Origin of the sequence: Streptomyces sp. TN58 (genome assembly GCF_001941845.1) — a bacterium.
Classification (GTDB): Bacteria; Actinomycetota; Actinomycetes; order Streptomycetales; family Streptomycetaceae; genus Streptomyces.
Map to the genome: position 1 here is coordinate 2555127 of NZ_CP018870.1, position 114051 is coordinate 2669177.

Sequence of the window (114051 nt, forward strand, 5' to 3'; positions counted from 1 at the left end):
GCGCAGGTGCTCCTGGGGCACGCCCTCGACGGCGGCGGGCACGACAACATCACCGTGGCGGTCGTGCCGTTCGCCACGCAGACCGGAGGGGGTCCGGGAGCGGCGCCGGAGCCCGGACCGGCGGCAGCACCGGAACCGGAAGTGGAAGCGCGCCCGCAGGTCTGACCCGCCTGCCCGAGCCCTCTAGGAGTCCAGCCGATGGCGAATTTCGCCAAGCCGAGCGCCCCGCGCTTCAGCGTGGACGTGTACCAGAACGAGTTCCTTCCCGAAGGCGGGCGGGACGTCCACGCCATCGTCACCGTCACCGCCACGGGCGGCGGCAGCTTCACCCGCGGGACACCCGCCGACGGCACGCCCGCCGACGGCACGGCCGCCGTCGTGATCATGGTCGACTGCTCCGGCTCCATGGAGTACCCGCCGGAGAAGATGCGCGGCGCCCGCGAGGCCACGGCGGCGGCGATCGACACCCTGCGCGACGGCACGGCCTTCGCCGTGGTCGCCGGCACGCACGTGGCCAAGGAGGTCTATCCCGGCCAGGGCCGCCTCGCCGTCGCCGACCCCGCCACCCGCGCCCAGGCCAAGGAGGCCCTGCGCGGCCTCGGTGCCGGCGGCGGCACCGCCATCGGCACCTGGCTGAGGCTGGCCGACGGCCTGCTGCGCGGTTCCACCGCCGCCATCCGGCACGGCATCCTGCTGACCGACGGACGCAACGAGCACGAGGAGCCGGCCGTCCTGCGCGCCACCCTCGACGCCTGCGCGGGCCGCTTCACCTGCGACGCGCGCGGTGTGGGGACCGACTGGGAGGTGAAGGAGGTCACCGGCATCGCGAGCGCCCTGCTCGGCTCCGCCGACATCGTGGCCGACCCGGCCCACCTCACGGAGGACTTCACGCTCATGATGGAGAAGGCCATGGGCAAGGAGGTCGCGGACGTGTCGCTGCGCCTGTGGACCCCGGTGGGCGTGGAGATCCAGTACGTGAAGCAGGTCGCTCCCACCGTCCAGGACCTGACGGCCCGCCGCACCGACACGAGCCCGCGCGCCGGTGACTATCCGACGGGGTCGTGGGGTGACGAGTCCCGCGAGTACCACGTGTGCGTCCGCGTCCCAGGGGCGGCCGTCGGCCAGGAGATGCTCGCCTCCCGCGTCACCCTCGTCCGCCCGGCGGCGGGCGGCGAGCCCGAGACGGTACTGGCGCAGGGCCTGGTGCGCGCGGTGTGGACGAACGACCTGGCCGCCTCCACCGCGATCAACCCGCAGGTCGCCCACTACACGGGGCAGGCGGAGCTGGCGCAGGCTATCCAGCAGGGCCTCGAAGCCCGCAAAATGGGCGATGTCGACGGCGCTACGGCCAAACTCGGACGGGCCGTGCAACTGGCGAGCGCCTCCGGCAACGCCGACACGGCGCGGCTCCTGTCGAAGGTGGTGGATGTGGTGGACGCGGTGGCAGGTACTGTGCGGCTCAAAGCGAAGGTTGCCGACGCCGACGAGATGACACTCGAAACACGTTCGACGCAGACCGTCCGAGTGAAGAAGTTCTGAGAGCCTCCCGCTGTGACGCGGGGAGAAGAAGGGGGAAGAGCCGCCATGCCGACCTGCCCGAACGGGCACCAGTCCGCCTCCGACGACTGGTGCGAGGTCTGCGGCCACCGCATGGGTACCCCTGAGGGTCCCCCCGCGGTGCCTTCCTACGGCTACGGCTTCCCCCCGACCGCCGGTGAACCGACCGCCCAGGCCGAGCTGTGCCCGCAGTGCCGGACCCCGCGCGAGGCCATGGCCCCGTTCTGCGAGGAGTGCCGGTACAACTTCCTGACCCGTTCCGCGACCCCGTACGCGTCCCCGGCCACGGACCCGGGTCCGCCGGCGCAGCCCGGCCCCGGGGCCGGTACCGGCGCGGGTCCGGGTGCGGGTGTGGGTCCGGGTGCGGGTGTGGGTCCGGGTGTGGGTCCGGGTGCCCCCGCCGGGCCCCGTCCCGGCAGCCCGCCCCCGCCGCCCGTGCCCGCGCCGGGGACGTACGCGCAGGACCATTTCGAGTACCAGGGCTCCCGGCCGTCCCGGGTCAACCGGCCGGCCGAGCCGCTGCAGCGCGAGGACGACTGGATGCTGTCGCCGCCCGCGCACGAGCCCCCGCCGGCGTACCAGCAGGCTCCGCAGCCCCCGCAGCCCCAGTACCAGCAGCAGCCCCCGCCGCCGCCCCAGCGGCAGGAGTACCAGCAGGAGTACCGGCAGCAGCCCCAGACCCCGCCGTACCAGCCCCTGCCGCCGCAGGGCGGCTCCTGGACCGCGACGATCGGCCCGGACCGCTCGTACTTCATGGCGATGATGCAGCGCAGCGGCCCCGAGGCGACCGGGCTCAACCTGCCCGCGTACTCCCCGGAGCAGCACCTCCCGCTGTCCGGCGGCCAGATCACCATCGGCCGCCGCCGCGCCTCCACGGGCGAGTCCCCGGACATCGACCTGTCGGTGCCCCCGGAGGACCCGGGCGTCTCCCACCAGCACGCGGTACTGGTACAGCAGCCCGACATGAGCTGGGCGGTGGTGGACCAGAACTCCACCAACGGCACCACCATCAACGGCGGCGAGGACCCCATCCAGCCCTACGTCCCGGTCCCGCTCGCCGACGGCGACCGCGTCCACGTGGGCGCCTGGACCACGATCACCATCCGCCGCGGCTGATCAGGTCTCCCGGTGCACGATCGCCGGGCCCCGAGGGGTCCGGCGATCCCTGCCGTATCGCCAGATGGGCGCACGAGGCGCGCCCACTACCCTGAACGCGTGCAGCGCCTTGTCCTCTTCGACCTCGACGACACGCTCATCGATCGGCGTCGGGCGCTCGACGCGAGCGTGGCCCGCTTCGCCTCACGCCACGGCCTCACGCCGGACGGCCATGCGCAGGTGCTCGCGCGGCTTGGGCAACGGGCCTCGGTCTCCGACTTCGCGGTGATCCGCGAGCTTCACGGGCTGGCAGTCCCGGCGCAGGAGCTGTGGCATGACTACCTGTCGGACATGGCTGCCCTCGCCCGCTGTACGGCCGGCGTGCTGGACGGCCTGGACGAGCTGAAGGGGCGCGGCTGGCGCGTCGGCATCGCGACGAACGGCTCCGCCGACATCCAGCGGGCCAAGCTCGGCGCCACCGGCATCGCCCGCCGCGTCCACGCGGTGTGTGTCTCCTCCGAAGTGGGCGTCCGCAAGCCCGACCCGCGGCTGTTCTCCGCCGCCGCCGAACTCTGTGGTGCCGACCCGGGAGACGGGGGCTGGATGGTGGGCGACGACGCTGCCAAGGACATCGCGGGCGGCCGCGCGGCCGGACTCGCCACCTTGTGGGTCGGCGATCCCCGCCGCTGGCCGACACCCCTGCCCGCCCCCGACCGGACGGCACCCACCGCGCTCCGGGCCATCCGACTGCTCTTGGACCTGACCGCCTGAGGAGGCCTCTGTGACACGGCACGGCACCACGGTGGGGCTTCTGCACCCAGGCAGCATGGGGGCCGCTTTCGGCAGCCGGCTGACCGCTCGCGGGATCACGGTCCTGTGGTGTCCGGACGGCCGCAGCGAAGCCTCCGGGGAGCGTGCCCGACACGCCGGCCTGAAGGCCGCCGCGCTGCCCAGCCTGCTCGATCACGCGGACGTCCTGCTGTCCCTCTGCCCACCGGCCGCAGCCACGGAGGTCGCCGCCCTGGTGGCCTCGCACGGCTTCGCGGAGCGGACATACGTCGAGGCGAACGCGATCTCCCCCGAGCGGGTCGGACTCATCGCCGCACTCCTCCCCGGCGCCGAGACGATCGATGCCTCGGTGGTCGGCTCACCCCCCGTGGGGGGCAAGACGGCGACGCTCTACCTGGCGGGGGAACAGACCCGTACGGAAGCCGTCGAGCGTCTCTTCGCGGGAACGGACATCCATACGCACAGCCTGGGTACGGAAGTGGGAGCGGCCTCCGCGCTCAAGCTCGCCTACTCCAGCTACCAGAAGGCGTCCCGAGTGCTCGCCGCCCTCTCCTACGGTGCCGCCCAGGCCCACGGTGTGGGTGATGAGCTGCTGGCCATCGCCGCGAAGCGAACAGGCAGCTATCTCACCGAGACCGGTTACATCCCCAAGACGGCTGCCCGCGCCTGGCGCTGGGGTCCCGAGCTCGCCGACGCCGCGGCTCTCCTGTCCGACGCCGGGCTCCCCGACGAACTGATGCTCGCCGCGGCCGCGACCCTGGAACGCTGGGACGCGGCGCGCGACACCCGGCTCAGCGTCGAGGAGGCCCTGAAACTGCTGCGCCGGGACCCGGAGGAAGGGTGACGCGGCCGTCCCGCCCGGAGCGGTCAGCGCACCAGTTTGCGGATGACGATGCCCACGGTCAGGGTCGTGAAGAGCAGTCCGCCACCCGCGCAGCACACCGCGAGGGCCGTCCAGGCATGGGTTTTCAGCTCCGAAGGGGCACCCATGCCGACGTTCAGCCACAGCGCACAGGCCAGGACGAGCGCCCTCCCGGCACCCACCACGTCGAGGAGGCCACCCCCTTGTGGGCCGCGTGCGGCTCCGGAGAGGTGTAGGAGGGCTGCCGTGGTGAGCATGGCGGCGCCCAGGGTCCGTGCCGGGTTCCGTGCCCGCACTCCCCATCCGAGGACACCGCCGAGCAGAGCTCGACCCGCGAGGCGTGACAGCAGCGGTCGCTCGGCCGCCTCCCGCTGCCGGGTGAAGTAGTAAAGCTGGTCGCCCTCGGACATCCGTCTGCGTCGGGTCAGCGTGGAGCGCACCGCCTCCAGGGCACCCGGACTGACCCGGGTGAAGACGCGGTCCATGAATCCGGTGACCTGTTCGTCGTTCCGGAAGACCACGTCGCCGAGGTCGACCTCCTGCACACTGCTCGTTCCCGCGAGGCGGAACCGGGCCGGCCCGGCGGGCACGGCGAGAGCCCTCACGGTCGTGTCGGCGAGTTCCACCACCACCGGGGACACCTCGTCGGCGCTGGCGGTGAGGCTGGAGATGACGGAGGAACGGAAGACCAGCTCCGCGGTACCTGTACCGCCAGTCGCGGGGGTCGCCGCGGCCCCTGCCTCGACCGGCCGGCGCTGCGCGGGCACGGTCGCCTCATGGCGAAGTCCCCGTACCTCCACGGGGCCTCGCACCTCGCTGTCGAGCAGTGCGCTCGCCTCGCCGGGTACGACCATTCCGTTGATACGCAGGCCGTCGCGGCAGCGCACCCCCGTGCCTCGGAAGGGGGCGTCCACACGCACCCGGCGCAGCAGCAGCGCGGAAACGTCCACCTCGTCGAGTCTGAGCGAGGCCAACCAGAGATCGTCGAGGGTGATGGTCTCGCTGACGATCATCCTTTCCAAGGACACTTCGGGCCTGCGCTGCCGGCCGACGGCAGCCTGGCTGCGAAGGGCCACGGTCGCGGCCCGCAGACGCCTGAGCTGGACGGGACCCCGCATCGCCGCGATCGTCACCGAGTCGGAGACGCGTACGCCCTCGAAGCGTGTGGGTCCGCAGGAATGGACGTCCAGGCTCTCCAGGGTGGATTCGCTGACATCCACCCCCGTGTTGCGCGGAGTGTTGCGGATGATCAGCCGGCCGATCCGGGAGTTGCTGACCAGGACCGCGTCGGCGGTGCAGTGGTCGACGACGAGCTCTTCGACGACGCACGACCGCACGGTGAGGGCACCCGCGACGTTCACCCGGTGCAGCGCCAGCCGACCAGCGGTCAGCGAATCCAGGACCAGGGGCTCGTCGATGTCACTCTGCCGCAGGGTGAGGTCGCGATCCCGGCCTGCCGATGATTCCAGGTCCGCCACACGCGCCAGCGCTTCGAGCGTCCTGACGGTCGCCACAGGTCTTCCTCCCCCACCAAGTCCTACGGAAACGGCGCCCGGCGGCGCGCTGCCCGGTTCACTCCGCGTCGCAGGCCCCGCCCCGCAGAAGGGCGGCCAGGCTGCCGGGCCGGGCAGGCCGACGGCCGTCTTCCGCATGGGCCTTCGCCACGACGGCGGCAGTCGCCGACGGGCTGCTGTGATCGGTCCGTATCAGAAGGTGAAACGGCTCCTCGTCCTCGGGCACGGCCTGCAGGTCCGCCAGTGCCTCGTCCCAGGCGGCGAGCCGGTCCGCGGTGTCCCGGTCGCCCCTCTCCTGAGATCGCCGTTCACACACTTCACGGGGGACCCACAGGAGTACGCACAGCCACGGCTCCCGCACGGCGGCGTTGAAGATCCGGAGGTGGTCGACACTTCCCAAGTGCACGACCGGGACACGGCCCGCGCCGGTCATCGCGTCCATGTCGTCGCGATCGATCGCGTAGGTGTTCCCGTATCTGGTGGTCTCCAGAACAACACGGCCGGCGGCGCGCAGAGCGTCCAGCTCCGCGTGTCCGGCCATGCGATAGCCGGTGGTCCGCCCGGCGCCCACCTTGATCTTGGTCAGCTGGCCGTACCGGTCGTCGAGACGGGTCAGCGCAGCACTGACAGTGTCCTTGCCCGCTGCCGGAGGGCCGAACAGCACCACACCCCCGAAGCCGTCAGCGCCTCGTTCCCGCATGCTCATCCCAGACTCTCGCTGTAGCGGACGGACAGGGCGGCGGCCACCGATTCGACCTGCTCTGCGAGCGGGGTCATCGCCGTGATCCGGTTGTCGACGAGGTGGAAGTCCCCGACCGGACGCCGTTCCAGGGAGATCGCGCCGAGGTACTGCCTCCAGTTCGCGAGCTTCCATGTGTCCCTTGCCGCGTTGCGGGAGGTCAGCCGCTCGCGCATCGACGACGCGTCACTGTCCACCCACACCACTTCCAGCCCGGCGCCCAGGCGTGCGCAATGGCGACGCGTACGGGCAGCCCACTGCTCGTCGACGACCTCGGCGAGGAAGGGCGCCACGGCGACGACCGGCACCCCGCACTCCAGGTTCTCCCAGCAGGCCTTCATCAGGGACTCGTACTCCAGCGGGCGCACGGTCCCGGTGTAGACGCTGCTCTGCCTGTCGTCGGGATCGCCGTTGAGGTGGGTCAGGAGCGACTCGGTCAGCGGCCTCGTCAAGGTGTCCTTGTCGAGCAGCGGCCAGCCCGTAGCCTGCGACATCATCTTTCCGGCCTCGGATTTTCCGGAACCGGCGTAACCGGCGACGAGGACGAGGGCGACCCCGTGCTCGGACTGCTCCGAACCGATGTTCAACGATGCCCCCCGGACGTGACACGACCCTGCCTTCTCGGGAACTCTAGCGCCAACTGATCAACTTTGTGCCGGAGTTCGAACGGGCGTGGACGCGGGCATCCTCGGACGTCCTGCCGTGGGACCCCCATCCGCCGCGGCTGATCACTGCTGCCCCAGGGGCCAGACGTAGGGTCCCTGGGGGTCGTCCAGCCAGGACCACTGGCCCTCCGGGCCGACCGAGACGCCGAAGCGTTCGCGGCCCGGGCGGCCCTCGCTGCGCCACAGGTCCAGGGCCTCGCGGGGGTGCAGGACCCCGGCGGTCAGTACGAGCATGAACTGGAAGCGCTCGTTCTCGACCAGCTCGTACGGGAGCCCGCGCACCATGGCCATCCGGTCGGGCGGCGGTACGGCCGTGGCACCGCGCAGCGGGACGAAGTAGGCCGGGGTGTGCAGGAAGCGGCCCTCCGCGAAGTCGGCGTCCCGGACCGTGAGGGCGATCAGCCCGGTCGACAGCGGGGCGAGGATCCGCGCCCCCGGCCGGCACTGGCCGAGCCAGGTGTGCGGGACCAGCGGCAGGGTGCAGGTCACCAGGATCCGGTCGAAGGGGGCGCGGGCGGGGCAGCCGCGGGCGCCGTCGCCGGTGACCACGGTCGGGTGGTAGCCGAGGCGTGCCAGGTGGGCCCGGGCGGACTCGGTGATCTCCTCGTCCAGGTCCACGGTGGTGACGTGCTCGTCGCCGAGGCGGTGGCTGAGCAGGGCCGCGTTGTAGCCGGTGCCCGCGCCGATCTCCAGGACGTCGTCGCCGTCGCGCACGTCGAGGGCGGCCAGCATCTTCGCCATCAGGGAAGGCTGGCTGCTGGAGGAGACCAGCCGGCCGTCGCGCAGCCTGGTCGCGAGCGGGGCGTCGGCGTACACGCCGCGCAGCCAGCGGGCCCGCTGCGCGGGGTCGGGGTCCTCCGCCCAGAGCCGTTCGTGGCCGGCGCCGCGGTCGGTCCAGAAGTACGGGACGAAGACGTGCCGGGGCACGGCCGCGAAGGCTGCCCGCCAGCGCGGGTCGTCCAGTACGCCGGCCGCGGTCAGCTCCCGCACCTGGGCGGCGTGCGCGGTCTCCCGCAGGTCCCGCGTCTCGGTCCCTGCCGTGTCTGCGCCGTGTGCGGTGTGTGCGCCCATGCCTCCACTGTCCTGCGCCCGGCCGTCAGGTGCGACGTGAAGGGCCCCCGGGCGGTACCGGGCGTCTGAGACGATGGTCGGGTGAATGAGATTCCGCGGGGCAGCCTTCAGGAGCAGACCTTCTACGAGCAGGTGGGCGGCGAGGACACCTTCCGCCGCCTCGTGCGGCGCTTCTACCAGGGCGTCGCGGAGGACCCGCTGCTGCGCCCGATGTACCCGGAGGAGGACCTCGGTCCCGCCGAGGAGCGGTTCGCGCTCTTCCTGATGCAGTACTGGGGCGGTCCCACCACCTACAGCCAGCACCGCGGCCACCCGCGCCTGCGGATGCGGCACGCGCCGTTCCGGGTGGACTCGGCGGCTCACGACGCCTGGCTGAAGCACATGCGGGTGGCGCTGGACGAGCTGGGGCTGGCCCCGGAGCACGAGGCGCAGCTGTGGAAGTACCTGACGTACGCCGCCGCGTCGATGATCAACACGGCGGGCTGAAGTCCGTACGGTCCCCCCGGCCCGCGGGCCGGGGGCACCGTGCCCGTCAGACCGGGCTGACCTGGAAGGCGCCGAGGCCGCCGGTGGCGCCGGGGCGGCGGGTGGCGACGGAGCCGTACGGGGTGCGCAGCCGCAGCCAGCTCCCGGCGGCGAGCAGCGCCACCGGGTCGGGGGCGCTGCCGGGCGCGGGGGCGGGGGCGGGCACGGCGGCCCGCACCGGCCGCAGGAAGCCCAGCGACTGGGCGGCGTGCGCGGCACGCAGCGGCAGCTCGGTGTCGCCGAGGGTGCGGGACCAGATCTCGCGGCCGATGCGGTCGCGCTCGGAGCGGGTCCGGTGCTGTGCGGGCAGCGCCGCGTCCCGTGCCCGGAACTCGGCGACGGCCCCGGCCAGGAGCTGTGCGATCACCTCGGGGCCGGGCAGCCCGGGCAGTTGCCGCCAGCCGCCGCGGGGCGGGAGTACGCCGGTCCACGGCGGGCCGGTGACCGGCCCGGGCACGGTGGCCTCGGCCGAGGCCTCGTCCACGGACTCCAGCAGCTCGCCGGCGGAGACGGTCACGTCCAGCGGCGTCGCCACGGGGACGGCGAGCCGGACGGTGCGGATGGCGAGCACCTCGAAGGAGGGCGGCCGTCCGAACACGCCGAGCGCGCCGCCGCCCGCCTGGAGGCGGACGGCGGCGGCCCGGTCGTAGTGCACCAGCCGGCCCAGGAAGGCGGCGAGGTCCGCCGCCTCCCCAGTGTCGGCGAAGCGCAACTGCTCACTCATGCGGCGATGGCCTCGGAGCGCGGCTCGTCGAGGTACTCCTCCAGGAAGTGCCTCTCCTCGGCCGTGATACGGCGCGGCCGGCCCGCGGCGAGGTTGTAGGGCACGACCACGGTCTCCGCGCGCACGTAGACCGTCTCCGGCCTGTCCTCGGTGGCCTCGTCCTTGACCTCGTAGCGGATGGTCAGGGAAGCGGCGCCTATCCGGGTCACCCAGGACTCGATCAGGACGGGCTCGTGACGGTGCACGAGGGGCAGCTTGTAGTCGATCTCGTGGCGGGCCACGACGGATCCGCCCGTGAAGGACTCGCTGCCCTCGCCCGGCGCGAGGCGGAACATGAAGTCGATCCGCGCCTCCTCCAGGTAGCGGAGGAAGACGACGTTGTTGACGTGCCCGAAGGCGTCCATGTCCGCCCAGCGCAGCGGGCAGCGGTATTGGTGTCTGGCCATGGCCGTGACCTCAGCCCTCCCCCTCAGCCTCGGGTGAGCTTCTTGTAGGTGGCGCGGTGCGGACGGGTCGCGTCCGGGCCGAGCCGCTCGATCTTGTTCTTCTCGTACGACTCGAAGTTGCCCTCGAACCAGAACCACTTCGAGTCGCCTTCGTAGGCGAGGATGTGGGTGGCCACCCGGTCCAGGAACCAGCGGTCGTGGGAGACGACCACGGCCGCACCGGGGAACTCCAGCAGCGCGTTCTCCAGGGAGCCCAGGGTCTCGACGTCGAGGTCGTTGGTGGGCTCGTCGAGGAGCAGCAGGTTGCCGCCCTGCTTGAGGGTCAGCGCGAGGTTCAGGCGGTTGCGCTCACCGCCGGAGAGCACGCCGGCCGGCTTCTGCTGGTCCGGGCCCTTGAAGCCGAAGGCGCTGACGTAGGCGCGGGAGGGCATCTCGACGTTGCCGACGTTGATGTAGTCCAGCTCGTCCGACACGACGGCCCAGAGGGTCTTCTTGGGGTCGATGTTGGCGCGGCCCTGGTCGACGTAGGAGATCTTGACGGTCTCGCCGACCTTGATCTCGCCGGAGTCCGGCTTCTCCAGGCCCTGGATCATCTTGAAGAGCGTGGTCTTGCCGGCGCCGTTCGGGCCGATGATGCCGACGATGCCGTTGCGCGGCAGCGTGAAGGACAGGTCGTCGATGAGGACCTTGTCGCCGAACGCCTTGGAGAGGTTGTTGACCTCGACCACGATCGAGCCCAGGCGCGGGCCCGGCGGGATCTGGATCTCCTCGAAGTCCAGCTTGCGCATCTTGTCGGCCTCGGCCGCCATCTCCTCGTAGCGGGCGAGGCGGGCCTTGGACTTGGCCTGGCGGCCCTTGGCGTTGGAGCGGACCCACTCCAGCTCTTCCTTGAGGCGCTTGGCGCGCTTCTCGTCCTTCTTGCCCTCGACCTTGAGGCGCTCGGCCTTCTTCTCCAGGTAGGTGGAGTAGTTGCCCTCGTAGGGGTGCGCGCGGCCGCGGTCGAGTTCGAGGATCCACTCGGCGACGTTGTCGAGGAAGTAGCGGTCGTGGGTGACGGCCACGACGGCGCCCTTGTACTGGGCCAGGTGCTGCTCCAGCCAGTTCACGGACTCGGCGTCGAGGTGGTTGGTGGGCTCGTCGAGGAGCAGCAGGTCGGGGGCCTCCAGCAGCAGCTTGCAGAGGGCCACGCGACGCTTCTCACCACCGGAGAGGTTGGTGACGGGCCAGTCGCCGGGCGGGCAGCCCAGGGCGTCCATGGCCTGCTCCAGCTGGGCGTCGAGGTCCCACGCGTTGGCGTGGTCCAGGTCGTCCTGGAGCTTGCCCATCTCCTCCATCAGCTCGTCGGTGTAGTTCGTCGCCATTTCCTCGGCGATCGCGTTGAACCGGTTGAGCTTCTGCTTGATCGGGCCGACGCCGTCCTCGACGTTCTCCAGGACGGTCTTGGACTCGTCGAGCTTCGGCTCCTGCATGAGGATGCCGACGGTGTAGCCGGGCGAGAGGAAGGCGTCGCCGTTGGACGGCTGCTCGATACCCGCCATGATCTTCAGAACGGTGGACTTACCGGCACCGTTCGGGCCGACCACACCGATCTTCGCGCCGGGCAGGAAGTTCAGGAAGACGTCGTCAAGGATCACCTTGTCGCCGTGTGCCTTGCGCGTCTTGCGCATGGTGTAGATGAACTCAGCCAAGAGAAACCGTCCGGCAGATCGATGGTGGGCAGATACACCCCATCTTGCCAGGCGTCCATACCCCGGGGGAAACGCGTATGGCCCGGACCCCTGATCCGGCGGGGGCCCCGTGCGTGCCTTTCGGCGGCGCCGCCGCCCGCGAGCGGGCGCTCGGGGCGGCGACGGGCGGTTCGTGGGGGCGGCCGGCGGGGCCGGGGGCGGTCAGAGGGGGCGGTAGACCGTGAGGCCGTCCGGGAGGGCGTCGAGGACGAGGTCGCGGGGGGCCTTGGCGTACTCGCCGTCGTACGCGAGGGGGGTGCCCGGCGGGACGGAGCCGATGCGCAGGCTGCGCAGGCGGGTGGCCGCGTGGACCGGGGAGCGGCTGAGCGGGCCGGCGAGGGCGGCGGCCAGCAGTCGGGGGCCGGGCCGGCCGCCGCCGTGGACGAGGCGGAGGTCGAGCAGGCCCTCGCCGAGGCCGTCGCGGCGGCCGGGGGCGGGGCCGGTGCCGTGGTAGGTGCCGTTCCCGGCGAAGAGGAGCCACACGCTCCGGCTCCGTCCGGCCAGGCTCAGCCGTACGGGCCGCTCGGCGCGCAGGACCTTCCAGGCCGCCAGCAGCGCCGCCGGGCCGCCGCCGATGCGCGGGCCCCAGCGCAGCCGGTGGCGCAGCAGCTCGGGGTAGGCGCCGATGCTGAAGTTGTTCAGGAAGTAGCCGGGCTCTCCGTCGGGTCCCGGGGAGAAGCGGCCCACGCCGATCCGGACGGCCTCCCCGTGCTCCAGGGCCTCGCAGGTGCCCTCGGGGCCGATGAGTCCGAGGTCGAGCGCGAAGTGGTTGAGGGTGCCGCCGGGGAACACGGCCAGGGGTACGTCGGCCCGCAGCGCGGCGGTGGCGGCCGCGTTGATGGTGCCGTCGCCGCCGCACACCCCGAGGACGGTGGCGCGCGAGGCGGCCTCCGCCAGGGCGGGCAGCAGCTCCGGGCCCTGGCACTCGATCACCTCGGCCTTGGGGAGCCGGGCGCGCACCACACCGGGCACGGCCGAGGCCGTGCCCGACCCGGTGTTGACCACCACCGTCAGCCCGGCCCCGTCGGGCAGGGCGGGCACCCCGACGGCTCTGCGCTCGTCACCCGGCACGGCCCGGGCCTCCCGGACGTCGCGCGCGAGGCGGCGTACGACGAAGGCGGCGCCCACGCCCAGCGCGGCGCCCGCCGCCACATCGGAGGGGTAGTGCACGCCGGTGTAGACGCGCGAGAAGGCCACGGACGCGGCAACGGGGGCCAGGACGGCGCCCCAGCCCGGGGAGGTCAGTGCCACCCCGGCGGCGAAGGCGAAGGCGGACGCCGAATGCCCGGACGGGAAGGAGGTGGTCTGCGGCTGCACGGCCAGCTGCCGCACCGCCGGCACACCCTCCAGCAACGGCCGGGGACGGCGTACGGACCACTTGCCGACCGTGTTGATGGTCGAGGAGGCCAGCGCCAATGAGGCCACCCCGCGCAGGGCCGCCTTGCGGGTCCCGGCGGATCCGAAGACGGCGAGGGCCGCTGCGGCCCCGCCCCACAGCACCCCGTGGTTCGCGGCCCGCCCAAGGCGCGGCAGCACGCGGTCGGCGCCGGGCCAGTGCCTGCGGGCCACAGCGTCGAACAGCCGGCGGTCCCACCGTGCGAAGGCGCCGGTCCAGGTCAGTTCCTGATCAACCATTTCCTGCCCTTACCCCGGATCCCGTACCGGAACCGGCACGGTGCTCCACCCCGGCAGCCCGTCGCGTGCCGGCCTCGTTCCCTCTGGTGACGGGACAGCTCTCAGGGGGTGTCCGGCGCATCAGCGCCGGGCCCGGGCTGTCCGCCCCTGATCCGCCGGACACTTCCTACTCCTCCTCGTCGAGCGGGCGCTTGCGCAGCAGCAGGACGACCAGGCCGCCCAGGACGACCAGGCCCACCGCCAGGGAGGCGATGACGGGCGTGGCGGCCGAGCTGCCGCTGGTGGCGAGCCGCTCCTCGTCCGAGGTGGCTGTCGCGAGGGACGCGGAGGACGCGGACTGCGCGCCCAGCGCGACCGTCCCCGAACCGGCGCCCGGGTCCGCGGCCTCTGCCGGGGTCGCGCCCGCCTCGGGCGGCGGGGGCGGCGGCCAGGCCGCCCGCGCCGTGGCGGCGGTCACCGACTCGCTGGAGCCGGCGACGATCTGCGCCTGGGCCGGGACGCCGCTGGTGAAGACCCGCCCGACCGGCACTCTGGTCGCCCCCTGGACGGTGACGGTGGCCGTGCCGTCGGGGGTGCCCGCCGGGATCTCGAAGTAGAGACGGCTGCCGTTGGCCGCCGTGGCCAGCGGCCGCCCCTGGGCGTCCACCACCCGCACCCCCATGGCCACGGCCGCCGCGTCCGGTACGACCGACACGCTCCGCGCGCCGGTGCGCACGGTCACGGGGCCGAGCCGGGTACCCACCGGTCCCGTCACCTCGCCGGGGTCCAGCCCCAGTGAGGCGGGCGGCTCCGGCAGCTGTCCCGCCGCCCGCTGGAGGTAGTCGGCCAGCTTCTCGGCCGACGGGTCCGCCGCTTCGACGCGCACGCCGTCCGCGAGCCGCCAGATCGCCACCTGCGTCCCGGCCGCCGCGCTCTCGGCGGTGAGCGCGGCGGCTCCGGCCGCCTTGGCGAGCCCGGCCAGGTCGTTCAGCTGGGGGTAGGAGTGCTCCAGCACCCAGCGGATCCGGCCGGCCTGCCCGTTGCCCGCCAGCGGGCTGCCGCTCCAGCCGCTCTCGGTGTACCGGGCCTGCGGCTGGGCGTTGCCCGCCACGCCCACCCCGTAGGTCTGGAGCATGCCGCCGCCGTCGACCCGCATCTCGTAGAGGCCGGCTGGAATCTGCCGCACCGATCCGTCGCCGGCGTGGAGGACCGCCTGCCCGTACGTCTTCAGCCCGTCCAGCACGGCGCTCGCTCCCTCCGGGGCGCGGGACGCCGCCGGGCCGGAGTCGGCTGCGGCCCGGGCGCCGGGCGCGGCGGCCAGGGCCGCGGCCAGCAGGGCGGCCGCGAGCGGCCGGCGCGCGGAGCCCCGTACCGCGGCGGCCGGTTCGAGCGGCGCGGGAGCGGGTGCCGGAGCGGGAGCCGGGACAGGAGCTGGAGCAGGGACAGGAGCGGGAGCAGAAGCAGGAGCGGAGGATGCGGGAACGGCAATCGACACAGTCTTCCCCTTCGGGCCAAAGACCCAGGTGCCCGTGAGTACCGGGGAATCCTAACCGCCTCGAACACTCAGACCACCGCCGCCTTCTGAGTGTCCATCAGCGGATGATCGGTTCTCACCACCCGCCGGAAGGCCGCCGTGCCGCGGTTCAGGTCGTGCCCGATGGCGGCCGCGTCGATCTCCGCGCCGAACCGCCGGTTGCCGTCCCCGTCGGGCGGGTCCTCCCGCACGCGCAGCCGCCCGTGCACCACCAGCGGCTCGCCGACCGATACGGAACCGGCGAGGTTCACCGCGAGCGTGCGCCGCGCCCACACCGTGTAGAAGCTCGTGGGCCCGTCCGTCCAGGCCTCCTTGCGCCGGTCGTAGTACCGGGGCGTCACCGCGAACCGGAACCGCGCCGACGGCCCGTTGACCGTGTCCTTGTAGTCGACCTGCGTCGCCACGTACCCCACCAGCGTCACCTGGGTGTCGTACATCCCGGCCGCCCTCCCCCGTCGTCCCGCCCCGCACGGACCATCCGTACGGGCTACGAGCCATGCTCCGCCCGGCGGCCCGTTCCCGCTCCGGCCTGTGGATTACTGGCGGGTTGTGGACAACCGGCTCCCCCCTGCGGCGACGGCGGCGTACTGCTCCCGCACCTCCCGGTAGCGCAGCAGCTCCGCCGCCACCGGTTCCAGCACCCGGGCTCGCCCGCACCCGGCTGCCGCCTGCCGCAGCTTGCGCTCCGCGTCCTGCCCGTACCGGCGCGCCGGGCCCCGGGCCGCGATCGAGCAGGCCCATTCCACGAGCGGCCCGCCGATGATGCCCGCCACCATCAGCAGGACCGGCGGCATCAGCTCCGGCTCCAGGACCCCGACGATCTGCCCGACGAGCCACAGTCCACCGAAGATCTGGAGCAGCGTCATGGCCGCCTGGCCCAGCACCGCCGCAGGCCACCACGCGGGCCGCGGCGGCTTGGCGCTCGGCACCGAGACCGCCGCACCGAGGGTGACCGCGATCTCGTCCAGGGCCTCGGGAAGCCCGTCGGCGCCGCGCACCGCCGCCTCGCGGACGGCCTGCGCCCACGGCTCGGGCAGGCCGGCGACCGCCTCGTCGGCGACGACGCGTACGGCCTGCTCCACCCGCTGGCGTGCGGTCACCTCCTCCTCGACGGGCGCCTGCGCGACCGGCTGGCCGCGGCCGCCGATCGCGGCCAGTGCCGCCAGCCCCGCCAGGGTGCGCGGCGCGCGCCGGTTCTCGTACCAGCGCCACAGCCGCAGCCACGGGGTGCCGCAGGCCTTGCCCGCGTTGCGCCGCCAGGCCCGTTCGGCGGCGAGCCCGGCCGCGCCGGCTCCGACCGCCTCGGCGAGCCGGTCCTCGAACTCGGCGCGCGCGGTCTCCCCGATCTCGGGTCCGGCGTGCCCGTCGGCGACGTAGAGCGGCCGCAGCCGGACGGCGGCGCGGTCCACGTCCGCCGAGATCCTGCGGGTCGCGGCGCCCTTCTCCTGTGTGAACTGTCCGAGGAGTTCGCGTAGTTCCCCGACGCCGTCGCCGGTCAGGGCGGACAGCCCGAGGACGGTGGCGCCGGGCTCGCCGTGTTCGCCGAGCGCGATGCCGTCCTCGTCGAGGAGCCGCCTCAGGTCGTCCAGTACGAGGTCGGCGGCCTCGCCGGACAGCCGGTCCACCTGGTTGAGCACGACGAAGGTGACCTCGGCGTGCCCGGCGAGCGGCCGCAGGTACCGCTCGTGCAGGACCGCGTCGGCGTACTTCTCCGGGTCCACGACCCAGACCACGGCGTCGACGAGCGCCAGTACGCGGTCCACGTGGTCGCGGTGCGCGCCGACCGCGGAGTCGAGGTCCGGCAGGTCGACGAGGACCGTTCCGCGCAGCATCTCGGCCTCGGACGTCTCGCGGGGCCGGCGCCGCAGCCGCCCCGGGATCTCCAGCCGGTCCAGGAGCCCGGCGGCCCCGTCCGACCAGCTGCACGCGATGGGCGCGGCGGTGGTCGGGCGGCGCAGCCCGGTCTCGGAGATCTGCACCCCGGCGAGTGAATTGAAGAGCGTGGACTTGCCGCTTCCGGTGGCTCCGGCGATGGCGACGACCGTGTGCTGGGGCGAGAGCCCGCGGCGTGCGGCGGCCTCGTCCAGTACCCGTCCGGCCTCGGCGAGGGTCTTGCCGTCGAGCCGGGTCCGGGACAGCCCGACCAGCTGGCGCAGCGCGTCGAGGCGCTGACGCAGGGCCTGCGCCTCGGGGCTGAGCGGGGGCGCGGAGGACTTGCCGCCGTCACTGCCGGCGCCGGAGACGGCCCGTACGAGCGCCTCGTCGCCCTCGTCGCCCGCCTCCGCGGCGTCCTCCTCGCCCGCTTCGGCGGGGCGGGGGCGGGAGCGCGCGATGAGCCCGTCGTCCCATCGGTCGTCGGTGCGGTCGGTCAGGGCGGTCACGGCGTCACCTCTCCTTCTGCAGTACGGACAGCGCGGCGATCAGTTCTGCCTGCGGTTCGGGGGTCACTTCGAGGGCTTCCAACGGGGCGAGGCGGCGGTCGCGTTCGCCGCGCAGCACCTCGTCGAGGTGGTCGCCGACCAGTTCCCCGCCCTTGTCGCGCAGGCGCAGGGCGGCCTGGGCGCCGATCCGCTCGGCGAGCTTCTCCCCGGCGGTCCGGGCCCGTTTGCCGCCGAGCAGGGCGGCGACGAGCAGGGCCGCGACGCCGTCGGCGTCGGGGGCGGGCTGCCGGTCGAGCCCGGCGACCTCTTCCTCCGCCAGTTCCTCCAGCACGCGGCGCCAGCGGCGTACGGCCATGCCGATACGTTCCGCCGCCTCCTTGTCGGGTGCGGGCACGACCAGGGCGCCGGAGGCCGGTTCGCGCCGCCAGGCCTCGGCGATGCGCTCGTCGGCGGCGGCGACCGCGCACTGGAGCAGCGCGGCGAGGGATTCGGCGAGGGAGTCCAGCAGTTCTTCGGCGCTGGTGTCGAGGGGGTACCCGCGCCAGCGGGTCAGGGCGTCGCCGGCCAGGACGGCGCCGTGGTCGAGGCGGCTGCGGACCCTCTTGCCCTCGCGCCGGTACGCGTCCTCTACGGCGGAGGTCAGCCGTACGGCGGCGGCGTGCTGGGCGGCGACGGCGGAGGCGAGTTCGGGCATCCGGCGGCGCAGGGAGTCCAGGGCGCCGAGGGCCGTGCGTCCGACGGCGTACTGGCGCGCGGCGGGGTCCTGCGCGTGGTGGGCCAGCCAGGCGAACAGCGGGGCGACGGCGGTGGCCGGGAGCAGTCCGCCGCCGCCGGCCGACTCGGGGAGTTCGGGGACGGTGAAGCGCGGTACGTCGCCCAGCCCGGCCTTGGTGAGGAGGGCGCCGTACTGGCGGGAGACCTCGGCGAGCACCTGGTGCGGCACCCGGTCCAGGACGGTGACGAGGGTGGCCTTGTACTCCTTGGCGGTGCGCAGCAGGTGCCAGGGGACGGCGTCCGCGTAGCGCGAGGCGGTGGTGACCATCACCCAGACGTCGGCGGCGCAGATGAGTTCGGCGGCGAGTGTCCGGTTCTCGACCACGAGGGAGTCGATGTCGGGGGCGTCGAGGATGGCGAGGCCGCGCGGCAGGGTGGTGGCGGTCTCGATCCGCATCTCGCGGGTCTCGCGGCCTCCGTGGGAGCGGGTGTGGCCGCGTCCGCGGCCCCGGGTGGCGGACGCGGGGGGCCTGTCGTCGTCCTCGTGCGGCACCCAGACCCGCATCAGGTCGGGCAGTACGCGCATTCCGGCGAACCAGTGGTGGTCGTCGGGGTGGCAGACGAGCACGGGTGTGCGGGTGGTCGGGCGCAGCACGCCGGCTTCGCTGACCTGCCGTCCGACGAGGGAGTTGACGAGGGTGGACTTACCGGCCCCGGTGGACCCGCCGACCACGGCGAGCAGGGGCGCCTCGGGCGCCTTCAGGCGCGGTACGAGGTAGTCGTCGAGCTGCGCGAGCAGCTCGGCTCTGGTCTGGCGGGCCCGTGGGGTGCCGGGCAGGGGCAACGGCAGACGTACGGACGCGACCCGGTCGCGCAGGGCGGACAGGGCATCGAGCAGCTGAGGCCGAACATCCAAGGTCACCACATGCGAAGAATGCCCAATTTAGGACCATTTTTGAAGCTTATACGCCCCCTGCGCGCCGAGCGCGACTCCAGTGGGACATTCCGGGCATGACGGACGAGTGGGGCGCAGGCATAACGAGTGCACAACACCCAGGGCGCCGCGGCGCAAAAGCGATGCGAGAATCGCACCTGCCTGCGATTATCGGGACCGCTTCACCGAACCTCCACATCGTGGCCCGCGAGTGAAGCAACCGGGACAAGGCGGCCGGAGCCCTATCCTTGACCCGGTACGGACCGAAGTCCCACCCCCACCAGGGGTTCCAGGCCCACCGCGGCCACCTTCCGGCCCCCGTAGCTCAGTGGATAGAGCAGGTGCCTTCTAAGCACTTGGCCGCAGGTTCGAGTCCTGCCGGGGGCACACATTCTCCACCACCGAAGCCCTCCCTCCGCGGAGGGCTTCCGCGCAGGTGGAGGCCGTTCGGCAGGCCTGGCCGAGGCCGCATCGAGTCCCCATCGGGACTGCATCGCGGCCGGTCGGGCGGGCGGGGGGCGGGGCGCCGGCCTTGCTCCGGACGCGCCGAAGGGGTTCTTCCGCCGCCGCGATTCCCGCGGGTGGGGCGGATGACGCCGGTGGACCGTTCACCCGAAGAGGCACCGCCCGGCGTACGGGCCGGGCGGTGGCACGAGGGCCGGTGCGGACGGTGGTCCGCTGTCCCGCGGCGGCTTCGGACCCGGGCACGGGCAGCGGACAACCGCTGCCACCGCTCGCCGAGTTGGCCGGTCTGCCGCCGCCCCGCTTCTCCCGCAGTCCTTACCTGACCGCCGAGCCGACCGGGGTGGTTTCCGGACGCGGTTCAGCGGCTTCCCCACCGGCCCCCGGGCTCCAACAGCGGCCGGGTGGGGCGGGCATGCCACGCCGTGCGCCAACTACCGGGCAGGCGATCGGCTTTGCGCTTCCCGGCAGCTTCTGCGCCATCGGCTCCCGCAGCCCCGGCCCGGGGGCCCCGACGGCATCGCGTAGCCGCCCGTACGGTGCATCGGCGGCGCGGCGTCGCTCTCCGTGCCGCGGCGGCTTCCTGTCCGCGCCGCCCGGCGAGGCGGGCCGACTTGCGGGAAGCCGCCGCCTGCGGTTGCGTCGGATAAAGGGGTGTGTGGTTTTTCCGTCTCCCTTCGGGCTGGGGGTGAGCCCCGTGTTCTTCACCGACCGCGCGGACGCCGGTGAGCGGATCGCCGAAGCCGTGCGCCATCTGGAGGGGGAGCATCCCGTCGTGCTGGGTCTGCCCCGCGGCGGCGTCCCGGTGGCGTTCCCCGTCGCGCGGGCCCTCGGCGCACCCCTGGACGTGATCGTGGTCCGCAAGCTCGGCGTCCCGTCCCACCGTGAACTCGGATTCGGCGCCATCGGCGAGGGCGGCGTACGGGTGATCAGCGAGGACATCGTCCGCACCAGCCGGGTCACGCGCCAGGACCTGGAGGCGGTCGAGCACGCCGAGGAGGCGGAGCTCGCCCGGCAGGCCCGCAGGTTCCGCGGCGACCGGCCCCGGGTGGCCCTCGACGGGCGGACGGTGATCGTGGTGGACGACGGGATCGCCACCGGCGCCACGGCCGCCGCAGCGTGCGAGGTCGTACGGGCGCAGGGCGCGGCCCGGGTGGTGCTGGCCGTCCCCGTGGCGCCGCCCGACGCGGTCGCCCGGCTGCGCGGGGCGGCAGACGAGGTGGTGTGCCTCTCCTCGCCGCCCGCCTTCCGGGCGGTCGGCGAGTGGTACCAGGACTTCTCCCAGACCTCCGACGAGGAGGTCGTCTCCCTGCTGGCGCGGGCGCCGCAGGGAGCGGCGGCGGGTGCGGAGGCGGAGGCGGTGGAGGCGGTGGCCGTGGAGGTGGACGCCGCCGGCCTTGCCCTGGCCGGGGACCTGGCGCTGCCGGAGGGCGCCGGGGCCGTCGTGATGTTCGCCCACGGCTCCGGCAGCAGCCGCCGCAGCCCGCGCAACCGGGCGGTCGCGGCGGACCTGAACCGGGCGGGTCTGGGCACCCTGCTCTTCGACCTGCTGACGCCGGCCGAGGAGGCCGACCGGGCCAACGTCTTCGACATCGAGGTCCTGGCCGGGCGGCTCACGGACGCCACCGCCTGGCTGCGCCGGCGCGCTCGCCTCCCGGTCGGCTACTTCGGCGCGAGCACCGGGGCCGCGGCCGCGCTGTGGGCCGCGTCCGCCGCCGGCGCCGAGGTCGGCGCCGTCGTCTCCCGCGGCGGGCGGCCCGATCTCGCCGGGCCCCGGCTGGCCGACGTACGGGCCCCCACCCTGCTCGTCGTCGGCGGTGACGACACCACGGTGCTCGACCTCAACCGGCGGGCGCAGCGCGAGCTGCGCTGCGAGAACCGGCTGGCGGTCGTCGCGGGGGCCACGCACCTCTTCGAGGAGCCGGGCGCCCTGGAGGAGGTCTCCACCCTGGCCCGCGCCTGGTTCGCCCGGCACCTGGAGGCCGGCGGGCCCTCCGGCGGCGGCGCCGGGAGCTGACGACGTGCCGCCGGGGCAGGTGCGCGCGACGATGGGGGCATGGAGCAGGCATCCGGGCGATCCGGCGGATCCGGCGGACTCGCGGCATCCGTGGGAGATGTCAGCGGACCGGCACGCATCGCCCCGGCCGGAGAGGGCATCGGCCAGGAGGAGCTGGCGCTCGCGGCCCGCAACCACGGCCTGCCCCTGGAGGCCCTGCGCTACGACGTCACCCCGCCCGGGCTGCACTACGTCCTGGTCCACTACGACATTCCCGCCGCCGTCGAGCACGGCTGGACCCTGACCGTGGGCGGCCGGGTCCGTACGCCGCTGTCCCTGGGCCTCGACGCCCTGCGCACGTTCCCGGCGGTCACCCACCGCGTCACCATGGAGTGCGCGGGCAACGGCCGGGCGCGCCTGTCGCCCCGCCCCGTCAGCCAGCCGTGGCTGGTCGAGGCGGTGGGCACCGCCGACTGGACCGGCGTCCCGCTGCGTCTGGTCCTGGAGGCGGCCGGGGTGCGCTCCGACGCCGTCGAAGCCGTGTTCACTGGAGCGGACCACGGTGTGGAGCGGGGCGTGGAGCAGGACTACCGGCGCAGCCTGCCGCTGCCGTACGCGACCGGGGAGGACTCCGGCGTACTGATCGCCTACGCCATGAACGGCCTGCCGCTGCCGCCGCAGCACGGATGCCCGCTGCGGCTGGTCGTCCCCGGCTGGTACGGCATGGCGCACGTCAAGTGGCTGCGCGACATCTCCCTCGTCGACGCGCCCTTCACCGGCTTCCAGCAGTCCGTGGCGTACCGCTACCGGTCGTCGGCCGATGGTCCGGACGCTCCCGGCGAGCCGGTGACCCGGATCGCACCGCGCGCCCTGATGGCCCCGCCCGGCTTCCCCGACTTCATGTCGCGCACCCGCGTCGTGCGTCCCGGCCCCGTTCGGCTGCACGGGCGGGCCTGGTCCGGTCGGGGGGCCGTCGCCCGGGTGGGGGTGAGCGCCGACGACGGCCTGACCTGGATCCCGGCCGAGGTGGCGTCGCCGCAGCCGCACCCGTGGGCCTGGCAGGCCTGGAGCTGTACCTGGACGGCCGCGCCGGGCCGCCACACGCTCACCGTCCGCGCGACGGACACCGGGGGGCGCACCCAGCCCCTCGAACAGCCGTGGAACCGCGGCGGTTTCGGCAACAACGAGGTGCAGCGGGTGGCCGTGCTCTGCCTGTGACGCGCCCGGTCACCGGCAGAGCACCACTGAGCACTAGGGCCTGTATCGAGTTGCCCCGTGGAGCAAGGAGCGGCGTTCGGTGCGCGCCCTCGGCGTGCGGGACGAATGGCCTCGTAGCGGAGCTACCAGGCCATTCGGCTCGTGCGCCGAGGGTGCGGGCCGGGCGTCGCGACGCCGCGGGGCAACTCGATACAGGCCTTAGGAGATGCCGAGGAGGCTGACCGCCTGGTAGTACGTCCACGCGGTGCCGTCGCACGAGCGCTTGCGGCTGCCCGTGTACCGGGCGCACACCCGCTTCAGGTCGGCGTGGAACGCCTCGTCGAGCCGGGCCTTGGCGGTCGGGAACAGTCCCGCCGCGCGGTGGTTGCGGTAGCCGAAGTCGTGGCGGGCGCAGGCCGCCGCGAAGGGGAAGCCGAAGGGGTTGTCGGGGGAGGTGGTGCACTGGTCGGTCGACCAGTCGAAGCCGTACGCGACCCAGGCGGTGCGGTGCTCGCGCGCGTCGGCCCAGGCCGCGTAACTGGCGGCGCTGGGTTGGGTCCAGCGGTTCAGCACCTGCGGCTTGTCGGTCGGGACCTCGGGCGCGGCCCAGGACGCGGGTGCGAGGGCGAGCACCGCGGTGGCGGTGGCGAGGGCGGGGAGGAGGCGGCGGCGCATCAGGGTCCTCGGGAGCCGGGCGGACGGTCACCCCGGCCAACGGGGCGGAGCCCCGGCCGGTTACTGCGCGTGGCTCCCGCCGTAGCCGCCGCCCTTCCCAGGTATGACACCGTGTGAGACCTACGGCCAACACACGGTTCGTTCTGAGGAAGGACGCGCCGGCGGTCACCTCCGGCCGAGACTGGAAGGCATGAACCGCCGCCCGCTCGTCATCGCCGCCGCCACCGTGGGAGTCCTCGCCACCGCCGCCTTCGCCCTGCCCAACCTGCCGCCCAATCCGGTGACGGACACCATCGACCACCGGGTCTTCAAGGAGAAGGGCAAGCGCTTCGCCACCGCGGCCGACGCCCCGGCGCGAGCGGGAGCGGCCTTCGCGCTTCCGTCCTGGATACCCAGGGACGCCACCGACGTCCGCATACGGGTGCGCACCACCGGGGAGGCCCGGCTGATCCGGTTCGACCTCGGCGAGACCCCTCTGGACGGCCCGCGCTGCGCGGCGGGCACACCCGGGAAGCAGGACGCGCCGGACCTGCACGCCCGGTGGTGGCCGCGCTCGGTCCGGGCCGAGGCACGCACCGAGTGCCGGGACGCGCACCAGTACCAGGTCGCGGTGCGCGGCAAGCGGGTCTACGCCTGGACGGACGGCACCCCGTCCCCGCCCGCCCGGGGCTGACGCCCACGGCTGACGCGCCCCGCTGAGGCGCACGGCTGGAGGGCTGGGCCCTCAGGCCTGGCTCTGGCGCAGGGCCGCGGCGGTGGCCTCGGCGAAGGACTGCGGGTTGTCCAGCATGATGTTGTGCCCGCAGTCGGGGACGGACACCACGGTGACGCCCGAGGCCCGGAGGGCGTCGGCGCCGGGGAGCGGGCCGTCGGCTTCGGGCAGCAGGAAGGCGCGCGGGATCTTCAGGTCCAGCAGCAGCTCGCGCATGGTGGGGGTGGTGCCCGCCGCGAGGTGGACGGCGCTGCGGTACAGGGCCGTACGGCCCGCCAGGCGCATCGTGGACCACCAGTGCGCGCCGGCCCGGTCGCGTACCTCGGCCCAGCCTCCGGCCAGGAACTCCTCCTCGGTGTAGGAGGCGATGCCGCTGCTTCCGGGGGCGGCGGGCCGGGGCGGCACGGGGTCCAGGTTGGCGTCGACGAGCACCAGCCGGGACACCAGGTGGGGGTGACGGGTGGCCAGTACGACGGCCACGGCTCCGCCCATGCTGTGGGCGATCAGCTCGGCGCCCTGCGCACCGGCGGCGGTGAGGGCGGCCGCCAGCGCGTCGGCGTGCTCTTCGAGGGTGTAGCCGAAGCTCTCGGGCCGGTCGCTGTGCCCGTGTCCCAGCAGGTCGACGAGCAGGGAACGCCGCCCCGCCAGCAGTGGGTGGACGGCGCTCGCGGCGAAGTAGGCGGGCGAGGTGGCCCCCAGGCCGTGCACGTACACCCGGGCCGGCTCCGCGCCCGGCAGCTCGACCCAGCGGATCCGGTCGCCCTGCGGCGTGACCACGGCATTCTTCACGGCGCTCCCCCAAGAGCCTCAAGTCTTCTACGGTCCGGACAGGTTAGTCGGCGCAGCGTCCGGACCGCCGGGGAGTGCGGCCGCCCGCCACGCCGGGCCCGGTTTCGCCTCGCCGTCGGCCGCGTGCGCATTATCGTGACCGCCATGGACATCCGCCGGGCCCTCACACCCGCCGAGCTCTCGGCTGCCGAGTCCCTTTTCGACGGGCCCGTCCGCGAGGAGTGGTCCGAGCGCTTCCTCGCCGCCCCCGGGCATCTGATGCTGGTCGCGTACGTCGACGGCGTGCCCGCCGGGATGGTCTCGGGCATCGAGATGGTCCACCCCGACAAGGGGACGGAGATGTGCCTCTACGAGCTGTCCGTGGACGAGGGTTACCGGCGCCGCGGGATCGGCCGGGCCCTGACGCTGGCCCTCGCGGACGAGGCGAAGGCCCGCGGCTGCTACGGCATGTGGGTGGGCGTCGACACCGACAACGAGGCCGCCCTGGCGACCTACGACGCCGCCGGGGCCCGTGACGAGGGCGTGTTCTCGATGCGCGGCTGGCCGATCGGCGCCTGATCCGTCCGGCCCATGCACCGGGCCGGGCCCTCGGACAGCCGGCGCGGCGACACCCGGCGCGGCGCCACCCGGCGCGGCGACACCCGGCGCGGCGCCACCCGGCGCGGCGACACCCGGCGCCCCGCACGGCGACACCCCCGCGCCGCGACACCCCGCCCGGCGACACCCGCGCGGCGGCGTGTCGTGCGGCCACTCGGCGCACCCTCCGCGCGCCCGAACGGCCGCTCGCCGAGCATCGGCCGCATGACCCCCTTCGCCCCGCTGGTCTCCGCCGCCGCGCTGCTGGCGGCGGCCGCCACCGCCGCCACCACCACCGCCACCACCCCGCCACCGAACGCGACCGCCCACGCCGTCCCCGCCCCCGGCGCCGTCTCCCCGTACGTCGTCGTCCTCAAGGACACCGCCTCGCGCGCCCCGGCCCGTGCCCTGGCCGCCGAGGCCGCGGAGTCGGGGGACGAGGTCGGCCCCGTCTACGAGGCCGCCCTCGACGGCTTCGCCGTCCGCACCACCGCCGCGCGGGCCGCCGCCCTGGCCGCCGACCCCCGGGTGGCCTCCGTGGAACCGGACGCGGTCTTCCACACCACCGGATCCGCCGACACCCCGCACACGCTGCCGCAGAGGCCCGCGCCCTGGTCGCTGGACCGGATCGACCAGCGCGAACTCCCGCTCGACGGCTCCTACACCTACGCCACGAAGGCCGAGGGCGTGACCGTCTACATCCTCGACACCGGGATCAACACCCGCCACCGGGAGTTCGGCGGCCGCGCCCGGGCCGGGCACAACGCGGTGTTCCTGGAGGGCTCCCGCGACTGCAACGGCCACGGCACGCACGTCGCGGGGACCGTGGGCGGGAAGACGTACGGGGTCGCCAAGGGCGTCTCCCTCGTCTCCGTCAAGGTGGCCGACTGCCGGGGCGACGGGCGCCTGTCGGCCATGCTGAAGGGTCTCGACTGGGTGGTGAAGGACGCCGGCCGCGCGCCGGGCACCCCGGCCGTGGCGAACATGAGCATGGGCGGCAGCCGCAGCCGCGCCCTCGACGCCGCCGTGCTGCGGATCGTGTCCTCGGGGATCACCTTCGTCGCGGCCGCCGGCAACGACGGCCGGAACGCCTGCGGCGGATCCCCGGCCTCCGTCCCGCAGGCGGTCACCGTCGGCGCGACCGACGCCGCGGACCGCCGGGCGCGGTTCTCCAACCACGGGTCCTGCGTGGACCTGTTCGCGCCGGGCGTGGCCGTCACCTCCGCCCGGAAGGACTCCGCCACCGGCACCGTACGCTCCTCCGGCACCTCGATGGCCGCCCCGCACGTGGCGGGCGCCGCCGCCCTGCTCCTGGCCGGCGGTACGGCGCGCACCCCGGCGCAGGTGTCCGAGGCGCTGGTGCGCGGTGGCGTACCGGGCCGGATCACCGGCCTCCCGGCCGGCACTCCGAACCTGCTGCTGAACGTCCCCGCCCCCACCGCCCCCGCCCCCACCGCCCCCACCACGGCCGCCCCCACGCCTGCCGCCGACCCCGCCACTACCCCCGCCGCGCCCACGCCCGCCGCCGGCCCCTCGTAAGTCGCACAGGCCATCAGCCCCTCCCTGATGGCCCATCAATTTCTGTGTGCTTCGCGCGAAAGCAGTCATTGACTTCTCATCACCATGACGCGTCAATATCGGCCACCGCACCGGCTCGGCCTCCCCCACACAGCGGGTGGGGGGAGGGTTCGTCATGACGAAGGAGTCGCGACCCAGTGAGAACGAGAACGCATCTACGAAAGGTGCTGGCAGGGGCGGGGGCCCTGTCGCTGGCCCTGACCGGCGCGGTGGCGGGCCTGTCGGGCTCCGCGCAGGCCGCGACCAAGACCACGACGGTCTTCGAGAACTGCGACGCCCCGGCGCCGCAGCCGGACGGTTCGGGCAACCAGGACTGGACGGTCACGCTGCCCGACGGCGCCAAGGCGGGCGACGTCGTCCCGATCACGATCGACCCGGGTGCGAGCCCGCTGATCCCCTCGTTCTCCGTCACCACGGTGAACACGTCCAAGATCACCCTCAAGGTGGGTGCCACCACCCAGGTGGTCACCAGCCCGCCGGAGACCGTGTCCGTCGTGGCCGGGCAGCCGCTCGACCCGAAGGCGTTCTCCGGGACCGTCAAGATCCCTGACGGCACCGAGGGCACGACCGTGCAGGTCGCCCTCGACCTGGCGGTGACCGACGCGGACCTCTCCGGGTCGGTGTTCACCACCACCTGCACCCCGGCCCCCCGCCCGAGCGCGTCACTCGGCTCGGTCGCGGTCGAGGCCCTGCCCAAGGACCCGGTCACCACGAAGCTGACGCCCAACAGCGGTCCGGCGGGCACCGCCGTCGTCGTCAACGGCGCCAACTTCCCGACCGGTCCGGTCACCTGCTCCGCGCTGCTCGCCGGGGCTGCCACCGGTGACACCGGCACCGGCACCGCCGACGCGTCCGGCGCCGCCACCTGCAACATCACGATCGGCAAGAAGGCCGACGCGATCAGGATCGACGGTTCGATCACCCCGTACAAGGCCTTCGTGTTCATGGAGGAGCAGCCGGGCGTGAAGAACCCGGTCGACGTCGAGGTCCTGCCGGGGCCGCTGGCGCTGGGCCCGAAGGACGGCCAGCCGGCCGTCAGCTTCGGCGCGGTCACCATCAACGGCAAGGCCCAGTCGGTGGTCGGCGTCTTCAACGCCGCGACCGTCCAGGACTTCCGCGGCGGCTCGCTCGGCTGGGACGTGACGGCGACCCGGACGCCGTTCCTGAACCAGACCACCGGCCACTCGATGCCGACGGCGCAGATCGGCATCCAGCCGTCCTGCACCGTGACCAACCCGGACAGCCCGAGCACCTGCACCGCGGGCGCGCCCGGCGCGATCTCCGACGTCCCGATGAAGGTGGCCTCGCAGGCCGCCGGGGGCGACGAACTGACCGGTGGTGAGTTCGCCGTCGGCGGCGCCGGGATGATCCAGCTCCCGCCCTTCATGTTCGCCGACACCTACCAGACGATCGTCACCTTCTCGATCGCCTGACCGCGCCACGCCCACCGCACGACGCCACCACCGCACCACTGCACGACCGCACCACCGCTCACCCGCACGGCCGCTCCCCGGGTGGTGCGGCGCTCCGGCGCCGCGCCACCCCTTCCCCTTTCCGCGCCGACTGGAGACCGCCCATGCGCACCCGCAGCAGTACGCGTCGCCGCACCCGCACCTGCTTGTACGGTCTGCTCCTCGGCCTGTCGGCGCTGTGCGCGGGCCTGCTGCCGGCGGGCCCGGCGACGGCCGCGGACAACGGCACGTGGGGGGTGTTTCCGACGCCCGCGGCCGGCACCGCCACGTCGGACCGCGCGTACTTCTTCCACCAGGGCGCGGCCGGGACCACCCTCACCGACAGCGTGACCATCCTCAACTCCTCCGACCGGGAACTGACGTTCCAGGTCTTCGCCACCGACGCCGTGAACACCCCGGCCGGCGGCGCCTTCGCCCTGCTGCCGGTGGAGACGAAGCCCAGGGACGTCGGGGCGTGGATCGCGCTGGCCCCGGAGGCGGCGGGCACCGTCGCCGTGCCGGCCAGGGGGCGCAAGGACATCCCCTTCACCGTGAAGGTCCCCGCGGACGCGGCCCCCGGTGACCACGTGGGCGGGATCGTGGCCCTGGGCACCGTCGTGGAGGGCGTGCAGCAGGAGGGCAAGGTGCGGGTCGGGGTGAAGCGTTCGGTGGGCGCCCGGCTGTACTTCCGGGTGCCCGGGCCGGTCACGGCCGGGCTGAGCGTGGAGGACGTGCGGGTCAGCCGGTCCGCCCCGCTGCTGCCCTGGGTGCGGGACGCCCGCGCCACCGTCTCCTACACACTGGTCAACCGGGGCAACGTGGTGGTCTCGCCCGAGGTGGCGATCACCGCGCAGGGGCTGTTCGGGCGCCGGCTGCTGGACCGGCCGGCCCGCGCACCGCAGTCGGCCCTGCTGCCGGGGCAGCGGATCGAGCTGACCGAACCCTGGCCGGACGCCCCTCAGTCGGACTGGGTGACCGTCACGGTCACCGCGGGCGCGGCGGACCACCCCGACCTCGTCTCCCGCTCGGAGACCGACTTCGTCGCCGTGCCCTGGCCCGCCGCGGGGCTGCTGCTGGTTCTGGCGGGCGGCGGCGCCGCCGTGTGGGTGCTGCGCCGGCGGCGTCACCCCGAGGGCGAACGGGAGGAAGCCGTCCCGGACCTGGCTGGAACGCGCTGACCGGCGAGGGTGTCCACGAGTGGCGGTATTCGGCCATCACCGGTCCGGAGCCCACCACCGGCTCCGCGCCGACACCGCTCAAGGGGGACCGCCCTGATGCGGGATCTCGCCGCGCTCTGGACGGGCGACGACGCGACGTACGCGATCGCCTGGGACCGCATCGGCGCCGAGGTGGTCTGGATCAACACCGAACTGGGCCGAGGCGGCCGCCCGCGCGGCGCGGAGCTGATCCGCGCGGGCGGCAACGAGCGCGTCTCCTTCGCCGTGGTCCCCGGCTACGGCCACGGCGACGGGGTCTGGGCCGCCACGGCGGCGGCGGACGTCTGGTCGCGGTTCTGACCCCGCCCGGAAACGGCGCCCGCCCCCCGCGGTGAGGCTCGCGGGGGGCGGGTCGGTCCGGGCTCTGCGCGGCGCGCGACCGCACGACCGCGCGACCGCGCGACCGCGCGACCGCCGGTCAGTGGTTGCGCGGGAAGCCCAGGTCCACTCCGGCGGGGGCGTCCGACGGGTCGGGCCAGCGGGTCGTCACGACCTTGCCCCGGGTGTAGAAGTGGATGCCGTCGTTGCCGTAGATGTGGTGGTCGCCGAAGAGCGAGTCCTTCCAGCCTCCGAAGGAGTGGTAGCCCACCGGCACCGGGATCGGGACGTTGACGCCGACCATGCCCGCCTCGATCTCCAGCTGGAAGCGGCGGGCGGCGCCGCCGTCCCGGGTGAAGATCGCGGTGCCGTTGCCGAACGGCGAGGCGTTGATGAGGGCCACGCCCTCCTCGTACGTCTCGGTGCGCAGGACGCACAGCACCGGGCCGAAGATCTCGTCGCGGTAGGCGTCGGAGTCGGTGCGTACGTTGTCGAGGAGCGACAGGCCGATCCAGTGGCCGTTCTCGTTGCCCTCGACCGTGTAGCCGGTGCCGTCCAGGACCACGTCGGCGCCCTGCGCGGCCGCGCCCTTGACGTAGGAGGCGACCTTGTCGCGGTGGGCGGCCGTGATCAGCGGGCCCATCTCGGAAGTCGGGTCGTTGCCGGGGCCGATCTTGATCTTCTCGGCGCGCTCGCGGATCTTCTCGACCAGCGCGTCGCCGATGGAGCCGACGGCGACGACGGCGGAGATCGCCATGCAGCGCTCGCCGGCCGAGCCGTAGGCGGCGGAGACGGCCGCGTCGGCGGCCGCGTCCAGGTCGGCGTCGGGCAGGACCAGCATGTGGTTCTTGGCGCCGCCGAGCGCCTGGACGCGCTTGCCGTTGGCGGAGGCGGTGGTGTGGATGTGGCGGGCGATCGGGGTGGAGCCGACGAAGGAGACGGCCGCGATGTCGGGGTGGGCGAGCAGCGCGTCCACGGCCTCCTTGTCGCCGTGGACCACGTTGAGGACGCCCGCCGGCAGGCCGGCCTCGGTCATCAGCTCGGCCAGCTTGTTGGACGCCGACGGGTCCTTCTCGCTCGGCTTGAGGACGAAGGTGTTGCCGCAGGCGATGGCCAGCGGGAACATCCACATCGGGACCATCGCCGGGAAGTTGAAGGGCGTGATGCCCGCGACGACGCCCAGCGGCTGGCGGATCGCGGCCACGTCGACCCGGTTGGACACCGACGTCGACAGCTCGCCCTTCAGCTGCGTGGTGATCCCGCACGCCAGCTCGACGATCTCCAGGCCGCGCGCGACCTCGCCCAGCGCGTCCGAGTGGACCTTGCCGTGCTCGGCGGTGATCAGCTCGGCGACGGCGTCGCGGTTGGCGTCCAGCAGGGCCCGGTAGGCGAAGAGCACCTTGGTGCGGGCGGCCAGCGAGGACTGGCCCCAGGACAGGAAGGCCTCCTTGGCGACCTGTACCGCGGCGTCGACCTCCGCGGCCGACGCGAGCGCGACCTGCGTGGTGACCTCGCCGGTGGCCGGGTCGGTGACCGGGCCGTAGTTGCCCGACGCGCCCTCGACGGTCTTGCCACCGATCCAGTGGTTGACGGTCTTCATGCCTGTTGCTCCTTCACAGATGGCGACGTCGCTGCGCGGCTTGCCGGTCGTACTCTTCGCGGGCCTGGGACGCCGCCTTGCGGGTCGCGGTCCCGGCCACAGGAACATCCCACCACGCCTGTGCCGGGGGTGGGCCCGACACAGTGTCGGGCGTTCGGGTCTGTACGTAGACACATGTGGGGCGTGTCGCCGAGCGGGCCTCGGCGAGGGCTTCCCGCAGGTCACGTACGGTTCGGGCGCGGATCACTGCCATTCCGAGGGAGGCCGCGTTGGCCGCGAGGTCCACCGGAAGGGGGTCCCCGGTGTAGGTGCCGTCGGGTGCCCGGTAGCGGTAGGCGGTGCCGAAGCCCTCGGCGCCCACCGCCCCGGAGAGGCCGCCGATGGAGGCGTAGCCGTGGTTGTCCAGCACGACCATCCTGATCGGGACGCCCTCCTGGACGGCCGTGACGATCTCGGTCGGGTTCATCAGGTAGGTCCCGTCGCCGACCAGCGCCCACACGGGCCGGCCGGGCGCGGCGAGCGCGACCCCGATGGCGGCGGGGATCTCGTAGCCCATGCAGGAGTACCCGTACTCCACGTGGTACTGGTCCGCGGACCGGGCCCGCCACAGCTTGTGCAGGTCGCCGGGGAGCGAGCCGGCGGCGTTGACGAGGATGTCGGTGGCGTCGACGAGCCCGTCGAGCAGCCCGAGCACCTGGGCCTGGGTGGGCGGAAGCTCCTCGTCGGGCGCGGGCACGGCGTACGCCCGGTCGACGGCGGCGTCCCAGCGGGCGGCCTCCCGCCGGTACGCCGTCTCGTACGCGGGGTCCACCCGGTGGCCGGCCAGCGCCTCCCGGAGCCCGTCGAGGGCTTCGCGGGCGTCGGCGACGAGGGGGCGGGCGGCGAGCTTGTGGGCGTCGTACGGGTCCAGGTTGAGGCCGACGAACCGGACGGCCGGGTTCTGGAACAGGGTCGCCGAGGCGGTGGTGAAGTCGCTGAGGCGGGTCCCGGCGGCGAGGACCAGGTCGGCCTCCCGGGCGAGGGCGTCGGCGGTGGCCGTGCCCGTGTGGCCGATCCCGCCGACGTCGGCGCGGTGGCCGTGCGGGAGCACTCCCTTGCCCGCCTGGGTGACGGCGACGGGAACGCCGGTCGCCTCGGCGAGGGCGGCGAGGGCGGCCTGCGCCCCGCTGTGCCGGATCCCGCCGCCGGCGACGATCAGGGGCCGCGCGGAGCCCCGTACGGCGTCCGCGGCGGCGGCGAGCTCGGCCCGGTCGGGCCGCGGGCGCCGGACGCGCCAGACCCGCTCGGCGAAGAACTCCTCGGGCCAGTCGTACGCCTCGGCCTGCACGTCCTGCGGCAGCGCGAGGGTGACGGCGCCGGTCTGCACCGGGTCGGTGAGCACGCGTACGGCCTGGAGGGCGGCCGGGACCAGGGCCTCGGGGCGGGTGATCCGGTCGAAGTGGCGGGACACGGGCCGCAGGGCGTCGTTGACGGAGACGTCCCCGGCGTGGGGCACCTCCAGCTGCTGGAGCACGGGGTCGGCGGGGCGGGTCGCGAAGGTGTCGCCGGGCAGCAGGAGCACCGGGATCCGGTTGATCGTGGCGAGGGCGGCGCCGGTGACGAGGTTGGTGGCGCCGGGGCCGATGGACGTGGTGACGGCGTGGGTGGAGAGCCGGCCGCTCTGGCGGGCGTAGCCGACGGCGGCGTGCACCATGGCCTGCTCGTTGCGGCCCTGGAGGAAGGGCATGCCGTCCGGCCCGGCGCCGCCGGTCTCCAGCAGTGCCTGGCCGATCCCGGCGACGTTCCCGTGGCCGAAGATCCCCCACGTGGCGGCGACCAGCCGGTGGCGCCGGCCGTCGCGCTCGGTGTACTGGGCGGCGAGGAAGCGTACGAGCGCCTGGGCGACGGTGAGCCTCATCGGTGGTCCTCCGCTCCTGCTCGGGGGAAGGGCAGCCGGGGGTCGACGTCCTGGCCCTGCCAGGTGCCGCGGATCCAGCCGTGGTCGGGGTGGTCGCGGATCAGCCACTCCCGCGGACCGCCGGTGCCGGGTCCGGCCATCACGTTCAGGTAGTACATGTCGTGCCCGGGGGCGGCCATGGAAGGCCCGTGCCAGCCGTCCGGGATCAGCACGGCGTCACCGGTCCGCACCTCGGCCAGGATGTCGGTCTTCCCCGCCGGGGAGGGCGTGACGCGCTGGTACCCGAGGCCGGGGGTGTCTGCGTGGGGGGCGATCTCGAACCAGTAGATCTCCTCCAGGCGGGACTCCTCGCCGGGGTGGTGCTCGTCGTGCTTGTGCGGCGGGTACGAGGACCAGTTCCCGCCGGGGGTGAGGACCTCGACGGCGATCAGCCGGTCGCACTCGAAGCCGGCGGGGCCTGCGGCGGCGAAGTTGTTGACCTGGCGCGAGCAGTGGCCCGCGCCGCGCAGCTCGACGTGCACGTCTGCGGCCGGGCCGTACCGGGCGGGCAGCCGTCGCTCGCAGCGGGCCCCGGCGAGGGCGAACCGGCCGCCGTGCCTCGCCGTGACCTCCACGTGCGCGTCGCGCGGCACGTAGGCGAAGTCGGTCGGCCCGCCGAAAACCCCGCTCCGCCCCAGCAGTTCGAAGACGTGCGGCTCCGCTGCGGGGGCGCCGCCCCCGAACCCCCGCGCCTCAAACGCCGGCGGGGCTGGATTTGCCTGCGGTCCGCTCTCGGCGAGGCCGGCTCCAACGCCGTCCGGCGGCGCATCAAGCCCCGCCGGCGTTTGAGGCGCGGGGTCCGGGGTGGAGTCCCGGCAGCGGACCTCGCAGGCGCCCGACAGCGGGAGCACGATCCATTCCGCGTCGCCGGAGGCGAACCCGTACGTCTCGCCCGGCTCAAGCTCCAGCACCCGCAGCCGGGTCCACTCCATCTCCCACTCAGACACCACCGGCACGCCCCAGCACCTCCTCCACCTCGTGAGGGAACGGCATCGCGCTGGAGCACGCCAGCCGCGAGGCCACGATCGCCCCCGCCGCGTTCGCGTACCGCACGACACGCCCCAACTCCCATCCCGCCAGCAGCCCGTGGCACAGCGCCCCGCCGAACGCGTCGCCCGCGCCCAGCCCGTTGACGACGTCCACCGCGACCGGCGCCGCCTCGGCCACCGTCCCGTCGCGGTGGACCGCGAGCACGCCCTCCGCGCCGCGTTTGACGACCGCCAGTTCCACCCCGGCGGCGAGCAGCGCCCGGGCCGCCGCGTACGGGTCGGTCTCGCCCGTGGCGACCTCGCACTCCTCCGGGTTGCCGACGGCCACGGTCGCGTGCGCGAGCGCCCGCTCGTAGTACGGCTCCGGCTTCTCCCGCCACAGCATCGGCCGCCAGTCGAGGTCGAAGACCGTCACCGCCGACCGGTCGCGGCCGCGGGCCTCCAGAGCCGCCAGCGTCGCCGCCCGCGAGGGCTCCTCGCTCAGGCCCGTACCCGTCATCCAGAACACGCGGGCCGCCCGTACCGCCTCCAGGTCCACCTCGTCCGGCGCGATCTCCAGGTCCGGGGCCTTCGGCAGCCGGTAGAAGTACAGCGGGAAGCGGTCGGGCGGGAACATCTCGCAGAAGGTGATCGGCGTGGGGAGCCCGGCGACCTCGGTGACCCACCGGTCGTCGACTTCAAAAGCCCGCAGCTCGGTGCGCAGGTACGTGCCGAAGGGGTCCGCACCGGTCCGGCTGATCACCGCCACCCGCCGGCCCAGGCGCGCCGCCGCGACGGCCACGTTCGCCGGGGAGCCGCCGAGGAACCTGCCGAACGTCTCCGCCTCGGCCAGTGGTACGCCGGTCGTCAACGGGTAGAGATCCACCCCGATCCGGCCCATCGTGATCAGGTCGAACGGATTCGGATCGCCGGTGCCGGTCACAGTCAGTCCTCCCACTCGTCCTCCACCCTAAGGTGGCCGTTATGACGTCCTCCCCGCCCGCGTTGACCCGTATCCGCATCGGTTCGGCTCCGGACTCCTGGGGTGTCTGGTTCCCCGACGACCCGCAGCAGACCCCGTGGCGGCGATTCCTCGACGAGGTGGCCGAGGCCGGGTACGAGTGGATCGAGCTCGGCCCGTACGGCTACCTCCCCACGGATCCGGCCCGCCTGGCCGGGGAGACGGCTTCGCGCGGCCTGCGGGTCTCGGCCGGAACGGTCTTCACCGGACTCCATCACGGGCCCGCCGTGTGGGAGGAGACCTGGGAGCACGTGTCGCGGATCGCCGCGCTCACCCAGGCCATGGGCGCCGCCCACCTCGTCGTCATCCCCTCCTTCTGGCGGGACGACAAGACCGGCAAGGTACTGGAGGACCGCACCCTCACGCCCGCCCAGTGGCGCGAACTGGCCTCCCAGACCGAGCGGCTCGGGCGCGAGGTGCAGGACCGGTACGGGTTGCGGATCGTCGTCCATCCGCATGCCGACACCCACATCGACACCCCGGAGAACGTGGCCCGCTTCCTGGACGCCACCGACCCCGGCCTGGTCTCGCTCTGTCTGGACACCGGCCACTACGCGTACTGCGGCGGGGACAGCGTGCGGGCCGTCGAGACCTTCGCCGAGCGGATCGGCTACCTCCACCTCAAGCAGGTGGACCCGCGGATCCTCGCCGAGGTCGTCGCGGAGGCGTTGCCCTTCGGGCCGGCCGTGGGCCGCGGCGTGATGTGCGAGCCGCCGTCGGGGGTGCCCGCGCTGGAGCCCGTACTGGCGGCGGCCCAGCGGCTGGGGGTGGAGCTGTTCGCGATCGTGGAGCAGGACATGTATCCGTGCCCGCCCGACCGGCCGCTGCCGATCGCCCGCCGTACCCGTGCCTACCTGCGCTCCTGCGGCGCCCGCTGACCACTCGGGAGGAACACGACATGACCAGCACGCTCGGCATCGCCGTCATCGGCACCGGGAAGATGGGCGCGGACCACGTGCGCCGGTTCGGGCGGACCGTCGGCGGGGCCCGGGTGGTGGCCGTCGCCGATCCGGACGGGGACCGGGTCAAGGAGGTCGCCCGCACCCTCGACGGCGCCGGCGCGCACACCGACCCGGCGGCGGCCATAGCCGCGCCCGGGGTGCAGGCCGTACTGATCGCGTCCCCCGGGCCCGCCCACGAGGAGGCGATCCTGCACGCCCTGGAGCGGGAGCTGCCGGTGCTGTGCGAGAAGCCGCTGACCCCGGAGCCGGCGGGGGCGCTGCGCGTCATGGAGGCGGAGCAGCGGTTGGGGCGGCGCCTGGTGCAGGTGGGTTTCATGCGGCGCCACGACGCCGAGTACGAGCGGTTGAAGGAGCTGCTGGACGCGGGCGGGATCGGCCGTCCGCTCTTCCTGCACTGCCGGCACCGCAACGCCTCCTCGCCGTCGTTCTTCACCAGCGACATGCTGATCAGCGACTCGGTGGTGCACGAGGTGGACGCCGCCCGCTGGCTGCTGGGGCAGGAGATCACCGCGGTGACGGTGCTCTCGCCGCGGCCGTCGTCGGCCGCGCCCGAGGGGCTGGGCGATCCGCGGATGGTGCTGCTGGAGACCTCCGGAGGGGCCGTCGTGGACGTGGAGATCTTCGTCAACTGCGGCTTCGGCTACCAGGTGCAGTGCGAGGCGGTCGGCGAGGCGGGCACTGCCCGGATCGGCGACGGCCACGCGATGGTGGTGCAGGCGGCGGGCCGGTGGGGCGGCGCGATCGACCAGGACTTCACGGTGCGTTTCGCCGACGCCTACGACCGGCAGCTGCGGCGCTGGGTGGCCGCCGCCGCGCGGGGGCGGGTGGCGGGGCCCGACGCGTGGGACGGCTACGCGGCGGCCGCCGTCTCGGAGGCGGGCCTCGCGGCCGCGCGCAGCGGCGTACGGACGGTGGTGGAGCTCGTGGAACGGCCGGCCCTGTACCGCTGATCCCTCCTGTACCTCTGATCCCTCGTGCGCCCTCATCCGGCCCCTGTGACTCCTCGGTCACAGGGGTCGCGCTTGTGTCACGCATGTCCGGGTCACGCGGGTTTTCCGTCACAGGGGGTCGACAGCCCCTCCCGGGCCCTCGTCTCGCGTCGTTCGCCGGGCACAACGCGAGTGATCGTCAGCGTCCGCGCGCCGGATCTCCGACGGCCGCCCGGCCGGCCCGGCTGCGTGGACCAGGAGGTGTCCAAGATGAGCGACCGACAGCTGTGGTCGTACAAGGAGATCGCCGCGCACATCCGGGTCCAGCCGGACACGGTGCGCTCCTACCGCAAGCACGGTCTTCTGCCGGCGCCCGACCACGTGGAGGGCGGCAGGCCGTACTGGTACGCCGACACGGTCCTCGCCTGGGTGGCCCGGCGGCCGGGCAACCGGGGCCGGCGCGCGGACTGAACCCGCCACGGCGCGCGAAGACGGCAGGCCGATGCTCGCTTTATACCCCCCAGGGGTATAGTCTCGAAGAGTCGGGAGGACGGTGGAGTCATCGGCCGCCCCTCCGGCGACCGGACACACCCCTGAAGAGGAGAACGACATGACCGCCGAGACGGACACCCAGACCACCACCGTCTACCGGGTGACCGGCATGACCTGCGGCCACTGCGAGGGTGCGGTGACCAGCGAGATCTCCGCCCTGCCGGGCGTCACCTCGGTCAAGGCCGTCGCCGCGTCCGGCGAGGTCACCGTGGTCTCCGACGCGCCGCTCGCCGACGAGGACGTCCGCGCCGCCGTGGACGAGGCCGGCTACGAGTTCGCCGGACAGGCCTGAGCCGCACCCTCCCCCTCCTTCGGCAGCACCCGCGGCACTCCGCGGTACCCTGCCGGGCCGTACCGGCCAGCTCATACTGGACCCGTACGGCCCGGCCATCCCCCTGGAGCCGGAACATGACCAGCACAGTGCACGACGACGGACCGATAACGGCGGTCGAACTCTCGATCGGCGGAATGACCTGCGCCTCCTGCGCGGCCCGCATCGAGAAGAAGCTCAACCGGATGGACGGCGTCGAGGCCGCGGTGAACTACGCCACCGAGAAGGCCCACATCTCCTACGGCCGCGGCGTCGAGGTCGCGGACCTGATCGCGACCGTCGTCAAGACCGGGTACACCGCCGAGGAGCCCGCGCCGCCCGCGCCGCCCGCCCCCGCGCCCGGCGAGGAGGAGCCGGCCGTGGCGCCCAACCCGGTGCCGGCCGCCCTGCGGCAGCGGCTGCTGGTCTCCGCCGCGCTCGCCCTGCCCGTCGTCCTGCTCGCCATGGTCCCCGCCCTCCAGTTCGACAACTGGCAGTGGCTCTCCCTGACGCTCGCCGCGCCCGTCGTGGTCTGGGGCGGCTTCCCCTTCCACAAGGCGGCCTGGACCAACGCCCGGCACGGCGCCGCCACCATGGACACCCTGGTCTCGGTCGGCACGCTCGCCGCCTTCGCCTGGTCGCTGTGGGCGCTGTTCTTCGGCCACGCGGGCATGCCGGGCATGCGGCACGGCTTCGACCTGAGCATCTCCCGTACGGACGGCTCCTCGGCCATCTATCTGGAGGTCGCCGCCGGGGTCGTCACCTTCATCCTCCTCGGCCGCTATCTGGAGGCCCGCTCCAAGCGGAAGGCGGGCGCGGCCCTGAAGGCCCTGATGGAGTTGGGGGCCAAGGACGTCGTCGTCCTGCGCGCGGGCCGGGAGGTGCGCGTCCCGGTGTCCGCGCTCACCGTCGGCGACCGCTTCGTCGTCCGCCCCGGCGAGAAGATCGCCACCGACGGCACCGTCGTCGAGGGCAGCTCCGCCGTGGACGCGTCCATGCTGACCGGCGAGTCCGTGCCGGTCGAGGTGTCCACCGGCGACGCGGTCACCGGCGCCACGGTCAACACCTCGGGGCGCCTGCTCGTCGAGGCCACCAGGGTCGGGGCCGACACCCAGCTGGCCCGGATGGCCCGCCTGGTGGAGGACGCGCAGAACGGCAAGGCCGAGGTGCAGCGCCTCGCCGACCGGATCTCCGGGTTCTTCGTGCCCGTCGTCCTGGTCCTCGCGCTCGCCACCTGGACCACCTGGCTGCTCGTCACCGGCGATCCGACGGCCGCCTTCACCGCCGCCGTCGCCGTACTGATCATCGCCTGCCCGTGTGCCCTGGGCCTGGCCACCCCGACCGCGCTGATGGTCGGCACCGGGCGGGGCGCGCAGCTCGGCATCCTGATCAAGGGCCCCGAGGTGCTGGAGTCCACCCGCCGCGTGGACACCGTCGTCCTCGACAAGACCGGCACCGTCACCACGGGCCGGATGACCCTCGCCGGCGTCGTCGCGGCCGACGGGGTCGACGAGCTCGAACTGCTGCGCCTGGCGGGCTCCCTGGAGCACGCCTCGGAGCATCCGATCGCCCGGGCCGTGGCCACCGCCGCCGCCGAGCGGGCGGGTTCCCTGCCCGTGCCGGAGGGCTTCGAGAACCTCGCCGGTCTCGGCGTCCAGGGCGTGGTCGACGGCCACGCCGTGCTGGTGGGCCGCGAGCAGCTGCTGGCGGACTGGTCGATCGCCCTGCCGGCCGGGCTGGCGGAGGCCAAGGCGGCCGCCGAGGCCGGGGGCGGCACCGCGGTGCTGGTGGCGTGGGACGGCGCCGCGCGCGGGGTCCTGACCGTGGCCGACGCGGTCAAGGAGACCAGCGCCGAGGCGGTCGCCCGGCTGCGGGAACTGGGGCTGGCCCCGGTCCTGCTGACCGGTGACAACCGGGCCGTCGCCGAGTCGGTGGCCCGCGAGGTGGGCATCGACGAGGTGATCGCCGAAGTGCTTCCGCAGGACAAGGCGGACGTCGTACGCCGCCTCCAGGAGCAGGGCCGTACGGTCGCCATGGTCGGCGACGGGGTCAACGACGCGGCCGCGCTGGCCCAGGCGGACCTCGGGCTCGCGATGGGCACCGGCACCGACGCGGCCATCGAGGCCGCCGACCTGACCCTCGTACGGGGCGACCTGCGGGTGGCGGCGGACGCGATCCGGCTCTCCCGCCGGACTCTGGCCACCATCAAGGGCAACCTCTTCTGGGCCTTCGGCTACAACGTCGCCGCCCTCCCGCTCGCGGCGGCCGGTCTGCTCAACCCGATGATCGCGGGGGCCGCGATGGCCTTCTCCTCTGTCTTCGTGGTGACCAACAGCCTGCGGTTGCGGTCCTTCCGATAGGCAATCGCCTTCGCATCGTTCCCACAGTTCCTTCACGGGAGACGCAGATCACAGTGACCTCGACGTAACCATCCGGGGTCGAGACAGGTCTAATGGGACGATGCCAGGAACGTCTTGGGGGACGTTCCACGGAAACCTTGGGGGTTTTCCGTGGCATCCGCCGGCCGGGACACGTGCCCCGCGGGAGGCTTTGAGCGGCCCTCCCGACCCGAACGGGTCCCGGCTCAAGGACGCCCCGATCCGGGTCCCGTGGGGGGAATCCGTTTCGGGGGGAAAAGGGAAGCGCCCCGACCGTCGACCCGTGGGGGGATCGACGGCGGGGCGCTTCTCGTGTGCCTGGGTCAGCGGGCCTCGACGGGGACGAAGTCGCGCAGGACCTCGCCGGTGTAGATCTGGCGCGGGCGGCCGATGCGGGAACCCGGCTCCTTGATCATCTCGTGCCACTGGGCGATCCAGCCGGGGAGGCGGCCGAGCGCGAAGAGCACGGTGAACATCTCGGTCGGGAAGCCCATGGCCCGGTAGATCAGACCGGTGTAGAAGTCCACGTTCGGGTAGAGGTTGCGCGAGACGAAGTACTCGTCGGCGAGCGCGTGCTCCTCCAGCTTGAGCGCGATGTCGAGCAGCTCGTCGCTCTTGCCGAGCGCCGAGAGGACGTCGTGCGCCGCCGCCTTGATGATCTTCGCCCGGGGGTCGAAGCTCTTGTAGACGCGGTGCCCGAAGCCCATGAGGCGGACGCCGTCCTCCTTGTTCTTCACCTTGCGGATGAAGGCGTCGACGTCGCCGCCGTCGTTCTTGATGCCTTCCAGCATCTCCAGGACGGACTGGTTGGCGCCGCCGTGCAGGGGGCCCCACAGGGCCGAGATGCCGGCGGAGATCGAGGCGAACATGTTCGCCTGCGAGGAGCCGACCAGGCGCACGGTGGAGGTGGAGCAGTTCTGCTCGTGGTCCGCGTGCAGGATCAGCAGCTTGTCGAGCGCGGAGACCACGACCGGGTCCAGGTCGTACTCCTGGGCCGGCACGGAGAAGGTCATGCGCAGGAAGTTCTCGACGTAGCCGAGGTCGTTGCGCGGGTAGACCACCGGGTGGCCGACCGACTTCTTGTACGCGTAGGCCGCGATGGTCGGCAGCTTGGCCAGCAGCCGGATCGTCGAGAGGTTGCGCTGCGTCTCGTCGAAGGGGTTGTGGCTGTCCTGGTAGAACGTCGACAGCGCGCTGACCACCGAGGACAGCATGGCCATCGGGTGGGCGTCGCGCGGGAAGCCGTCGTAGAAGCGCTTGACGTCCTCGTGCAGCAGCGTGTGCTGGGTGATCTCGTTGCGGAACGACGCGAGCTGGTCGACGGTCGGCAGCTCACCGTTGATCAGCAGGTAGGCGACCTCGATGAAGGTCGAGCGCTCCGCCAGCTGCTCGATCGGGTAGCCGCGGTAGCGCAGGATGCCCTGCTCACCGTCGAGGTAGGTGATCGCGGACTTGTAGGCGGCGGTGTTGCCGTAGCCGCTGTCCAGCGTGACGAGCCCGGTCTGGGCCCTCAGCTTCGAGATGTCGAAGCCCTGGTCGCCGACGGTGCTCTCAACCACCGGGTAGGTGTATTCGCCGTCCGCGTACCGGAGTACTACAGAGTTGTCGCTCACGTCATCCCTCACCGACGTAGTGCCTCTTCTTCGAGGTGCCCTGACTGCCTCTACCTTCCCCCATTTGGCGCAGAAGAGTGCACTCGGGGTCGGCCTTCGGTCCTCCTGACGGCACTGAGTGCCGCCAACCTGCTCATCCTGCCCCCTCCGCACGGCGGCGGGAACCCCAAATGATCGATCATCTAGGTGATGTTTCCCACCGGTATCCGTCCGGACAGCCGTGGCGCGACCGCCGTGTACCTTCTGCCTGCCGAAACGGTACGCACCGCCTGGCCGAGGGCCTTCCGTGACCCGACGAGGACGACCAGTTTCTTCGCCCTGGTCACCGCCGTATAGAGCAGATTGCGCTGGAGCATCATCCAAGCCCCGGTGGTGACCGGGATCACCACCGCGGGATATTCACTCCCCTGCGAGCGGTGGATGGTGACGGCGTAGGCGTGGGCCAGCTCGTCGAGCTCGGAGAACTCGTAGCCGATCTCCTCGTCCTCCTCCGTCCGCACCGTCAGGCGCTGCTCTTCCACGTCCAGGCCGGTGACCACGCCGACGGTGCCGTTGAAGACGCCGTTGGCGCCCTTGTCGTAGTTGTTGCGGATCTGGGTGACCTTGTCACCCACCCGGAAGACCCGGCCGCCGAACCGCTTCTCCGGCAGGTTCGGCCGGGCGGGGGTCATCGCCTGCTGGAGCAGCCCGTTGAGGTTGCCCGCGCCCGCCGGGCCTCGGTGCATGGGGGCGAGCACCTGGACGTCCCGCCTCGGGTCGAGGCCGAACCGGGCCGGGATCCTGCGGGCCGCCACGTCCACGGCCAGTACGCCGGCCGCCTCGGTGTCCTCCTCGGGGAAGAGGAAGAAGTCCGGCAGCCCGTCGGTGATGGGCTGGACACCGGTGTTGATCCGGTGCGCGTTGGTGACCACCCCCGACTGCTGGGCCTGCCGGAAGATCCGGGTGAGGCGCACCGCGGGCACCGGTCCGCCCTCCGCGAGCAGGTCCCGCAGCACCTCCCCGGCGCCGACCGAGGGCAGCTGGTCCACGTCTCCCACGAGCAGCAGGTGGGCGCCCGGCGCGACGGCCTTGACCAGCTTGTTGGCCAGCAGCAGGTCCAGCATCGAGGCCTCGTCGACCACGACCAGGTCGGCGTCCAGCGGCCGGTCCCGGTCGTAGGCCGCGTCCCCGCCCGGTTTGAGTTCCAGCAGCCGGTGCACCGTGGAGGCCTCGGCCCCGGTGAGCTCCGAGAGCCGCTTGGCTGCCCGGCCGGTGGGTGCGGCCAGCACCACCTTGGCCTTCTTGGCCCGGGCCAGCTCGACGATGGAGCGCACGGTGAAGGACTTGCCGCAGCCGGGGCCGCCGGTCAGGACGGCGACCTTGCGGGTCAGCGCCAGTCTGACCGCGTCGCGCTGCTCGGGGGCGAGCGAGGCGCCCGTGCGTCCGGCGAGCCAGCCGAGGGCCTTGTCCCAGTCCACGTCCTGGAAGGACGGCATCCGGTCGTCCTCGGCGTTCAGCAGCCGGCGCACCTGCCCGACCAGGGACAGCTCGGCCCGGTGGAAGGGCACCAGGTACACGGCGGTCAGCGGATCGGGCCCGCCCTGCGGGTCCGGCACGGACTCCCGTACGACGCCCTCCGGGTCGGCGGCCAGCTCGGCCAGGCACTCGATCACCAGCCCGGTGTCGACCTGGAGCAGCTTCACCCCGTCGGCGATGAGCTTCTCCTCGGGCAGGAAGCAGTGCCCCTGGTCGGTGGACTGGGACAGGGCGTACTGCAGTCCGGCCTTGACCCGCTCGGGGCTGTCGTGCGGGATCCCGACGGCCTGCGCGATGCGGTCGGCGGTGAGGAAGCCGATGCCCCACACGTCGGCGGCGAGCCGGTAGGGCTGGTTCCTGACGACGGAGATGGAGGCGTCGGCGTACTTCTTGTAGATGCGCACCGCGATGGAGGTGGAGACGCCGACGCCTTGAAGGAAGACCATGACCTCCTTGATGGCCTTCTGCTCCTCCCAGGCCGCCCCGATCAGCCTGGTCCGCTTGGGGCCGAGCCCGGGCACCTCGATGAGCCGCTTCGGCTCGGCCTCGATCACGTCGAGGGTGTCGGTGCCGAAGTGCTCCACGATCCGGTCGGCGATCTTCGGGCCGATGCCCTTGATCAGGCCGGAGCCGAGGTAGCGCCGGATGCCCTGGACGGTGGCGGGCAGGACGGTGCGGTAGTTCTCCACGCTGAACTGCCGGCCGTACTGCGGGTGGGAGCCCCAGCGGCCCTCCATGCGCAGCGATTCGCCGGGCTGCGCCCCGAGCAGGGAGCCGACCACGGTGAGCAGGTCGCCGCTGCCGCGGCCGGTGTCGACGCGGGCGACCGTGTAGCCGCTGTCCTCGTTGGCGTAGGTGATGCGTTCGAGCACGCCCTCGACCACCGCCAGTTGCACCGCCCCAGGTGCCCCGTCCGTTGCCATGACCCGCAAACTACCGGGCGGCGCCGACATCGCGTCAGGCCTGTGGACAGCGCGAAGGGGGTCCCGCCTCACGGCCGGACCCCCTCACGGTTACCCCTCCCTCGTCGGACTTCCCGATCCCCCCAGATCCCTCCCCGGAAGTGCCGACGCAACATACGACCCGCGGCCACCCGGGAGGGTTGCATCCGGAGTCCCAGATTTACGTTTCCGTTACCCAACGCCTACTCGAAGTGCCGGCGAATCGGCACAGACGTAGCGTTTCAGGCATGAGCGAATCCTCATTCCAGGACGACGTGCTCGGCGAGCTCGGCGACGACCGGCTACACGAGATCGCCTCGCTGCTCGGCACGGACACCAGCGGCGCACGCGACACGGTCGCCACCACGGTCGGTGCGATGACCGGCGGCCTCCAGCAGAAGGCCGGTGCCGACGACGAGGACGGCGCGGAGGTGCGCCAAGCCCTCGCCGAGGTCTCCGAGCCCCCGCTGCAGGGCGTCTCCACCCTCGGCGGCGGTCTGGGCGGGCTGCTGAGCGGCGGGATGATGGCCGGTGTGCTGGCCAAGCTGAGCCGGCCCGTCGCCAACGCCGTCTCGAAGAAGACCGGCATCCCCGCGGCCACGGTCAGCCGGGTCGTCGAGATGCTGATCCCGGTCCTGCTGACCGTGTTCGCCAAGCGCGCCGCCGCCGGCAAGGCCACGGGTGCCGGTACGCCCGCGGGCGGGGCCCCCGGCGCGGGCCCCGCGGGCGCGGGCGGCGGCCTCGGCGACCTCCTGGGCCAGATCCTCGGTGGCGGGAGGAAGTAGCCCCCGGGCAGGGATCACCCCGGCTGCCGGGCGCCCGCGCCGGCACTCGTACGGGCCTCCTCCGCCGGGGCCGGGCCGGCGGCGGCGGTGCGGGGCCGGGGCCGCGCGGGGGCCAGTGACGTCAGGGCCACCCCGCCCACCAGCAGGACGGCCGCCACCCAGCGCAGGCCCGACACCCGCTCCCCCAGCACCAGGGCCGCCGAGGTCATCCCGAAGACCGGTACGAGCAGGCTGAACGGGGCCACCGACGAGGCCGGGTAGCGGCGCAGCAGGTACCCCCAGGCCCCGAAGCCGAAGACGGTCGAGACCCAGGCGACGTACACGATGACGCCGGCCCCGGACCAGTCCAGGGCGCGCAGGGCGGCCAGGTCCCGTTCCGGCCCCTCCAGCATCAGGGACAGCACGAACAGCGGCAGCACGGGGACCGTGCACACCCAGACCATGAAGTTCAGCGCGTCCGGCGGGGAGGCCTTGCGGGTCAGGACGTTGGAGACGCCCCAGCAGGCGGCGGCCGCCACGACCAGGGTGAAGCCGAGCACCGGCCCGGAGGTCCCGCCGTCCGCGGCGGCCACCGCGATCCCGGCCAGTGCGACGGCCATGCCGGCCACCCGCACCCGGCCCGGCCGCTCGCGGAGCACGACGGCGGCCAGGGCGGCGGTGAAGACGGCCTGGACCTGCAGGACGAGGGAGGACAGCCCGGCCGGCATCCCCGCGTCCATACCGGTGAAGAGCAGGCCGAACTTGGCGACGCCGAGGGCGATCCCCACCCCCGCGATCCACTTCCACGCGACCTTGGGCCGCCCGACGAAGAACACGGCGGGCAGGGCGGCGACGAGGAAGCGCAGCGCGGACAGCAGCAGGGGCGGGAAGTGGCCGAGTCCGATCTCGATGACCACGAAGTTGAAGCCCCAGACGGCGGCGACGAGCACGGCGAGTGCGGTGTGTACGGGACGCATGCACCGAGCATCACCTCGGCGAACCATGTAGCACCAGCGCGAATCTCTTCGCACATGAATGAAGCAGTGCTTACGAATAACATGGCGGGATGCTCGATCTCGCCAGGCTGCGCGCCCTGCACGCCGTATCCGTCCACGGCTCGGTCGCGGCCGCCGCGGCCGCCCTCGGCTACACCCCTTCCGCGGTCTCGCAGCAGATCGCCAAGCTGGAGCGGGAGACCCGCACCACCCTGCTGGAACGGCGCGGGCGCGGGGTCGCCCTCACCGAGGAGGCCCGCCATCTGGCGGACACGGCGCAGGAGTTGCTGGCGATCGTGGAACGCGCCGAGACCACCCTGGAGGAGCGCCGCGGGCAGCCGAGCGGGCTGCTCACGGTCGCCGCGTTCGCCTCGGCCGCGCGCGGGCTGCTGCCGGGGGTGCTGGCCGACCTGGCCCGCCGGCACCCGTCCCTGGACGTACGCCTCACCGAGGTCGACCCGCACCTGTCGGTGGACCTGGTGGCCCGCGGCGTGACCGACCTGGCCGTCGCCCACGACTGGGACATCGCCCCGCTGCCCGCGCCCGAGGGGGTCGAGCAGGCCCTCATCGGCGACGACCTCTGCGACCTGGTCGTCCCGGCCGGCCACCCCTTCACCTCCCGCGGGACCGTCCGGCGCTCCGACCTCGGCGGCCAGCGCTGGGTGTGCCAGCCGCCGGGCCGGGTCTGCCACGACTGGCTGATGCGGACGCTGCGCACCGCCGGCTTCGAGCCCGACATCGCGCACGTCGCCGAGGAGAACCACACCATCGTCGCCCTGGTGGCGGCCGGACTCGGAGTGGCGGTCGTCCCCCGGCTGGGCACGGGCGAGCTGCCGCCGGGCGCCGTGGCCGTACCTCTGGAACCGGGCCCGGTCCGCCGGCTGTACGCCCTGTGGCGCACCGGCGCCGCCCGCCGCCCGGCCATCACCGAAGCGGTCCGCACCCTCCAGGACCACTGGCTCACGCGATAACGCTCCCGCGGGGGCCAGGCGTGTAACGGGGTTTCCCCCCGCGCGCCGAACGCAACCGCCCCCGCCGGGGCCGGGTGTGCGGCGGGGTGTCCCCGCAGGGCGCCGAACACAACCCCCCGCGCGGCACACCACCGGGTCACGTTCGGCGCCCGAGGAGACACCCCGGCGCGCGGCCGGCCCCACCAACGCCCCCGCCAAGCACCCCCCGGGGACCGCGACCGCCCCCGCCGGGGCCGGGTGTGCGGCGGGGGGTCCCCGCAGGGCGCCGAACACAACCCCCCGCGCGGCACACCACCGGGTCACGTTCGGCGCCCGAGGAGACACCCCGGCGCGCGGCCGGCCCCACCAACGCCCCCGCCAGGCACCCCCCGGGGACCGCGACCGCCCCCGCCGGACACCCCCGGGCAACCGCGCCCGACCCCGCCGCCACCCCCGCCGGGAGGCACGCGGCGCCGCGACACGACCGCGACACGCCCGGCGGCGCCCGGACCCCACCGGTAGGGTCCGGCGCGTGCCGAACCACGCCTCCCGCCGGACCCTGCTCGCCGCGGCCGCCGCGGCCGCCGCCACGGCCGCGGGGGCGGTCGCCGCCACCTCGGGCACCGCCCGCACCGCCACCGCCGACACCTCCGACGCCCTCAACCCCGAAGGCCCGCCCGGCCGCCGGCCCGACCGGGCCGCCCTCCGGCGCACCGTGGACCGGATGAGCCTCGCCGAGAAGGTCGGGCAGCTCTTCGTCTCCCGGGCCTACGGGCACTCCGCCACCGAACCCGACCCGGCGGACGCCGACCAGAACAGCGCGGCGTTCGGCGTACGCACCGCCGCCGAGCTGGTCTCCCGCTACCACCTCGGCGGGATCGTCTACTTCGCCTGGGCCCACAACACCCGCGCCCCGCACCAGATCGCCACGCTGTCGGCCGGTCTCCAGCAGGCGGCCCTCACCTCCGGCGCCCGTATCCCGCTGCTGCTCTCCACCGACCAGGAGCACGGCGCCGTGGCCCGCATCGGCAAGCCCGCCACGCTCTTCCCGGGGGCGATGGCGCTCGGCGCCGCCGGTTCCGCCGCCGACGCCCGGCTCGCCGCCCGTGTCGCGGGCTCCGAGCTGGCCGCCATGGGCATCCGGCAGGACTACGCCCCCGTCGCCGACGTCAACGTCAACCCGGCCAATCCGGTCATCGGCGTACGCTCCTTCGGCTCCGACCCGCGCGCCGTCGCGGAGCTGGTCGCCGCCCAGGTGCGCGGCTACCAGGGCGCCGGGGTGGCCGCCACCGCCAAGCACTTCCCCGGGCACGGGGACACCGAGACCGACAGCCACGTCGGCCTGCCGGTCATGCGGCACACCCGCGCCGAGTGGGAGGAGCTGGACGAACCGCCGTTCCGCGCCGCGGTGCGGGCCGGCGTGGACGCCATCATGACGGCGCACATCGTCTTCCCCGCGCTCGATCCCTCGGGGGACCCGGCGACCCTCTCCCGGCCGATCGTGACGGGCATCCTGCGCGAACGCCTCGGCTTCCGGGGGGTGGTGGTCACCGACGCCCTGGACATGGCCGGCGTCCGCCAGAAGTACGGCGACGACCGGGTGCCCGTACTGGCCCTCCTGGCGGGCTGCGACCAGCTGCTGAACCCGCCGGACCTGCCGCTCGCCCACCGAAGCGTGCTGGCGGCCGTCGAGTCGGGCGAGCTGGCGGAGGACCGGATCGACGAGTCGGTGCTGCGGATCCTGGAACTGAAGTCCCGCCGGGGGCTGTTCGGCGGGGCGAACCCCTCCGCCGCGTCGGTGGACGCGGTCGTCGGCGTACGCGAGCACCTGGACGCCGCCGACCGGATCGCCGGCGCCACCACGACCCTGCTGGCGAACCCCGCCGCGCTGGTGCCGTTCGACGCCGGGGCCGCGCCGCGGCTGCTGGTCACCGGGACCGACCCGGTCTCCCCCAGCGGCACCACCGGACCGCCCACCGTCGTCCTGGCCCGCGAGCTGACCGCGCTGGGCTGCCGGGCCGAGGCCGTGCCGCCCGTGCGCGCGGCGGCCGCGGCGGCAGGTCACGCGGCGGTGCTGGTGTGCACGTACAACGTCCCGGAGGGGGACGGTCCGCAGCGCACGCTGGTGGCGGATCTGGTCGCCACCGGCGTCCCGGTGGTCCTGGTGGCGCTGCGCAACCCCTACGACCCGGCCCGGCTGCCGGCCTGCGCGGCGGAACTCGCGACGTACTCGTGGGGGGACGCGGAGATGCGGGCGGCGGCCCGGGTCCTGACCGGGGCGGCGCGGCCGAGGGGCCGTCTCCCCGTACCGGTCCCCGGCCGCTACCCGCTGGGGCATGGGCTCTCGCCGGGCTCCTGAGAGCGCCCGCCGGCACGACGGAGGGCGTGCCCGCACGGACCGCGGACACGCCCTCGCCTGTGGCTGCTACCGCCTTACGGGCGCAGCTGCGGCTCGCGTTCCAGGTCGCGGCGGTCGAGTTCGGCGTCCGGGGCCGCCAGCGGCGCCGCCCGGCCCGTGTCGGCGAGCGTCGCGGCCGGAGCCACCCCGGCCCACTGGAGGATCTTGGCGGTCGCGAGGGCCTTCTCGCCGTCGAGGAGCTTGGCGACGTTGGCCCCGTGGTTGGCGCCCGGCGCGATCATCACGTGGCTGTCGCGGGCTCCGTAGCCGATGCGGAACGGCTCGGCGCCCCACGGGTCGTTCTGCCCGTACACGAACAGCATCTGGTTCGCGTGGTCGCGCACCCACCTGTCGATGTCGGCCATGGCTCCGGGCTGGAAGGCCATGGGGATGTCGCGGGGCACGAAGTTGCGCGGCGGCTGGTAGCCGTAGCGGCTCAGGTTGCCCAGGTGCGGCTGCTTGATGTTCGGCGAGCCGAGCTGGGTGCCCGCCTGGTAGTAGTACGGCGTGTACGTCTCCAGGCCCTGGTCGGTGTAGGCGGAGAAGCCGGAGATCGCGTCGATGGAGTCCCAGATATCCTGGTCGGAGGCGGTGGCGGCGGCCGGGATCGCGGCGCAGTCGGCCAGCAGGCTGTACTGCCAGAAGGCCCACACGTAGTCGAGGACGACGGCCTCGTAGGCCTTGTCGAGGTTGCCGATGGTGTTGAAGGTCCAGCCGTTCTCGGCGGCGGCGGTCGCGTACCTGGCCTCCAGCGGCTCACGGCGCAGCAGTGCCTCGCGCTGCACGGCGTTCAGCTTGTCGCGGCACTCCTTGGTGCCGACCTTGGCGAAGAACCGGTCGTAGGCCGAGTCCTCCTTGTCGGCGACGTCGTTGGGCGCGACGTAGGCGACGACGCCGTCCATGTCGCGCGGGTAGAAGCGCTCGTAGTACGTCGCCGTCATGCCGCCCTTGCTGCCGCCGGTGGCCAGCCAGTTCTTCTTGTAGATCTTCTTTAGGGCGGTGAAGATGCGGTGCTGGTCGCTGGCGGCCTGCCAGATGTCCAGGTGGGCCCAGTTGGCCGGGTCGGGCCGGGAGGGCGTGAAGAATCGATACTCCATGGACACCTGGTTGCCGTCGACGATGGTCGTCGGCTCGCTGCGGCGCGGGTTGGTGTTGACGTTGTAGCCGGAGGTGAAGAACACCGACGGCCGGGAGACGTCCTTGTGCAACAGGGTCAGGCGCTGCTTGAAGGTGCCCTTCCACGGCTGCCGGTGGTCGACCGGCTGCTCGTAGTTCAGCACGAAGAATCGGTAGCCGGGATACGGCTTCTCCTCGATCAGGCTCATCCCGGGAATGCCGAGGATCTGGTCCTTGATGTCCGCGGCGGCCGCCGGCTCCGCGGCGGTGGCCGCTTGTGCCGTGGTGCCGGCCGCACCCATGGTGCCGATGAGCACCACGAGCGACAGCAGCCATCCGAGCGTCTTGCGCATTCGCCCTCCCCTTGAGTTCACTTCGGTCGCCGTGAACCTAGCGGGGCCAACACGCCACTGAACAGACTCAGTTGGGACTGTCCCTCAGCACAGGATCCAGCCGGAGTCGGCCGACCCGGCTCCCATACCCCCCTTTACATACACACAGCGGCTGATCGCCCCCACGCTGACGGGCCCGGCGTACCGGGTGAACCGCCCCGCCTCGTGCACCGGTGCGCCGCCGCGCGGCTGGATGCTCACCGCCATCCGCCGCCGCTCGCCGGGCGCCCGGGCCACGGTCACCGCGCAGGCCCGGTTGCGGCTCTTGTAGACGCGCAGCTCGCCCTCGCCGAAGGCCACCGTGTGCGCGAGCCGCCCCGCGCACCCGCCGCTCGCGGCCTGCACGGGAGGCCCGGCGAACAGCCCGCCGACACAAAGCCACAGGGCTGCTGTGAGCGCTCCCAGTGACGCGGCCCGACGCCTCCGCCCGCTCCACCCCTGCACCATCAGCCCCCCGATCGGTCGCGCACGCGGTCGATGTGCGCACGCACGTACGACGCCCGGACGCCCCGGAAGGTTGCGCCGGACAAGGACCCGGCCGGCCGCCCGTCAGGCCGCGGCGGGCTCGTCCTCCCCGACGAAGGTGCGCCACAGCTCGGCGTACCGGCCGCCGCGCGCCAGGAGTTCGGTGTGGGAGCCGTCCTCGACGACGCGGCCGCGGTCCATGACCACGACCCGGTCGGCGCGCGCGGCGGTGGTCAGCCGGTGCGCCACCACCAGGGTGGTGCGCTTGCCCGCGAGCCGGTCCGTCGCCTGGTTGACCTGCGCCTCGGTGGCGAGGTCCAGGGCGGCGGTGGCCTCGTCGAGCAGCAGCACGTCCGGGTCGACGAGCTCGGCGCGGGCCAGCGCGATCAGCTGGCGCTGTCCCGCGGAGAGGTTGCGGCCGCGCTCGGCGACGGTGTGCAAGTAGCCGCCGTCGAGGGTGGCGATCATGGCGTGGGCGCCGACCGCGCGGGCGGCTGCCTCCACCTCCGCGTCGCTCGCGTCGGGGCGTCCGTAGGCGATGGCGTCGCGGACGGTCCCCGGGAAGAGGTAGGACTCCTGGGGGACGACGCCCAGCCGGTGGCGGTAGGCCGTCAGGTCGAGCTCGCGCAGGTCGGCGCCGTCGGCGGTGATCCGCCCGGAGGTCGGGTCGTAGAACCGGGCCACCATCTTGACCAGGGTGGACTTGCCGGCGCCGGTCTCGCCGACGAAGGCGACGGTCTGGCCGGCGGGTATGCGCAGGCTGATGCCGGCCAGGGCCTCGGCCGTCTCGCCGCGCTCGGCGGCCGTCCCGTACCGGAAGCGGACGTCCTCGAAGGCGATCTCCCCGCGCAGCGCGGGCAGTTCGCGCGGCTTCTCGGGCCGCGGGGTGGTGGTGGGCTCGCGCAGCAGGTCCTGGATGCGGCCGAGGGAGACGGTGGCCTGCTGGTAGCCGTCGAAGACCTGGGAGAGCTGCTGGACCGGGGCGAAGAACAGGTCGATGTAGAGCAGGTACGCGACCAGCGCGCCGGTGGTGAGTGTCCCGGCCTCCACCCGGCCCGCGCCGACGATCAGCACGGCGGCCGCGGCGGCCGAGGACAGCAGCTGCACGAACGGGAAGTAGACCGATATCAGCCACTGGCCGCGGACCCGGGCCTGGCGGTAGGAGTCGCTGCGTTCGGCGAAGCGGGTGGCGCCGGAGCCCTCGCGGCGGAAGGCCTGGACGATCCGCAGACCGGACACGGACTCCTGGAGGTCGGCGTTGACCAGGCTGACCCGGTCGCGGGCGAGCTCGTAGGCGGCGACGGACCTGCGGCGGAACACGATCGTCCCGACGACCAGGACGGGCAGGGTCGCGAAGACGATCAGGGCGAGCTCGACGTCGAGGACGAGCAGGGCGACGAGGATCCCGAAGAAGGTGAAGACGGAGACGACGGCCGTGACGAGCCCGGTCTGCAGGAAGGTGGAGAGCGAGTCCACGTCCGTGGTCATCCGGGTCATGATCTTGCCGGTCAGCTCGCGCTCGTAGTAGTCGAGGCCGAGCCGCTGGAGCTGGGCGAAGATCTTGACCCGGAGCGCGTACAGCACGCGCTCGCCGGTGCGGCCCGTCATCCGGGTCTCGGCGAACTGCGCGGCCCACTGGGCGACGACGACCGCGAGGGCGAGCCCGGCGGCCGCCCAGACGGCGCCGACCACGGCCTGTTCCACGCCCTGGTCGATGCCGTGGCGGATCAGGATCGGCAGGAGCAGGCCGGCGCCCGCGTCCACGGCGACGAGCGCGAGGCTGATGGCGAGCGGCGCCCAGAACCCCTTCAGCAGGCGGCGCAGGCCGTAGCTCTCCTCGGCGGCCGCGGCGCGGGTCTCGTCGACGTCGGGCCGGTCGTCGGCGGGCGGCAGCGCGGCCACCTGGGCGAGCAGTTCGGGGGTGGCGGGCATGCCGGCGACCGCGCCGGCCATGGAGTGGCCGGCTCCGGGCGCCCCGACGGCGGCCGCGGGGGCGCCGGCGGTGGCCGCCTCGGGCTCCTCGCGGCGGCGCCACAGCTCGGGGGTGATCCCGGCGGGGACCCTGCGCTTGGCGTTGACGGGCTCGGAGTCGATCTCGGCCTCGAACTCGATGTCGCGTTCGATGTCGCGGTCGAGGTCGCTCTCGAACTCGGCCATGGCGAGGGCGTCCGGGGTCCGCGGCGAGCCGGCGCCGAGCGCGTCGGGGTCGGTCAGCAGCCTGCGGTAGAGCGGCGAGCGCTTCTCCAGCTCCTCGTGCGTGCCGATCTCGGCGAGCCGCCCGCGGTCCAGTACGGCGATCCGGTCGGCCAGCGCGAGCGTGGAGCGGCGGTGGGCGATCAGCACGGTGGTCCGGCCGGCCATGACCGCGCGCAGGGCTTCGTGGATCTCGTGCTCGACGCGGGCGTCCACGGCGGAGGTGGCGTCGTCGAGGAGCAGCAGCCTGGGGTCGGTGAGGATGGCCCGGGCCAGGGCGATGCGCTGGCGCTGGCCGCCGGAGAGGGTCAGGCCCTGCTCGCCGACCTTGGTGTCGTACCCGGCCGGCAGGGCCCGGACGAAGCCGTCGGCCTGGGCGGCGCGGGCTGCGGCCTCGATCTGCTCGTCGGTGGCGTCCGGGTGGCCGTAGGCGATGTTGGCGCGGATGGTGTCGGAGAAGAGGAAGGAGTCCTCGGGGACGAGGCCGATCGCGCCGCGCAGGGAGGCGTAGGTCAGCTCGCGGACGTCGTGGCCGCCGATGCGCACGGTGCCGCGGTCGGCGTCGTAGAAGCGCGGCATGAGGAGCGAGACGGTGGACTTCCCGCTGCCGGAGGCGCCGACGACGGCGACGGTCTCGCCCTCCGCGACGGAGAGCGAGAAGCCGTCGAGGACGGGCCGCTCGGGGTCGTAGCCGAAGCGGACGTCCTCGAACTCGACGGTGGCGGGCGCGTCGGCGGGCAGTTCGAGCTCGCCCTCGGAGATCGCGGGCTCGGTGTCGATGAGCTCGAAGACGCGCTCCACGCCGGCGCGGGCCTGCTGGGCGACGGTGAGGACCATGGCGAGCATGCGGACGGGGCCGACGAGCTGTGCGAGGTAGGTGGAGAAGGCGACGAAGGTGCCGAGGGTGACCTGTCCCTCGGTGGCCATCCAGCCGCCGAGCGCCAGCATGGCGACCTGGGCGAGGGCGGGCACGGCCTGGAGGGCGGGGGTGTAGCGGGAGTTGAGCCGGATGGCCCGCAGTCGTCCGGCGAAGAGCCGCCGCCCGGCCTCGCGGAGCTTGTCGGTCTCCTGCTCCTCCTGCCCGAAGCCCTTGACGACGCGTACGCCGGTCACGGCCCCGTCGACGACGCTCGCGACGGCGGCGGCCCGGCCCTGCGCGTACCAGGTGGCGGGGAAGAGCTTCTTGCGGCTGCGCTTGGCGATGAACCACAGTGCGGGGGCCATCAGCAGCGCCACGACGGTCAGCAGCGGCGACAGCCACAGCATGATCCCCAGGGATATCCCGAAGAGCAGGAAGTTCCCGATCGTCATCGGGAGCATGAACAGCAGGCCCTGGATGAGCTGGAGGTCGGTGGTGGCGCGTCCGACGACCTGCCCGGTGGACAGCTCGTCCTGGCGGCGCCCGTCGAGCCGGGAGATGGTGTCGTACATGTCGGTGCGCAGGTCGTGCTGCACGTCGAGGGCGAGGCGTCCGCCGTAGTACCTGCGTATGTAGGTGAAGGCGTACACGAGGAGGGCGGCGGCTATGAGCGTCCCGGCCCAGGGGCCCATGGGCCGGGTCCCGTCACCGATGACGTCGTCGATGATCACCTTGGTGACCAGGGGGACGAGTGCCATCACGGCCATGCCCGCCAGGGAGGACCCGAGGGCGAGCAGCACGTTCGCCTTGTACCGCCAGGTGTAGGCGGCCAGCCTCCTGGCCCAGCCCTGTTTTTCCCCCGCCGCTGTCTGTGCCGCCGCCACGTAGGCCTCCCCGTTCGGTGCTGCCTGCCGGAAGCGGGAACGCCCCGACCGGCGGATTTCATCCCGCCGCAACCATTCGAACGTGTACGCACGGCGGCTCCGGCGCACCCGGGGAGGCCCGCCGTTGGGCCGCCCGGGTCGCACGCCGCTCCCGGGGGGGCTCAGATGTCGGACGGCCACAGGTGGCCGAAGGGTCACAGGCTTCGGAAGGTCACAGGTGTCGGAAGGTCGCCGCCGGCCGGGCGCTCACAGGTGGGTCGGGGCGAACATCCTGAGAGTGGCCGGGAGGACCAGGACCGAGGGGCCGGGGGTGGAGAGGGCCTTCCTGAGGTCGGCCGTCAGGGACTCGGGGGTGGTCGTGGCGGCCGGCACGCCGAAGGACTCCGCCAGGGCGGCGAAGTCGGGGCGGGTCAGTTCCGTACCGGTGGTGCGGCCCTCGAAGGCGTCGGTCATGTACTCGCGCAGGATGCCGTAGCCGCCGTCGTCCACGATCAGCCAGGTGACGTCGAGGCCGTGCTGCCGGGCGGTGGCCAGCTCCGCGAGCGAGTACATCGCGCCGCCGTCCCCGGAGACGGCGAGGACGGGGGTGCCGGGCTCGGCGACGCACGCGCCGAGGGCCGCCGGGAAGGCGTAGCCGAGGCCGCCGGCGCCCTGCGCCGAGTGCATGGCGTTCGGGTGCTTGGCGTCGAAGGCGGACCACGCCCAGTAGGACAGGATCGTCATGTCCCAGAAGGACGGGGAGCGGGCCGGCAGCGCGGACCGGATCGAGGCCAGCAGGGACTGCTCCAGGGCCAGGTCCTGGTCCGCGAGGCGGGCGGCGATGTCCTCCAGGACCATCCGGACCCGCTCGGGAGCGTGGTCGTCCTGCCGTTCCGGCACCGTCTCCAGCAGCGCCTGGAGGGCCAGGCGGGCGTCCGCGTGGATGCCCAGGGCGGGGTGGTTGGACTCCAGCTTGCCGAGGTCGGCGTCGATCTGGACGACGCGGCCCGTGGGGAAGAAGGTGTGGTAGTTCGACGACAGTTCACCCAGGCCCGAGCCGACGACAAGGAGCACGTCGGCGTCTTCGAGGAAGTCCGTCATGTGGCGGTCCTCCAGCCAGGACTGGAGGGACAGCGGGTGCGTCCAGGGGAAGGCGCCCTTGCCGCCGAAGGTGGTGACCACGGGGGCGTTCAGGCGCTCGGCGAGCTGCCGGAGCTTGCCGGACGCGTCGGAGCGGACCACCCCGCCGCCGGCGATGATCACCGGCCGGGACGCGCGCGCCAGCCAGTGGGCCGCCACCGCCGTCAGCTCGGGCCGCGGGGCGAGCTCGTGCGGGGTCGCGTCCGTGCCCGTGACCTGCGGGACGATCGTCTCCGACCGCAGGACGTCCTCCGGGATCTCCACCCAGACCGGGCCGTGCGGGGCCGTGAGCGCTGACTCCCAGGCCTCGGCGATCACCGAGGGGATCTGGGACGGGGTGCGGGCCTCGTGGACGGACTTGACCACCTCCCGGAAGGACGCGGCCTGGTCGCGCAGCTCGTGGAGGTGGCCGCGGCGCCCTCCGCCGAGCCCGGCGACAGGGACCTGGGAGGAGACGGCGAGGACGGGGGCGGAGGCCGCCGCCGCCTCCGCCAGGGCCGGCAGGGCGGTCAGCGCGCCGGGGCCGGTGGACAGCAGCAGCGGCGCCGCCTCACCGGTGATCCGCCCGTACGCGTCCGCCGCGAACCCGGCGTTGTTCTCCACCCGGAGGGTGACCAGGCGCAGGTCGGAGCGCCCCACCGCGTCGAAGAGGCCGAGGGCGTGCTGCCCGGGCAGCCCGAAGACGGTGGTGGCGCCCAGCGAACGCAGCGTCTCCACGACCAGGTCCCCGCCCGTCCGCCCCGGCGGCGGGGCCAGGGCGGCGGCCGTCTGGGCCTCGGTGGGACGGAGTACCAGGTCGTGGTCGTGCGTCACGGGTGCGCGGTGCCCTTCCTACTTCGCCTTCGCCGCCGCGATCTGGCGGCTCATGATCGTGGTGAGCTCGTACGCGGTGTGCGAGGCCGCGACCGAGGTGATCTCGGCGTGATCGTACGCCGGGGCGACCTCGACCACGTCGGCGGAAACGAGGTTGCAGGAGGACAGGCCGCGGATGATCTCCAGCAGCTCGCGGGAGGTCATGCCGCCCGCCTCGGGGGTGCCGGTGCCGGGCGCGTGCGCCGGGTCCAGCACGTCGATGTCGATGGAGATGTACAGCGGGCGGTCGCCGATGCGCTGGCGCAGCTGGTCGGCGACCTCGTCGGCGCCGCGGCGGTAGACGTCGGCCGAGGTGACGATGCCGAAGCCCATCTTGGCGTCGTCGTCGAGGTCCTGCTTGCCGTACAGCGGTCCGCGGGTGCCGACGTGGGAGAGCGCCTCGGTGTCGAGGATGCCCTCCTCGACGGCGCGGCGGAACGGGGTGCCGTGGGTGTACTCGGCGCCGAAGTAGGTGTCCCAGGTGTCCAGGTGCGCGTCGAAGTGCAGCAGCGCGACGGGGCCGTGCTTCTTCGCGACCGAGCGCAGCAGCGGGAGCGCGATGGTGTGGTCGCCGCCGAGGGTCATCAGGCGGGAGCCGCCCGCGAGGAGCTCGTCGGCGGCGGCCTCGACCGTCTCGACGGCCTCGTTGATGTTGAAGGGGTTCACCGCGATGTCACCGGCGTCCGCGACCTGCGCCAGGGCGAAGGGGGAGGCGTCCTGCGCCGGGTTGTACGGGCGCAGCAGGCGGGAGGCCTCGCGGATCGCGTTGCCGCCGAAGCGGGCGCCGGGGCGGTAGGAGACGCCGGAGTCGAAGGGCACGCCGACGACGGCGACGTCGGCGGAGCCGACCTCGTCGAGGCGGGGCAGCCGGGCGAAGGTCGCCGGGCCCGCGTAGCGCGGGATGCGGGAGGAGTCGACGGGTCCGCGCGGCTGCGTGCTCATGGCTGTGCCTCTTTCTCTGGCCTGACGTGTGCGGTACTTCGAGCGTAAGCGGGCCACAGGAGGGTGGGGAGTGTACGTTTCATCCATCTGGCCCTGCTGATGTGTATGGAGCATCCATGTCTGCCGCTCCCCGAGACCCGGATTACGGCAACGGCCCCGCCGGGGAGCCGCTCACCCCGCCGGTACCGCTCGCCGCACTGCTCGCCGACCGGGAGCTGGGCCTGCGCCACCTCGCCGGTCCGGCCGCCGCCGGGGTGCACGGCGTGCACGCCTCCGAGATGCCCGACCCCTCCCCCTACCTGCTCGGCGGCGAGCTGCTGCTGACGGCCGGGGCCGGCCCCGCCGAGGACCCCGACGGGTACGCGGCCCGGCTGGCCGGGGCGGGGGCGGCGGCCCTCGGCTTCGGCGTGGCGCCGGTGCACGAGGAGGTCCCGGCCGCGCTGGCGGAGGCCTGCGCCCGGCACGGGCTGCCGCTGCTGGAGGTTCCGCCGCGGACCCCGTTCTCGGCGGTCGCCCGCGCGGTGGGACGGCTGACGGCGGAGGCCCGGACCCGCGAGCTGCGCCGCACAACCGAGGCCCAGCAGGCCCTGGCCGCGGCCGCGGCCCGGCCCGATCCGGTCCCGGCGGTGCTGGCCCGGCTCGCCGCGAGCCTGGGCGGGGCGGTCGCCCTGTGGCCGGGCGGCCGGACGGCCGGCCCGGACCTGCCCGCCCCGGCCCGGGAGGCGCTGTCGGCGCTGCTGGCCCGGGTGGGCCGCGAGGGCGGGCCCGCCACCGCCACGGACCGGGCGGGCGGACACCACCTGGCCGCCTACGCCCTGGCCGGACGGGCCGCGCTGGGCACCGCGACGCCGGCCCGCACGCCGGGCGACCACACCGTCGCCTCGGTGGCCGCGGTCCTGCTGACCCTGCTCACGGCCGAGCGGTCCGCCGGGGCCGAGGCCGCGGCCCTGACCCGGCTCCTGCTCGACGGCGATCCGGCCGCGGCCCTGACCGCCGGGCCGTGGTACGCCGTCCACGCCCGCGGCGCCGGGGATCCGCAGGCCCTCGCGGCCGCGCTGGGCACCGTACTGCTGGACCCGCACGAGGGCGGCGTACGGCTGCTCACCGACCGGGAGCCGGGAGCGCAGCCGGGCTGGCGGCTGGGGGTGAGCGCCCCCGCGGTGCCGGACGCCCTGGCCGCGGCGGACGCGCAGGCCGGGCGAGCCCTGCAGCGTGCGGAGGCGGCCCGCGCCCCGCTGGCCCGGCACGCCGACGCCTGGTTCGCGGGCCTGGTCGGCGAGGCCGAGGCCCGCGCGCACGCCGAGGCCCTGCTCGGCCCGCTGGCGCCCGCGCTGCGCGAGACCCTGCGGGCCTGGCTGGCGCACCACGGCAGCTGGGACCGCACGGCGGCCGGCCTGGGGGTGCACCGCAACACCGTGCGCCAGCGGGTGGCGCGCTGCGCGGTCCTGCTGGGGCGGGACCTGGACGACCCGGACGTCCGGATGGAGCTGTGGTTCGCGCTGCGGCGCACGGAGGTGTGACACCCGCGGGCGGATGTGACGTACGCGCGTGCGACCAGATCTGGACAGCGTGGCCAACTCGTCGGTAACTTAGTCTGAGCAAGCGCTTAATTTAGGCGGCGGACCGCCGCGACGAAGGGAGCCGGCCGTGCGCCGTACGGTGTTCAACGAGGACCACGAGGCGTTCCGCGAGACCATCCGCGCCTTCATCGAGGCCGAGGTCGTCCCCGTCTACGACGAGTGGTTCGCGGCCGGGCAGGCGCCGCGCGACTTCTACCACAAGCTCGGCGAGCTGGGCGTCTTCGGCATCAACGTGCCCGAGGAGTTCGGCGGCGCGGGTCTGGACACCCACAAGTTCGAGGCCGTCCTCTACGAGGAGACCTCGCGCGCCGGCGTGAACTTCGGCGGCTCCGGCGTGCACGTGCTGCTCGCCCTGCCCTACATCAAGATGCTCGCCACCGACGAGCAGAAGAAGCGCTTCCTGCCGAACTTCGTCTCCGGTGAGGAGATGTGGGCGCTCGCCATGACCGAGCCGGGCACCGGCTCCGACGTCGCGGGCATGAAGACCACCGCCAAGCTCTCCGAGGACGGCACCCACTACGTCCTCAACGGCGCCAAGACCTTCATCACCGGCGGCGTCCACGCCGACCGCGTGATCGTCTGCGCCCGCACCTCCGCCCCCAGCGCCGAGGACCGCCGCTTCGGCATCTCCCTCTTCGCCGTGGACACCAAGTCCGAGGGCTACTCCATCGGCCGCAAGCTCGACAAGCTGGGCCTGCGCACCTCCGACACCGCCGAGCTGGCGTTCGTCGACGTCAAGGTCCCGGTCGAGGACCTGCTCGGCGAGGAGGGCAAGGGCTTCTACTACCTCGGCCACAACCTCGCCTCCGAGCGCTGGGGCATCGCCTTCGGCGCGTACGCCCAGGCCAAGGCCGCCGTCCGGTTCGCCCAGCAGTACGTGCAGGAGCGCACCGTCTTCGGCAAGCCCGTCGCGCACTTCCAGAACACCAAGTTCGAGCTGGCCGCCTGCCAGGCCGAGGTGGACGCCGCCGAGGCCGTCGCCGACCGCGCCCTGGAGGCCCTGGACGCCGGCGAGCTGACCCCGGCCGAGGCCGCGTCCGCGAAGCTGTTCTGCACCGAGGTCGCGCACCGCGTCATCGACCGCTGCCTCCAGCTCCACGGCGGCTACGGCTACATGAACGAGTACCCGATCGCCCGCCTGTACGCCGACAACCGCGTCAACCGCATCTACGGCGGCACCAGCGAGATCATGAAGTCCATCATCGCCAAGTCGATGGGTCTGTAAGTCCCGTTGAACGAGGCACTGACGGATCTCCTCGATCTGCTCGACCTGGAGCAGATCGAGGAGAACATCTTCCGCGGCACCAGCCGCACCTCCCTGGTGCCGCGTGTCTTCGGCGGCCAGGTGGCCGCCCAGGCCCTGGTCGCGGCCGGGCGCACGGTGCCCGCGGACCGTCTGCCGCACTCGCTGCACTCGTACTTCCTGCGCACCGGCGACTCCGGCGCGCCGATCGTCTACTCCGTGGACCGGATCCGCGACGGACGCTCCTTCACCACCCGGCGCGTGGTCGCCGTCCAGCACGGGCAGCCGATCTTCCACCTTTCCGCGTCCTTCCAGACGTACGAGGAGGGGCTGGAGCACCAGGTCCCGATGCCGGCGGCACCGGACCCCGAGTCCCTGCCGACGGCCGCCGAGGCCCTGCCGCCGTACCGGGAGATCTTCCGCGACCCGGGCACCGTCGAGCGGCTGCTCGAAGCGCGCGGCGCGGTGGACCTGCGGTACGCGACCACCCCGCCCTGGGGCACGGTCGGCGAACCGCTGGAGCCGCACTCGCAGGTCTGGTTCCGCACCCAGGGCAAGCTCGCGGACGACCCGCTGCTGCACACCTGCCTGGCCACCTACGTCTCCGACATGACCCTGCTCGACGCGGTCCTGCTCGCGCACGGGCGCGGCGGCTGGGCCGTGGGCGACGTGGTCGGCGCCTCCCTGGACCACGCGATGTGGTTCCACCGGCCCTTCCGCGCGGACGAATGGCTGCTGTACGACCAGGAGTCCCCGTCGGCCCACGGCGGCCGGGGCCTGGGCCAGGCCCGCATCTACACCCAGGACGGCCACCTGGCGATCACGGTCATCCAGGAGGGCGTGGTCCGCATCCCCCGCCCCTGACGGACGCGGCGCGGCATCCGCCGGCGCGGCGGCTCCCGTTTGGCCCGGGCCTGCGGATGCCGGGCACTCGTCGCCGTCGCCCCGACCGCTCTGAGCTGAGCGAGGTCGACAGTGGAAAGCCGAAAGCCCCGGCCGGGATTCCCGGCCGGGGCTTTTCGCTGTCTGCCGCGGGTCCGCCGCGTCAGAGCAGACCCGCCGCGTTCAGGAGGTAGGCCACCAGCGGGTCGTAGTAGCGGGGGTCGCGGACGTGGTCGTCCAGCGGGACCGCGACCTGGAGGGTGCCCTCGGCTTCGCCGAGGAAGAGCGCCGGGTCGTTGCAGTCGGCGTAGCCGACCGCGTCGAGACCGCGCTGGGCCGCGCAGCCCGCCCAGCCGTGGTCGGCGACGACCAGGTCCGGCTGGGGGCGGCCCGACGCCGTCAGGCCGTCCAGGATCGCGGCCATCGGCTCCGGCGAGTGCGTGTGCCACAGGGTCGCGCCCCGCTCCAGCACCGCGACGTCCGCGAACTGCCACACCGAGCCCTCGTCCGCCACCAGTCCCTGCGGGATCACCACGATCTCGCAGCCCGCCGCGCGCAGGGCCGCCGCCGTCGCCCGGTGGACGTCCAGCAGCCCGCCCGGGTGGCCGGTGGCCAGCAGGACGCTCTGCCGGTCGGCCGCCGCCTTGCGCAGCCGCGCCGCCATCCGGTCCAGGCCGGCCACGGTCAGCTCGGGGTCGATGGTGTCCTGGCCGAAGCGGAAGCCCGGGTCGTCCACGACGCCGCAGCGCTCCGCCATCACGGCGAGCACGTCCTGCTCGTCGCTCCAGCGGTCGCCGAGCTCCAGGCCCAGCCAGTAGTGCCGGTCGCCGTTGGCGAGCTTGCGGTAGTGGGAGAGGTTGTTATCGCGCGGCGTCGCGACCTGTCCCGCGATCCGGGTGCGGACCAGGTGGTCGACGAGTTCGGCGCGGGTGGGTACGGACGTCTCTATCGGCTTCGGCATACGGGCCATTCTGCCGCCGCCGGGCCGGAGGCGGCGCGTCCATTCCGGTCGGCGGACGCCCCGGGTCATGCCGACAGCGCCCCGAACGATCCGTGGGCCAGGCGGCGCAGCAGCTCCTCCGTGGCCTCCCGCCCCAGGGCGCCCAGGTGCGGGGTGGAGTTGAGCAGGCCGAAGACCGCGTGGACGGCGACCCGTACCTCCGCCTCGCCCACCTCGGGGTGCAGCTCCCGTACGACCTCCACCCACAACTCCACGTACTGGCGCTGCAGCTGGCGCACGAGCTTGCGGTCGGCCTCCCGCAGCCGGTCGAGCTCCCGGTCGTGCAGGGTGATCAGCGCCCGGTCGTCCAGTGCGAAGTCGATGTGGCCGTCGATGAGGGAGGACAGGACCCGGCCCGGGTCTCCGGCCGCCTCCGCGACCCGGTGCCGGCCGCCGGTGAGGAGCCGTTCGCTGATGCCGACGAGCAGCTCGGCGAGCATGGCGTCCTTGCCCGCGAAGTGCCGGTACAGGCCGGGGCCGCTGATGCCGACCGCGGCGCCTATCTCGTCGACGCCGACGCCGTGGAAGCCGCGCGCGGCGAAGAGGCGGGCGGCCTCGCTGAGGATCTGCTCGCGTCGGGTCGGGGCGGCCGCTCTGGTGCTCATGGGAAACCATTCTAGACAGGGCCGTTAGCGGTCGTTAACCTGAGCTCACGAGCGTTAACGCTCATTAACCGCCTGGAACGAGCAAGGGAGCTCGACCGATGCAGCAGGCACCAGTGCTGACGAGCGCCGCGGACCCGGCGTCCGAGGCCTGGCGGACCAACGAGGCCGCCCACCGCGAGCTGAGCGAGGGCCTGCGCGCCCGGCTCGGCGCGGCCCGGCTCGGCGGCGGCGAGAAGGCCCGCGCCCGCCACACCGCCCGCGGAAAGCTCCTCCCGCGCGACCGCGTGGACACCCTCCTCGACCCGGGCTCCCCATTCCTGGAGCTGGCCCCGCTGGCCGCCGAGGGGATGTACGGGGGCGCCGCGCCGGCCGCCGGGGTCATCGCGGGCATCGGCCGGGTCAGCGGCCGCGAGTGCGTGATCGTCGCGAACGACGCCACCGTCAAGGGCGGCACGTACTACCCGATGACCGTCAAGAAGCACCTTCGCGCCCAGGAGGTGGCGCTGGAGAATCGTCTCCCCTGCCTCTACCTGGTCGACTCGGGCGGCGCCTTCCTGCCGATGCAGGACGAGGTCTTCCCCGACCGGGAGCACTTCGGCCGCATCTTCTACAACCAGGCGCGCATGTCGGGCGCCGGCATCCCGCAGATCGCCGCCGTCCTCGGCTCCTGCACCGCGGGCGGCGCGTACGTCCCGGCCATGAGCGACGAGGCCGTCATCGTCCGCAACCAGGGCACGATCTTCCTCGGCGGCCCGCCGCTGGTGAAGGCCGCGACCGGCGAGGTCGTCACGGCCGAGGAGCTCGGCGGCGGCGAGGTCCACTCCCGGGTCTCCGGTGTGACCGACCACCTCGCGCAGGACGACGCGCACGCGCTGCGGATCGTACGGAACATCGTGGCGACCCTGCCCGGGCGCGGGGCCCTGCCCTGGTCGGTGGAGGCTCCGGAGGAACCGAAGGTGGACCCGGCCGGGCTGTACGGCGCGGTGCCCGTCGACTCGCGCACCCCCTACGACGCCCGCGAGATCATCGCGCGGGTCGTGGACGGCTCCCGCTTCCAGGAGTTCAAGTCCGAGTTCGGCCAGACGCTGGTCACCGGTTTCGCCCGGATCCACGGCCACCCGGTCGGCATCATCGCGAACAACGGCATCCTGTTCGCCGAGTCCGCCCAGAAGGGCGCCCACTTCATCGAGCTGTGCGACCAGCGCGGCATCCCGCTGCTCTTCCTCCAGAACATCTCCGGCTTCATGGTGGGCCGCGACTACGAGGCCGGCGGCATCGCCAAGCACGGCGCCAAGATGGTCACCGCCGTCGCCTGCGCCCGCGTCCCGAAGCTGACGGTCGTGGTCGGCGGCTCGTACGGCGCCGGCAACTACTCGATGTGCGGCCGGGCCTACTCGCCCCGCTTCCTGTGGATGTGGCCCAACGCCAAGATCTCCGTCATGGGCGGCGAGCAGGCGGCCTCGGTCCTCGCGACGGTCAAGCGCGACCAGATCGAGGGCGCCGGCCAGGAGTGGCCCGCCGAGGACGAGGAGGCCTTCAAGGCGCCGGTCCGCGCCCAGTACGAGGAGCAGGGCAACGCCTACTACGCCACGGCGCGGCTGTGGGACGACGGGGTCATCGACCCCATGGAGACCCGGCAGGTGCTGGGGCTGGCCCTGACCGCGTGCGCGAACGCCCCGCTGGGCGACTCGGGCTTCGGCATCTTCCGTATGTGACGTGATGTGACGTGAGGACCTCACTGATGTTCAGCACTGTTCTGGTCGCGAACCGCGGCGAGATCGCGGTCCGGGTCATCCGCACCCTGCGGGAGCTCGGCATCCGCTCCGTGGCCGTCTTCAGCGACGCGGACGCGGACGCCCGCCACGTACGGGAGGCCGACACGGCCGTCCGGATCGGCCCTGCGGCGGCCGCGGAGAGCTACCTGTCGGTGGAGCGGCTGCTCGACGCCGCGAAGCGGACGGGTGCCGAGGCCGTGCACCCCGGCTACGGCTTCCTCGCGGAGAACGCCGCCTTCGCGCAGGCCTGCACCGACGCCGGGCTGGCCTTCATCGGGCCGCCCGCCTCCGCCATCTCCCTGATGGGCGACAAGATCCGCGCGAAGGAGACGGTGAAGGCGGCGGGCGTGCCCGTGGTCCCCGGCTCCTCCGGCAGCGGCCTGACCGACGCCGAACTGGTGGCGGCCGCCTCGGAGATCGGCATGCCGGTGCTGCTCAAGCCCTCGGCGGGCGGCGGCGGCAAGGGCATGCGGCTCGTCCGGGACGAGGCGCTGCTGGCCGACGAGATCGCGGCGGCCCGCCGCGAGGCCCGCTCGTCCTTCGGCGACGACACCCTCCTGGTGGAGCGGTGGGTGGACCGACCCCGGCACATCGAGATCCAGGTACTGGCGGACGCCCACGGCAACGTGGTGCACCTCGGCGAGCGCGAGTGCTCCCTCCAGCGCCGGCACCAGAAGGTCATCGAGGAGGCCCCATCGGTCCTGCTCGACGAGAAGACCCGGGCGGCGATGGGCGCGGCGGCCGTGGACGCGGCCCGCTCCTGCGGATACGTCGGCGCGGGCACGGTGGAGTTCATCGTCCCCGGCGGCGACCCGTCCTCCTATTACTTCATGGAGATGAACACCCGTCTCCAGGTCGAGCACCCGGTGACGGAGCTGGTCACCGGCCTGGACCTGGTCGAGCTCCAGCTGCGGGTGGCCTCCGGCGAGGCGCTGCCCGTCACCCAGGACGACATCCGGCTGACCGGGCACGCCATCGAGGCCCGCGTCTGCGCGGAGGACCCGGCGCGGGGCTTCCTGCCGTCCGGCGGTACGGTCCTGGCCCTGTCGGAGCCGTCGGGCGGCGCGGTCCGTACGGACTCGGGCCTGACGGCGGGTGTCCCGGTCGGGTCGACGTACGACCCGATGCTGTCGAAGGTCATCGTCCACGGACCGGACCGCCCGGCCGCCCTGCGCATGCTGCGGGCGGCGCTCGCCGACACGGTGATCCTGGGCGTGCAGACCAATGCCGGTTTCCTGCGGCGGCTGCTCGCGCACCCCGACGTGGTGTCGGGCGACCTGGACACCGGGCTGGTGGAGCGGGACCTTTCCGGGCTGCTGCCGGAGGGCGTCCCGCCGGAGGTCTACGCCGCCGCCGCACTGCTGGAGGGCACCGCCCCGGAGCCGCGCGCGACGGGGTGGGTCGATCCGTTCGACGCCGGCAACGGCTGGCGCCTGGGCGGCACGCCCGCCTGGACGGTGCACTACTTCCGCCTGCCGGGCCAGGACCCGGTGGAGGTCCGTACCCGGCCTTCCGGCTCCGACACCGAGCTCGCACTCTCGGCCTCGCCGGCGGCGATCGAGGCGCGGGGTCCGGGGCAGAGCCCCGGGGAGGCACCGGCCCGCGCCCGGATCGTCGACCGCACCACCGGCACCGTCACCATCGAACTCGACGGCGTCACCCACCGCTTCACCCACGCCACCTCCCCGGAGGGGACCTGGCTCGGCCGCGATGCCGACTCCTGGCACGTGCAGGCGTACGACCCCGTCGCGGCGAACCTCAGCGGCGGCGGACGCAGCGGCGCGGACACCCTCGCCGCCCCCATGCCCGGCACCGTCACCGTCGTCAAGGTGGCCGTCGGCGACAAGGTGGCGGCCGGTCAGAGCCTGCTGGTCGTCGAGGCGATGAAGATGGAGCACGTCATCTCCGCCCCGCACGCGGGCACGGTCACCGAGCTGGACGTCGCGCCCGGCACCACCGTCGCGATGGACCAGGTGCTGGCCGTCGTCACCCCGGACGAGGAGGAGGGCGCGTGATCGGGCTGCCCATGAACGTCCCGGCCCCCGGCCTGCCGGCCCGGGTCCGCATCCACGAGGTCGGCGCCCGCGACGGCCTGCAGAACGAGAAGACGGCCGTCCCGACGGAGGTCAAGGCGGAGTTCGTCCGCCGCCTGGCCGCCGCCGGCCTGACCACGATCGAGGCGACCAGCTTCGTGCACCCCAAGTGGGTGCCCCAGCTCGCCGACGCCGAGCAGCTGTTCCCGCTGCTCGCCGACGTGGACGCCGCGCTTCCCGTCCTGGTGCCCAACGAGCGAGGCCTGGACCGCGCGCTCGCCCTCGGGGCCACCCGTATCGCGGTGTTCGGTTCGGCGACGGAGACCTTCGCCGCCCGCAACCTCAACCGCACCGTCGCCGAGTCCCTCGCCATGTTCGAGCCGGTCGTGGCCCGCGCCCGGCAGGGCGGGGCGCATGTGCGCGGCTATCTGTCGATGTGCTTCGGCGACCCCTGGGAGGGCGCCGTCCCGGTCCACCAGGTCGTCTCCGTGGCCAAGGCCCTGCTCGACCTCGGCTGTGACGAGCTGAGCCTCGGCGACACGATCGGCGTCGCCACCCCGGGCCATGTCCAGGCCCTGTTGTCCGCGCTGAACGAGGCCGGTGTCACCACCGACCGCATCGGCGTGCACTTCCACGACACCTACGGCCAGGCCCTGTCCAACACCCTCGCCGCGCTCCAGCACGGGGTCACCACCGTCGACGCCTCCGCGGGCGGCCTCGGTGGGTGCCCGTACGCGAAGAGCGCCACCGGCAACCTCGCGACCGAGGACCTGGTGTGGATGCTCGACGGTCTCGGCATCGAGACCGGCGTCGACCTGGCCGCCCTCACCGCCACGAGCGTGTGGATGGCCGAACAGCTGGGGCGCCCCAGCCCCTCCCGTACCGTCCGCGCCCTCTCCCACAAGGAGTAGTCACACCATGTCCCTCGACCACCGGCTCACCCCTGAGCACGAGGAACTCCGCCGTACCGTCGAGGCGTTCGCCCACGACGTGGTCGCGCCGAAGATCGGCGACCTGTACGAGCGGCACGAGTTCCCCTACGAGATCGTCGCCGAGATGGGCCGCATGGGCCTGTTCGGCCTGCCCTTCCCGGAGGAGTACGGCGGCATGGGCGGGGACTACCTCGCCCTCGGCATCGCCCTGGAGGAGCTGGCCCGCGTCGACTCCTCGGTCGCCATCACCCTGGAGGCCGGGGTCTCCCTCGGTGCGATGCCGCTGTACCTCTTCGGCAGCGAGGAGCAGAAGCGCCAGTGGCTGCCGAAGCTGTGCTCGGGCGAGGTGCTGGGCGCCTTCGGCCTGACGGAGCCCGGCGCCGGCTCGGACGCCGGCGGCACCCGTACGACCGCCGTCAAGGACGGCGACGAGTGGGTGATCAACGGCTCGAAGTGCTTCATCACCAACTCCGGTACGGACATCACCGGCCTGGTCACCGTCACGGCCGTGACGGGCCGCAAGGCGGACGGCCGCCCGGAGATCTCCTCGATCATCGTCCCGTCCGGCACTCCGGGCTTCACGGTGGCCGCCCCGTACTCGAAGGTGGGCTGGAACTCCTCGGACACCCGTGAGCTCTCCTTCGACGACGTCCGGGTGCCGCTGGCGAACCTGGTGGGCGAGGAGGGCCGCGGCTACGCCCAGTTCCTGCGGATCCTCGACGAGGGCCGGATCGCCATCTCGGCGCTCGCCACGGGCCTCGCGCAGGGCTGTGTGGACGAGTCGGTGAAGTACGCCCGGGAGCGGCACGCCTTCGGCAAGGCGATCGGCGACAACCAGGCCATCCAGTTCAAGCTGGCCGACATGGAGATGCGCGCCCACATGGCGCGGATCGGCTGGCGCGACGCGGCGTCGCGCCTTGTGGCCGGCGAGCCGTTCAAGAAGGAGGCGGCGATCGCGAAGCTGTATTCCTCCACGGTGGCCGTGGACAACGCCCGTGACGCGACGCAGATCCACGGCGGCTACGGCTTCATGAACGAGTACCCGGTGGCTCGAATGTGGCGTGACTCGAAGATCCTGGAGATCGGCGAGGGCACCAGCGAGGTCCAGCGCATGCTGATCGCCCGCGAGTTGGGCTTCGCGGGCTAGTTCGCGGGCTGGTTCGCGGGCTGGTTCGCATGCCCGTGCGGAGCCGTGAGGCGTGAGGGGGCCCGAAAAAAACTTAGGGCCCCCTTACCGTTTTCGGCCAAGGTTAGGCTAACCTTCCCCACGAACGGCACGCTGGTGGCCGCCCCGGTACGCACGAAAACGGACATCGAACTATGCCCAAGTCCCGCAGCTCCTCCTTCACCCGTCGCGGCTTCGTCGCCGCGGGTGGTGCCCTCGGCCTCGTCGCCGTGCTCGCCGCGTGCGGCGGCACCGACACGGCGAAGGGCGACGGCGACAAGGGCAGCACCGCCGCCGCGTCCTCCGGCGCCTGGACCTTCAAGGACGACCTGGGCAAGGACGTCAGCGCCAAGTCCACGCCGAAGAACATCGTCGCGTTCACCGGTACGGCCGCCGCGCTGTACGACTACGGCGTCAAGGTCAAGGGCGTCTTCGGCCCGACCACGACCGCCGACGGCAAGCCCGACGTCCAGGCCGGCTCGATGGACGTCTCCAAGGTCGAGGTCATCGGCAACGTCTACGACGAGTTCAACGTCGAGAAGTACGCCTCCCTCCAGCCCGACCTGCTCGTCACCAACACCTGGGACGGCACCTACTGGTACGTGCCCGAGGCCTCCAAGGACAAGATCCTGAAGCTGGCCCCGCACGCCGCGATCGGCGTCGGCGGCAACGTCTCCATGGACAAGGCCCTGGAGCGCACGGCGGACCTCGCCAAGTCGCTGGGCGCCGACATGAACGCCAAGGCCGCCGTCGACGGCAAGGCCCGCTTCGAGGCCGCCGCCGCCAAGGTCCGCGAGGCCACCAAGGCCAACCCGGGCATCAAGGTCCTCGCCGGCTCCGGCTCCGCCGACCTGTTCTACGCCTCCACCGCGGACACCTCGGCAGACCTGAAGTACTTCAAGACCCTCGGCGTCGAGTTCATCACCCCCGAAAAGCTCGACGAGGGCGGCTTCTTCGAGAGCCTGAGCTGGGAGAACGCCGGCAAGTACAAGGCCGACCTGATCCTGCTCGACAACCGCACCGGCACCCTGCAGCCGGAGGAGCTGAAGGCCAAGGCCACCTGGGCCGAGATGCCCGCCGTGAAGGCCGGCCAGGTCGCCCCGCGCACCACCGAGCCGATCTACTCGTACGACAAGTGCGCCCAGATCCTCGAAGACCTCGCGAAGGCCATCCAGAACGCCAAGAAGGTCGCCTGACCCTCGCGTGGCGCCCGGTGACCCCGGGCGCCCGCTCCCAGGGCGTGTCCACGCGGACACGCCCTGGACCCGCTTCGGGCCGTACCGACACCAGGGGGACTTTCCGCATGACCGCCACCGCGTCCGACAGTGCGTCCGACACCGCGTCCGACAGCCCGGCCGTGGCGCACTTCCGCTTCTTCACGCTCGAAGTGCTCCGCACGCGCCGCCTGGGCCACTCCTTCCTGCGGGTCACGTTCGGCGGTGAATCCCTTGCGGAGTTCCGGTCGGGCGGCTTCGACCAGAGCCTGTCGCTCTTCCTGCCGCCGTCCGGCGTGGAGCACACCGAGCTTGCGTCCACGGACGAGGACACCTGGTTCGCCGCATGGCGCGGCATGCCGGACGCGGAGCGGCCGGTGATGCGCTCCTACACCGTGCGCGGGCAGCGGCGCGACGCCGCGGGCGCGGTCGAGGTCGACATCGACTTCGTGCTGCACGGGGATTCCTCCCCCGCCTCCCACTGGGCGGGGCGCGCGAGCGCCGGCCGGCGGCTCCAGGCGATCGGCCCGGCCGTCGCCGAGAACAAGTCCGTGCGCTTCCAGGCCCCGGCCGACGCCGACGCGGTCTGGATGTACGCGGACGAGACCGCCCTGCCGGCCGCGGCCGCGATCCTGGAGCGGCTGCCCGCGGGCATCCGGGTGCGGGCCTGGTTCGAGGTCCCGCACGAGGACGACCGGCTCGGCCTCGACACGCTCGCCGACGCGGACATCACGTGGATCGTGCGCGGCGGCGGCGACGGGGAGCGGCCCGCCCGGGTGTTGGACGCGCTCCGCTCGGCGCAGCCGCCGGTCGCCCGGGCTCCGTACGTATGGCTGGCGGGCGAGGCGGGCACGGTGCGCGCGGTACGCCGCCACTTTGTGCAGGAACGTTCCGTCGACCGCCGCTCGGTGCGTTTCACCGGCTACTGGCGGCTCGGCGCGAGCGAGGAGCAGCTGCTCGCCGAGGCGTACGCGGGCAAGGCGCCCAGCGAGGACCCGGCCTCCGAGCTGTAGTCAGTTCGCCTTCAGCACACCGCAGTTCGAGATGGGTCCTGGTTCCGGCCGGGGCCCATCTCCATTTGGCCATTCTGTTAGGTTAGGCTAACCTAAACATCACACACCCCACCCTCCCCTTCTCCCCCTGCCCGGAGGAAAGTTGATGCGCCAGCATCTGCTGAACGAGACGACCGCGGATATCTACCGCCGTTCTGTCACCGAGGGCGTCGACCGCGTCGCCGCCAAGCTCGCCACCACCGAACGGCCCCACACCGGCATATCCGTCGACGAACTCGCCCCGGTCATCAACGGGATCGACCTCGACACCCCGCTCGGCGACTCCTCCGCCGCGCTGGCCGAGCTGGAGGACGTCTACCTCCGCGACGCCGTCTACTTCCACCACCCGCGCTACCTGGGCCACCTCAACTGCCCGGTCGTCATCCCCGCGGTGGTGGGCGAGGCCGTCATGGCCGCCGTCAACTCCTCCCTCGACACCTGGGACCAGTCCATCGGCGGCACGCTCATCGAGCGCCGCCTCATCGACTGGACCACGCGCCGCATCGGCCTCGGCGAGAACGCCGACGGCATCTTCACCTCCGGCGGCAGCCAGTCCAACTTCCACGCCCTGCTGCTCGCCCGCGACGAGGCCTGCCGCACCGTCATGAAGCGCGCCATGGACGCCGGTATCGGCCTGACCAAGGCCGAGCTCCTGCCGAAGCTGCGCATCTTCACCTCCGAGGCCAGCCACTTCAGCGTGCAGAAGTCCGCCGCCATGCTGGGTCTCGGCTACGAGGCCGTCATCTCCGTGCCCGTCGACCGCAACCGGCGCATGGACACCTCCGTCCTCGCGCTGGAGCTGGAGAACTGCGCCGCCGAGGGCCTCTTCCCCATGGCCGTCGTCGCCACCGCCGGCACCACCGACTTCGGGTCCATCGACCCGCTGCCCGAGATCGCCCGCCTGACCGCCGAGCACTCCGCGTGGATGCACGTGGACGCCGCCTACGGCTGCGGACTGCTGGTCTCCCCCACCCGCCGCCACCTTCTCGACGGCATCGAGCACGCCGACTCGGTCACGGTCGACTACCACAAGTCGTTCTTCCAGCCCGTCAGCTCCAGCGCGATGCTGGTCCGCGACCGCGACACCCTCAAGCACGCCACGTACCACGCGGACTACCTCAACCCGCGGCGCATGGCCGAGGAGCGCATCCCCAACCAGGTCGACAAGTCCATCCAGACCACGCGCCGCTTCGACGCCCTCAAGCTCTGGATGACGCTGCGGATCATGGGCGCCGACGGCGTCGGCTCCCTCTTCGACCAGGTCATCGACCTCGCCGCCGCCGGCTACGACGTCATCACCGCCGACCCGCGCTTCGAGGTCGTCGTCGAACCGCAGATCTCCACCCTCGTCTTCCGCTTCCTGCCCGGCGAGGACGTCCCCGCGGAACTCCTCGACGAGGCCCAGCTCCACGCCCGCAAGGCGCTCTTCGCCTCCGGCGAGGCCGTCGTCGCCGGCACCAAGGTGGACGGGAAGCAGTACCTGAAGTTCACCCTCCTCAACCCGCAGACCACGACGGCCGACATCACCGCCGTCCTCGACCTCCTCGCCGCACACGCCGAGCAGTTCCTGGGAGAATCCCTTGCCGTCCACCACTGAGCCCTACGACTTCATCGGCATCGGTCTCGGTCCCTTCAACCTGGGACTGGCCTGCCTGACCGCGCCGATCGACGAACTGAGCGGCCTGTTCATCGAGTCGAAGCCGCACTTCGAGTGGCACGCGGGGATGTTCCTGGACGGCGCGCACCTCCAGACGCCCTTCATGTCGGACCTGGTAACCCTCGCCGACCCGACGTCGCCCTTCTCCTTCCTGAACTACCTCAAGGACCAGGACCGGCTGTACTCCTTCTACATCCGGGAGAACTTCTACCCCCTGCGCGCCGAGTACAACGACTACTGCCGCTGGGCCGCCGACCGCCTCGACAACGTGCTGTACTCGACCTCCGTCACCGAGGTCTCCTACGACGAGTCCGCCGGCCTCTACGAGGTCCGCACCGACAAGGGCGAGACCCACCGCGCCCGCCGCATCGTCCTGGGCACCGGCACCTCTCCGTACGTCCCGGAGGCCTGCGCCGACCTCGGCGGCGACTTCCTGCACAACTCCGCCTACATGCCCAACAAGGCGGAGCTGCAGAAGAAGAAGTCCATCACCCTCATCGGCTCCGGCCAGAGCGCCGCGGAGATCTACTACGACCTCCTCGCCGAAATCGACGTGCACGGCTACCAGCTCAACTGGGTCACGCGCTCCCCGCGCTTCTTCCCGCTGGAGTACACCAAGCTGACGCTGGAGATGACCTCCCCCGAGTACGTGGACTACTTCCACGCCCTCCCGGAGGACACCCGCTACCGGCTGGAGACCCAGCAGAAGAACCTCTTCAAGGGCATCGACGGCGACCTGATCAACGCCATCTTCGACCTGCTCTACCAGAAGCGGATCAGCATGCCCGGCGCGGTCCCGACGACCCTGCTGACCAACACCTCCCTCAACAGCACGGCGTACGACACCACCACGGGCACCTACACCCTCGGGCTGCGCCAGGAGGAGCAGGAGCGGGACTTCTCCCTCGCCACCGAGGGCCTGGTCCTGGCCACCGGCTACAAGTACCGCACCCCCGACTTCCTGAACCCGGTCCGGGACCGCCTGAACTTCGACGGCCGCGGCCGCCTCGACGCCGCCCGCAACTACAGCGTCGACACCACGGGCCGCGAGGTGTACCTCCAGAACGGCACCACCCACAACCACTCCCTGACCTCCCCCGACCTGGGCATGGCCGCGTACCGCAACGCGTACATCGTCGGTGAGCTGCTCGGCCGCGAGTACTACAAGGTCGAGAAGTCCATCGCGTTCCAGCAGTTCGCCGCCCCGGAAGGCACCCACGCATGAGCACCACCGACACCCTCTACTCCCGGACGGACTCCGTCCTCGGGGACTTCGCGATCCGCCCGCTGGACCCCTTCGCCGACGCGGAGCTGCTCCACGGCTGGGTCACGCACCCCAAGGCCTCGTTCTGGATGATGCAGGACGCCTCCCTGCCTGACGTCGAGCGCGAGTACATGCGCATCGCCGCCCACGAGCACCACCAGGCCTACATCGGCCTGCACCAGGGCACCCCGGCGTTCCTGATGGAGACGTACGACCCGAGCCGGCTGGAGCTGGTCGGCCTGTACGACGCCCGGCCCGGCGACGTCGGCATGCACTTCCTCGTCGCGCCCAGCGACCAGCCTCTGCACGGGTTCACCCGCGCGGTCATCACCACCGTCATGGCGGCGATCTTCGCCGACCCGGCCACCGTGCGCGTCGTCGTCGAGCCGGACGTCGCCAACACCGCCGTACACGCCCTGAACGAGGCCGTCGGCTTCGTGCCGGAGCGCCAGGTCACCAAGCCGGAGAAGGAAGCACTGCTGAGCTTCTGCACCCGCGCGCAGTTCGAGGCCGCCACCGGCATCGCCCAGGGGGTGTCGATATGAGCCTCACCGACGCCGTCTCCCACCTCTCCCCCGAGCTGTGGGCCCGCGCCAACCGCGCCCTGGTCCGCAAGGCCATCGCCGAGTTCGCGCACGAGCGCCTGCTGACCCCCGTCTCCCTCGGCGGCGACCGCTGGTCGGTCGTCTCCGACGACGGCGCGGTGGAGTACCGCTTCGACGCCACCCGGCAGGCCCTTGACCACTGGTCGGTGGACGAGGCCGGCATCACCCGGCTGCGGGACGGCGCCTCGCTGCCGCTGGACGCGCTCGACTTCCACATCGAGTTCCAGCAGACCCTGGGGCTGAGCCCGGAGGTCCTGCCGGTCTACCTGGAGGAGATCTCCTCCACCCTGGCCGGCTCGGCGTTCAAGTACACCAAGCCGCAGATCCCCGCCGCCGTGCTGGCGAAGTCCTCCTTCCAGGACATCGAGACCGGCATGACCGAGGGCCACCCCTGCTTCGTCGCCAACAACGGCCGCCTCGGCTTCGGCGTGCACGAGTACCACGCGTACGCCCCGGAGGCCGCGAACCCGGTGCACCTGATCTGGGCCGCCGCCCACAAGGACGTCGCCACCTTCACGGCGGGCGCCGGCCTGGAGCACGACAGCTTCATGCGCGCCGAGCTCGGCGACGCCGCGGTCGAGCTGTTCGCGGCGAAACTGCGCACCCTGGACCTGGACCCGGCGGACTACCTGCTCTTCCCCGTCCACCCCTGGCAGTGGTGGAACAAGACCACGGTCACCTTCGCCGCGGAGATCGCGGGCCGCCGGCTGGTGCTGCTCGGCGAGGGCGAGGACGCCTACCTCCCGCAGCAGTCGATCCGTACGTTCTTCAACACCACCACCCCGACCAAGCACTACGTCAAGACGGCCATCTCCGTCCTGAACATGGGCTTCATGCGGGGCCTGTCGGCCGCCTACATGGAGGCCACGCCCGCCATCAACGACTGGCTCCACCAGCTGATCGAGTCCGACGACGTCCTGAAGTCCGTCGACTTCTCGATCATCCGCGAGCGTGCGGCGATCGGCTACCGGCACCTGCAGTACGAGCGCGCCACCGACCGCTACTCGCCGTACCGCAAGATGCTGGCGGCCCTGTGGCGCGAGTCCCCGGTGAACTCCCTCGGGGACGGCGAACGCCTGGCCACCATGGCCTCGCTCCTCCACGTCGACGCCGACGGCAAGTCCTTCGTCGGCGCCCTCATCGAGGAGTCCGGCCTCACGGCGGCCGAGTGGCTGAAGCCGTACCTGCGCGCCTACCTGCTGCCGCTGGTGCACTGCTTCTACCAGTACGACCTCGCCTACATGCCGCACGGCGAGAACACCATCCTGGTCGTCAAGGACGGCGTCGTACAGCGGGCGATCTTCAAGGACATCGCCGAGGAGATCGTCATCATGGACGCGGACGCGGTGCTGCCGCCCGCGGTCGAGCGGATCCGGGCGGACGTCCCGGAGGACATGAAGCTGCTGTCGATCTTCACGGACGTCTTCGACTGCTTCTTCCGCTTCCTGTCCTCCATCCTCGTCACCGAGGGCATCTGCACGGAGGACACCTTCTGGCGGGCCGTGGCCGACTGCGCCCACGACTACCAGGAGTCCATGCCGGCCCTCGCCGAGAAGTTCGAGCGCTACGACTTCTTCGCGGAGGAGTTCCAGCTGTCCTGCCTCAACCGCCTCCAGCTGCGCAACAACAAGCAGATGGTCGACCTCTCCGACCCGTCCGCCGCGCTCCAGCTGATCGGCACCCTCAAGAACCCCGTCGCGCCCTTCGCCCGACGGTGAGACGCGGGGCGGGGAGGGTGCCGATACGGTCCCTCGGCACCTCCCCCGCGCCGACCGTGTGACGGCGTGACCGCGAAGCCGAAAGGACCTCTTCGCGGTCACGCCTTCGCCGTGTCCGGGCGCTGCCGCCCCGGCCGGGTCGTCAGCGGGACCAGGGGACGTCCGGGGCGCGGTGGTAGCCGATGTCCTGGGCGTCCAGGCGGGGGGCCTGGGCGGCGAGGCGGCGGCTGTACGCGGTCCAGTCGAGGGCGTCGGCCGGGGACCAGCCCAGCTCCGCCAGGCCCAGCACCCGCGGGAAGGCCATCAGCTCCCACTCGGCCCGCGTCGCGATGTTCTCCGTCCACAGCGGGGCCTCCACGCCGAGCACCGCGGACTCCGGCACCCCGGCCAGGTAGGCCCCGGGGTTCCAGGAGTAGGAGCGCGCGACCGGGACGTAGCCCGCCCACGACAGGCCCGGCTTCGTCGCCGCCTCGTACTTCATGTCCAGGTAGACGCGGTCCGCGGGCGAGAGGATCAGCGGGTGGCCGGCCTTCGCGGCCGCCGCCACGGCCGACCGGTCCGCGGCGGAGGTCCCGTCGTGGCCCCAGTACTGGAGCACCGCTCCGGCCGCCGGCCGCGCCGACGCCAGCTGGTGCCAGGCCACCACCGTCTTCCCATGTCGGCCCACCGCCTCCTGCGCCCGGTCCATGAAGGCCGCGTAGTCCGCCGCAGGCGTCGCGTGCGCCTCGTCGCCGCCGATGTGCAGGTAGCGGCCGGGCGTGAGCCGCGCCACCTCGCCGAGCACGTCGTCGACGAACTCGTACGTCCGCTCCTTGCCCACGCACAGCGAGCTGAAGCCGACCTTGGTCCCGGTGTACCGCTCGGGGGCCTTCCCGTCGCAGTTCAGCTCGGCGTAGGAGGCCAGGGCCGCGTTCATGTGCCCCGGCATGTCGATCTCCGGGACGACGTCCACGTACCTCTCGCCCGCGTACGCCACCAGTTCGCGGTACTCGTCCTTCGTCCAGTGGCCGCCGGGCCCGCCGCCGACCTCGCTCGCGCCGCCGTACTGCGCCAGCCGCGGCCAGGAGTCGATCGCCAGGCGCCAGCCCTGGTCGTCGGTGAGGTGCAGGTGCAGCGTGTTGATCTTGTACTGGGCGAGCTGGTCCACGTACCGCTTCACCTGTTCCACCGTGAAGAAGTGCCGTGCGATGTCGACCATGGCGCCTCGGTAGGCGAACCGCGGCCGGTCGGTGACCACGCCTCCGGGGACCGTCCCCGGGCCGGCCACCGGCAGCAGCTGTCGCAGGGTCTGGCCCGCGCGGAACAGGCCCTCGGGGGTCCGTGCGACGAGGTCGACGCCGTCGGGCCCGGACTCCAGCCGGTAGCCCTCCTCCCCGGCCGCCTCGGCGGCCGTGTCGATCCTGAGGCGGATCCCCCCGCCCCCCGCCCCGCCGACGACCGGCAGCGGCAGCCCGCTCGGACCGCGCAGCTGCTCGGCGAGGAGTTCGCCCACCCGCCGGACCTCCCGCCGGACCTCCTCGCCCCCGCCCGGTCCCGTACGGATGACCGTGCCGGGCCCGAAGGCGTAGCCGGGACCCCCGGCGCGCGCGGAGACCGGCGCCGGCAGGAGCCTTTCGAAGGGGGCCAGGGCCGCGGGCGGGTCGTCGCCGGCGGCCGCGTCGTCGCCGTGGGCGGCGGTGCAGGAGACGGCACCGAGGACGAGGAGGGTGCCGAGCGCGCGTCGCAGGACTCTCATGTGCCCAGGTATAGGCCAACTGGGCCGTCCTGGGCGGTGGGAGAATCGCCGAATGGCGGAAATCATCCAGAAGGACGGGACCTGGACGTTCGACGGCGACGGTGTGCGCATCGTGCCCGGTCGCGACAAGGGGGTGGGGCTGCTGCGGCAGACCCTGGGCGAGGTCGTCGTGCCGCTGCGCGCGCTCGCGGGGATCAGTTACGAGCCGGGCCGCAAGGCGGGACGGCTGCGCCTGCGGATGCGCGAGGGGGCCTGCCCGCTGACCCAGGTGACGGGCGGGCGGCTGCCGGAGGCCTCCGACCCCTACCGGCTGAGCGTGGAGCCGGACCGGACGGGGGTCGCGGAGTACTTCGTGGACGAGGTCCGCAACGCCCTGCTGCTGGAGCAGGTGGATCCGGGGCCGTCGGAGGCGTATCTGCTGCCCGGCCCCAGCGTGCCGATAGCGGTGGGCGCGGGCGACGGGACCGTCACCTTCGACGGCGACCGGGTCGCGCTGGAGTGGAACTGGACGACCGAGGAGGCCAAGCGCTCCGGGGGGCCGCGCGAGTTCCGGGTCACGGACCTGCGGACGGTGGAGTGGGCGCCGGCCAAGGGGCTGGAGAACGGCTGGCTCCGCTTCGGTCTGGCCGGCGGCGCGCAGCCGGCCGCGCCCAAGTACGACCCGCACACGGTGGAGCTCTTCGGTTTCAAGAAGGACCCGCTGATGGCGCTGGTCGCCGCGGCGGTGGCGCTGCGGCTGCCGCACCCGGCGGCGCCGGTGCAGGACCGGGCGGTCGAGGACGCCCCGCCGAAGCAGCTCGCCGCACCGGCCGCCGGGGGTGCGGAGGACCACGACGCGCTGTTGCGGCGGCTGCGGGAACTGGGGGAGCTGCACCAGGCGGGGGTGCTGACGGCTGACGAGTTCACCGCGGCCAAGCAGGCCGTTTTGCGTAGATTCTGACCGGATGCATCCATTCCACTGGTCCAGACCACAAGGATCCTGCCCGGAATCGGGCAGGATCTTTGCGTTGGACGGCTGGAGCAGTCAATATCTACGGGTGCTCGACCGCCGCCCGTCCTATGACGACCTCGTCGAACACCTGGTGCGCAGCACCTCGCTGCAGCGGGGCGAAGCGGCCCGGGTGGTCCTCGATGTGCTCGCCTACTTCGACGAGACGACGGAGGACTTCGTCCGCCGCCGCCACCGCGAACTGCAGGCCGGCGGAGCCGTGAACGCCGAGATCTTCGAACGGATCGCGGCCGAACTGCCGCACCGCGCCGTGGCACCCCCGGAACTCTCGCTCCGGCAGCTGCGCCGCATCGTCTACGGCTGACCGGCCGCGGCCCGAGCGACCGCGGGCGGATGACGGGCACACGAACCGAACTTCAGGAGGGGCAAGACCGTATGTGCGGAATCGTCGGTTACATCGGAAAGCGTGACGTGGCACCGCTGCTGCTGGAGGGGCTGGCGCGGCTGGAGTACCGCGGGTACGACTCGGCGGGCATCGTCGTGAACAGCCCGAAGGCCGGCGCGCTCAAGATGGTCAAGGCCAAGGGCCGCGTCCGCGACCTGGAGGCCCGGGTCCCCAAGCGCTTCGCCGGCACCACCGGCATCGCCCACACCCGCTGGGCCACGCACGGCGCCCCGAGCGACGTGAACTCCCACCCGCACCTGGACCCGGAGAACAAGGTCGCCGTCGTCCACAACGGCATCGTCGACAACGCCGCCGAGCTCCGCGCCAAGCTGGAGGCCGAGGGCGTCGTCTTCGCCTCCGAGACCGACACCGAGGTCATCACCCACCTGATCGCCCGCTCCCAGGCCGACAGCCTGGAGGAGAAGGTCCGCGAGGCCCTCAAGGTGATCGAGGGCACGTACGGCATCGCCGTGATGCACGCCGACTTCACCGACCGCATCGTCGTGGCCCGCAACGGCTCGCCGGTCATCCTCGGCATCGGCGAGAAGGAGATGCTCGTCGCCTCCGACGTCGCCGCGCTGATCGCCCACACCCGCCAGGTCGTCACCCTCAACGACGGCGAGATGGCGACCCTGAAGGCCGACGACTTCCGCACGTACACCACGAGCGGCACGACGACCAACGCCACTCCGGAGACCGTGGAGTGGGAGGCCGCCTCCTACGACATGGGCGGCCACGACACCTACATGCACAAGGAGATCTCCGAGCAGCCCGACGCGGTCGACCGCGTGCTGCGCGGCCGGATCGACGACCGCTTCAACACGGTCCACCTGGGCGGCCTGAACCTGGACCCGCGCGAGGCGCGCGGCATCCGCCGGGTCAAGATCCTGGGCTGCGGCACCTCGTACCACGCGGGCCTGATCGGCGCCGGCCTCATCGAGGGCATGGCCCGCATCCCCGCGGACGCCGAGCCGGCCTCCGAGTTCCGCTACCGCAACCCGGTCGTGGACCCCGACACCCTCTACATCGCGGTCTCCCAGTCGGGTGAGACCTACGACGTCCTCGCGGCGGTGCAGGAGCTCAAGCGCAAGGGCGCCCGCGTCCTCGGCGTCGTCAACGTGGTCGGCTCCGCGATCGCCCGAGAGGCCGACGGCGGCGTGTACGTGCACGCCGGTCCCGAGGTCTGCGTCGTCTCCACCAAGTGCTTCACCAACACGGTCGTTGCCTTCGCGCTGCTCGCCGTGCACCTGGGCCGCATCCGGGACCTGTCGGTCACCGACGGCAAGCGGATCATCGAGGGCCTGCGCAGGCTGCCCTCGCAGATCCAGGAGATCCTCGACGGCGAGGAGGACATCAAGAAGCTGGCGGCCGAGTTCGCCGAGGCCAAGTCGATGATGTTCATCGGCCGGGTGCGCGGCTACCCGGTGGCGCTGGAGGCCTCCCTCAAGCTGAAGGAGATCTCCTACATCCACGCCGAGGCCTACCCGGCCTCCGAGCTCAAGCACGGCCCGCTGGCCCTCATCGAGCCCTCGCTGCCGACGGTCGCGATCGTCCCGGACGACGACCTGCTGGAGAAGAACCGCGCGGCGCTGGAGGAGATCAAGGCCCGCAGCGGCCGGATCCTCGCGGTCGCCCACCGCGAGCAGGAGAAGGCGGACCACACCATCGTGGTCCCGAAGAACGAGGACGAGCTGGACCCGATCCTCATGGGCATCCCGCTCCAGCTGCTGGCGTACCACACGGCCCTGGCCATGGGCCGGGACATCGACAAGCCGCGCAACCTGGCGAAGTCGGTCACCGTCGAGTAGCAGCCGGGCCGGCACCGGACACGGGAGAGCCCCCGTGCGCACCTACCGCGCACGGGGGCTCTCCCCGTACCGCAGCTCAGCCCGCGGCGACGGCGCCGCCGCGGCGCCGGGCCCTGCCGAGGGCCATCGGCCAGTGCGCCAGGGCCGCGGTGGCCCCGTACCAGGCCAGCAGTCCGGCGACGGCCGCGACCCAGCCGCCCGCCTTGGCCAGCACCGCGCCGTCCACGAACGAGGCTATGGCGAGCAGGACGAGCGAGAGGGTCAGCAGGCCGTAGACGCCCTGGCTGAACAGGCCGCTCGCGGCGGCGACCGTGAGGGTCAGCGCGAGCATCGCGAACAGGACAAGAAACGTTCCGGCTGCCTCGCCGGAGGCCGCACCGCCGGCCCCCTTGGCCCACGTGAACCAGAAGACGCCCAGGCCCGCGAACGCGGTGCCGTTGAATCCGCTGCCGCCCCGGTACTCCAGGAGGCCCAGGAGGAAGAGGGCTGCGCCGCCGACGTACATCGCGAGCGACACGGAGCCGGCAGCGGACACACCGTCGATGACACCGGTGTGGCCGATACCGAATGCGAGAAGGGTCAGACCCAGGGCGATGTTCCCGAGGGTCGAAGTCGAGGCCGTGCTTCCCGCAGAGACACCATTGTCCACGGCGGGCTCCCTTCGATCTGCAGTTGTTTGCTGCGTCCCAGCAGCATTTATCTACCCTTTACACGAGGGCACAACCGCACAATCGGCTTGACGGCCGGTCACGGAATGACAACAACGGGTCGCTGTGCGCGTTTGGCCAGCCGGCCCGCCACCGAGCCGAAGATCCGGCCGATGATGCCGTGCGTGGAGCCGACCACGATGGCGTCGGCCGAATACTCCCGGCCGACCTCCTCCAGCTCATGGCAGATGTCACCGCCGCGCTCGACCAGGATCCACGGCACTTCCGCCAGATAGTCGGCGCACGCGAGCTCCAGGCCGAGCACCTCGGTGCGGTGGTCCGGCACGTCCACGAAGACGGGCGGCTCGCAGCCGGCCCACACGGTGGTGGGCAGCCGGTTGGCGACGTGCACGATGATCAGGCCGGATCCGGAGCGGCGGGCCATGCCGATCGCATAGGCGAGAGCGCGCTCACTGGAGGTGGACCCGTCGAATCCCACCACGACGCCGTGCCGGAAGGCCGGGTCGCAGGGGGAGCGTGTCTGTTCCACCGCGCGCAGTTCGGCGGCGGACGCGGGGTCGGCGAGCCGTTTGCGCTTGCGGTCCGCGGGTTCGGAGAATTCGTGACCGGCCATGGGTGTCTCGGCGAAGAGGTCCTTGGAGGAAGCAACAGGGGCGATATCGGCGACGCAGTGTGACGGAGCTCTGTCCGGGAAGCATCTTCCCAAGCCCATACCCTCCAGGGTACGGCGACACTCCTGTCCTGCACAGGGCTTGCCGCACTTGGAGAGCGTCCCAGGGAGCATGCCGGAGCGGACGCGCCTTGGCAATGGCCGCTGGCCCCTACAGCCAGTGACGGCAGCGGGGAGTTGCCACCCGTGCGCGCAGTGACCGAGCCCCGGCGAGCGGCGTTGGACACGCGTCCGACCGTTCAGGAAGAGCCCGCAGGGAGTACGCCGTGTCCGGCCATCCGGTTCACCCCGACCAGCCCGCTCAGCCCGTCCACCTCCCCGACCCGGACGCGTACTTGGCCGCCTCCGCGCGCCGACCGCTTCACCCGTCCGTGCGGACCTCGGGGCGCCCGCATGACGACCAGGCGGGCGACGTCGTGCGCTGGGCCGCCTTCAGCTGCCTGCTCGTCCCGGTGGTCCTCGTCGTCCACGGCACCTCCGCGGGCGGCGCGGCCGTGGCCGCCCTCGGCCTGCTCGTCGTCACGGCCGCCTGCCGGGTCCTCCTGCAACAGTCGGAACGGGCCGCGGCCCGCGTCCGCGCGCAGGAGCGCCCCGCGTCCGCACACCGCCGGCGGCACTCGCGCGGCGGCGCCCCGAGTCGGCGGGGCTGCCGTACCTCCGACTCCGCATCCCCGCACGACTGACTCATTCGCACACCCACACCCGCTCGTTTTCAGCCAACTTCCCGGCAGGGTGCCCTCCTTGCCGGAATGTCCCCCTGATCCCCCCACCACCAGCGACGATGTTCACCGGGGGGCGTTTTGGCCCTATGAGTACTGGCCACAGCGGCGTTCCGCGCTTCCCCTCCGGGTAGCGGAGCGGAACGCTTCCTGATCGAATGCTTTTCGCCAAGTTGAGAAGTCGACATAGCGCTGCGTGCTGAACTTGTCACGCCGACACCACGGGACGCAGTAGATTCGATCATGTATTTACGGCGGGGGATCCACGTGCAAGGCCGAGGGGAAACGTGCAGGTGCGACCAGACCAAGGAGTCGCGACACCCAAGGGGGGCTTAGCGCCATGAGCCAAGATTCCACCGCCGTCGTCGCAGACGCCGGCCGGAAGCTCGCGGGGCGTCGCCGCAGGGAGATCGTCGCGGTGCTGCTCTTCAGCGGCGGACCGATCTTCGAGAGCTCCATTCCACTATCCGTGTTCGGCATTGACCGGCAGGACGCGGGAGTTCCACGCTATCGACTGCTCGTGTGCGCCGGGGAAGACGGTCCGCTCAGGACCACCGGCGGACTCGAACTGACCGCGCCATACGGGTTGGAGGCGATCGCCCGGGCAGGCACGGTCGTCGTTCCCGCCTGGCGCTCCATCACTTCACCGCCGCCTCCGGAGGCGCTCGACGCACTGCGTCTGGCGCACGAGGAGGGGGCCCGGATCGTCGGACTGTGCACCGGGGCCTTCGTGCTCGCGGCCGCCGGTCTGCTGGACGGCCGGCCCGCGACGACGCACTGGATGTACGCGCCGACGCTGGCCAAGCGCTACCCGTCCGTCCATGTCGACCCGCGCGAACTGTTCGTCGACGACGGGGACGTGCTCACCTCCGCGGGCACGGCGGCCGGAATCGACCTGTGCCTGCACATCGTGCGCACCGACCACGGCAGCGAGGCGGCCGGGGCCCTGGCCCGCAGGCTCGTCGTGCCGCCGCGCCGCACCGGCGGCCAGGAGCGCTACCTCGACCGGTCGCTGCCGGAGGAGATCGGCGCCGACCCGCTGGCCGAGGTCGTCGCCTGGGCGCTGGAACACCTCCACGAGCAGTTCGACGTGGAGACGCTGGCCGCCCGCGCCTACATGAGCAGGCGCACCTTCGACCGGCGGTTCCGCTCGCTGACCGGCAGCGCGCCGCTCCAGTGGCTGATCACGCAGCGGGTGCTCCAGGCCCAGCGGCTGCTGGAGACCTCCGACTACTCGGTCGACGAGGTCGCCGGACGCTGCGGGTTCCGCTCGCCGGTCGCCCTGCGCGGCCACTTCAGGCGGCAGCTGGGGTCCTCCCCGGCCGCGTACCGCTCCGCCTACCGGGCGCGCCGCCCGCAGGCCGACGTGGCGCAGGTCTCGGAGATGTCCGGCGGGCCGGTTCCGCACCAGCGCACTCCGCAGCCCCACCGGGCGGCGGCGGCCCTGGCCGCCGCGGGCTCCACGGTGACGGAGCTCTACGCCCCGGGCCGGGTCCTGCGGGAACACGCGTAGCCACACCACGGATACGACAGCGAAGGTCCTCCGCCGGTCACCGCCGACGGGGGACCTTCCGCTTATGCGGTCCGCTCCGCGGGGGACCGCATAAGGTGGGACACATGAACGACCGCATGGTGTGGATCGACTGCGAGATGACCGGGCTCTCGCTGACGGACGACGCACTTATCGAGGTGGCCGCACTGGTCACCGACTCGGAGCTCAACGTGCTCGGCGAGGGCGTGGACATCGTGATCCGCCCGCCGGACGCGGCCCTGGAGACCATGCCCGACGTGGTCCGCGAGATGCACACCGCCTCCGGCCTGCTCGACGAGCTGGCCGGCGGAACCACCCTCGCGGACGCCGAGGCGCAGGTCCTGGCCTACGTACGGGAGCACGTGAAGGAGCCGCGCAAGGCTCCGCTCTGCGGGAACTCGGTGGGCACGGACCGCGGCTTCCTGCTGCGCGACATGGCCGCGCTGGAGAGCTACCTGCACTACCGGATCGTGGACGTGTCCTCGGTCAAGGAGCTGGCGCGCCGCTGGTACCCGCGGGCGTACTTCAACAGCCCCCCGAAGAACGGCAACCACCGGGCGCTGGCGGACATCAAGGACTCCATCACCGAGCTGCGCTACTACCGGGAGGCGGTCTTCGTGCCGCAGCCCGGGCCCGACTCGGACACCGCCCGCAGCATCGCGGCCAGGCACACGGCCTGACCGGCCCTCCGGAGGGGGGTGCGGGAAAAGGGTGGAGCGAGCACCCTCCCGGACCCTGTACCCTTTTCTTCGGCCGGTCGGTTTCGACCGGACATGGTGGGTGTAGCTCAGTTGGTAGAGCACCTGGTTGTGGTCCAGGTGGCCGCGGGTTCAAGTCCCGTCACTCACCCTGTGGGAAGGCCCCGGTACGCGGAAGCGGCCGGGGCCTTCTGCGTGCCCGGGGCCGGACCGGGGCGGTCAGGGGCGGGCCGGGCGGTCAGGACGACTCCCGGACCACCAGCCTGTTCTGCAGGACGACCGTCGGCCCGCCCGCGCCCCCGGCGTCCGCCCGGCCTCCCGCGACACGCTCCAGCAGCATCTTCGCCATGGTTCGGCCCATCTCCTCGATGGGCTGGCGGACGCTGGTCAGCGGCGGGTCCATGTGCCGGGCCACCACCGAGTCGTCGAAGCCGACCAGGGCCACGTCCTGCGGGATCCGGCGCCCGGCTGCACGCAGCTCCCACCGGGCTCCCGCCGCCATGACGTCCGAGGATGCGAAGACCGCGTCGAGGGAGGGGCTGCGTTCGAGCAGCTCGCGCATGGCCCGGCGGCCGCCCTCCTCGGTGAAGTCGGCGACGGCGACCAGCCGCTCGTCGACGGGCCGGCCCGCCGCGGCCAGGGCCTGCCGGTAGCCGTCGAGCCGGCAGTGGGCCCCGTACACGTCCAGCGGGCCGGTGATCGTGGCGATCGTACGGCGGCCCCGGTCAAGCAGGTGGCGTACGGCCTCGGCGGCGCCCTCCAGGTTGTCGGAGTCCACACAGGGCAGCGTCTCGACGGCGGAGCGGCGGCCGCTGATCACCGTGGGGATGCCCAGCTCGGCCAGGAGCTCCGGGAGCGGGTCCCCGGCGTGCACGGAGACCAGCAGCACCCCGTCGACGCGGTGCCCGGAGAGGTACTGCGCGAGGCGGCGGCGCTCGCGGTCGCTGCCGGCCAGGGTGAGGACGAGCTGGGTGTCGGTCTCGGCGAGGGCCGCTCCGACTCCGCGGACCACTTCGGAGAAGTACGGCTCGGCGAAGAAGCGCGCCTCGGGCTCGGGGATCACGAGGGCGATGGCGTCGTTGCGGTTGGCCGCGAGGGCGCGGGCCGCGCGGTTCGGTACGTACCCCAGCTCGGTCACGGCGGCCTCGACGGCGGCCCTGGTCTGCTCGCTGACCTTGGAGGACCCGTTGATGACCCGGGATACGGTGCCGCGCCCGACTCCGGCGCGTACCGCGACCTCTTCCAGGGTCGGCCGTCCCCCACTGCGCCCATGCCCGTTCATGGCTTCCTCCCGGTTGTGAATCTACCCCTTGACTACTTTGGGAGCGCTCCCACACTGTGTCACACGACACCCCCACGTTGTCGCCCCACCCTTCAGGGAGGAACCATGCGAGCCCAACCCCCGGCCCGAGCACGAGCCCGAAGAACCCTCTCCACGGCGGTCGCCGCGATGGGCGCCGCCGCGCTGCTGCTCGGAGGGTGCGCGCAGGACCCCGAGACGGACCCGAAGTCCGGCTCCTCGGCCGACGGAAAGGCGAAGACCACCCTGACGGTGGGCGTCTTCGGCGCCTTCGGCCTCCAGGAGGCCGGGCTCTACGACGAGTACATGGCGCAGAACCCGGGGATCCGCATCGAGCAGACCTCCATCGAACGCAACGAGAACTACTACCCCCAGCTCCTGACGCACCTGGGGACGGGCAGCGGGCTCGCCGACATCCAGGCCGTCGAGGTCAACAACATCGCCGAGATCACCGCGACCCAGGCCGACAAGCTGGTGGACCTGGGCAAGACGCCCGGCGTGGACAAGGCCGCCTACCTGCCGTGGAAGTGGGCGCAGGGCACCGCGCCCGCGGCGAAGGGCGGGGCCACCGTCGGCCTCGGCACGGACATAGGCCCGCAGGGCATCTGCTACCGCAAGGACCTCTTCGAGGCGGCGGGGCTGCCCTCGGACCGGGAGGCGGTCGGCGCGCTGTGGGCGGGCGACTGGAACAAGTACCTGGAGACGGGCAAGGCGTACAAGGCGAAGGCCGGCGAGGGCAAGGCCTTCGTGGATTCGGCGTCGGGGGTCATGGCCGCGGTGACGGGCAGCAGTGCCCAGCGGTTCTACGACGAGCAGGGCAAGGTCGTCTACAAGACCAACCCGGCGGTGCGGGGCGCCTTCGACCTGGCGGCGTCCTTCGCCACCGAGGGACTGAGCGCCAAGCTCCAGCAGTTCACCCCGGGCTGGGACCAGGGCTTCGCCAACGGCGCCTTCGCGACGGTGTCCTGCCCGGCCTGGATGCTCGGCTACATCCAGGACAAGGCGGGGCCGTCGGGCAAGGACAAGTGGGACGTGGCGCAGGCGCCGAAGCCCAGCAACTGGGGCGGCTCCTTCCTGATCGTCCCCAAGGCGGGCAAGCGCGCCGAGGAGGCGGCGAAGCTGGCGGCCTGGCTGACGGCCCCGGAGCAGCAGGCGAAGCTCTTCGAGAAGCGGGGCAGCTTCCCGAGCGCGAGCGCCGCCTACAAGCTGCCGACGGTGTCGGGGGCGAAGCACGACTACTTCGGCGGTGCCCCGATCGGCGAGATCTTCTCCAAGGCGGCCCAGGGCATACCGGTGACGGTGGTCGGCCCGAAGGACCTGGTCATCGCACAGAACCTCGCGGACATCGGGATGCTGCAGATCGACCAGAAGGGCCGCAGCCCGCAGGAGGGCTGGGAAGCCGCGGTGAAGGCCATCGACAACGCCCTGGACCAGTGAGGCGCCGGTGACGGACGAGACGGCACTCCTGTCCCCCTCCGCCGCCGGCCCGAAGCGGCCGGCGGCGGAGGGGGGCGGCCGGGGCCGGTCCGGCCAGGTGTGGCGCTCGCGCCGCTACCGCTGGGACCTGCGCTGGAGCCCCTACGCCTTCGTGGCGCCCTTCTTCCTCTTCTTCGCAGTCTTCGGACTGTTCCCGCTCCTGTACACGGGCTGGGCGGCGCTGCACCAGGTGGAGCTGACCGACCCCGACGCCATGACGTGGGTGGGGCTGCGCAACTTCACCCGGCTGTGGGACGACGAGTTCTTCTGGAACGCACTGCGCAACACCGTCACCATCGGCCTGCTGTCGACGGTGCCGCAGCTGGCGATCGCGCTGGGCGTGGCCCATCTGCTCAACTACCGGCTGCGGGGCTCGGCGTTCTTCCGGGTCGCCGTGCTCACCCCGTACGCCACGTCGGTGGCGGCGGCCACCCTCGTCTTCGTGCTGCTCTTCGGCCGGGACTACGGGATGATCAACTGGGCGCTGTCGGCGGTCGGCCTCGGCGCGGTGGACTGGCAGAACGGCACCTTCGCCTCCCAGCTGGCGGTCTCCACCATCGTGATCTGGCGGTGGACCGGCTACAACGCGCTGATCTACCTGGCGGCCATGCAGGCCGTGCCGGGCGAGCTGTACGAGTCGGCCGCGCTGGACGGTGCGTCGCGCTGGCAGCAGTTCCTGCATGTCACCGTGCCCTCGCTGCGGCCGACGATCCTCTTCACCTGTGTGGTGTCGACGATCGGTGCGACCCAGCTGTTCGGTGAGCCGCTGCTGTTCAACGGCGGGGCGGGCGCGACGGGCGGCTCGGACCACCAGTTCCAGACCCTGGGGCTGTACCTGTACGAGCAGGGCTGGGTGAACCTGCACCTGGGGCGGGCCTCGGCGATCGCCTGGGCGATGTTCCTGATCCTGCTGCTGATCGCCGGAGCGGCGCGGCTGCTGCGCGGACGGGGGGACTCGCGATGAGAACGCTGCGCGCGGGCCGGCTGACCTACGTGGTGCTGGGCCTCTTCACGGCCGGTTCGCTCTTCCCGCTCGTGTGGACGGCGATCGCGGCGTCCCGCACCAACACGCGGCTGGCCCAGACCCCGCCGCCGTTCTGGTTCGGCGGAAACCTGGGCCGCAACCTGCAGATCGCCTGGACCGACGCCAACATGGGTACGGCGCTGCTGAACACGGTGATCGTGGCGGGCACCGTCACCGTCGGGACGGTGCTCTTCTCCACGCTGGCGGGCTTCGCCTTCGCCAAACTCCGCTTCCGCGGACGCCGGATGCTGATGGCGCTGGTGGTGGGGACGATGCTGATCCCGCCGCAGCTGAGCGTGGTGCCGCTGTACATGCTGATCGCGAAGCTGTCGTGGACCGACCGGCTCCAGGCGGTGGTCCTGCCGTCCCTGGTCTGCGCCTTCGGGGTGTTCTTCATGCGCCAGTACCTGGTGCACGCGCTGCCGACGGAACTGGTGGAGGCGGCCCGCACCGACGGGGCGAGCTCCCTGCGGGTCATGTGGCACGTCGTCTTCCCGGCGGCCCGGCCGGCGATGGCGGTGCTGGGCATGCTGACCTTCGTCATGTCCTGGAACGACTTCTTCTGGCCGATCGTCGCGCTGACCCAGAACGGCAGCCCGACGGTACAGGTGGCCCTGACCGGGCTGGGCCGGGGCTACATCCCCGACCAGTCGGTGATCATGGCGGGTGCCCTGCTGGGCACGCTTCCGCTGCTGCTGGTGTTCCTCGTCTTCGGCCGCCAGATCGTCGGCGGCATCATGCAGGGAGCGGTAAAGGGATGACTGACACCCCCACGCACACGACGCACACGACGCACACGACGCACACGACGCACACAACACACACGACGCACGCGCCGAAACCGGCGGAGCAGGGCGGGGAACTCAGCTTCCCCGACCGGTTCCTGTGGGGCACGGCCACGGCCGCGTTCCAGATCGAGGGCGCGGCCGCCCTGCGCGGACCGTCCATCTGGGACACCTTCTGCCGCACCCCGGGCAAGGTGTACGGCGGCCACACCGGCGACACCGCGGTCGACCACCACCGGCTGTGGCGCGAGGACGTCGCACTCATGGCCGAACTGGGGCTCGGCGCCTACCGGTTCTCCGTGTCCTGGCCACGCGTCCTCGCCGGCGGGATCGGCTTCTACGACGCGCTGGTGGACGAGCTGCTGGCCCACGACATCCAGCCCTGCGTGACCCTCTACCACTGGGACCTCCCGCAGGAGCTGGAGGACGCCGGCGGCTGGCCCGAGCGGGAGACCGCCTACGCGTTCGCGCAGTACGCCGGCCAGGTCGCGGATGCCCTCGCCGACCGCGTGGAGCTGTGGACCACCCTCAACGAGCCCTGGTGCAGCGCCTTCCTCGGCTACGCCTCCGGCGTCCACGCCCCCGGCCGGACCTCGCCCGCCGACTCACTGCGCGCCGCCCACCACCTCAACCTGGCCCACGGCCTGGCCGCGACGGCCCTGCCCGCCCGCACCCGGGTCGGCATCGCCCTCAACCCCAGCGCGGTGCGCCCGCTGACCGCCTCGCCCGCCGACCTGGACGCGGCCCGCCGTGTCGACGCGCTCGCCAACCGGATCTTCACCGGTCCGCTGCTGCACGGCGCCTACCCGCAGGACCTGCTCGCGGACACCGCCGCCCTGACGGACTGGTCGTTCGTCCGCAACGGCGACGAGGCGCTGATCCGCCAGCCGCTGGACTTCCTCGGCGTGAACTACTACACCCCGGCGGTGGTCTCGGCGGCCCCGGACGGGAGCGGACCGCGCGCCGACGGCCACGGCGCCACCTCCCACTCCCCCTGGCCCGCCGCGGACACGGTGGCCTTCCACCAGCCCCCCGGCGAACAGACCGACATGGGCTGGTCGATCGACCCGACCGGCCTGTACGACCTGCTGATGCGCTTCACCCGCGAAGCACCCGGCCTGCAGCTGATGGTCACCGAGAACGGCGCGGCCTACGCCCCGGACCTGCACGACCCGCAGCGCATCGCCTACCTGGAGGCCCACCTCACCGCCGTCCACCGCGCGCTGGCGGACGGCGCCCCGGTGGGCGGCTACTTCCTCTGGTCGCTGCTGGACAACTTCGAGTGGTCCTACGGATACAGCAAGCGCTTCGGCATCGTGCACGTCGACTACGACACCCAGATCCGCACGCCGCGCTCCAGCGCCCACTGGTACGCCCGCCTGGCCCGGAAGGGGGTCATCTAGGGGGTCGTCACGCGAAGTCGCCGGCGTGGTCCTGCGCCCAGGTCCTGAACGTGCGGGCCGGGTGGCCGGTGAGCTGCTCGACGGCGCCCGTGATCTCGACCGGGAGGCCGTCGGTGGACGCCCAGTACTCCAGGAGCGCGTCGGCGTAGGGGCCGGGGATGTAGCCGTCCACCTCGGCCTTCCACTGCTCGGCCGTTACGGCCTCGAAAGGTATGGACCGGCCGAGGACTTCGCCCAGTATCGAGATCTGGGCGGCGAACGTCAGCGACTGCGGGCCGGTCAGCGTGTACGAGCCGCCGGCCAGGGCCGGGTCGGTGAGCACCGCGAGGGCCGACTCGGCGAGGTCGGCCTCGTGCACCGGGTCGCAGTACGCGCCCGGGTAGGGCAGGCGGAGCGGCCGGCCCGACTTCAGCGGCCAGGCCCACCCCCGGGCGTTGCTCGCGAAGGACCCCGGCCGCAGCAGTGTGGTGCGCAGCGGGGAGGCGGTCAGGGCCTGCTCGACGGCGAGGTGGGAGGCCGACAGCGGGCTGTCGTCCGCGGACGGGGCGAGTACGGAGGAAGAGGACAGCAGCACGACGTGCTCCACGCCTGCCGTGACGGCCTCCTTCACGAAGGCTTCGATGCCGGACGCCTCCGCGTAGAGGAAGACGGAGCGGATACCGGCGAGGGCGCCGGGAAACGTCGCCGGACCGCCGAGGTCGCAGTGGACGGCATCGGGGGTGTCCCGATCACGGGAGCCCACGCGGTACGGAATGCCGCGGGCGGCGAGGAGTCCGCGGAGACCGCGGGCGACGGCACCGCGGCCGCCGGTCACAAGAATGGACATGGCTGATTCCCCTTTGTCTGGCTTGGTGGTCCACTTTGTCTGGCTTGGTGGTCCACGTGACGCTAGAGTGACTACTCGACACAGATTCTGCACTACACAATCTCTGCGTCACACAGACAAATTTGGAGCACGGAGAATCCGATGTCAACCGATTCCCCCCGCAGGGGTGACGAGTGGAGCCGCGCCGAGCTGCTCGCGCGCATCGTCACCGAGAGCCAGCGGCACTACGCCGACTACTCCCTCTTCAACCAGGCCATGGCCGACTCGGTCGGACTGCACCCCACCGACATGCAGTGCGTCGCCCTCCTCGACATGGAGCCCGGCCCGGTCAGCACCGGTGACATCGCCCGCCTCACCGGCCTGACCTCGGGCTCGGCCACCCGCCTCGTGGACCGGCTGGTCAGAGCGGGCATCGTCGAACGGCAGGCCGACCCGAACGACCGCCGCCGCTCCCTCGTCGCCCTCTCCCCCGAGGCACGCCGGCGTATCGGCGCGGCGTGGGACACCCCGGGCCGCGCCTTCGGTGCCGTACTGGAGGGCTACTCCGACTCCGAACTCGCCGTCATCGCCGACTACCTGCACCGCGCGGCCGAGGTGGGACGGGCCCAGGCCAAGCGGCTGACCTCGGGCGAGCCCGGCTGACGGCCCTGCCGCGGGCCGCCGTACGGCCGGGACCGGTCACGGCCGCCGTACGGCCGGGCCCGGTCACGCGGGGGAACGGTTCGGCGCCCCGCCCGATGCGGGCGGGGCGCCGAAACCGGCATGGTCGGACCGCGGCGTCAGGGCGAGGACTTCATCGCCGCCAGCCCCTTCGCCAGGTCTTCGGCGTTCATGACGGGGGCGACCTCGACCTCGGCGTTGAACTGCAGGAACAGGTCCTCCATCAGCGCCGGCATCCGCGAGCTGTCCTGGAGGTCGAAGACGATCCAGCAGGAGCGCACGCCCTCGTGCAGACCGAAGTAGGCCGCCTCCGGCTGCACCTTCTCCATCAGCGTCCGGATGGCCTCGGGCAGGCCGCCGGTCCTGATGGACTCGTTGGTGGCGGCCGTGTCCATGTGCGCCCTGAGCATGACCCTCATGCGTGGCTCCTTCCGTCACGCCCACCCTCGCCGCGGGCCGGAGGGGCGGCAACATTTCCGCCCCCGTCCGGGATCACTGCCGCATCCCGACCTCGTAGAAGAACCGGTACCGGTCCGGGGCGTCCGGCAGGAACCAGTGGTAGCCCTCCTCCAGGAAGACGACCACCAGGTTCACCGCGATGACGACGCCCAGGAACCACAGCGCGAACAGCCCCGCCGCCCGCAGCAGCCCCGGCCCCGTCGCCGGGACGCTGCGGTCCGCCGTCGTGTGCGAGGTGGCCAGGACGACGCCGATGACCAGCACCGAGGCCTGGAAGAGGACCAGCGCCCACACGTACAGGTGCAGGCCGAACACCTCGCTCCCGTACCCCTTCGCGCCCGGCAGGATGTGCTGCGTCGTCTGCCGCCAGGCCGCGAAGGAACCCCCCGCCGCCGCGACCAGCGCCAGCCCCCAGCCCGTCATGTAGTGGCGGCCCGTCACCGAGCCGCGCAGCAGCGCCGTCCGGACGATGTACGCCGCCCCCATCGCCGCCAGCAGCATGAACATCCGCTGTACGACACACAGCGGAGACGGATGCTCCCATGCCCTGAACTGCTGGAAGAGGCCGACGCACACCACACCCGTCCAGCCGACGGCGAAGAGACAGGCGAACCAGTACTGGACCTTGCCCGGCGGCGCGGCGTCGGGCGCGGTCTGCGGGACGAGGCTCTCGATCGTGGCCATGCTCACCAGCTCAGCGTGAGAGCCAGGCTGCCGGTGATGTGGTGCGCCATCAGCAGGAAGACGGCGACGAGCATGACCCACCACGCCCCGAGCACGACCATCCGGGACGTCTCCCGGTACATGGCGATCAGCGTGGCGAGGAGCCCGCCGAAGATGAGGGTGTCCATGCCGCGGACCGTACCGAGACGAGGACATCCCGCCTGCTAGGCGCGCCCCCGCTCACGGCGTGGCGCGCCCCCGGTTACGTCGGTTGCCGCGTCGGCCGCGGCCGGCCCGCCCCCCGCCCGGCCCGCCCGCGCTCCGGCCGTCCAGGCCGATCCACACCCGGACCTCGGTACCGCCCAGGACGGAGCGCCCCAGCCGTACGTCGCCTCCGGTCGACTCCGCGACCCGGCGCACGATGTCCAGACCGAGGCCCGTGGACCCGTCCCGGCCGCCGTCGTTGCCGCGGCGCAGGGCGGCGGCCGGGTCGGAGATGCCGGGGCCGGCGTCGGAGACGAGGACGATCACCGCGTCGCCGGCGTCGTGGACGTCCACCGCGAAGGGGGTGCCCTCTGGGGTGTGCCGGAAGACGTTGCCGAGCATGGCGTCGAGGGCGGCGGCCAGTTCGGGACGCGCCACGGGGATGCGGACCGTACGGTCCACCCCCGCCAGCCGCACCTCGCGGCCCTCGTCCTCCGCGAGCGCCGACCAGAAGTCCATCCGGTCGCGGATCACCTCCGAGGCGTCGCATCCCGCGCCCGCGCCCACCGCGCCGCCCAGACCGGTGGCCGGCCGCTGCTCCCGGGCCGTGCGGATGATCGTGTCGACCTCGCGCTCCAGCTGCTCCACCGCCGCCCGGGTCTGCTCGGCGGCGGGGCCGTCCCCGAGGGAGGCCGTGTTGAGCCGCAGCACGGTCAGCGGGGTGCGCAGCCGGTGCGACAGGTCGGCGGCCAGCTCCCGTTCGTTGGCGAGGAGTTCGACGACCTGGTCCGCCATCGCGTTGAAGGCCACGGCCGCCGAGCGCAGTTCCTTCGGCCCGGCCTCGGGCACCCGCGCCCCGAGCCGTCCCTCGCCGAGCTGGTGCGCGGCGTCCGCGAGCCGTTCGGCCGGCCGTACCAGCCGGACGCCGAGCCGGTCGGCGACCGCGACCGAGCCGACGATCAGGGCGATTCCGACGCCCGCGAGGACCAGCCAGGCCGTGGCGACGCCGTTGCTGACCTCCCTCTCCGGTACGAAGATCTCCACCACGGCGATGTCGCCGGACCCCAGCGCGATCGGCTGGAGCAGCGCGGACCCGCCGCCGGACACCCTGGCCGTCGTGGCCCGCCCCATCCGCCGGGTCTCCGCGACGGCGCGTTCGCCGGCCCGGCCCTCGCCGATGCTCACCCGCGCGCTGTCGCCGATCGCCGGCACGTGGACGGCCATCCGCCGGGCGGCGCCCATCTGCGTGGACTCCACCGCCTTGCGCAGCTGCATCGGGTCGGTGGTGATCGACAGGGTCGGCCCTATGGTGGCGGCCTGCCGCTCGGCGTTGGAGAACGCCCGGTCGCTGGCCATCTCCTGGACGACGAGCCCGAGCGGTACGGCGAAGGCCACGACCACCATGGCCGTGACCGCGAGGCACACCTTGACCAGGGCCCATCTCATCGCGGCATCACCGCGGCGGCTCCAGCTTCACGCCGACCCCTCGCAGGGTGTGCAGGTACCGCGGCCGGGCGGCGGTCTCGCCGAGCTTGCGGCGCAGCCAGGACAGGTGGACGTCGATGGTCTGGTCGTCCCCGTACGACTGCTGCCAGACCTCGGCGAGCAGTTCGCGCCGGGCGACGACCACCCCCGGCCGCCCGGCGAGGAAGGCCAGCAGGTCGAACTCCCGGCGGGTGAGGTCCAGTACCGCTCCGTCGAGCTCGGCCTGGCGGCGCAGCGGGTCGATGGAGAGGCCGCCGACGCGCAGGACCCGCGAGGGCGGTTCGGCTCCGGCGGCGGAACGGGCCCGCCGCAGGACTGCGGCCATCCGGGCGGAGAGGTGTTCGACGGAGAAGGGCTTCGTCAGGTAGTCGTCGGCGCCGTCGTTGAGCAGCCGGACGATCTCCGCCTCGTCGTCGCGGGCGGTGGCGATGATCACGGGGACGTCGGTGATGCCACGCAGCATCTTGAGCGCCTCGGATCCGTCCAGGTCGGGCAGGCCGAGGTCGAGGATGACCACGTCGAATCGGTGGTGCGCGACCTCGCGCAGGGCCTCCAGGGCCGTACCGACGCTGCGCACGGCGTGCGAGGCCTCGGTCAGGTGCCGGATGAGGGCCGAACGTACGAACTGGTCGTCCTCGACCACGAGCACACTTGCCATGGGCGGCACCGTAGTCCATCCGGGCGACCGTACGGGGTGTCGGGCCGCTGTTGTGGCGGGTGGTGCAGTATGTGCCGTGATGCAAAGAGGACTTGTACATGCCATGGCGTGGATGCTCGCGACCGGGGCGGCGGTGACGCTGTGCTGGTGGGGCGTCCACACCGTCATGTCGGGCACCGCCTACGATCCGCCGCTCGCGGTGCCCCTGGCCGCCCAGCCGCCGTCCTCCCCCGCCCCCGGCGCGCAGCCCTCAAACTCCCCTTCGCAGTCGCCGTCCGCCCCGCCCTCCGAGTCGCCGGACCCGTCCGCGTCGCCGGCCGCCGGGGCCTCCCCCGACAAGCCGTCGCAGAAGCCCTCCGCGTCCCCGGAGGAGCGGCAGCGGGCGGGCGGCCAGGACGCGGGCAAGGTGCAGGCGTACCCGGTCTCCGGCGGCAGGGTCGCCTTCTCCCTCGGCGCGTCCTCGGCCGAGCTGGTCTCGGCGACGCCGGCGGCCGGCTGGCGGATGCAGGTGTGGAAGCAGGACTTCTGGATCCGGGTCACCTTCACCCGGGACGGCCGCGAGGTGTCGGTGTTCTGCACCTGGCACGACCACCCGCCGATGGTCGAGACCGTCGACCCCTGAACGGCCCGCCCGGGCCGAGCGGGCCCGGGCGGGGCGGCGCGCCCGGCCGCTCCGGATCACACGGGAACGGTGCCCACCAGCACGAACTCGTTGTACGGGAAGACCCTGCCCATCCTGCGGGGGAAGGGGAACGAGTAGGTCCGCCGCACCGCCACCCCCGCCTTCGCGGCGTGGCCGCGCAGCTCCTCGAAGCTGACCCAGCGGATGTGGGTGGCGTCGGAGTGGAAGCCGGCCTCCTGCGGGGTGATCATGACGATCGACCCGCCCGGCTTGACCAGCGGAAGGTACTGCTCCAGCAGCATCGCGCCGGTCTCCTCCTCCACGTGTTCCAGCACGTGCGCGGCCAGCAGGCTGTCGAAGGACGCGGGCCCGCAGTCCGGCGCCGCGGCCAGCCCGTCGGGCGTGTAAGCGGTCAGGCCGCGCTCACGGCAGATCCGCACCGAGTGCGGGTTGTGGTCCACGCCCACACTGCCGGGTCCGCAGTTGAGCAGGTTGCGGCCCAGCCCGCAGCCGATGTCGAGGACCCGGCCGAGCCGGAGCCGCCGCAGGTTCCACCGGTAGGGGGCCTGTGTGGGCAGCAGCCGCTTGATCCCGGACTGTTCGAGGCGGGCCAGCCTGCGCGTGTAGTCCGAGGAGGCGGTGCTGGGGGTGCTCGGTTGCGGAGCACCCGGGGATGCGGGGATGTCAGACATCTGTCGCCGTTCCGGAATATGCCGTAGGAGGGGGTGTCCCTCCGAGGGGGCTCACAGGCTACGCAGCGACAACGCCCGCCGGGAGTAAAAGTGTTGATCTTTTCTAACGAAAAACGGAGGACGGCGGCTGCGGCGAGGCCACCGCCGAGGCGTCGGCAACCGGAGCCGCGCCGCCCGCGAAGTCCGCCAGCGCCCGGCCGTGCTCGACCCGGCCCGGATGCGGGTCGCCTGCGACCCGGCGGGTGAACTCCGCGACGGGCAGCTCCCGGTCGGCCGCCACCAGCACGGCATTGCCGAAACGCTTCCCCCGCCACACCACCGGATCCGCCGCCAGCGCCAGCTCCCCGAACCGGGACGCGGCCGTCGCGATCTGGCTCCGCAGATGGGCCAGCGGCGGACCGTCCGCGAGGTTCGCGACGTACCATCCCGTGGGCGCCAGGGCGCGGCGTACGTCGTCCAGGAACTCGGTGCTCGTCAGGTGCGCCGGCGTGCGCGCCCCGCTGAACACGTCCGCGATCACCAGGTCCGCCCAGCCGTCCGGCACCTTGGCCAGACCGGCCCGCGCGTCCACCGCCCGGACCCGGACCCGTGCCTGCGGATCCAGCGGCAGGTGCTCCCTCACGAAGGCCACCAGGGCGGCGTCGATCTCCACGACCTGCTGGGTGGAACGGGGGCGGGACGCGGCCGTGTAACGGGCCAGGGTGAAGGCACCGCCGCCCAGGTGCACCACGTTCAGGGGCTGCCGGGCGGGCGCGGCGAGATCGATGAGGTGGCCGATCCGCCGCTGGTAGGAGAAGTCCAGATACGAGGGATCGCCCAGGTCCACGTGCGACTGCGGGGCACCGTCGATCAGCAGGGTCCAGGCGCCGGGCCGCTCCCGGTCCGGCGCCAGCTCAGCCCGGCCGCCGTCCACCTGCCCGACGACCGCCTCCGCGCCGCCGCGCGCGCGCTGCCTGCCCTTGTCCCTGCCCTTGCCTGCCACCACCCCATTGTGCGGGCCGGCCGGCCCGGAGCGGTCAGCGGCAGTTGTCCGCGGCCTCGATCAGCCGGGCCGCCTCGCCGAGCGCCGCACGCAGCACCTCGGGGTCGGTGACCGGCCCGACGGCCTCCGGCGGGAGCAGCCAGCCCGTGGCGCCCGCCGTGGGCACCGCGTCACCGAAGCGCATCCCCCGGCCGTCGGACTGCGTACACGCACTGCCCGGGAGGTCCCAGGCGTCGGCGGTGCCGGGCGGGACGAGGAAGCCGAGGGTGTCACCCGACCCGTCGTGCAGAACGGGCCCCACCGGCCCCGACCGGCCGGCCGAACGACGGATGATGTCCACCGCCTCCAGGCCCTGGCGGGCGGGCACGGTCACCAGGTCAAGGTCCGGGGCCGCGCCGGGCCCGGGTGCGGTGTTCGTTCCAGTGATCTCCATGCCGGCCTCCGCCAAGGGGAACCCCTCCTCGATCCGTATCCGCATGGGTTCAACGCACGGGAACGTCAACGGGTGCGGCACCAAGACGCCGCAAAGGATGGCAGTTCATGGCGGATCGCGGGTGAGATATCCGTTTTGTAGCTAAACATCGCGTGAACACCCCGTCGTCGGCGGTACGTTCATGCGCGCCGGGCCCCACCCTTGCCAGAGAGGTCACGTCCATGGCGGCGTTCCCCCACTCACCCAACCCCACGTTCCGGCGGCTGCGCGGGCAGCACTCCCCGGCCGAGTTCGCGGCCCTGGTACGCCGGGCGGCGAAGGAAATCGGAGAAACGGTTTCCTGCGACGCCCGCTACATCGGCCGGGTCGAGTCCGGCGAGATCCGCTGCCCCAACTACGCCTACGAGCGCGTCTTCCTCCACATGTACCCCGGCCACACCCTGGCCGACCTCGGCTTCTCCCCCCGCGAAGCCGTCCGCGGCCGCTCGGCGCAGCGCGGCCCGCACCCGGCCCCCGTCCCCCGTCCCCCTTCCACTGCCAAGGAGAGCGACGTGCTGCGTCGCGCGTTCATGGCGGGCGGCTCCGCGACCGTGGCGGCCGCGACGCTCGGCCTCACCCTGCTCGGCGACACCCGCCGCCCGCCCGCGCGAGCGGGCGAGTCCGAGGCCGCCGCCGTCGAGGACGCCGTACGCCGGATCAGGCTGCTGGACGACCGGCACGGAGCGGACGCCCTCTACCGCAAGGCGTCCGAACCCCTGCGCACCGCCTACGCCCTCCTCGACGCCGGCGCCACCCGCCAGTCCACCGAGGACCGGCTGCACTCCGGCGCCGGCGAACTGGCCGTCTCCGTCGGCTGGCTGGCCCACGACTCCGGCCGCTTCGACGACGCCCGCTCGCACTACGCGGAAGCGCTGGCCACGGCACGGGTGGCCCGGGACGCGGGCCTGGAGGCACACGCCTTCAGCAACATGTCCTTCCTGGCCCGGGACACCGGCCGCTCGCGCGAGGCCGTACGGGCGGCCCAGGCGGGCCTGCGCGCCGCGGCCTCCCTCGGCTCACCGCGGCTGCTGGCACTCCTCGCCCTGCGGGAGGCCGGCGGATGGGCGGGACTCGACGACCGCAAGGCCTGCGAGGAGTCGCTGACGCGCGCCCACCGGGAGTTCTCCCGCGGACCGGCGGACGCCGACCCCGAGTGGATGACCTTCTTCGGCGAGCCCGAGCTGGAGTTCCTGGAGGCCCGCTGCTGGTCGGCACTCGGCGAACACGCCCGGGCGGCCCGGCACGCCCGGCGCGCGGCGGACCTCCAGGACCCGCACTTCGCCCGGAACGTGGCCCTGTACACCGCCGAGCTGGCCGGCGACCTCGCGCGGGCCGACGCGCCCGACGAGGCCGCCTGGGCGGGTGGGCGGGTGCTGGACCTGCTGGCCGACGTGCAGTCGACGCGTGTGCGGTCGATGCTCGCGGGGACGGCCGCGACCCTGGTCCCCCACCAGCGGTCGCCCCGAGTCGGGGCCTTCCTGTCCCGCCACGCCTCCGAGTAGCCCTCACCCCCGTCTCGGGCTGCGCCATAGCCCCCGCCGGCGAGGCGGGATCGTGCGGGTCGGTGGTGCTGGGGCGCTGCCCCAGACCCCGCGCCTCAATCGCCGGCGGGGCTTGGGTGGTGTGGGGTGGTGCCCCGCCGGAATGTCTCCTCGGCTCGCGCGGTACTGCATATCGCGGAGGCGGGCCGGTGGTGCGCGCTCGTCCTGCGGGGACACTCCGCCGTGTCCCCACCCCACGGTGTGGCTCCGCCAGTACTCGGTAGCCGCCGAGAGGGCCTGGGGGACACCTTTCTCGTCGCGGTTGGAGCGGGGACGGGCAGGGGTGTCCCCGCAGGACGAGGCGTCACCGCCGGGCACCGTGGTGATCGCTCGCGCACGCCGAGCCGAGGAGACACCCCTGCCCGGCCCCGCGACCGCCCGCACCACACCAGCCCCGCCGGCGCTTGAGGCGCGGGGCCTGGGGCAGAGCCCCAGCACACGGCCCGGGGGCTGCCCCGAAACCGCCACCCCCCGCAGGAGCGGAGGGGCCCCGGCACACCGGCCCCGGCCGACGCCCGAAACCGCCACCCCCGCGGGAGCGGAAGGGCCCGGCCCCGCGACCGCCCGCACCACACCAGCCCCGCCGGCGCTTGAGGCGCGGGGGTCTGGGGCGGAGCCCCAGCATGGGGTCTGGGGCGGAGCCCCAGCAGCCACCGGCCCGCAGGGCACGAACCAAGCCGCCACCCCCGCGGGAGCGGAAGGGCCCCAGCACACCGGCCCGGGGCCGCCCCCGAACTGCGACCCGCCGCGGGAGCGGAACGGCTAGGCCAGGTGTCCCGTGTCGTTCCAGCGTTCCAGCGCCGGCGCCCCGTACGCCCACCCCAGGACCGACAGGGATGTCGGTTCGAGCCGGATGCGGGCGCCGAAGGACGCGTCGAAGCCCAGCCAGCGCGCGGCCAGCGTACGCAGGATGTGCCCGTGGGCGAACACCAGCACGTCCCGCTCCGCCGAGCGCGCCCACGCCACCACCTCGTCGGCACGCGCCGAGACGTCGGCGACGGACTCGCCGCCGGGGACGCCGTCGCGCCAGATCAGCCAGCCTGGCCGGACGGCCTGGATCTCGGCCGGGGTCATGCCCTCGTAGTCGCCGTAGTCCCACTCCATCAGCACGTCCCACGGCTCCGCCCGCACCCCGAAGCCCGCCAGGTCGCAGCTCTCGCTCGCGCGGGCCAGCGGGCTGGTGCGTACCTCAAGGCCGGGCAGGCCCTTCCACGGGTCGCGGGCGAGGCGTTCGCCGAGCAGTTTCGCGCCCTGCCTGCCCTCCTCCAGCAGCGGCACGTCCGTGCGCCCGGTGTGCTTGCCGAGCTGGGACCACGCCGTCTGGCCGTGGCGGGCCAGCAGGATGCGGGGGGCCATGCGAATCTCCCGATCGGTGCGTTTCCTCGTCCGCCCATCATCCAACACGCCCCCGGCCGGCTCTCCCACCGGCCCGTTTCCGCGCCCCGCTGACGATTGTCAGTGGCGGATGGGACACTTCCGCGGGTGAGCTCCTACCCGCCCAGCAGCCCCGCGCAGCCGAGCACGCTGCGCCAGCGGCTCGCCGGCCTGCGAGGCCCCGCCGTGCAGCCCCGCCCGCTCGACGCCCGGTCGCTGGCGGCCCTCGCCGCCAATCCCGGCTGCGGCAGACGCGCACTGCTCGACGGCGCCGGTGTGGACAAGAACGCCCTGGCCTCGGCCCTCGGCTCGCCCGCCTCCTTCGGGCAGTCGCAGTTCGCCATCGTCCGCGGGAACTCCTTCGAGGCGAAGGTCAAGGGCGACGGCGGCGCCGAGCTGCTGCGGCTGGTCCACCGGTACCTCGATCCGGCCGCCGAGCCGCCGCCGGGGGCCGGCGCCCGTGTCCCGGACCTCACGGCCGCGGGGCCCGAGGGCCGCGCCGCCCGGACCGCGCTCGCGCTGCGCGAGGCCACGGCGGCGCGGGACTGGACCCTGCTGGACCATCCGATGCTGGCTCTGGAGGTGGCCGGCTCCCCGGCCTATCTGGAGCCGGACGCCGTCGTCGTGCACCCCGACGGCCGCTGGACCGTCGTGGAGATCAAGTCGTTCCCCATGATCGACGGGGCCGCGGACGCCGCGAAGGTGGGCGCGGCGGCCCGCCAGGCCGCCGTCTACGTCCTGGCTCTGGAGCGGACCGCCGGGAAGCTGGCCGGCGCGGAGGTCGGGCACACCGTGCTGCTGGTGTGCCCCAAGGACTTCTCCAACCTGCCCACCGCCGCCCCCGTCGACGTCCGCCGCGAGCGTGCGGTGACCCGGCGCCAGCTGGACCGGCTGACCCGGGTCGAGGAGCTGGCCGCCGCGCTGCCCGAGGGGCTGACCTTCGACCCGGAGCGGACCGCCGAGGAGCTGGCCGAGGCGGTTTCGGCGGTGGACGCCGCCTACACCCCCGAGTGCCTGGCCGCCTGCGAGCTGGCCTTCCACTGCCGGGAGCGGGCGCGTACCGCCGACGAGGTGACCACGCTGGGCCGTTCCGTACGGGGCGAGCTGGGCTCGCTGACCACCGTCGAGGAGGCCCTGGCGGCCGCCTCCGGGGCCGGCTGCGCCGAGGACCCCGCGGCCGCCGCCCTGTACCGCGCGGCCCGGCTGCGTGCCGAGGCGCTGGAGACGGCCGCCGCCCTGCCCCGCCAACATGTCCCGGAGCCGTCCGAATGCCGCTGCTGAGCACCCTGGCCCGGCTGGAGGCCGTCCGGGCGGGCCGCGCCCAGCCGCTCGCGACGGTGCGCCACCGCCATCTGAGTGAGCACCCGCTGGTCTTCGTCCCGCTGACCACGGCCGGTGAGGCGGGGGCGCCGCTGGGCGCGATGGTCGGTACCGACCGGAACGAGCCGCGGGTCTTCGTGATACCCCAGCCCCGCGACCGGGATCTGCGCTGGGCGTTCCTCGCCGAGCTCGCGGTCCACGTACTGGCGTACGTCGACGCGTACGCCGATGCCGTGGAGCCGGCGGAGCGCAGCGAGACCGATCCGGAGACGGGCAGGCGGGTCAAGGTCGAGACCGAGCTGTGCGTGGACGCCCCGCAGCTGATCGTGCCGAGCCGGGCGGGCGTCGAGTACGTGCGGCTGCTGGGGCGGTCGATGAGGTTCCGGCGCACCGCGGAGGAGGATCCGGACAATCCGCATCCGGCGCCGTCGCAGGTGCCGCTGCTCGGCCGCTGGTTCACGCACCTCGGGGAACGGGCGCGGGTGCCCGGGTCCTCGATGCTGCTGGCGGCGACGGACCTGCTGTCGCGGCACTGGGCGACCGGCCAGAGCAACCTGGAGGACCAGCACCTGGGCGCGCTCCTGGCCTGGATCGCGCCGTCGGGCGGCCGGTCGGGGGCGGAGGCGGCCCTGCGTGCGGAGATGTGCCGTGACTCCGGGGGCCAGTTGCTGTGCCCGCCGGCCGGTCCGGCCACCGACCCGGCTTTCGACAACAAGCTGCTGGCTCCGGCGATCGCCCGCTACGACGCGGCGCGCTCGGCGTGGGCGGCCAGGGCCGGGTCCGGGGACGGCGGCGGCGACGGCGAGGTCCGTGCGGCGGAACGGGCCGTGCGCCGGCTGGTGGTGGACCAGATGGCGAGCACCTGGCGGGCCACGTGGGAGGCGGTCGACCTGGTCCGCGCGCTGCCGGCGGGCGAGCGTGCGCAGGAGCGCTGGACGCGCGACCGCTGGTCGTACACCGGGCACCGGGACCGGGTCCGGGCGGGCGAGCCGCCGCAGCCGCGCCGGGACGACGCGGTGACGGCGGCGCAGAAGCTGGCCACGCGGGAGACCGAGCAGGTGCGTCTGGACGCGCAGGAGGCGCTGGACGACCCGCTGGTCATGGCGGGCCGGAGGCTGGCGGGCGAGGCGTTCGCGGGGGAGGTCACGGACGTGGTGATGGAGTGGACGGAGTCGAAGCGGCCCAGTCCCCGGCCGCTGGTGACGGTGTCCACGGAGGACCGGCCGCAGCTCGCCGACGGCGGTGCCGTGAAGGTGTACCGCTCGCTGGGCGGGCGGCCGCAGAGCGCGCGCTTCGTCCGGTTCGAGGAGGACGGGCAGGTGGTGCTGCGGATCCTCGACAAGATGGGGCGCGGCCGGGATCCGGAGCCGGGTTCCGTGCCGGAGAAGGGCGACCGGGTGTGCTGGACGCTGTTCGAGCACGACGCGCGCGGCGGCCCGAAGCTGCCGGACGCGGAGCAGACGCCGTGGACCCATGGCGGGCCGCCGGGATCCGGGGCCGCCGTCCACCTTCCCGACGCCGTCACCGACGAGGACATCCTTTGACTCCTGTGACCGCACCGGCTGCCTTCGACCCGGGTGCCGCTGCCGCCCGGGCGACCGCGGCGATCCTGCACGACACGCTGCACGGGGCCGAGCGGGGTGTCGTCGTCGACTCCCCGCCGGGGGCGGGCAAGTCCACGCTCGTGGTCCGCGCGTCGCGGGAGCTGGCCGCGGCGGGGCGTCGGCTGATGGTGGTGGCGCAGACGAACGCGCAGGTCGACGACCTGGTGCTGCGGCTGGCCGAGAAGGATCCGGAGCTGAAGGTCGGCCGGCTGCACAGCAGTGACGGCGACGCCTACGACCCGGCGCTGCGGGAGCTGCCGTCGGTGACGCTGTCGGCCAAGCCGGGGGACCTGGCGGAGCTGCCGATCACCATCTCGACGGCGGCGAAGTGGGCGTTCGTCAGGGACGTCGAGCCGTGGCAGCACGCGATCGTCGACGAGGCGTACCAGATGCGCTCCGACGCGCTGCTGGCCGTGGCGGGGCTGTTCGAGCGGGCGCTGTTCGTGGGCGACCCGGGGCAGCTGGACCCCTTCAGCGTGGTCGGGGCCGAGCAGTGGGCGGGTCTGTCCTACGACCCTTCGGCGTCGGCGGTGAGCACCCTGCTGGCGCACAATCCGCAGCTGCCGCAGCACCGGCTGCCGGTGTCGTGGCGGCTTCCGGCGACGGCGGCACCGCTGGTGTCCCGCGCGTTCTACCCGTACACGCAGTTCCGCAGCGGTACGGGCCCGGGCGAGCGGAGGCTGTCGTACGGGGTGGCGTCGGACGGGTCGGGCCCGGACCGGGTGCTGGACGAGGCCGCCGAGGCGGGCTGGGGCCTGCTGGAGCTGCCGGCGCGGCACACGCCGCGCACCGACCCGGAGGCGGTCGCCGCGGTGGCCCTGGTGGTGCGGCGGGCGCTGGACCGGGGGGCGGTGACCTCCGACGAGCAGTCGCCGGGGCCGGTCCCGCTGACGCCGGACCGGATCGCGGTCGGCACGGCCCACCGCGACCAGGCGGCCGCGGTCCGCGCGGCGCTGGCCTCGCTGGGGGTCACGGGGGTCACGGTGGACACGGCGAACCGGCTGCAGGGCCGCGAGTACGACCTGACGGTGGTCCTGCACCCGCTGTCGGGCCGCCCGGACGCGACGGCCTTCCACCTGGAGACGGGCCGGCTGTGCGTGCTGGCGTCACGGCACCGGCACGCGTGCGTGGTGGTGGCCCGGGCGGGCATCGCGGAGCTGCTGGACGACCATCCGTCGACGGAGCCGGTGCAGCTGGGCGTGACGGTGAAATTCCCGGACGGCTGGGAGGCGAACCATTCGGTCCTGGCGCATCTGGCGGAGCACCGGGTGTCCTGGCGGCCGTAGCGCGGGCTCCGGCGCGGCGGCGCGGCGCTACCGGCCCTTGCGGGTGGCGGCGAAGTGGGCGCGGAGGGCTTCGCCCACCTCGGCGAGGGTCTGGAGCTGCTGCGGGGTCAGGGTGTCGATCAGGTGGCGGCGGACCGATTCGACGTGGAGCGGGGCGGCGTTCCTGATCGCGGCGATCCCGGTGTCGGTGAGGACCACCTCGGCGCCCCGGCCGTCGGTGGCGACTTCCTCGCGGCGGACGATGCCGCGCTGTTCCATGCGGGTGAGCTGGTGGGACAGCCGGCTGCGCGACCAGCGCATCAGCTCGGCCAGTGCGCTGATGCGCATGCGGTGGCCGTCCGTCTCGCCGAGCACGGAGAGCACGTCGTAGTCGGCTTCGGAGAGCCCGCTGTCCTGGCTGAGGTCCCGTGCGATCTCGGCGTTGACCAGCGGGAACATCCGCCGCCAGGCGTACCAGGCGTCCTGCTCGGCCTCGGTGAGCCAGCGGGGCTCGGATGCGGGGGTCATGTCTTCCACTTTAGTCAGGTCGGTGACACATCATCTACCTGGTTGACACGTCACGCACATAACGCTTTCATTAGGTGACACGTCAACAACCACATGGACCGGGAGAGCCCACCCATGACCCGCCTGCACGTCATCTCCGCCGCCACCCGCCCCACCTCCTCAGGCCGCCCGCTCGCGCGGTGGGTCACCGGGCAGGCGGTCGCACACGGCGGCTTCGACGTCACCCCCGTCGACCTCGCCGAGATCGCGCTGCCCTTCCTGGACGAGCCGGAGTACGCCTCCACCGGGAACTACGCCCACCAGCACACCCGCGACTGGAGCGCGCTGGTCGACTCCGCCGACGCCTTCCTCTTCGTGATGCCGATGTACAACAGCGGCTTCACCGCGCCCTTCAAGAACGCCATCGACTTCCTCTACAACGAGTGGAAGGGCAAGCCGGTCGGCATCGTCAGCTACAGCGCCGGCCCCACCGGCGGCGCTCCCGCTGCCGAGATGCTGCTGCCCGTCCTGACCCGCCTCGGCATGCTGCCCGCCGAGCACTCCGTCGCCGTCCCGGGCATCCCGAAGCTCATCGGCGCCGACGGCTTCGAGGCCCCGGAGACCCTGGCGGGCGAGCTGGCCGCCGTACTGGCCGACCTGGCCGAGCTGGCGGCGAAGCGCGCCGCCGAGCTGGAGGCGGCTGCCGTCACCGCCTGACCCGGATCCCGACCGGCCCGTCGCAGGCGGGGGCGCGACTGACGGCCGGTCAGCACGGTCCGGGGGTGCTTTGCGACCCCGGCCGATCATCTGGTCGACTCGCCCGTCACGGAGCCCGTCGGGCTGCTCCTGCACCTCACCGGCCGTACAGGTGTTCCAACCTGTCGGGGCGCGCCCTTGCGGGGCGTTGGACAATGGACGGTGGCCAGGAAGGTTTTCTCACGCGCAGCAGGAGGACAGGGATGGCAGAGCCCGAGCGGACCGAGCGGCGGCCGCGGCCGGCGCCGCTGCTCTTCGAGCCCTCGGAGGCCGTGGCGGATCCGGAGCACTTCTTCGACCTGGAGTCGATCGAGGACCCGCGGGAGCTGCTGTCGCGTGCGACCGAACTGACCCTGGCGTTCCGGGCCGCACAGGAGCGGGCGGTGGAGTTCCAGGCCCTGGCCGCGGCCCAGCTGGCGGACCCTCGGCGGTTCGACCGGCTCACCCCCGCGGCCATCGCCGAACAGGCCGACTGGACCGAGGACTACACCCGCAAGATGATCGAATTCGGCGAGACCCTCCAGTACGGCCGCGCCGACCTCACATAGGCGGCAGGCCGGACCGGGCCGGGTCCGGCGCGGCGCGTCATATGCGGGGGGCACCATACTCCAGGCAGGGCGCTCCTGTCCGGGTTTCGGTGACTCTTGGAGTTCGACCCGCTACGGCGGGTAGACCTTGGCATATGACGACGCTGACGACGGCCCACGGATGCACCGCCCTCCATGCCCGCGGCGAGCGCACACGCACCGCGCCCGCCACACACGTCACACCGCAGGGCGCCGCCTGGCTCGCCTCCGCCTCCGCGCACCCCCGCCGCACCCTCGCACTGTGGGAGGCCCGCCCGGGCCTCCCGGCGACCCTGCCCTGCGGGAGCGCCTTCGACGTCGTCAACGTCCCGCTCGTGCTCGGGCGCCGGGTGCTGGACCTGCTGTGGGCCGAGGGCCCCGGCTCCGGCCCGGTCGCCGTGCACCGGGGCCGGATGCTGCTCTTCGCCGCCCCCGGCACCGCGCACCGGCTGCCCGCGCTGCTGGCGTGGGAGGAGTGGGGGGCCTCCCGGCCCGCCCCGGCCCCCCTGTGCCACGGCCTCGGTGACGCCGTCACCGTCCCTCCGCTCGCCGCCGGCCCGGGTCCGTCGCGGTGGCTGGTGGCCCCCGACGCCCGGGAGCCCTGGCTGCCGGGCCCCGAGGCGCTGCTGTGGGCCTTCGTACGGGCGGCCCGCGCCGCCGCACGGACGGGACCTGGGGATATCGATTTTTCGTTCCGCGGATCCTCCTGCTAATGTCTTCCTCGTCAGCAAGCGCCGCTAGCTCAGTTGGTTAGAGCAGCTGACTCTTAATCAGCGGGTCCGGGGTTCGAGTCCCTGGCGGCGCACAGACGGAGGAAGGCCCCCCACGCGAGTGGGGGGCCTTCTTCGTGCCGCCGCGGTACGGTGCGGCGTCAGGCCGTCACGTCGTGATCTTCACCGTGTACGCGCCGGACCGGGTGCGGTCGGCCACCTCGACGGTGATCCGCTCTCCCGGCACCGTGTACGTCTCGCCCACCTGCAGCGGCGCGTCCGCCAGCGGCGGGTACACCGACCGGTCCCAGCAGGCCTCCGTCTCCGGGTGGGCGTCCAGTACCTCGATGGGGCCGCCGCCCGAGGCCGCCTCGTTGCGTACCCGGTAGACGAGGACCCCTTCGGTGCAGGTGTCGCCGTCGTTGCCGGACGAGCCCCGCGCCTCGACGGCGATCGCGCTGCCGGGCCCCGTACGGACGACGGCGAGCCGGGTGCCGCCGGTACCGCCGCGCGGCGGGGCCTGCCCCAGCGGCTGCAGGGTGTGCAGGGAGGAGCCCGACTGCACACAGTCGACCTGGGAGGGGTCCAGCCAGCCCAGCTTCCACTTGTGCCAGGCGAAGAGGTCGGGGGACATGCCGAACTGGCTGCCCATGACGTCCCAGTCCCCGACGTAGGTGTCCCAGTCGCCCTTGCCGTCGGTGGGCCGGTGGTAGAGGTCCGGCAGGTCGAAGACGTGTCCGGTCTCGTGGGCCAGCACGTTGCGGTCCGGCGGGTGGCGCTCGAAGACGGTGACGATCCGGCGCAGTTCCGTGCCGTCGGCGACGATGGGGCGGTCGAAGTTGACGACCTTCGTGGCGTCGGAGTCCACTCCGGGCGCGTCCGGGTCGGCGACGAAGTAGACGATGTCGTACTTGCCGAAGTCCACGTCGGCGTCGGCCGCTGCGACCGCGTCGCGCAGGTAGGCGGCGCGGTCGCCGGGGGCCCAGTCGCGCCTTATCCCGTACGCGGTGGACGGCCTGGGCATCTGGACCCACCGCTTCTGCGGGTGCGGGGCCAGGCGGAACCGTCCGTACGAGGCCCGCTCGAAGAAGTCGCTGGTGGCGGGGAAGTAGTCGCGGGTGAGCAGCTCGGGGGTGACCGTGCTGTGGTGGTCGGGGAAGGAGAGGAAGACCATGACCGCGTCGAGGGTGCGTTCGGGCTTGGGGTAGGCGCCGTTCCAGGTGTCCAGGCCCAGGGAGTGATGGGCCCCGGTGCGGGTCAGCGCACAGGGTCCCGCGCCGGAATCGGCCACCGCGGGACCCGCGACGAGCGACATGGCGGCGAGCGCCGTGAGGGAAGTGAGTGCCGCGGCGGTACTTCGGACGCGAGAGCGGTCCACTCCCCCGGGTGTCTGCTGTCGCGTCACATCGACCTCCGGTGGTTGATTCGTACCTGTTTAGCCACCTTGAGGCGATTGTCTTACTAATGCCCAGTTCCAGTGCCCCGCACGAGTGAGTGGTACGGCAAGCCGGTGACCCCCGAACTTCACGCGGGTACCTACAGAACGTCACGTCCGATCACCCGGGATCAGCGGAAGCCCCCTCCCGCTCATTGCCGCGCAGAAACGATCACGCGATCTTGGTCCGACGATCCGTCATCACGCCGAACCCCGCCGTCTCAACCGGTGACGCCGCTGGATAGGGCCTCCCGGCAGCCTCTATGATCGGCACACTTTCCTGCACGGACACTCACGAACACTGCGGGGCCAACGGTGAGCGGAACCTCAGAAGGAACCGGTTCGGCGGCCGACAGCATCCGATCGGCCATTACGGAGCGTCACCCGTCAGTGCCGGCAGTGCCGTCGGCATCCCAGCGTGCCGATTCCGATCTGCGCGACTACCGGGCCGCTTTCAACGCGGCCCACCTCGCCATGGCCGTCGTGGACCGCGAGGGCTACGTCGTCACCGCCAACCAGGCCTTCGCCGGCCTGCTCGGCAGCGAGCCGCACGCGCTCGTCCACCGCTGCGCCGCCGATCTGGTGGACCTGGCCGCGGAGGCCCGCACCTGGGCCGCCTACCAGGAGGTCCTGCGCGGCCGGCAGGCCCGGCTGCGCTGCACCCGCCGGCTCAAGCACCCCGACGGGCACTCGCTGTGGACCGAGGTCACGCTGGGGCCCGTACCGGGCACCGGGAACGTCCTGCTGTCCGTCTCCGACATCAGCGACCGGCGCGACCTCCAGGCCCGGCTGCGCCACCTCCAGATGCACGACCCGGTCACCCGGCTGCCCAACCGGGCCCTGTTCTTCGAACGGCTCTCCGCCGCCCTGGAGGCCTCCTCCTACGAGCACGGCGGCGGCACCGGCCGGATCGGCCTGTGCTACCTGGACCTGGACGGCTTCAAGGCCGTCAACGACACCCTCGGACACCGCGTCGGCGACCGGCTGCTGACGGCCGTCGCCGCCCGGCTGACCCAGTGCGCCGACCAGTCCGGCTACGGGCGCACGGGCGGCCACCTCGTCGCGCGGCTCGGCGGCGACGAGTTCGCCCTGCTCGTGGAGGACTCCACCGGCACCGAGCAGCTCGCGGACCTGGCGCGCAGCGTACTGGCCGCCGTACAGGAGCCGTTCGACCTGGCCGGGCAGCGGCTGTCGGTGTCCGCGTCCATCGGCGTGGTGGAGCGGGCCACGGACGGCACCTCGGCGACCGGCCTGATGCAGGCCGCCGACACGACCCTGTACTGGGCGAAGGCCGACGGCAAGGCCCGCTGGACCCTCTTCGACCCGGAGCGCAACGCGCACCGCATGACCCGGCAGGCGCTGTCCTCGACGCTGCGGCCGGCCGTGGAGCGGGGCGAGTTCGCGCTGGAGTACCAGCCGCTGGTGGACCTGGAGAGCGGCGCGCTGCGCGGGGTCGAGGCCCTGGTGCGGTGGAGGCACCCGCAGTTCGGCACGCTGACGCCGAATCGGTTCATCGGCATCGCCGAGGAGGACGGCTCCATCGTCCAGCTGGGGCAGTGGGTGCTGCGCACCGCGTGCCGGCAGGCGCGGCGCTGGCAGATCGAACAGCCCAGCGACACCCCGGTCTTCGTGTCCGTGAACGTCGCCGTACGGCAGGTGTGGGACTCAGACCTGGTGGGCGATGTCGCGGAGATCCTCGCGGAGACGGGTCTGGCGCCGCAGCTGCTCCAGCTGGAGCTGACCGAGTCGGCGGTGATGGGATCGGCCGGGCGCCCGTTGCAGGCCTTGCAGGCGCTGAGCGACATGGGCGTGCGGATCGCCATCGACGACTTCGGCACCGGCTACTCGAACCTGGCCTACCTGAGCCGGCTGCCGGTCTCGGTGCTGAAGCTGGACGGCTCCTTCGTCCGGGGCTTCCGCTACGACGACGGTACGCACCCGAACCCGGCCGACGAGACCATCGTCGAGGCCCTGGTCCAGCTCGCGCACCGGCTGGGCCTCACGGTGACCGCGGAATGCGTGGAGACCGCCGGCCAGGCGGCCCGGCTGCGGCGCGTCGGCTGCGACACGGGCCAGGGCTGGCTGTACTCCCGTGCGGTGGCCCCGGACGTGATCGCCCGCATGATCGGCCGCCGCGTGGAGGCGGCGGCCGCCCCCCTGCCCGACGGACCCGCCCCGCGTCCGCTGGTCTGACCGGCGCGACGCCGGGAGGCCGGACCGCTCGGGGCGGTCCGGCCTTCGCCGTGCGGGTGGTGCGGTACGCGGTGGTGCGGTACGGGTCAGCCGTTGACGGTCTTGTCGTAGCGCAGGGCGACGTAGCCGGAGGCGGCGTGGCCGGCGATGCGGCCGTCGGAGCCGCCGTTGAGGTAGTCCTGGCCGCGCATCATGTCGTCGTTGGGGTTGGACTCGTGGATGTACGAGAACTTCCCGGCGCCCTTGTCGATCCACTTCTCGAAGAGCACCACGTGCCCGTCCGAGGTGTTCAGCGCGTCGCCGGGCTGGAGGTCGGACTTGGAGATGGTGGTGCTGACGCTCGGCAGGCTGGCGGTGGTGTAGCTGGTGGAGGCGTGCCAGGCCATGGAGACGAAGCCCGAGCAGTCGGTGCGGTAGGTGTGGCCGCCGTCCGGGTCGGAGGCGTAGGCGCTCTGGCTGTAGGGGATGTCGCGGTTCAGCCAGTTCACGGCACGGCTCATGATCTCGCTGCGGGCGATCTGGCCGCCCTTGGTGGACGGGGTGGGGGTGGGCGGGGCGGGCGGCTGGTAGGTGCAGTCGCCGGCGAAGGCGGAGAGCAGGGACTG

The 114051-nt window shown here is 73.0% G+C and carries 99 protein-coding genes, 3 tRNA genes and 1 pseudogene (2 of these 103 running past the window's edge); 58 read left to right on the forward strand and 45 right to left on the reverse strand.

Annotation, left to right across the window (positions count from 1 at the left end):
• The 5 genes from BSL84_RS11640 to BSL84_RS11660 all read left to right on the forward strand — a co-directional run.
• Positions 1-165 carry the 3' portion of a protein phosphatase 2C domain-containing protein gene (locus BSL84_RS11640; protein WP_234363445.1) on the forward strand. Its footprint begins 1440 nt before the window's first position, so only the last 165 of its 1605 coding nucleotides appear in the window; its start codon lies off the left edge, out of view; the stop codon is at positions 163-165.
• 33 nt (positions 166-198) lie between these two features.
• Entirely contained in the window at positions 199-1539 is a 1341-nt protein-coding gene (locus tag BSL84_RS11645; protein ID WP_045322843.1) for a VWA domain-containing protein, read from the forward strand.
• 45 nt (positions 1540-1584) lie between these two features.
• Positions 1585-2673: an FHA domain-containing protein gene (locus BSL84_RS11650; protein ID WP_075970300.1), complete on the forward strand. Its 1089-nt coding sequence runs from the start codon at positions 1585-1587 to the stop codon at positions 2671-2673.
• Between the two features lie 99 nt (positions 2674-2772).
• A complete protein-coding gene (locus BSL84_RS11655; RefSeq protein WP_075970301.1) occupies positions 2773-3423 on the forward strand; it encodes an HAD family hydrolase in 651 nt (216 codons plus the stop codon).
• 55 nt (positions 3424-3478) lie between these two features.
• The gene (locus BSL84_RS11660) at positions 3479-4285 is read left to right on the forward strand and encodes an NAD(P)-dependent oxidoreductase (RefSeq protein WP_075972053.1); all 807 of its coding nucleotides are present in this window, start codon (positions 3479-3481) and stop codon (positions 4283-4285) included.
• A 23-nt stretch (positions 4286-4308) separates the two neighbouring features.
• Here BSL84_RS11660 and BSL84_RS11665 read toward each other — a convergent pair whose 3' ends face one another.
• From BSL84_RS11665 to BSL84_RS11680, 4 genes are all read right to left on the reverse strand, one after another.
• Positions 4309-5817, reverse strand: a complete 1509-nt coding sequence (locus BSL84_RS11665; RefSeq protein WP_030029022.1) for a hypothetical protein — start codon at positions 5815-5817, stop codon at positions 4309-4311.
• Between the two features lie 58 nt (positions 5818-5875).
• Positions 5876-6484 carry a guanylate kinase gene (locus BSL84_RS11670; protein WP_234363446.1) on the reverse strand — a complete coding sequence of 203 codons (609 nt, stop codon included), beginning with the start codon at positions 6482-6484 and terminating at the stop codon, positions 5876-5878.
• Between the two features lie 35 nt (positions 6485-6519).
• Positions 6520-7143 carry an AAA family ATPase gene (locus BSL84_RS11675; protein ID WP_030029024.1) on the reverse strand — a complete coding sequence of 208 codons (624 nt, stop codon included), beginning with the start codon at positions 7141-7143 and terminating at the stop codon, positions 6520-6522.
• Positions 7144-7284: 141 nt separating this feature from the next.
• A complete protein-coding gene (locus tag BSL84_RS11680) occupies positions 7285-8292 on the reverse strand; it encodes a methyltransferase domain-containing protein (protein WP_078849095.1) in 1008 nt (335 codons plus the stop codon).
• Between the two features lie 81 nt (positions 8293-8373).
• Here BSL84_RS11680 and BSL84_RS11685 point away from each other — a divergent pair, with 81 nt between their 5' ends.
• On the forward strand, positions 8374-8778 hold the full coding sequence (locus BSL84_RS11685) for a globin (RefSeq protein WP_030029026.1): 405 nt from the start codon (positions 8374-8376) through the stop codon (positions 8776-8778).
• Positions 8779-8824: 46 nt separating this feature from the next.
• Here BSL84_RS11685 and BSL84_RS11690 read toward each other — a convergent pair whose 3' ends face one another.
• The 8 genes from BSL84_RS11690 to BSL84_RS11725 form a co-directional block, all read right to left on the reverse strand.
• Entirely contained in the window at positions 8825-9541 is a 717-nt protein-coding gene (locus BSL84_RS11690; protein ID WP_045322845.1) for a hypothetical protein, read from the reverse strand.
• On the reverse strand, positions 9538-9987 hold the full coding sequence (locus BSL84_RS11695; RefSeq protein WP_030031525.1) for an acyl-CoA thioesterase: 450 nt from the start codon (positions 9985-9987) through the stop codon (positions 9538-9540). The genes BSL84_RS11690 and BSL84_RS11695 overlap by 4 nt, the downstream gene beginning before the upstream one ends.
• 23 nt (positions 9988-10010) lie before the next feature.
• The gene (ettA, locus tag BSL84_RS11700) at positions 10011-11675 is read right to left on the reverse strand and encodes an energy-dependent translational throttle protein EttA (protein ID WP_075970303.1); all 1665 of its coding nucleotides are present in this window, start codon (positions 11673-11675) and stop codon (positions 10011-10013) included.
• A 201-nt stretch (positions 11676-11876) separates the two neighbouring features.
• On the reverse strand, positions 11877-13349 hold the full coding sequence (locus BSL84_RS11705) for a bifunctional phosphatase PAP2/diacylglycerol kinase family protein (protein ID WP_075970304.1): 1473 nt from the start codon (positions 13347-13349) through the stop codon (positions 11877-11879).
• Positions 13350-13515: 166 nt separating this feature from the next.
• Complete coding sequence (locus tag BSL84_RS11710; RefSeq protein ID WP_107484776.1) at positions 13516-14823, reverse strand: thioester domain-containing protein; 1308 nt, start codon at positions 14821-14823, stop codon at positions 13516-13518.
• Positions 14824-14891: 68 nt separating this feature from the next.
• On the reverse strand, positions 14892-15299 hold the full coding sequence (locus BSL84_RS11715; protein ID WP_030033672.1) for a single-stranded DNA-binding protein: 408 nt from the start codon (positions 15297-15299) through the stop codon (positions 14892-14894).
• Positions 15300-15398: 99 nt separating this feature from the next.
• Positions 15399-17243, reverse strand: coding sequence for a GTPase (locus tag BSL84_RS11720; protein WP_045322847.1), 1845 nt, complete (start codon positions 17241-17243; stop codon positions 15399-15401).
• A 4-nt stretch (positions 17244-17247) separates the two neighbouring features.
• On the reverse strand, positions 17248-18873 hold the full coding sequence (locus BSL84_RS11725) for a dynamin family protein (protein ID WP_030030784.1): 1626 nt from the start codon (positions 18871-18873) through the stop codon (positions 17248-17250).
• Positions 18874-19205: 332 nt separating this feature from the next.
• Between BSL84_RS11725 and BSL84_RS11730 the strand changes: the two genes are divergently transcribed.
• From BSL84_RS11730 to BSL84_RS11740, 3 genes are all read left to right on the forward strand, one after another.
• A tRNA-Arg gene (locus tag BSL84_RS11730) sits at positions 19206-19278 on the forward strand.
• A gap of 772 nt (positions 19279-20050) precedes the next feature.
• Positions 20051-21370, forward strand: coding sequence for a phosphoribosyltransferase family protein (locus BSL84_RS11735; protein ID WP_075970305.1), 1320 nt, complete (start codon positions 20051-20053; stop codon positions 21368-21370).
• A gap of 39 nt (positions 21371-21409) precedes the next feature.
• The gene (locus BSL84_RS11740) at positions 21410-22567 is read left to right on the forward strand and encodes a sulfite oxidase (protein WP_075970306.1); all 1158 of its coding nucleotides are present in this window, start codon (positions 21410-21412) and stop codon (positions 22565-22567) included.
• A 198-nt stretch (positions 22568-22765) separates the two neighbouring features.
• Here BSL84_RS11740 and BSL84_RS11745 read toward each other — a convergent pair whose 3' ends face one another.
• Positions 22766-23221, reverse strand: coding sequence for a phospholipase (locus tag BSL84_RS11745; RefSeq protein WP_075970307.1), 456 nt, complete (start codon positions 23219-23221; stop codon positions 22766-22768).
• Positions 23222-23411: 190 nt separating this feature from the next.
• Between BSL84_RS11745 and BSL84_RS11750 the strand changes: the two genes are divergently transcribed.
• Complete coding sequence (locus tag BSL84_RS11750) at positions 23412-23894, forward strand: hypothetical protein (RefSeq protein ID WP_030031934.1); 483 nt, start codon at positions 23412-23414, stop codon at positions 23892-23894.
• Between the two features lie 51 nt (positions 23895-23945).
• Here the strand turns inward: BSL84_RS11750 and BSL84_RS11755 are convergent, their stop codons facing one another.
• Positions 23946-24722, reverse strand: coding sequence for an alpha/beta fold hydrolase (locus BSL84_RS11755; protein ID WP_075970308.1), 777 nt, complete (start codon positions 24720-24722; stop codon positions 23946-23948).
• 144 nt (positions 24723-24866) lie between these two features.
• Here BSL84_RS11755 and BSL84_RS11760 point away from each other — a divergent pair, with 144 nt between their 5' ends.
• From BSL84_RS11760 to BSL84_RS11780, 5 genes are all read left to right on the forward strand, one after another.
• Entirely contained in the window at positions 24867-25280 is a 414-nt protein-coding gene (locus BSL84_RS11760) for a GNAT family N-acetyltransferase (RefSeq protein WP_030031938.1), read from the forward strand.
• Positions 25281-25523: 243 nt separating this feature from the next.
• The gene (locus tag BSL84_RS11765; protein ID WP_234363447.1) at positions 25524-26837 is read left to right on the forward strand and encodes a S8 family peptidase; all 1314 of its coding nucleotides are present in this window, start codon (positions 25524-25526) and stop codon (positions 26835-26837) included.
• A gap of 176 nt (positions 26838-27013) precedes the next feature.
• Positions 27014-28309, forward strand: coding sequence for a hypothetical protein (locus BSL84_RS11770; RefSeq protein ID WP_234363448.1), 1296 nt, complete (start codon positions 27014-27016; stop codon positions 28307-28309).
• A 143-nt stretch (positions 28310-28452) separates the two neighbouring features.
• The gene (locus tag BSL84_RS11775; protein WP_075970309.1) at positions 28453-29505 is read left to right on the forward strand and encodes a WxL protein peptidoglycan domain-containing protein; all 1053 of its coding nucleotides are present in this window, start codon (positions 28453-28455) and stop codon (positions 29503-29505) included.
• A 96-nt stretch (positions 29506-29601) separates the two neighbouring features.
• Positions 29602-29844 (forward strand): hypothetical protein, encoded by a 243-nt coding sequence (locus BSL84_RS11780; RefSeq protein WP_075970310.1) that lies wholly within the window; start codon positions 29602-29604, stop codon positions 29842-29844.
• 118 nt (positions 29845-29962) lie between these two features.
• Here BSL84_RS11780 and BSL84_RS11785 read toward each other — a convergent pair whose 3' ends face one another.
• The 4 genes from BSL84_RS11785 to iolC are packed head-to-tail and all read right to left on the reverse strand — an operon-like array spanning position 29963 to position 35267.
• Complete coding sequence (locus tag BSL84_RS11785; RefSeq protein WP_075970311.1) at positions 29963-31462, reverse strand: CoA-acylating methylmalonate-semialdehyde dehydrogenase; 1500 nt, start codon at positions 31460-31462, stop codon at positions 29963-29965.
• A 13-nt stretch (positions 31463-31475) separates the two neighbouring features.
• Positions 31476-33359, reverse strand: a complete 1884-nt coding sequence (iolD, locus tag BSL84_RS11790; RefSeq protein ID WP_045323805.1) for a 3D-(3,5/4)-trihydroxycyclohexane-1,2-dione acylhydrolase (decyclizing) — start codon at positions 33357-33359, stop codon at positions 31476-31478.
• A complete protein-coding gene (iolB, locus tag BSL84_RS11795; protein WP_075972055.1) occupies positions 33356-34330 on the reverse strand; it encodes a 5-deoxy-glucuronate isomerase in 975 nt (324 codons plus the stop codon). The genes iolD and iolB overlap by 4 nt, the downstream gene beginning before the upstream one ends.
• Before the next feature lie 7 nt (positions 34331-34337).
• Positions 34338-35267, reverse strand: coding sequence for a 5-dehydro-2-deoxygluconokinase (gene iolC / locus BSL84_RS11800; protein WP_030030705.1), 930 nt, complete (start codon positions 35265-35267; stop codon positions 34338-34340).
• A gap of 83 nt (positions 35268-35350) precedes the next feature.
• On the opposite strand from iolC, the gene BSL84_RS11805 reads away from it, so the two are divergent.
• From BSL84_RS11805 to BSL84_RS11825, 5 genes are all read left to right on the forward strand, one after another.
• Positions 35351-36265, forward strand: coding sequence for a sugar phosphate isomerase/epimerase family protein (locus BSL84_RS11805; RefSeq protein WP_075970312.1), 915 nt, complete (start codon positions 35351-35353; stop codon positions 36263-36265).
• Between the two features lie 20 nt (positions 36266-36285).
• Complete coding sequence (locus BSL84_RS11810; RefSeq protein ID WP_030030707.1) at positions 36286-37299, forward strand: Gfo/Idh/MocA family protein; 1014 nt, start codon at positions 36286-36288, stop codon at positions 37297-37299.
• Positions 37300-37548: 249 nt separating this feature from the next.
• The gene (locus BSL84_RS11815) at positions 37549-37749 is read left to right on the forward strand and encodes a helix-turn-helix transcriptional regulator (protein ID WP_030030708.1); all 201 of its coding nucleotides are present in this window, start codon (positions 37549-37551) and stop codon (positions 37747-37749) included.
• Positions 37750-37888: 139 nt separating this feature from the next.
• The gene (locus BSL84_RS11820; RefSeq protein ID WP_030030709.1) at positions 37889-38122 is read left to right on the forward strand and encodes a heavy-metal-associated domain-containing protein; all 234 of its coding nucleotides are present in this window, start codon (positions 37889-37891) and stop codon (positions 38120-38122) included.
• A gap of 116 nt (positions 38123-38238) precedes the next feature.
• Positions 38239-40500 (forward strand): heavy metal translocating P-type ATPase, encoded by a 2262-nt coding sequence (locus tag BSL84_RS11825; protein WP_075970313.1) that lies wholly within the window; start codon positions 38239-38241, stop codon positions 40498-40500.
• A 341-nt stretch (positions 40501-40841) separates the two neighbouring features.
• Here the strand turns inward: BSL84_RS11825 and BSL84_RS11830 are convergent, their stop codons facing one another.
• Complete coding sequence (locus BSL84_RS11830; RefSeq protein WP_030029946.1) at positions 40842-42131, reverse strand: citrate synthase; 1290 nt, start codon at positions 42129-42131, stop codon at positions 40842-40844.
• A gap of 182 nt (positions 42132-42313) precedes the next feature.
• The gene (locus tag BSL84_RS11835; RefSeq protein ID WP_030029944.1) at positions 42314-44569 is read right to left on the reverse strand and encodes an ATP-dependent RecD-like DNA helicase; all 2256 of its coding nucleotides are present in this window, start codon (positions 44567-44569) and stop codon (positions 42314-42316) included.
• A gap of 266 nt (positions 44570-44835) precedes the next feature.
• On the opposite strand from BSL84_RS11835, the gene BSL84_RS11840 reads away from it, so the two are divergent.
• Positions 44836-45372 (forward strand): DUF937 domain-containing protein, encoded by a 537-nt coding sequence (locus tag BSL84_RS11840; protein WP_075970314.1) that lies wholly within the window; start codon positions 44836-44838, stop codon positions 45370-45372.
• A gap of 14 nt (positions 45373-45386) precedes the next feature.
• Here the strand turns inward: BSL84_RS11840 and BSL84_RS11845 are convergent, their stop codons facing one another.
• Positions 45387-46328, reverse strand: a complete 942-nt coding sequence (locus tag BSL84_RS11845; RefSeq protein ID WP_045323809.1) for an EamA family transporter — start codon at positions 46326-46328, stop codon at positions 45387-45389.
• Positions 46329-46417: 89 nt separating this feature from the next.
• On the opposite strand from BSL84_RS11845, the gene BSL84_RS11850 reads away from it, so the two are divergent.
• Positions 46418-47317 (forward strand): LysR family transcriptional regulator, encoded by a 900-nt coding sequence (locus BSL84_RS11850; protein ID WP_075970315.1) that lies wholly within the window; start codon positions 46418-46420, stop codon positions 47315-47317.
• Positions 47318-47828: 511 nt separating this feature from the next.
• The gene (locus BSL84_RS11855; protein ID WP_075970316.1) at positions 47829-49655 is read left to right on the forward strand and encodes a glycoside hydrolase family 3 protein; all 1827 of its coding nucleotides are present in this window, start codon (positions 47829-47831) and stop codon (positions 49653-49655) included.
• A gap of 74 nt (positions 49656-49729) precedes the next feature.
• On the opposite strand, the gene BSL84_RS11860 is transcribed toward BSL84_RS11855, so the two are convergent.
• The 5 genes from BSL84_RS11860 to speB form a co-directional block, all read right to left on the reverse strand.
• Positions 49730-51163, reverse strand: a complete 1434-nt coding sequence (locus BSL84_RS11860; protein ID WP_075970317.1) for a S28 family serine protease — start codon at positions 51161-51163, stop codon at positions 49730-49732.
• Between the two features lie 84 nt (positions 51164-51247).
• A complete protein-coding gene (locus BSL84_RS11865; RefSeq protein WP_234308388.1) occupies positions 51248-51547 on the reverse strand; it encodes a hypothetical protein in 300 nt (99 codons plus the stop codon).
• Between the two features lie 204 nt (positions 51548-51751).
• Positions 51752-55603 carry an ABC transporter ATP-binding protein gene (locus BSL84_RS11870; RefSeq protein ID WP_075970318.1) on the reverse strand — a complete coding sequence of 1284 codons (3852 nt, stop codon included), beginning with the start codon at positions 55601-55603 and terminating at the stop codon, positions 51752-51754.
• A gap of 246 nt (positions 55604-55849) precedes the next feature.
• Positions 55850-57535 carry a thiamine pyrophosphate-binding protein gene (locus BSL84_RS11875; protein ID WP_075970319.1) on the reverse strand — a complete coding sequence of 562 codons (1686 nt, stop codon included), beginning with the start codon at positions 57533-57535 and terminating at the stop codon, positions 55850-55852.
• A gap of 18 nt (positions 57536-57553) precedes the next feature.
• Entirely contained in the window at positions 57554-58516 is a 963-nt protein-coding gene (gene speB, locus BSL84_RS11880; RefSeq protein ID WP_030032703.1) for an agmatinase, read from the reverse strand.
• 116 nt (positions 58517-58632) lie between these two features.
• Here speB and BSL84_RS11885 point away from each other — a divergent pair, with 116 nt between their 5' ends.
• From BSL84_RS11885 to tesB, 3 genes are all read left to right on the forward strand, one after another.
• A complete protein-coding gene (locus BSL84_RS11885; protein ID WP_045321876.1) occupies positions 58633-60036 on the forward strand; it encodes a PucR family transcriptional regulator in 1404 nt (467 codons plus the stop codon).
• 127 nt (positions 60037-60163) lie between these two features.
• Positions 60164-61321 carry an acyl-CoA dehydrogenase family protein gene (locus tag BSL84_RS11890; protein WP_030026229.1) on the forward strand — a complete coding sequence of 386 codons (1158 nt, stop codon included), beginning with the start codon at positions 60164-60166 and terminating at the stop codon, positions 61319-61321.
• Positions 61322-61327: 6 nt separating this feature from the next.
• Positions 61328-62203: an acyl-CoA thioesterase II gene (gene tesB / locus BSL84_RS11895; protein WP_030026230.1), complete on the forward strand. Its 876-nt coding sequence runs from the start codon at positions 61328-61330 to the stop codon at positions 62201-62203.
• Between the two features lie 181 nt (positions 62204-62384).
• Here the strand turns inward: tesB and BSL84_RS11900 are convergent, their stop codons facing one another.
• Both BSL84_RS11900 and BSL84_RS11905 read right to left on the reverse strand, forming a co-directional pair.
• The gene (locus BSL84_RS11900; protein ID WP_045321877.1) at positions 62385-63191 is read right to left on the reverse strand and encodes a phosphatase; all 807 of its coding nucleotides are present in this window, start codon (positions 63189-63191) and stop codon (positions 62385-62387) included.
• A 56-nt stretch (positions 63192-63247) separates the two neighbouring features.
• On the reverse strand, positions 63248-63826 hold the full coding sequence (locus BSL84_RS11905) for a TetR/AcrR family transcriptional regulator (RefSeq protein WP_030026244.1): 579 nt from the start codon (positions 63824-63826) through the stop codon (positions 63248-63250).
• Positions 63827-63924: 98 nt separating this feature from the next.
• Between BSL84_RS11905 and BSL84_RS11910 the strand changes: the two genes are divergently transcribed.
• The 10 genes from BSL84_RS11910 to BSL84_RS11955 all read left to right on the forward strand — a co-directional run bounded on the left by BSL84_RS11910 (position 63925) and on the right by BSL84_RS11955 (position 77241).
• Positions 63925-65541: a carboxyl transferase domain-containing protein gene (locus BSL84_RS11910; protein WP_075970320.1), complete on the forward strand. Its 1617-nt coding sequence runs from the start codon at positions 63925-63927 to the stop codon at positions 65539-65541.
• Positions 65542-65567: 26 nt separating this feature from the next.
• Entirely contained in the window at positions 65568-67616 is a 2049-nt protein-coding gene (locus tag BSL84_RS11915; RefSeq protein WP_075970321.1) for an acetyl-CoA carboxylase biotin carboxylase subunit, read from the forward strand.
• A gap of 11 nt (positions 67617-67627) precedes the next feature.
• The gene (locus tag BSL84_RS11920) at positions 67628-68545 is read left to right on the forward strand and encodes a hydroxymethylglutaryl-CoA lyase (RefSeq protein WP_045321895.1); all 918 of its coding nucleotides are present in this window, start codon (positions 67628-67630) and stop codon (positions 68543-68545) included.
• Positions 68546-68552: 7 nt separating this feature from the next.
• The gene (locus tag BSL84_RS11925; protein ID WP_030025921.1) at positions 68553-69713 is read left to right on the forward strand and encodes an acyl-CoA dehydrogenase family protein; all 1161 of its coding nucleotides are present in this window, start codon (positions 68553-68555) and stop codon (positions 69711-69713) included.
• Positions 69714-69886: 173 nt separating this feature from the next.
• The gene (locus BSL84_RS11930) at positions 69887-70927 is read left to right on the forward strand and encodes an ABC transporter substrate-binding protein (protein ID WP_030025922.1); all 1041 of its coding nucleotides are present in this window, start codon (positions 69887-69889) and stop codon (positions 70925-70927) included.
• Between the two features lie 107 nt (positions 70928-71034).
• Positions 71035-71958, forward strand: a complete 924-nt coding sequence (locus tag BSL84_RS11935; protein WP_075970322.1) for a siderophore-interacting protein — start codon at positions 71035-71037, stop codon at positions 71956-71958.
• 145 nt (positions 71959-72103) lie between these two features.
• Positions 72104-73594, forward strand: coding sequence for a pyridoxal phosphate-dependent decarboxylase family protein (locus BSL84_RS11940; protein WP_045321881.1), 1491 nt, complete (start codon positions 72104-72106; stop codon positions 73592-73594).
• Entirely contained in the window at positions 73578-74879 is a 1302-nt protein-coding gene (locus BSL84_RS11945; RefSeq protein ID WP_075970323.1) for a lysine N(6)-hydroxylase/L-ornithine N(5)-oxygenase family protein, read from the forward strand. The genes BSL84_RS11940 and BSL84_RS11945 overlap by 17 nt, the downstream gene beginning before the upstream one ends.
• On the forward strand, positions 74876-75463 hold the full coding sequence (locus BSL84_RS11950; protein WP_030025926.1) for a GNAT family N-acetyltransferase: 588 nt from the start codon (positions 74876-74878) through the stop codon (positions 75461-75463). The genes BSL84_RS11945 and BSL84_RS11950 overlap by 4 nt, the downstream gene beginning before the upstream one ends.
• Positions 75460-77241 (forward strand): IucA/IucC family protein, encoded by a 1782-nt coding sequence (locus tag BSL84_RS11955; protein WP_075970324.1) that lies wholly within the window; start codon positions 75460-75462, stop codon positions 77239-77241. Before BSL84_RS11950 ends, BSL84_RS11955 begins: the two co-directional genes overlap by 4 nt.
• A gap of 142 nt (positions 77242-77383) precedes the next feature.
• On the opposite strand, the gene BSL84_RS11960 is transcribed toward BSL84_RS11955, so the two are convergent.
• Positions 77384-78976 (reverse strand): beta-N-acetylhexosaminidase, encoded by a 1593-nt coding sequence (locus BSL84_RS11960; RefSeq protein WP_045321883.1) that lies wholly within the window; start codon positions 78974-78976, stop codon positions 77384-77386.
• Positions 78977-79028: 52 nt separating this feature from the next.
• Here BSL84_RS11960 and BSL84_RS11965 point away from each other — a divergent pair, with 52 nt between their 5' ends.
• The 3 genes from BSL84_RS11965 to glmS all read left to right on the forward strand — a co-directional run bounded on the left by BSL84_RS11965 (position 79029) and on the right by glmS (position 82178).
• Positions 79029-79916, forward strand: a complete 888-nt coding sequence (locus tag BSL84_RS11965; RefSeq protein WP_030025936.1) for a DUF4429 domain-containing protein — start codon at positions 79029-79031, stop codon at positions 79914-79916.
• 97 nt (positions 79917-80013) lie between these two features.
• A complete protein-coding gene (locus BSL84_RS11970) occupies positions 80014-80289 on the forward strand; it encodes a hypothetical protein (protein ID WP_030025937.1) in 276 nt (91 codons plus the stop codon).
• Positions 80290-80360: 71 nt separating this feature from the next.
• Positions 80361-82178 carry a glutamine--fructose-6-phosphate transaminase (isomerizing) gene (glmS, locus tag BSL84_RS11975; RefSeq protein WP_030025939.1) on the forward strand — a complete coding sequence of 606 codons (1818 nt, stop codon included), beginning with the start codon at positions 80361-80363 and terminating at the stop codon, positions 82176-82178.
• 76 nt (positions 82179-82254) lie between these two features.
• On the opposite strand, the gene BSL84_RS11980 is transcribed toward glmS, so the two are convergent.
• Together BSL84_RS11980 and BSL84_RS11985 are read right to left on the reverse strand one after the other, a co-directional pair.
• The gene (locus tag BSL84_RS11980; protein WP_075970325.1) at positions 82255-82827 is read right to left on the reverse strand and encodes a GPR1/FUN34/YaaH family transporter; all 573 of its coding nucleotides are present in this window, start codon (positions 82825-82827) and stop codon (positions 82255-82257) included.
• Between the two features lie 98 nt (positions 82828-82925).
• Complete coding sequence (locus tag BSL84_RS11985) at positions 82926-83459, reverse strand: universal stress protein (protein ID WP_030025942.1); 534 nt, start codon at positions 83457-83459, stop codon at positions 82926-82928.
• Positions 83460-83782: 323 nt separating this feature from the next.
• Here BSL84_RS11985 and BSL84_RS11990 point away from each other — a divergent pair, with 323 nt between their 5' ends.
• The 4 genes from BSL84_RS11990 to BSL84_RS12005 all read left to right on the forward strand — a co-directional run bounded on the left by BSL84_RS11990 (position 83783) and on the right by BSL84_RS12005 (position 86615).
• The gene (locus BSL84_RS11990) at positions 83783-84199 is read left to right on the forward strand and encodes a hypothetical protein (RefSeq protein WP_324616523.1); all 417 of its coding nucleotides are present in this window, start codon (positions 83783-83785) and stop codon (positions 84197-84199) included.
• Between the two features lie 376 nt (positions 84200-84575).
• Positions 84576-85748, forward strand: coding sequence for a helix-turn-helix domain-containing protein (locus BSL84_RS11995; protein WP_030025944.1), 1173 nt, complete (start codon positions 84576-84578; stop codon positions 85746-85748).
• A 104-nt stretch (positions 85749-85852) separates the two neighbouring features.
• Complete coding sequence (gene orn, locus BSL84_RS12000; RefSeq protein ID WP_030025945.1) at positions 85853-86446, forward strand: oligoribonuclease; 594 nt, start codon at positions 85853-85855, stop codon at positions 86444-86446.
• 96 nt (positions 86447-86542) lie between these two features.
• A tRNA-His gene (locus tag BSL84_RS12005) sits at positions 86543-86615 on the forward strand.
• 87 nt (positions 86616-86702) lie between these two features.
• On the opposite strand, the gene BSL84_RS12010 is transcribed toward BSL84_RS12005, so the two are convergent.
• The gene (locus tag BSL84_RS12010) at positions 86703-87746 is read right to left on the reverse strand and encodes a LacI family DNA-binding transcriptional regulator (protein WP_030025946.1); all 1044 of its coding nucleotides are present in this window, start codon (positions 87744-87746) and stop codon (positions 86703-86705) included.
• A 105-nt stretch (positions 87747-87851) separates the two neighbouring features.
• Here BSL84_RS12010 and BSL84_RS12015 point away from each other — a divergent pair, with 105 nt between their 5' ends.
• Genes BSL84_RS12015 through BSL84_RS12030 form a run of 4 tightly spaced genes read left to right on the forward strand, consistent with a single transcriptional unit; the run spans position 87852 to position 92452 of the window.
• Positions 87852-89201, forward strand: coding sequence for an ABC transporter substrate-binding protein (locus BSL84_RS12015; protein WP_030025947.1), 1350 nt, complete (start codon positions 87852-87854; stop codon positions 89199-89201).
• A 7-nt stretch (positions 89202-89208) separates the two neighbouring features.
• Positions 89209-90204 carry a carbohydrate ABC transporter permease gene (locus BSL84_RS12020; protein WP_037660505.1) on the forward strand — a complete coding sequence of 332 codons (996 nt, stop codon included), beginning with the start codon at positions 89209-89211 and terminating at the stop codon, positions 90202-90204.
• Positions 90201-91025 (forward strand): carbohydrate ABC transporter permease, encoded by an 825-nt coding sequence (locus BSL84_RS12025; protein ID WP_030025949.1) that lies wholly within the window; start codon positions 90201-90203, stop codon positions 91023-91025. Before BSL84_RS12020 ends, BSL84_RS12025 begins: the two co-directional genes overlap by 4 nt.
• Positions 91022-92452, forward strand: coding sequence for a GH1 family beta-glucosidase (locus tag BSL84_RS12030; RefSeq protein ID WP_075970327.1), 1431 nt, complete (start codon positions 91022-91024; stop codon positions 92450-92452). Before BSL84_RS12025 ends, BSL84_RS12030 begins: the two co-directional genes overlap by 4 nt.
• Before the next feature lie 7 nt (positions 92453-92459).
• On the opposite strand, the gene BSL84_RS12035 is transcribed toward BSL84_RS12030, so the two are convergent.
• Complete coding sequence (locus tag BSL84_RS12035) at positions 92460-93278, reverse strand: NAD(P)H-binding protein (protein WP_075970328.1); 819 nt, start codon at positions 93276-93278, stop codon at positions 92460-92462.
• Positions 93279-93419: 141 nt separating this feature from the next.
• Between BSL84_RS12035 and BSL84_RS12040 the strand changes: the two genes are divergently transcribed.
• Entirely contained in the window at positions 93420-93920 is a 501-nt protein-coding gene (locus tag BSL84_RS12040; protein ID WP_045321888.1) for a MarR family winged helix-turn-helix transcriptional regulator, read from the forward strand.
• Between the two features lie 137 nt (positions 93921-94057).
• On the opposite strand, the gene BSL84_RS12045 is transcribed toward BSL84_RS12040, so the two are convergent.
• The 5 genes from BSL84_RS12045 to BSL84_RS12060 all read right to left on the reverse strand — a co-directional run bounded on the left by BSL84_RS12045 (position 94058) and on the right by BSL84_RS12060 (position 97407).
• On the reverse strand, positions 94058-94357 hold the full coding sequence (locus tag BSL84_RS12045; RefSeq protein WP_030025953.1) for a hypothetical protein: 300 nt from the start codon (positions 94355-94357) through the stop codon (positions 94058-94060).
• A gap of 73 nt (positions 94358-94430) precedes the next feature.
• Positions 94431-95081, reverse strand: a complete 651-nt coding sequence (locus BSL84_RS12050; RefSeq protein ID WP_045321889.1) for a disulfide bond formation protein B — start codon at positions 95079-95081, stop codon at positions 94431-94433.
• Between the two features lie 2 nt (positions 95082-95083).
• A complete protein-coding gene (locus BSL84_RS36490; RefSeq protein ID WP_199816150.1) occupies positions 95084-95248 on the reverse strand; it encodes a DUF5993 family protein in 165 nt (54 codons plus the stop codon).
• Between the two features lie 52 nt (positions 95249-95300).
• Complete coding sequence (locus tag BSL84_RS12055; RefSeq protein WP_075970329.1) at positions 95301-96710, reverse strand: sensor histidine kinase; 1410 nt, start codon at positions 96708-96710, stop codon at positions 95301-95303.
• A 7-nt stretch (positions 96711-96717) separates the two neighbouring features.
• Positions 96718-97407 (reverse strand): response regulator transcription factor, encoded by a 690-nt coding sequence (locus BSL84_RS12060; protein ID WP_030029952.1) that lies wholly within the window; start codon positions 97405-97407, stop codon positions 96718-96720.
• Between the two features lie 79 nt (positions 97408-97486).
• Here BSL84_RS12060 and BSL84_RS12065 point away from each other — a divergent pair, with 79 nt between their 5' ends.
• Positions 97487-98029, forward strand: coding sequence for a hypothetical protein (locus BSL84_RS12065; RefSeq protein WP_030029953.1), 543 nt, complete (start codon positions 97487-97489; stop codon positions 98027-98029).
• Positions 98030-98085: 56 nt separating this feature from the next.
• Here the strand turns inward: BSL84_RS12065 and BSL84_RS12070 are convergent, their stop codons facing one another.
• From BSL84_RS12070 to BSL84_RS12080, 3 genes are all read right to left on the reverse strand, one after another.
• Complete coding sequence (locus BSL84_RS12070; RefSeq protein ID WP_075970331.1) at positions 98086-98721, reverse strand: class I SAM-dependent methyltransferase; 636 nt, start codon at positions 98719-98721, stop codon at positions 98086-98088.
• 103 nt (positions 98722-98824) lie between these two features.
• Positions 98825-99703, reverse strand: a complete 879-nt coding sequence (locus tag BSL84_RS12075; protein WP_075972057.1) for a spermidine synthase — start codon at positions 99701-99703, stop codon at positions 98825-98827.
• A gap of 34 nt (positions 99704-99737) precedes the next feature.
• Positions 99738-100136: a hypothetical protein gene (locus BSL84_RS12080; protein ID WP_030029959.1), complete on the reverse strand. Its 399-nt coding sequence runs from the start codon at positions 100134-100136 to the stop codon at positions 99738-99740.
• Positions 100137-100357: 221 nt separating this feature from the next.
• Between BSL84_RS12080 and BSL84_RS12085 the strand changes: the two genes are divergently transcribed.
• On the forward strand, positions 100358-101677 hold the full coding sequence (locus BSL84_RS12085; protein WP_075970332.1) for a transcriptional regulator: 1320 nt from the start codon (positions 100358-100360) through the stop codon (positions 101675-101677).
• 801 nt (positions 101678-102478) lie between these two features.
• Here the strand turns inward: BSL84_RS12085 and BSL84_RS12090 are convergent.
• Positions 102479-103072: a histidine phosphatase family protein gene (locus BSL84_RS12090; protein WP_045324106.1), complete on the reverse strand. Its 594-nt coding sequence runs from the start codon at positions 103070-103072 to the stop codon at positions 102479-102481.
• A 126-nt stretch (positions 103073-103198) separates the two neighbouring features.
• On the opposite strand from BSL84_RS12090, the gene BSL84_RS12095 reads away from it, so the two are divergent.
• The 3 genes from BSL84_RS12095 to BSL84_RS12105 are packed head-to-tail and all read left to right on the forward strand — an operon-like array spanning position 103199 to position 107300.
• Positions 103199-104371 (forward strand): hypothetical protein, encoded by a 1173-nt coding sequence (locus BSL84_RS12095; RefSeq protein WP_107069736.1) that lies wholly within the window; start codon positions 103199-103201, stop codon positions 104369-104371.
• Positions 104359-105954 (forward strand): hypothetical protein, encoded by a 1596-nt coding sequence (locus tag BSL84_RS12100; RefSeq protein WP_075970333.1) that lies wholly within the window; start codon positions 104359-104361, stop codon positions 105952-105954. The genes BSL84_RS12095 and BSL84_RS12100 overlap by 13 nt, the downstream gene beginning before the upstream one ends.
• Positions 105955-105959: 5 nt before the next feature.
• On the forward strand, positions 105960-107300 hold the full coding sequence (locus BSL84_RS12105; RefSeq protein WP_045324103.1) for an AAA domain-containing protein: 1341 nt from the start codon (positions 105960-105962) through the stop codon (positions 107298-107300).
• A gap of 27 nt (positions 107301-107327) precedes the next feature.
• Here BSL84_RS12105 and BSL84_RS12110 read toward each other — a convergent pair whose 3' ends face one another.
• Positions 107328-107807: a MarR family winged helix-turn-helix transcriptional regulator gene (locus BSL84_RS12110; RefSeq protein ID WP_030026401.1), complete on the reverse strand. Its 480-nt coding sequence runs from the start codon at positions 107805-107807 to the stop codon at positions 107328-107330.
• A 114-nt stretch (positions 107808-107921) separates the two neighbouring features.
• On the opposite strand from BSL84_RS12110, the gene BSL84_RS12115 reads away from it, so the two are divergent.
• The 4 genes and pseudogenes from BSL84_RS12115 to BSL84_RS12130 all read left to right on the forward strand — a co-directional run bounded on the left by BSL84_RS12115 (position 107922) and on the right by BSL84_RS12130 (position 109913).
• Positions 107922-108503, forward strand: a complete 582-nt coding sequence (locus BSL84_RS12115) for an NADPH-dependent FMN reductase (protein WP_030026399.1) — start codon at positions 107922-107924, stop codon at positions 108501-108503.
• A 242-nt stretch (positions 108504-108745) separates the two neighbouring features.
• Complete coding sequence (locus tag BSL84_RS12120; protein ID WP_030026398.1) at positions 108746-109090, forward strand: hypothetical protein; 345 nt, start codon at positions 108746-108748, stop codon at positions 109088-109090.
• A 134-nt stretch (positions 109091-109224) separates the two neighbouring features.
• Positions 109225-109849, forward strand: a pseudogene (locus BSL84_RS12125) (bifunctional DNA primase/polymerase).
• Positions 109840-109913: transfer RNA gene (locus tag BSL84_RS12130), tRNA-Lys, on the forward strand. The pseudogene BSL84_RS12125 and the gene BSL84_RS12130 overlap by 10 nt, the downstream one beginning before the upstream one ends.
• A 74-nt stretch (positions 109914-109987) precedes the next feature.
• Here the strand turns inward: BSL84_RS12130 and BSL84_RS12135 are convergent.
• On the reverse strand, positions 109988-111223 hold the full coding sequence (locus BSL84_RS12135) for a M6 family metalloprotease domain-containing protein (RefSeq protein WP_045324099.1): 1236 nt from the start codon (positions 111221-111223) through the stop codon (positions 109988-109990).
• A gap of 345 nt (positions 111224-111568) precedes the next feature.
• Here BSL84_RS12135 and BSL84_RS12140 point away from each other — a divergent pair, with 345 nt between their 5' ends.
• On the forward strand, positions 111569-113446 hold the full coding sequence (locus tag BSL84_RS12140; protein WP_045324098.1) for a putative bifunctional diguanylate cyclase/phosphodiesterase: 1878 nt from the start codon (positions 111569-111571) through the stop codon (positions 113444-113446).
• Between the two features lie 86 nt (positions 113447-113532).
• Here the strand turns inward: BSL84_RS12140 and BSL84_RS12145 are convergent, their stop codons facing one another.
• Positions 113533-114051, reverse strand: the end of a protein-coding gene (locus BSL84_RS12145) for a hypothetical protein (protein WP_075970334.1). Its footprint extends 792 nt past the window's final position; the window shows 519 of its 1311 coding nt (coding positions 793-1311); its start codon lies off the right edge, out of view — the gene reads right to left on this strand; the stop codon is at positions 113533-113535.

Excerpts from the sequence above, each read along its gene's own strand:
- BSL84_RS11645 (WP_045322843.1), top strand. The coding sequence starts at position 199 with ATGGCGAATTTCGCCAAGCCGAGCGCCCCGCGCTTCAGCGTGGACGTG.
- BSL84_RS11650 (WP_075970300.1), top strand. The coding sequence starts at position 1,585 with ATGCCGACCTGCCCGAACGGGCACCAGTCCGCCTCCGACGACTGGTGC.
- BSL84_RS11660 (WP_075972053.1), top strand. The coding sequence starts at position 3,479 with ATGGGGGCCGCTTTCGGCAGCCGGCTGACCGCTCGCGGGATCACGGTC.
- BSL84_RS11680 (WP_078849095.1), bottom strand. The coding sequence starts at position 8,292 with ATGGGCGCACACACCGCACACGGCGCAGACACGGCAGGGACCGAGACG.
- BSL84_RS11690 (WP_045322845.1), bottom strand. The coding sequence starts at position 9,541 with ATGAGTGAGCAGTTGCGCTTCGCCGACACTGGGGAGGCGGCGGACCTC.
- BSL84_RS11695 (WP_030031525.1), bottom strand. The coding sequence starts at position 9,987 with ATGGCCAGACACCAATACCGCTGCCCGCTGCGCTGGGCGGACATGGAC.
- BSL84_RS11705 (WP_075970304.1), bottom strand. The coding sequence starts at position 13,349 with ATGGTTGATCAGGAACTGACCTGGACCGGCGCCTTCGCACGGTGGGAC.
- BSL84_RS11715 (WP_030033672.1), bottom strand. The coding sequence starts at position 15,299 with ATGTACGACACCCAGGTGACGCTGGTGGGGTACGTGGCGACGCAGGTC.
- BSL84_RS11740 (WP_075970306.1), top strand. The coding sequence starts at position 21,410 with ATGGAGCAGGCATCCGGGCGATCCGGCGGATCCGGCGGACTCGCGGCA.
- BSL84_RS11745 (WP_075970307.1), bottom strand. The coding sequence starts at position 23,221 with ATGCGCCGCCGCCTCCTCCCCGCCCTCGCCACCGCCACCGCGGTGCTC.
- BSL84_RS11750 (WP_030031934.1), top strand. The coding sequence starts at position 23,412 with ATGAACCGCCGCCCGCTCGTCATCGCCGCCGCCACCGTGGGAGTCCTC.
- BSL84_RS11760 (WP_030031938.1), top strand. The coding sequence starts at position 24,867 with ATGGACATCCGCCGGGCCCTCACACCCGCCGAGCTCTCGGCTGCCGAG.
- BSL84_RS11765 (WP_234363447.1), top strand. The coding sequence starts at position 25,524 with ATGACCCCCTTCGCCCCGCTGGTCTCCGCCGCCGCGCTGCTGGCGGCG.
- BSL84_RS11775 (WP_075970309.1), top strand. The coding sequence starts at position 28,453 with ATGCGCACCCGCAGCAGTACGCGTCGCCGCACCCGCACCTGCTTGTAC.
- BSL84_RS11780 (WP_075970310.1), top strand. The coding sequence starts at position 29,602 with ATGCGGGATCTCGCCGCGCTCTGGACGGGCGACGACGCGACGTACGCG.
- BSL84_RS11785 (WP_075970311.1), bottom strand. The coding sequence starts at position 31,462 with ATGAAGACCGTCAACCACTGGATCGGTGGCAAGACCGTCGAGGGCGCG.
- iolD (WP_045323805.1), bottom strand. The coding sequence starts at position 33,359 with ATGAGGCTCACCGTCGCCCAGGCGCTCGTACGCTTCCTCGCCGCCCAG.
- iolB (WP_075972055.1), bottom strand. The coding sequence starts at position 34,330 with ATGGAGTGGACCCGGCTGCGGGTGCTGGAGCTTGAGCCGGGCGAGACG.
- iolC (WP_030030705.1), bottom strand. The coding sequence starts at position 35,267 with ATGGGCCGGATCGGGGTGGATCTCTACCCGTTGACGACCGGCGTACCA.
- BSL84_RS11805 (WP_075970312.1), top strand. The coding sequence starts at position 35,351 with ATGACGTCCTCCCCGCCCGCGTTGACCCGTATCCGCATCGGTTCGGCT.
- BSL84_RS11810 (WP_030030707.1), top strand. The coding sequence starts at position 36,286 with ATGACCAGCACGCTCGGCATCGCCGTCATCGGCACCGGGAAGATGGGC.
- BSL84_RS11815 (WP_030030708.1), top strand. The coding sequence starts at position 37,549 with ATGAGCGACCGACAGCTGTGGTCGTACAAGGAGATCGCCGCGCACATC.
- BSL84_RS11820 (WP_030030709.1), top strand. The coding sequence starts at position 37,889 with ATGACCGCCGAGACGGACACCCAGACCACCACCGTCTACCGGGTGACC.
- BSL84_RS11825 (WP_075970313.1), top strand. The coding sequence starts at position 38,239 with ATGACCAGCACAGTGCACGACGACGGACCGATAACGGCGGTCGAACTC.
- BSL84_RS11835 (WP_030029944.1), bottom strand. The coding sequence starts at position 44,569 with ATGGCAACGGACGGGGCACCTGGGGCGGTGCAACTGGCGGTGGTCGAG.
- BSL84_RS11840 (WP_075970314.1), top strand. The coding sequence starts at position 44,836 with ATGAGCGAATCCTCATTCCAGGACGACGTGCTCGGCGAGCTCGGCGAC.
- BSL84_RS11845 (WP_045323809.1), bottom strand. The coding sequence starts at position 46,328 with ATGCGTCCCGTACACACCGCACTCGCCGTGCTCGTCGCCGCCGTCTGG.
- BSL84_RS11850 (WP_075970315.1), top strand. The coding sequence starts at position 46,418 with ATGCTCGATCTCGCCAGGCTGCGCGCCCTGCACGCCGTATCCGTCCAC.
- BSL84_RS11860 (WP_075970317.1), bottom strand. The coding sequence starts at position 51,163 with ATGCGCAAGACGCTCGGATGGCTGCTGTCGCTCGTGGTGCTCATCGGC.
- speB (WP_030032703.1), bottom strand. The coding sequence starts at position 58,516 with ATGAGCACGCAGCCGCGCGGACCCGTCGACTCCTCCCGCATCCCGCGC.
- BSL84_RS11885 (WP_045321876.1), top strand. The coding sequence starts at position 58,633 with ATGTCTGCCGCTCCCCGAGACCCGGATTACGGCAACGGCCCCGCCGGG.
- BSL84_RS11900 (WP_045321877.1), bottom strand. The coding sequence starts at position 63,191 with ATGGCCCGTATGCCGAAGCCGATAGAGACGTCCGTACCCACCCGCGCC.
- BSL84_RS11905 (WP_030026244.1), bottom strand. The coding sequence starts at position 63,826 with ATGAGCACCAGAGCGGCCGCCCCGACCCGACGCGAGCAGATCCTCAGC.
- BSL84_RS11910 (WP_075970320.1), top strand. The coding sequence starts at position 63,925 with ATGCAGCAGGCACCAGTGCTGACGAGCGCCGCGGACCCGGCGTCCGAG.
- BSL84_RS11915 (WP_075970321.1), top strand. The coding sequence starts at position 65,568 with ATGTTCAGCACTGTTCTGGTCGCGAACCGCGGCGAGATCGCGGTCCGG.
- BSL84_RS11920 (WP_045321895.1), top strand. The coding sequence starts at position 67,628 with ATGAACGTCCCGGCCCCCGGCCTGCCGGCCCGGGTCCGCATCCACGAG.
- BSL84_RS11925 (WP_030025921.1), top strand. The coding sequence starts at position 68,553 with ATGTCCCTCGACCACCGGCTCACCCCTGAGCACGAGGAACTCCGCCGT.
- BSL84_RS11930 (WP_030025922.1), top strand. The coding sequence starts at position 69,887 with ATGCCCAAGTCCCGCAGCTCCTCCTTCACCCGTCGCGGCTTCGTCGCC.
- BSL84_RS11935 (WP_075970322.1), top strand. The coding sequence starts at position 71,035 with ATGACCGCCACCGCGTCCGACAGTGCGTCCGACACCGCGTCCGACAGC.
- BSL84_RS11940 (WP_045321881.1), top strand. The coding sequence starts at position 72,104 with ATGCGCCAGCATCTGCTGAACGAGACGACCGCGGATATCTACCGCCGT.
- BSL84_RS11950 (WP_030025926.1), top strand. The coding sequence starts at position 74,876 with ATGAGCACCACCGACACCCTCTACTCCCGGACGGACTCCGTCCTCGGG.
- BSL84_RS11955 (WP_075970324.1), top strand. The coding sequence starts at position 75,460 with ATGAGCCTCACCGACGCCGTCTCCCACCTCTCCCCCGAGCTGTGGGCC.
- BSL84_RS11960 (WP_045321883.1), bottom strand. The coding sequence starts at position 78,976 with ATGAGAGTCCTGCGACGCGCGCTCGGCACCCTCCTCGTCCTCGGTGCC.
- BSL84_RS11965 (WP_030025936.1), top strand. The coding sequence starts at position 79,029 with ATGGCGGAAATCATCCAGAAGGACGGGACCTGGACGTTCGACGGCGAC.
- glmS (WP_030025939.1), top strand. The coding sequence starts at position 80,361 with ATGTGCGGAATCGTCGGTTACATCGGAAAGCGTGACGTGGCACCGCTG.
- BSL84_RS11985 (WP_030025942.1), bottom strand. The coding sequence starts at position 83,459 with ATGGCCGGTCACGAATTCTCCGAACCCGCGGACCGCAAGCGCAAACGG.
- BSL84_RS11995 (WP_030025944.1), top strand. The coding sequence starts at position 84,576 with ATGAGCCAAGATTCCACCGCCGTCGTCGCAGACGCCGGCCGGAAGCTC.
- orn (WP_030025945.1), top strand. The coding sequence starts at position 85,853 with ATGAACGACCGCATGGTGTGGATCGACTGCGAGATGACCGGGCTCTCG.
- BSL84_RS12010 (WP_030025946.1), bottom strand. The coding sequence starts at position 87,746 with ATGAACGGGCATGGGCGCAGTGGGGGACGGCCGACCCTGGAAGAGGTC.
- BSL84_RS12015 (WP_030025947.1), top strand. The coding sequence starts at position 87,852 with ATGCGAGCCCAACCCCCGGCCCGAGCACGAGCCCGAAGAACCCTCTCC.
- BSL84_RS12025 (WP_030025949.1), top strand. The coding sequence starts at position 90,201 with ATGAGAACGCTGCGCGCGGGCCGGCTGACCTACGTGGTGCTGGGCCTC.
- BSL84_RS12030 (WP_075970327.1), top strand. The coding sequence starts at position 91,022 with ATGACTGACACCCCCACGCACACGACGCACACGACGCACACGACGCAC.
- BSL84_RS12035 (WP_075970328.1), bottom strand. The coding sequence starts at position 93,278 with ATGTCCATTCTTGTGACCGGCGGCCGCGGTGCCGTCGCCCGCGGTCTC.
- BSL84_RS12040 (WP_045321888.1), top strand. The coding sequence starts at position 93,420 with ATGTCAACCGATTCCCCCCGCAGGGGTGACGAGTGGAGCCGCGCCGAG.
- BSL84_RS12045 (WP_030025953.1), bottom strand. The coding sequence starts at position 94,357 with ATGAGGGTCATGCTCAGGGCGCACATGGACACGGCCGCCACCAACGAG.
- BSL84_RS12050 (WP_045321889.1), bottom strand. The coding sequence starts at position 95,081 with ATGGCCACGATCGAGAGCCTCGTCCCGCAGACCGCGCCCGACGCCGCG.
- BSL84_RS36490 (WP_199816150.1), bottom strand. The coding sequence starts at position 95,248 with ATGGACACCCTCATCTTCGGCGGGCTCCTCGCCACGCTGATCGCCATG.
- BSL84_RS12055 (WP_075970329.1), bottom strand. The coding sequence starts at position 96,710 with ATGAGATGGGCCCTGGTCAAGGTGTGCCTCGCGGTCACGGCCATGGTG.
- BSL84_RS12060 (WP_030029952.1), bottom strand. The coding sequence starts at position 97,407 with ATGGCAAGTGTGCTCGTGGTCGAGGACGACCAGTTCGTACGTTCGGCC.
- BSL84_RS12065 (WP_030029953.1), top strand. The coding sequence starts at position 97,487 with ATGCAAAGAGGACTTGTACATGCCATGGCGTGGATGCTCGCGACCGGG.
- BSL84_RS12070 (WP_075970331.1), bottom strand. The coding sequence starts at position 98,721 with ATGTCTGACATCCCCGCATCCCCGGGTGCTCCGCAACCGAGCACCCCC.
- BSL84_RS12080 (WP_030029959.1), bottom strand. The coding sequence starts at position 100,136 with ATGGAGATCACTGGAACGAACACCGCACCCGGGCCCGGCGCGGCCCCG.
- BSL84_RS12085 (WP_075970332.1), top strand. The coding sequence starts at position 100,358 with ATGGCGGCGTTCCCCCACTCACCCAACCCCACGTTCCGGCGGCTGCGC.
- BSL84_RS12090 (WP_045324106.1), bottom strand. The coding sequence starts at position 103,072 with ATGGCCCCCCGCATCCTGCTGGCCCGCCACGGCCAGACGGCGTGGTCC.
- BSL84_RS12100 (WP_075970333.1), top strand. The coding sequence starts at position 104,359 with ATGCCGCTGCTGAGCACCCTGGCCCGGCTGGAGGCCGTCCGGGCGGGC.
- BSL84_RS12110 (WP_030026401.1), bottom strand. The coding sequence starts at position 107,807 with ATGACCCCCGCATCCGAGCCCCGCTGGCTCACCGAGGCCGAGCAGGAC.
- BSL84_RS12115 (WP_030026399.1), top strand. The coding sequence starts at position 107,922 with ATGACCCGCCTGCACGTCATCTCCGCCGCCACCCGCCCCACCTCCTCA.
- BSL84_RS12120 (WP_030026398.1), top strand. The coding sequence starts at position 108,746 with ATGGCAGAGCCCGAGCGGACCGAGCGGCGGCCGCGGCCGGCGCCGCTG.